This is a genomic window from Pleurocapsa sp. PCC 7327 (assembly GCF_000317025.1).
In the GTDB taxonomy this organism is placed as follows: domain Bacteria; phylum Cyanobacteriota; class Cyanobacteriia; order Cyanobacteriales; family Microcystaceae; genus Hydrococcus.
Genome location: NC_019689.1, coordinates 1736544 through 1851886 on the forward strand (window position 1 = coordinate 1736544; position 115343 = coordinate 1851886).

Below are 115343 nucleotides of genomic sequence, written 5' to 3' on the forward strand. Positions count from 1 at the left end.
AAAACAACTACTACTCAAGCGAATTCGATAATAAGTCCGACAGTAACGCTAAGTGTAGAAACATTAGACTTATATAGCGCGATCAAAGCCTCCCAAACCATCTCGCAAGAAATTATTTTAGATAAGCTGCTAGAGAAATTGATGAAAATTATTCTAGAAAATGCTGGGGCACAAATTGGGGTTTTCATCTTATCTAAAGAAGGCAAATTAATCCTAGAAGTGGCTAGTTCGGAAATTAGAGGTGGCGTAACGATGCGAGCGGTTATTCCAGTTGAAAAATGTCAAAAGCTGCCATTATCAATCATTAATTATGTAGCTAGAACCAAAGAAACTTTTATTTTAAAAAAATCTGTCAATGATTCTATCTTTGTTAGCGATCCCTACATTCAACAGCATCAACCTAAGTCGATTTTATGTTTCCCGATTTGCACTCAAGGTAAACTCATTGGCATCGTTTACTTGGAAAATAATCTCACTCCTGATGCTTTTACAAGCGATCGCATAGAAATTCTAAAACTTTTAAGTCCTCAAATGGCAATTTCTTTAGAAAATGCCATGCTTTACCGCAATTTACAGCAATCTCAAGCCAGAGAACGAGCCGCACAGCAAATGCGAAAGGTTCTAGAAAAAGAAAAGGAACTTAACGAACTTAAATCTCGCTTTGTTTCTATGACTTCCCACGAGTTTCGCACGCCGCTAGCTACTATTATGGGCTATGTCGAACTCTTCAAATACTACAGCCATAACTGGAGCGAAGAGAAAAAACAGGACTATCTCGATCGGATTCAATCCGCTGTCCGACACATGACGAATTTACTCGATGATGTGTTGCTATTCAATAAAGCAGAAGCTAAAAAATTGGAATTGAATCCTTCGCTACTGAATCTCCAACAATTCTGTCACACTTTGGCTGAAGAAATCCAGCTAGGAGTTAAAACCCAACAAACAATTGCCTTTTCTTGTCAGGGTAATTGTACTGAAGCTTACATGGATGAAAAACTGCTCGGACACATCCTTGGCAATTTGCTTTCAAATGCCATTAAGTATTCCCCAGCAGACAGCACCGTGGAGTTTAGGTTAACCTGTCAGGAAGGCGAAGCGACTTTCCAGATTCAAGATCGAGGAATCGGCATTCCTGAAGAAGACCTACCACGACTGTTTGAGCCTTTCCATCGCGCTAAAAATGCTAGTAAAATCTCAGGGACTGGACTGGGACTGGCAATTGTCAAAAAATCTGTAGATTTGCATGGCGGAAAAATTGCCGTTAACAGCAAAGTCGGCACAGGAACAACGTTTACAGTCACTATTCCACTCACCCAGAAAAACTAGAATTAGTCATTTTTGAAGTCGCAAGTCGGAATTCGGAATTCGGAAGTAAAAACAAAGGACTTTCAACACTCGACAAATGACATCGGACAAGTGACCAATGACAAAGGACAAATGACCTGAAACTAAAAACTCTAAAACTCTCGGTTAGTTAAATTGCATAAAATTTTTTCAAACTAGAGCTAGAAATTGTTATTTCCGAGAAATTTTAGGGAACTTTATTTTTAGCTGGCTCTATGTACAAGTTTTGTTGAGGAAGACGACTGCTATGACCAAAATTTTAGTTATTGAAGACGACAATGAGCTTCGCAATATTATTAGTGAAGTCCTCTGTGCCGAGAATTTTAGTGTCATTGAGGCAGAAGATGGCAATATCGGCGTGCAATTAGCGCAAGAAGAGCTTCCCGATCTGATTATTTGCGATATTATGCTTCCATCGCTCGATGGTTACGGCGTACTGTACGAAATTCGTTCTATCCCATCTCTCCAGATGGTTCCTTTCATTTTCTTGACGGCTAAATCTACCAAAACTGACTTGCGCTTGGGAATGGAATTGGGAGCAGATGATTATTTAACCAAACCATTTACTAGAGACGAATTACTAGGAGCCATCACAACGCGCTTGGCAAAGCAAGTAGCGATTGAACGAGAGTCTCAAAAAAAACTGGACGACCTACGCGATCGTATCACCTACGCGCTCCCCCACGAGTTTCGGACGCCTCTCAATTCTATTCTTAATAACTCCAAATTACTCTTAGAAAACTACCGCGATACAGAGCCAGAAGAAGCTTTGGCAATGTTAAAAGATATCCATCATTCCGGTCAACTTTTATATCGACTCGTTCAAAACTTTTTGCTATATGGACAACTCATACAACTAGGAAAAGATCCCGAACGAGTCAGAAAATTGAGCAATGCCAATGAAAAAAGTTTTTCTAAAAAAATCATCGAACAAATTGCTCTCCAAAAGGCTATAGAATTCAATCGAGAAGAAGATTTGCAATTAGATTTACAAGAGGCAGTAATTCCCATCTCCGAACGAAAGCTTGGGAAAATTGTCGAAGAAATCATTGATAACGCCTTTAAATTCTCAAGCGCGGGAACTCCAGTTCAAATTCGTAGTTTTTTGCAGGACAATAATTTCCAACTATTTATTATCGATTTTGGACGAGGCATGACAACAGAGCAAATTGCTAATCTGGGAGCTTATATGCAATTTGAACGGAAGATTTATGCCCAACAAGGTTCTGGTTTAGGATTGACGATTGCTAAACTAATGATTGAATTATATGGCGGAGAATTAAAAATTGAAAGTATCCCAGATAAACAAACAATCGTTCATGTTATTTGTCCAGCAAATTAAGGGAAAAGCAATTGCACTTTTAGTCACGAGCGATCTAGGCATCCGCTAATAGGTTATCTTAAAAGTAGAAAATGTGCAAGGTACTTCGCCGCGAGACAGCGGAGCCTGAAAAGCACTTCGTCATGTTGAGCGTAGCGATCGCGAAGCAAAACATCTACCAATTCGCAATTAGCGATTATCAGTTCACAATTGGGAAATAGAGATAGATTCTAGCTAGAAATTCAATGTTTTTATATTTTAATGGCGAATTGCGAATTATCAATTAGTCAGCAGTTCTGAACGATATAATCTCCCGTTTCTTGTCCGTCAGAGTAGGATGATTATGTAGCCCAGCTACGGTCTGAGATCGGAATTAGCGCTGACACGCGAATCAATTTAGCAAGCTACTGTAAGTGTAAGCGCAACTCGATCGCTCCCATAGCAAGAGCCGTTCGTCAATGCCATTCGTATCAGATCCGCCAATTGCCGTCAAAATTCAAAAGATGAAACAGCGACTGCGGTGGGATGACCCCGCGATCGTACAAAGAGAGATCGATCGCACTCGATTTGTTCTAGATGACGGTAGCAGCGATGGCCCGGAGTTTTCTTTCCTCGTCATCGGCGATACGGGAACGGGAATCCAAACTCATAACGCACAACGGCAGGTTGCCCAGCACATGCTACCCCACTTGGATTCTTGTCGCTTCGTACTACATACAGGCGATGTGGTTTACTTAGTAGGCTCTAGCGAATTTTATCGAGATAACTTCATCAATCCCTACAAAGAACTTTTAGTCGGCGGCGATCGACCCGAAAAAATTGCCTACGATCGCATGGTTTTTAAAGTCCCAATGTTTCTCGTGCCTGGCAATCATGATTACTACGATTTGCCTTTTCTAGAGGGATTATTTGCGGGATTGACTTTACCCCTGCGTCGTCGGCTAGTCAAGTTCAAATTGGATTTCGATGTCGGATGGCACGGTTCGTATCAAGGTAAGGCATACGCTCAGGCATTTTTAGATTGTTGGGATCGCTTTGAATCTAGAGACAATCTCGTTCGGCATCTAGAGCAACACTATACTGTCAAAACCGATACGGGTTGGTGCTTGCGCTATCAACCGGGACAATTTACTCGCTTGCCCAATCGTTATTACACCTTTCGTTACGGTGGTATTGACTTTTTTGCCCTTGACTCGAATACCTTCAACGCGCCTCAGCCAATTTCCAAGACAAGCGAAGGATTGACCCATCGTCGTTCTCTAGAAGAATTGCGATCGCACTTTGAGAGGGAAAAACAAGAACTAATGCAAGCTGCCGAGCGCTTGAACCCCGATCTCCCCGACGATGCCGAACAGCTCGACGACATGCGAGCTAAAATCGAACAAATCGACGAAGTCATCCTCGATATTGACAAACAGCTAGAGGCGCGGGAAACGCAAGCGATCGATTCAGAACAACTCGATTGGCTGCAACAGCGATTAATCGATTCTTGGAATAAGGCTGACGTGAGAGGCCGAGTCCTCTTTTTCCATCACCCCCCTTATGTCACTGAAGCTACTAAATGGAATCTGGCACAAACCCTAGAAATTCGCCATCACTTGCGACGAGTCTTCGATAATGTTGCGGCTGCACTCGGTTCCCTCAGAGGCGATCGCCCGCTTGTCGATCTGATTCTCAACGGTCACGCACACTGCCTCGAATACATCCGCACCCTCGATACCGGACGCGCCGACTCTCATCTAAACTGTATCGTCTGCGGAGGTAGCGGCTATAGTTTGCGCCGCCAGCGTCAAGAGGGATCGGATTTAATGGAAACCTTTTGGGAGGAAGGAGACAGAAGGGCTCGACTAGTAGCGCGATCGCAGCTATTTGTCGGACGGAGTGGACAAGGTTCCAAAAAGCGTCGTCCTTACTCATTCTTGCGCATCGATGTACGGGAAGGAACGCCACCCCAATTCGTCGTCAGAGTGTTTATTAGCGAACGATTTCAGCATCAATGGTACGAGAGCGAGCTACAGCCATTTACGATTTAACCTCAGTTCGGGTCGCAGTTCGCCTCGCGACCCATCATTGTCTGAATTGCTTCGGCAATACAAGGGGCAATTGAGACAACTTGCAATTTTGGAAAATCTTGTTGCCTTACTGAGACGGTATCGGTGACGAAAATCTCGTGCAGCTCCTCGCGATCTAGTTTTGTCAGCGCATCCTTAACGAACAGCCCGTGAGTCGCAGCAACGCTAATTCTGGGCTTTGCTCCTGCTGCTAGGAGTGCCTCTATACTGGTGGCGATAGTTCCTCCCGTCGTTATCATGTCGTCTACAATCAGGCAGGTTTTGTCTCGCACGTCGCCGACAACATGAGTGACAGTTGTTTCGATATCGCTTTGGCGCTGTTTGTGCAAAACGGCGACCGTCGTGCCGAGTCGCTGGGCAAATTCAATCGCCATGGGAATTCGCCCGCTATCTGGCGAGACGACGACGGTTTCTGAAGGGGTGCGATCGCGCAATGCTTGGTAGAGAGTTGGCGTTGCACTCAAGCTATCGACGGGAATCCTAAAGAAGCCCTCAATCTGCGCTGCGTGCAAGTCAACCGTAATTAGGCGATCGATGCCCGCAGTTTGCATTAACTCTGCGACGAGACTTGCCATAATCGCTTGGCGTTCTCCATGACGTTTATCGCTACGCGCATAGCCAAAGTAAGGAACGATGGCGGTAATGCGATCGGCAGCAGCGCGTCGGCAAGCATCGGCGAAGGCTAATAGTTCCAAAAGATTCTCATCGACTGGTGGCGAGGTGGGCTGGACGATAAAAACTTCTTGCCCGCGCACCGAGCGATCGAGTTGTACCGAAACCTCGCTGTCGGGGAAGCGCCTGATTGTGCAGTTTCCCAAGGGAACGCCGAGTTGACGGGCGATCGCTATGGCTAAATCTCGATTGGCAGTGCCACTAAAAAGGGTGAAGTCAGCTATCATCTTTTCTGCCCCTATTGGGCAACTAATAATTTGTCAACTTGAAAATGAGGGGTAGACAATAACATGGTCGATCGTCCCCATTTTCTCTAGGGTTACAATATCAATCGCTCTCCAGACTAAGGTATGGTATTCAACTGCCTCTCAATGCGTTGTAGGCGAATCTCATTATTGTTTACCCTACCATTGATACGAGTCAGGATTCCCGGCGGGAAAAACTGAAATAACAGCCAGTTTGCCGCAACTGCCAAGATCGCTATCACGACCAACAGACTAAAGATTCCTCGATAGGTTACGCGCTTTTTCTCATGCTGTAATCGTTCTGCCAAGCGCGTAAGTTGTTCGCTCTGGTCGCGGTTAATTTGGAGCAAGTCGTTTAAGTCTCGCCGCAGCTCGGATTGTTCCTGTTCTTGACTCGATCGGGTATTGAACGGCTGCTCTGTTGTATTTTTGCTGGTCATATTCTATCCCTCCATACTGCTTTCGCTATGGGAGCATGTCGGCTCGGCTCGATCGCATATCATCTCTATTGAAAGCAACTCTACCTACAGTGGAGATTATGTTACTCGAAGAACTTTGGCTGCTTGTCGATAAAGCTCTTAGCCTACAACTAACGATTTCCTACTATTTCCTATCTACAAGCTCTAAGTTTGATACGATGGCTTTAATTCTATGTTATTAACTTCAACCATTGATTAGAGCAGTTTTTAATATCCCGTTACGAGTTGTTTAAACCCAGATTTTGCAGCAGTTGCATCAACCGCCGGGGAATAAATTAAGCGCTCAGAACTTGCACCTTTGGCATCAACGCCTAGAACTTTAGTTCTAGGCTCAAAGCGCAACTCGATTAAAATCGACTGAAATTCCTATCGGAGCTTCTTTACAGGTTGTCTAAAAAGTATAGAAGGTCATGTTGAGCGCAGCGATCGCGAAGCGAAACATCATAGTATACAAGATCTCAGTTAAAATCGACTCGAACGTTTATGCAGTCGGATGAAGACGACTTTAAATATGAGGTAGCAATAGAACATTGCTGACTTTTGAGAATTTCTATGAATTATCTGAGTTACTTACCGAGCGGATTGCCGCAGCAGCCAGCTGGAATAGAGATTTTTGCCAGTATCCTAACAGGGAAAGACTTTCAACTTTTGAAACAATCGCTCTACTCTTGCTAAGTCTTTGTCGCCAGCCGATCGCTCGACTCCACTGGATAAGTCGATTCCGCTGGGATTTAATAGTTTGAGCGCATCGAGGACATTATCGGGATTCAGTCCTCCAGCGAGCAACCAAGGACGAGGAGGGCGGAATTGAGCCAAAGTCTCCCAGTCTAAGGTTTCGCCAGTTCCTCCCAATAGCTGAGGATGGTAAGCATCGAGCAGAAGCGTATCGACGCGATCGCAATATGCATCTATTTCAGATAGCGATTGAGAGGTTCTGATTCTAAAGGCTTTGATAACTTCGATGCCAGGAAGCGATTGGCGCAGTTGTCGGCAAAATTCTGGGGATTCATCGCCGTGTAATTGTACGCCTGTTAATCCCGTTGATGCCACGATTTGACCGATTTTCTCCCCGCTGGCATTGACGAACACGCCGATGCGATCGACCCTGGAAGGAAGTTGTGCGACGATCGCCCGAATTTGAGCTGGCGCGACATGCCGAGGGGATTGGCGAACGCAAATAAATCCCAATGCCGTCGCTCCCAAGTTTGCGATCGCCCGACCTTGTTCTGGTTGTGTAATTCCGCAAATTTTAACCCGCATGAAACCTCAACAGGATAAATAATAAAGAACTAGGAACTATTGGCTATGTTAAGTATTCAAACAAAATGACCTTTCGATCGAGGAGATTCCTATAATGCCTCTTGTTCATCAAAGTTTACTGCGATAGGAGTCTTACTCTTTATGATTTCAACTTTAATTATGGCGGCTCAAACCAACGTTCCTTCAACAAGCGAATGGAATTTATCCGTAGCGATAGTTATGATTTTTTGCAATCTATTGGCGATCGTCATCGGCTACTTTGCTATCCAAAATACAGGAGCGGGACCCGATCTGCCAATTCCTCAGCTTGCCTCTCGCAAAAGCTTTGGTCTACCGGAACTTTTGGCAACGACCAGCTTCGGTCATATTCTCGGCGCGGGGATGATCTTGGGACTGTCCAATGCGGGTATTCTCTAAGATAGAAAGGTAGATTTTTAGAGGCGCGACAGAGCGCGTCTCTATTAAGATTAGAAAAATACCAAAAGTTTATTTTGCATTTATATAACATCGTTTTTAATAAAGTAAAAGAAGCAATCTATAGCTTTCCACTGGTAAGCAGCAATTATCATAGGTTATGTTGGGGTAACTGAAAATAGAAGCTCAGCCAACTCAAAGCGTACCATCAGCCTTGCTAGCGCGAGCAGTAACCCTATCGATCGAAGATGGAACATCGGTGATTACTCTGACTCTACTACATCCCGGCAAAAACGTACCCATGCAAAACTGGACGTTTGACACTCAATCAGTCATTCGGATCGGGCGTTCGATGGATAATGACGTGGTGCTTTACAGTGCCGTCGTTTCTCGTCGCCACCTCGAAATTAAGCGCAATGGAATTCGATGGGAAATAGTAAACCTTGGTGCTAATGGAACCTACATTAACGGAAAACCGATTACTACGGTTCAGGCTGAGGATGGCATGATTATTCGCCTAGCGAGTTCTGGTCCGCAAATCCAGATTCGGCTTAACTCCGAGCGAGTCGAACCCAAACTCAACACGGATCGCACTCAACAGATGCCAACCAAAGAGGCAATCTCTAACGATGCCAAGAAAACCTCGAAAGAGATCGCGGTCTCTTATGTTGAGCCTGACAATTATAAGGCTCTCGATCGAGAGGCGCGATCGCATCTTCGGCAACTTTCTGAATAGCTTGTAAGTCGGGCGATCGCGTCTCTCCCTCCATGCTCAACCACAGCAAATATTCGATATTTCCCTCCGGCCCAGTTATGGGCGATGGAGTCAAGCCTCGATATCGCCACCCCAGATTTTGAGCAGCTTGTAGCACCTGGTAGATTGCCTCGGCTCGATCTTTGGCATTGCGAACCACCCCTTTTTTCCCGACTCTCTCTCGTCCGACTTCAAATTGGGGTTTGACCAATAATATGACTTCCCGTGGCGGGACGAGAAGATTCCAAAGCGGTTCGAGTACTTTAGTGAGGGAGATAAAGGATAAATCCATTACTCCTAAGTCCGCAGGCGGTTCGTCTCCGTATAAGTCCTCATAAGTCAGGTAACGAAAATTCGTTCTTTCTTTTAAGACCACTCGCTCGTCCTGACGCAAACTCCAGGCAACTTGTCCGTAACCAACATCAACGCCATAAACTCGCTTCGCTCCCGCTTGGAGCAAGCAATCGGTAAAGCCCCCCGTAGAAATTCCTCCATCGAGGCAAATTCGCCCTTCTACGGGGATTTGGAAGACTTTTAGGGCACTTTCGAGCTTTTGACCGCCGCGAGAGACGTACTTGGGTTTCTGTTGAACTTGAATGTCGGCCGAGTCATCGACTTCCGTTCCTGGTTTGTCGATGACTCGTTCGTTGACCTTGACTTCTCCGGCACGAATCAGTCGCTGTGCCTGCTGGCGAGAATCACAAAGGTTGAGGTTTACTAGAAGTGTATCGAGTCTTTGTTTAACCAAAATAGTTCAAAGTTCAAAGTGCAAAGTTCAAAATTAATTCCCAAACGATTTTATCCCCAGATCCTTCACTTAGTTGGCGGGGCACTACGCAATTAATTATGGAGTATACTTCCGACTTCTTAAAAACTTTCGACTTCCTGTTTACCAAGAAGCTAAAGAGGGAATTCTAGATCCAGCACGGACAATCATTATTTTAGTTAAATTAGGCAAGCTATGTCATTGATTATTTCAGCGATTACGGCACTAATTGCTTTTCTAGTTGCTTTTAGTGCCAAAGATATCGCAGGCGAAAAGAATCGTCAAACATTTAAAGCGATCGCGATGTTAATTGGCATGCTAGCAGTTTTCATAGCGATTTATCAATTTATTTCTCGTTTTTTAGTCATCATTCCTGCTGGAAAAGTCGGGCTGGTTGAAGTGTTTGGAAAAGTCGAAAATCGACCTCTCACCTCCGGCATCCATTTTGTTAATCCTTTAGGAAAAGTCATTGATTTTTCCAGTCGCTTGAAGGATATTAAAGAAACTGTCGATACGACATCTAAAGAAGGATTGGGTTTTAAACTCGATGTGAGTTTGCAGTATAAAATCGATCCTCAAAAAATTAGCGAAGTTTATCAAAATATCGGGACCGACGAACAAGAAATTATTATTTCTCGATTCCGATCGATTATTCGTCAAACAACGGCTAGCTATGATGCTGGAGATATTTATGGAGAAAAACGAGAAGAAGTTGCTCAACGCCTACATAAAGAAGTGAGTAATAGTTTAAGTCCTCTCGGTTTTATCGTTGAGGAGACTTTGCTAAGAAATGTTGTTTTACCAGAGAAGATTCAAGCAGCTATTCAACAAAAATTAGAAGCCCAGCAACAAAGTCAACAGCTAGATTTTGAGTTGGAAAAAACTCGTAAGGAGGCAAATCGCAAGCGAATTGAGGCTCAAGGAATTGCTGACTCGCAAAAAATTATTTCTCAAGGGTTATCGGAGCAAGTGTTGAGATTGAAATCTATTGAAGCAACTCAAAAACTTGCCGAATCTCAAAATAGTAAAGTGATTATTATTGGAGGAGGAGAAGATAAATTGCCATTAATTTTACAACAAGGACAGTAAATTCAGTTACAGTAAATTCAGCATGACCAAATAAAATTCATCCCGCGTTTATGCCAGGGCTATGAGCTATTTCATTGTCGAAAGCCAGAGAATAAATTCTCTGTCTACAGCGGTTTTCACAAAGTTGAAGTACACACAATTTCTTATTACTAGAGCCTTTCAGCCATGTTAACGTACCTCATGTTACTGAGAACCGCTGTAATACCTTAAGTCCTATAAGATGGACTTAAATTTTGAGCCAACTCGCGCTACCAGATTCGCCTAACGGCGGCGCGGGGTCGCTCGTCAAATTCATTTCTTGGTTAACTGCAATCAGAATGAAATAACCCTGCGTTTATGCAACGCCTGAATTTTTTCTTGTAAATAAAAATAAACAAAGATTGGGATTGTAATTATTACTTAGAAAAAACTAGCGATCGCATTCCCCAAAAAATTAAATTGGTATCAAGAATTATCCTCTCTGCTAGGTTGGGAAACTGAATTTGTAAATAACTTCGCAGGATTTTTGCATCTCCTCCGGTCAAAGCAATTTGACTATTAGGAAATTGCTCTAACCAATCCTCAATAAAATCTCGAATTCCTGCCAGGATTGTATAAATTACACCACTTTGAATTGCATCTGGCGTATTTAAAGTCCAACGATTGGGCAATCTTTCTGGTAATTTTACTTCAGGTAAAGCAGCCGTTTTCATGGCTAGAGATTGCAATTGCAATCTCAATCCCGGTAAAATAGCACCGCCAACTAAAACGCGATCGCTATTTGCCCCCGTAAAAGTCAATGCTGTCCCTGCATCGATGACTAAACAAGGAAATCCTAAGGTAGTCCCCGCACCCCACACGGATAAGGCGCGATCGATCCCCATAGTGGGATAAATTCTTTTCAATGGAATACTCTCTAACGCAATCAATTTAACATTAGGATAAGCTCGCCAAAGGGTAGTTTGTGAGGGAACAACAGAGGCAATATGAATAGGAAGAGCGCAGCTCCGATCCCGCCCGAAAGATAGCAAAGTTTTCTTTAAGAATTCTTCATTGACAACGTTGTCGGCGAGATGTTCGCTATTCCAGGATTGAGATAACTTTTCTCCCTGAAACCACGCCCAATGCAAGCGAGAATTACCAATCATTAAACCTAGCCAATCAAACTGCTTGCCAGAGTCATTAGTCATTAGTATCTGTCTAGGAAGGATTAAAATAAATAATGTAAAGAAATATTAAGTAACATGCAAAATAAGGTCGTTGTTATTGTTGGTGCTACGGGTGGCATTGGTTCGGCATTAGCGCAAAAACTCGCCCCTGCCGGAGCAAACCTCGTTCTAGCTTCTAGAAATAGTCAACGCTTGGAGGAGTTGGCTTCTCAATTACCCGCAACGGGAACGATTTTAAAGGTTCCGACGGATATCACTAATATCTCACAAGTCGAAACCTTGATGGAAAAAACAGTGACCCAGTTCGGTCAAATTGACGTTCTCGTCAATACAGCGGGTGCGGGGGTGATGAAGCAATTTAGTAAAATTACTCCCCAAGACATGGATGCCATGCTCGATCTCAATCTTAAAGGGAGTTTCTATACCACGCAAGCCGTCGCTAATTTCATGAAAGATAAGCAAAGCGGTCATATTTGCAATATCGTAGGAATTCTGGGCAAACATCCAATGGCAATGGCTTCTGCCTACTGCGCTTCTAAATATGGGGTTGTCGGGTTTAGTAAATGTATGGCAGAGGAACTAAAACGCTATGGTATCAAAATTACCCTCTTCTACTTTGGGGGCGTAGATACCCCATTTTGGGATAATGTTAGCCTCAAAGTCGATCGCCGCAAGATGTTAAGCGCGCAGACGGCAGTAGAGGCAATTTGGTTTGCTCTCTCGGCAGAACCTCAAGCTGTTCCCATGGAAATTAACATTCAGCCTGAAAGTCATCTATTTCTATAATTTTATAGGGGCGCAAAGCTTTGCACCCCTATTTCTAAAAATTATATAAATCGCTCGCGCGGCGGTATTGAAAGTCAACCCACCAATTCGCAATTTCTATCGATGCTCCTCCCGCGTTCGCGTCGGGGAGCATTTAGCAATGACAGTTAATTGCGAATTGTGAATTGTTTTAGTCACGGTTCTTAGACTTTGGCGAACCAATATTCCCTTTTTCTGCCACTATAAAAGAAGAATTCCCTAGTCGCGTAGCTTTGGCTTTTTGGCCAGATGTTCTCGAACCCCTGTAAAAGTCTTGCTAGAAAAGCAAAAGCCAATCGGGATCGCGAGAGATTCCATGCCGTTCCATAGTGCTGAAGTGATGACTTACACCACTCAACAGCTTATTGAGATTCTCGAACAAGAATTACGGGCAACCTGGAAGGGGGAACGCATTCTGCTGTCATCGGCAGAACGAATCGATAATCCCGTGATTGCCAAAGCGATCGATCTGCAAAAAGTCGGGAAAGTCTTCGCCTATCAAGATTTTCGCCGTCAAATCCATGCCTACCAACGACAGCATAAAGTTTCAGGCATTATCTGGAGGGAATGTACTTTTAGCGGTAAATCCATCCGCTATCCCGAACTCCACAACCAACTGATCCCCGTTCCTGGCGATAAAGAAATCCTCATGGCTGCCAAAGAGATGGTTTTGGATTTTTGGCGCGAAATGACCCAGGAGATGAATTTCTGGCTGGCAGCCAACCGCTATCGTCCGATTACGCTAGAATCGGTCGAAGAATTCATGCAAGAAGCAGAATGGGCAGAAATCGATGCGACGCAAACCGAGCTTTTTTTAGGGTTATGTTGGGGCAATCCCCAAGAGTATCAATATCTCTGGGCAAAGCCTAACTCTGGCTGCCATCGAATTATTGCAGCAATCAGCGAACCCAGTTCGATTAAGGTTTGAGGGTATATAAAACGCCCAGATACTCTCGATAACCATAAATCTTATCGTCGCGAACGTCAAAAGAAATTGCTGCCAAACCAGTTTATCGCCTTCAGGCTGCCGCTACAGCCTCCAAAGCTTCCTGTCCGTGTTGGCGCAGCAGATCCATTAGTTCGTCTCGGTAGTCGTGAAAAATAGAGCGACGCTTAATAGCGCGGGTGCGTTCGGGTAAGTTAATTTTCATCTCTTTTCTCACCGTACCCGGTCGAGCGCCTAACGCATAGATGCGAGTGGAGAGGAATACAGCTTCTTCGACATCATGAGTGATTGTGAAGATTGTAATTTCGGTGCGCTGCCAGAGATCTAACATGAATTCGTGCATCGATTCTTTAGTGTGAACGTCTAATGCGCCGAAAGGTTCGTCCATTAATAATACCTTGGGTTCGGAGGCGAGGGCGCGGGCGATCGCAACTCGTTGCTTCATCCCGCCAGAGAGTTCTTTTGGTAATGCTTTAGCAAACTGCGCTAACCCGACAACGCTAAGATAATAGCTAGCTTTATCGCGTCGTTCTTTTTTAGACATTCCCTGTAGCTTAAGTCCGAACTCGGTATTTTCTTGCACCGTCATCCAAGGATAAAGGGTGTAATGTTGAAATACCATACCGCGATCGGGTCCAGGTCCGGTAATGCACTTTCCATCAATTCTGACTTCGCCTGAGGTGGGGCTGTCAAGTCCGGCAATTTGACGCAGCAAGGTAGATTTCCCCGAACCCGATGCACCCACAGCGCAGATAAATTCTCCTCGTTCGATGTCCATGTTGATGTCTTTGAGGACAACTAACGTTCCTGCTTTTGTTTGGAAGTGTTTGTGTAGGTTGATTACTTGTAAATACATTGTTTAAGCTTAATTAAATTAGTTAAAAATTTAAATGGTATGGCGATTAGACAGAGCTTACGCTACGCGAGCGCATTTGATTTGCGAACAAGAGTTATAAATTAATTAACCACAGAGAACGCGGAGTAAGAGATATAGCGAATCTATTTGATTTGTGAAAAGCTCGCGCGAGCATCTTGCTCGCACTACAATGTTCATATTTCTTTTAGACTTGCTATAGAAAAGAAGTTTATATCTGTCATAGCAATTAATAAATAGTATCTGCTGTAACCAGAGTTACGCTTTTAATAACCGATCGTTATTACAAATGACAAAGAACAAGTGACAAAGAACAAAATTATCGTTTCTGATTTGCCCATTTACAGGAAACTCTCAGTAAATACTGAAATGACAAATCGAATATCAATCCAATAACGCCAATTATAATCAGTCCGACAAAAATCTCATCTGTCTTGAGAAATCGACCCGCTACGCTGATGCGACGACCCAAACCTTCTGTTGCTGCAATCAATTCTGAAACGATAACCAACTGCCAAGCGCTAGCCAAATTGATTCGACAAGTATCGAGAATTCCTGGCAAAACGTGCGGAAAAATCACTTGCAGTAGAGTTTGCCATCGATTCCCGCCCAACATATAGGTTGCTTCAATCAAATCTTTCGGTACGAACTTAACCGTATCCATGACCATCAGGGCGTTGAAGAAAAAGACCCCGATAAAGATGAGCGTAATTTTGGGTTCTTCGCCAATTCCCAAATACAATATCAACAAAGGAATAAAAGCAGGGGCAGGCATATAGCGCACCAACCCAAACAAAGGTTCTAGAAGGGCGCGAATGCTGGCAAAACTACCCATCAACAAACCGACGGGGATAGACAAGATTGCTGCTAGTAAAAAGCCAACGCCAACCCGCCACAAACTTGCTACCGTATCTTGGAGAAGTTCGCCCGTACTCCACAGTCTGCCAAATGCCTCCAACACTTTAGCAGGTGAGGGTAAAAACTTGGGATCGATATTTCCAAAAGTCGTTACCAGCCACCACAGCAGCAAAGGTATGGCAATGGAAGCCACCATCAATGAGGTTTGCAAAGGTTTGGGGATATCTTCGGCTAGCCTCCAAAAAACCGTCTGTCGTAGAGTTTTCGATCGCGCGACGGATTGAATCGATCCACTGCTATGATTCATAATTAAATTCCAGAATGCGGTTAGGATTGTTTAGCTTTCTCAGCGTAAGCTTTCACAAAGCGATCGTCAAAAATTTTGCTAGTATCGGGTTGTTGCTGGGCAAGACCGACTTCAACCAAAAATTTACCGATTTCCTGTGCCGCAAACTGTAGTGAGGTCATATCGTTGCCAGGTTGGAAGGCTTTTAAGTTCTCTTCAATCGTAAAAATTTTAGTTCCTTCGGCATATTCTTTGTATTCGTCAACGGTTACGCCTGCCCGTTTTGCCATAATATCATTAGATTTATCCCGATTTTCCTGCATATGGTCGAGCGTGGCAAACCAGGAATCAACCATTGCTTGTACTCGTTCTGGGTTAGCTTTCACAAACTTGCGCGTGAAGACTAAATGATCGGAAATAGAACCTGGAAAGTCTTTAGAACTAAATAGTTCTTTACTGCCAGGACGCTTTAATGCCTGAGTGGTAAATGGGGCAAACACTCCTACTGCATCAACTTTTCCCGCGACAAAAGCAGCAGCAGCTTGTCCCGTTTCTAGAGAAACAAATTCGATATCTTTTTGGGTTAACCCTTCTTTTTTAAGTCCTAATAACAGTAGAAAATGGTCTACTGTTCCTTCCTCAGCAGCAACTTTTTTACCTTTCAAATCGGCAATAGTATTAATGCCTTCGCGAACGATAATTTTATCGTTGCCAGTAGAGTTGTCGTTTACCAAGACGATTACTTGGTCGGCTCCGCCGGATACTGCGCTAATGGTATCGTTCAGGGTTTGACTGTTCCCATCGATTTGTTCTGCGGTTAGTGCGTTAATCGATTCGAGATAGCCATCAAACCACTGTAAATTTACTGAGACATTATTAGCTTTAAATATCCCTTCGTCTTGGGCAACCTGCCAAGGAAACCAACCCGGCCACGCACTAAATCCCAAACGCACAGTTGCTGCATTTGTTGAATTAGCAGAATCGGTTCCGGTATCGGTTTTGATAGAAGTAGCAGGATTGTTGCAAGCGACAGCAAAAGTTAGAGTAACAAAAAAAATGAGAATATAAGATAAGAGCGATCGCGTTTTCATGGCGTTTTATGCAGAGATACTTTGCCAGATATTAAATTATTAGTAATTAGCACAGATGAATCATTAACTTGCTGACACATCTGTTACAGAATTCATGTCTACTATCTTTAGACAGAAATTACTCATTTTGCGGTTACTTGGGATGTTACCCAATCTAACCAAGTTTCTAATCCTTCTCCTGTTTTGGCAGAAAGAGGAATTATCGTGACATGAGGATTGATTTGTCTGATATTTGCTTCAATACGATTTAGATCGATTTCTAAATGAGGAGCCAGATCCATCTTAGTAATTAATAAACAATCTACTTCTCGAAACATAATCGGATATTTAAGCGGTTTATCTTCTCCTTCGGTAACGCTCAACAGGGCAATTTTAGCGTGTTCTCCTACTTCAAATTCGGCAGGACAAACTAAATTACCGACATTCTCTACAAACACTAAATCGAACTCTGAAGGATTATATTCATGGGCTAATCTGTGGATTCCTCCAGCTACCATTTTGGAATCTAAGTGACAGGAACGACCTGTATTGATAGCGATTACAGGAACATTATATTGACGCAGGCGATCGGCATCTAATTCCGTTGTCATATCGCCTTCGATGACGGCTATTTTTAATACATCTTTTAATGCCGCCAGCGTTTTTTCTAGCAAAACTGTTTTGCCTGCACCGGGACTACTCATCACGTTCAGACAAGTAATTCCCCACTCGTCAAAATGTTCTCGATTGTGGTCGGCTCCTGCTTGATTAGCATGGAGTAAATTGATTTCTAAAGCTGCGTCAAATATTTGATGCATAGGTCTTCAGCTGTAAGGTTTGGATAACATATTTTATAGATAGATAACAAGGGGGAGAGGATGCGGTAAGCGAAAAAAATTAAATTAATGACTTACTTCTAATTCCTTAGATGCATTTGTATATTCAATGCGCTCGATTTTTAACTCTCTTCCAGAAAGAATATCTTCCATTGGCGAATGACACTGAGGACAGGCATATTGCCAGCCAACTTTTGGGGCATATTCTTGTTGACAAGTATGACAAAAAGCAATCAATGGAGTCTCTTTAATTACCAACTCAGTTCCTTCTAAAAATGTGCCGCTAGTTTGTACTTCAAAAGCAAATTTCAAACTAGCGGGTTCGACACAAGTAAACTTGCCAACAATGAGATGAATTTTTTCAATTTTTGCTCGTTCGGTTTGTAAATTATACCAATCTCTCACTGTTATGATGAGAGCTTTAGTCATGTCAGTTTCATGCATAAATTATCATTGGTCATTGGTCGTTTGTTGACGAGCCTCTTATTTTCTTTCTCCTCTCCGTTATCTCACATCTGCGTCTTTGCGTGAGATAAATCTCCTTATTGCCATTCTGCTACTAATTCTGGTTGTGCTTCTGGGTGGATATAAGAAGGCTTTTCTTTTCTTGGTAACTGTCCCGAAATAACTAAATGAGCCATCGTATCGCATATGACGCGAGTTGCCATCAAAGCCGTCATATCGCTGACATCATAGGGAGGCGAAACTTCGACAACTTCTAGTCCGCAAACAGGAGCATTGCGAACAATTTTTCTTAATAAATAAAGCGCTTCGCGAGGCAATAAACCGCCGGGTTCGGGCCATCCAGTTCCAGGAACAAATCCCGCGTCGATACAGTCAATATCGAAACTGATATAGACACAATCAGTTCCATCTAAGGCTCGTTCTAGAGCGAAATCTATGGCAGCATCTAAGCCTATTTCTGTGATGTCAGTAACGGTTAAAATATTAGTCGCTCTCTCTCGACAAACCTTCACGCCTTGACGGGGAACTTGCCAGCCGCCGATTCCCAATTGAACTAGGTTTTTTGCAGGAGCATTCTTTATATTAGTGGCATGAAACCAAGGACAAGTATGCATCCGTTCGTCTAAATCGGTTTCTTGGGTATCGACGTGGCGATCGAAGTGAATAATGCCCATTTTTTTATCGCCTAAATGCTGACAAATTCCGCGAACGGTAGGAAAACCAATCGAATGATCGCCGCCTAAAATAATAGGAAATGCACCCGAACTAAAGACGTGGGCAATTCCTTTTGAAATTTGATCGAAGGACTTTTCATTATTAGCTGGAATGGTAAAAATATCCCCGACATCGCATAAGGTAATTTGCTCTCGCAAATCGACCCCCATTTCAAAATTGTAAGGAGTATAAAGAGCAGAAATGCGACGAATGCCTTGAGGACCAAAACGAGTTCCCGGACGATAAGTCGTGCCTGAATCGTGAGGAACGCCAAGGATAGCGACATCGTATTCCCCAACCTTACGAACGTCCTCTAAATAGGGTGCTTTGAGAAATGTATTAATGCCTGCATAGTGGGGCAATTCACCGCGAGAGAAGGTTGGAATCGTGCGATCGCGAATGCTCTGTGCCGCTTCTAAACCAAATTCTAAACCTCTAGAAACCTCTTGTTGCCACCCCGTCATCGGTAGCTGTGCTTCCCTTTGTAAGGCTCTTTGTGCCTCGGTAGAATGACCGTTCAGTTGAGAATTTGGAGGTTGAAAAGGTTGTTGCTCAGTCATACGAATCCTCCCGATTGCCATATAAAATCAAAATACAACAAACCCGGAAGACTAATAGACCTCCAGCAAAAGTCAGAGTAAGTTAGGTAAAATAAAACCAAATTACAATTCGAGTTATGACTTACTCTCAAGTAAAAATTTAAAACCGACAGAGTTTAAACGGCTTTGTGGAGTATATCCAGAGACGTTTAAAGAGATGGTAAAAGTTCTAGAAGCCGAAAAAGTCTTACAAAAAAAACAGGACGACCAAATAAATTAAGCGCAGAAGACCAAATCTTAATGACTCTTGAATATTGGCGAGAGTATCGCACCTATTTTCATATCGGAACTAGCTGGGGAATAAACGAGACAACGGCTTTACGAATCACCAGAAAAGTAGAAGATATTTTAATGAAATCGGGACTTTTCAATCTGCCTGGGAAAAAAGCTGTTCAACCCCAAAATACAGAAATTGAAATTGTCGTAGTAGATGTAGCAGAACATGAAATAGAAAGACCGAAAAAAACAAAAAGCTTACTACAGTGGTCGGCAAAAGTGTCACACGATAAAATCGCAAGTTTTAGCTGACGCAAAAACGAGACAAATTCTTTGTATTGCTCATGAGAAGGGAAAAAGTCATGATTTTAAGATTTGGAAAAATAGTAAAATAGGAATCGAACAACAGATAGAATGTTTGGCTGATAAAGGATATCAAGGAATTCAGAAACTTCATCCCAACAGTAGAATTCCCAACAAAAAAAAGCGCAATCAACAGTTAAGTCTAGAGCAAAAGAAGTTTAATCGTAAGTTAGCAAGTGAAAGGATTGTAATTGAAAATATTCATCGCAGTCTAAAAATATTCAGAATTCTTTCAAGTCGATATCGCAACCGAAGAAGACGGTTTGGGTTGAGATTTAATTTGATTGCTGGCATTTATAATTATGAACTTCTTTCCCACTCCAATTATGCGATCGCGTAACACTTTTGCAGGAGGTCTAATGTAGATCAAAAGATTGCCATTAAAACCTCCCGGGCTTTTTTCCCGCCGTGCAGCTAACTTGAATTCTTTTGAAATTGCTCAAGCCTAGCTCGCTTCTCTCGGACCTGTCGTTCAAGCATTTTATAACTTCAACCGGAACCCTAGAAGCATTTTGGTGAAAAAAGGATAAATTAATTCTAGGAAAGAATATCAATATCTTGACTAGCAGAAAGTATTCAAGGCTACTAATGACAACCAGAATTGGTTAAGCTCAGCACCAGCACTGCATTCACTATTTACATAGATTTATATAGAAACATTACTTGAACCCACAGCAATTCAGTTAGTTTATAGAGAGCTTTTATGTATTTTAGCTCTTGTATTACGATATAATATTGGCCTGAAAAATTTCTAATTGATTGAGACTAGCCGGGAGAGCGATCGTGCCAGAAGCAGTTGGAGTCATTCAAACCCTAGGATTTCCGCCCGTTTTAGCGGCTGCGGATGCGATGGTAAAGGGAGGACGAGTCACCCTAGTTTATTACGACTTAGCCGAAAGAGGAGAATTTTTAGTTGCCGTTCGCGGTTCGATTTCAGAGGTAGAACCTGCTGTAAAAGCTGGACTAGAAGCAGCAGAAAAGACGGAAGGCGGCAAGGTAGTAAGCTATTACATCGTTCCCAATCCCCCAGAAAACGTGGTGGCCGTTTTACCCATCGAGTACACCTCAAAATCAGCGCGATTCAGAACTTAGCAACTATAGCGAATTGTCTCGATATAGACTATAGTTAAAAACTGAAAAATCTATAGATTGTATAGTCTCTAGCTTATTTAGAGGAATTTACGCCTAAACATTGTTATTTTAAGGATTAGGAGAGAGTAAATATGCCAGCTCAAGCAGCAGTTGGATCGATTGAAACAAAAGGCTTTCCCGGTATCTTGGCAGCAGCCGATGCTATGGTAAAAGCAGGTAGAATTACCATCGTTGGCTATATTCGTGCGGGAAGCGCTCGTTTTACCCTCAACATACGCGGCGACGTGCAAGAAGTCAAAACAGCTATGGAAGCGGGAATAGAAGCAGTTCAGCGCACTGAGGGAGCCGTGTTAGAAACCTGGGTAATCATTCCCCGTCCCCATGACAATGTAGTAGCTATTCTGCCTATCGATTACAACGAGACAGTCGAACCCTTCCGACTTGCAGCAGAAGGGGGAACGGTAGGAAATGGAAACCGCCGCTAGAAGAGTTATCAGCGATCGGTTTAGTTAGAAACAGGGACTGGCAGACAAGGAGAAACTACTAACCACTAACCGGTAACTGAATAAAGCGTCTGGCTAAAAACGCGCAAACAAGCGTTCGCCTATGGCTCTTACGTAAAGAGAAAGTGGTAATTGGTAATATTCCAAAACTAGCCAACCCAGACAAGTTAAATGGGCGAAAAAAGTTAACCCCATCCAGAATAGCGGCAACCAAGACAAGGTGCTTCCTGGCAAGGGAGGAAAGAGATAAGCTCCCAAACCAACAATGCTTGTGGGAAGCAAGACAAAAGCAATTCCAGCTATCCAATAGCCCCAACCCAGTTCGTTTTCTTCTCGATATCCTCCCGTCCAAGTTCGACCATTCCACCGCCAAGTGAGGGGAAGTTGGCTGTCTGCCATTTTGATGGTCTGCTGCTCTAAATTAGCCGTAAAAATATGACGGCAAAAGTTACAAGAAAATGCTTCCATTAACGGGATGGCAGAGATTTCACCGTGACGGCAAACCGGACAAGTATAGGTGCCATAAAAACTGAAACGAGTGCTTGAATTAGTAGGTTCAGACATTAGCTTTGTTATTTTAGATTTTGAACGTTCAAGAAGGTTAAATAGTCGGTTTTAAGCTAAATTGGAAGGAATATTTTGGGATTTAGAGGGAGTTGAGGGAGATAAGGATTTCAGTTGCTCATGAATGCCGTTTTGCAAGCTAGCGCGGAAGATTTCGACTCCTTTTTCTAAATTCCCTGGAGTTTCCAGAAAAATGAGGCTCTCTACTCCATCAAGCGCAAAGAGTTGAAACAGGAGATGGGTAACTGGTACGGAAGCAATGGCAATTTCTAAATTGGAGTTTTCCTGAGAATTGGCAGCATCTTCAGGAGACGAAAAGGCATAGATAACCCGTTTTTCCTGCTGGGGTTTTTCTACGTTGCTGAGGGTAGTGACAATCCAATCGCGATCGCGACTTTGCAAAATGTAATATTCTAGGTGTTGTAGCTGACTGGCAAAGGCTTTGAGAATAGGAATGACTGCTTTTTCCATCGCCCAAGCAGGAACTCCCTGCTCGGAGGCTTCCTCAATCAAAATTTGTAGCTGTTGGTCTAATTTCATCGATCTCCAGTTTGAATGCGAAACGTCAGGAAAAGTCTTAAGGATTGAACGATTATGCAGCGAATTCTCGAACCAGAAGTCATGGATAGTCCCGAAGAAGCTCTTGAGTACGATGCAATGGACTTCGCGGAAGTCAATACTGCCTTTGCTCAACGGGCGATAGAACTCGCACCTACAAAGGCAAAAGTACTCGATGCGGGCACGGGAACGGCACGTATCCCTATTCTAATTTGCCAACAGCGTCCCGATTGGCAAATTACTGCGATCGATTTGGCGCAAGCCATGCTAGAAGTCGGCAAAAGAAACGTTGAAAAAGCTAATTTAGGGAGGCAAATTAGTCTGGAGTTAATAGACGCTAAGCAGATGCCTTACCCTGACGAGGACTTTGATGTAGTTATTTCTAACAGTTTGATCCATCACTTGCCCGATCCCCTACCTTTTTTACAAGAACTTAAGAGAGTTTTAAAACCCAATGGTGCCATCTTGATTCGGGATTTGCTTCGCCCCTCCACTGAAGACATAATGTATCAGATGGTTGAAGCGATCGGTTCTGAATATGATAACCATCAAAAGCAGTTATTTCAAGATTCGCTGCACGCGGCTTTTACGCTAGCAGAAGTCGAAAAATTGGTGCAAACTGTTGGTTTAGAGGGCGTAAAGGTTTATCAGTCTTCGGATAGGCATTGGACGATAGAGCGAGTTTGGACTAATTAAATCGCGTTCTTGTGAAACTGCCAAAGGAGATGTACATCAATAACGCAACGCAACGCTTTTCCAGTCGAGTTGAAAATTACATCAAATATCGACCGCACTATCCCAAACAAATCATTAATTTTCTGCGAGAGAACTGTCAACTAACTCCTGCCTCAATCGTTGCCGATATCGGTTCGGGAACGGGGATCTCAAGCCAATTGTTTTTGCAAAATGGTAATCTAGTCTATGGCACAGAACCCAATCGCGAGATGCGCGAAGCAGGAGAGCGACTTCTCAAGCGATACGACAATTTCAAAAGTATTGATGGAGTTGCTGAAGCGACGACACTTGCTAATGCTAGCGCCGATCTAATTATTGCAGGTCAGGCGTTTCATTGGTTCGATCGCGCCAAAGCCAAATTTGAATTCAAACGCATTCTCAAACCGCAAGGTTGGGTAGTATTAATGTGGAACGATCGCCGAACGAATTCTACATCGTTTCTAATCGCTTACGAACAGTTACTCCAAACCTACGGGACAGATTACGAACAAGTCAATCACAAGCAGATCGATAAAACAATTATCGACAGTTTTTTGGGAACGGGTAATTATCAACAAACTAATTTTTATAATTATCAAACTTTTAATTTCGAGGGTTTAAAAGAAAGATTATTATCTTCCTGGTTGAGTGACAAAACTCAAATCGCCCTCACCCCAACCCCTCTCCCGTTCTGGGAGAGGGGCTTTCAACTTAAGACTTTGGACTGAAGTCCTTTCGCTCCTTGTGGGAGAAGGGATTTAGGGATGAGGGGACAAAGATTTGTCAGTCAACCAGATTATCTTTTTCTTATACGCCAGAAGCAGGACATCCAAACTACGAAGCCATGCTATCCGAACTCAGAAAAATTTTTGATACCTATCAAGTCAATGGAAATGCTACGTTCGAGTACGATACTATCGTTTATTACGGTCGAATGAAGTGATGAGACTATAGCGCGATCGCGTTTTAGAATATAGCAACCCTATTTCATTAGAGACGCAGAGAACACTGAGGATGAGATAACAGAGAGTTTTATGAATCGTCGGTTGGATTGTGCTTGCGCTTAACCCAACAACTAATTTATCGATCGCATAACTTTTGATTCTAAATGCAGAATTTATTGCTTCACTATACATCAAGCAAAACGAAGCATGAAAATATGAATGACTTAGTATTACCTTGTTATATAAATCAGTGCAAAGTATGACAAACTTTCAAATGTCATTCCAGTTTCACGCCTGAGCTTAAATCGGGAATTTTAGTAACTACAATATAAAGAGAAGACTATCGTTGCAGTCGCAATATAAAAGTTTACCCATGTCAAAATCTACTGACACGAGTATCTTATACTTACTTACCAAAATCGTTACCAAACGCGATCTCCTCTGCGCCTGAAGCGCGACGGCAGACGCTACAACAGGGGAACCCCCCGCAACGCACTGCCTCCTCTGCGTGAGATAAAAACACTAAAAATTTAGACTCAGCAAACCGAATACAAAAATAAAATTATCGATCTGTACCCTAGTACAAAATATCTTGATGAGATTTTAATCCTTATAACAAAGATAACCTTACCCAATACCGAGGAGAACCATTGATGTTAGAAGCCTATCGCAAACACGTCGCCGAAAGAGCAGCATTAGGCATCCCCCCCTTACCACTAAACGCACAACAAACCTCCGAACTGTGCGAACTACTGAAAAATTCCCCCCAAGAACTACAACAAGAACTGTTAATGCTGCTAACAGATAGAGTTCCCCCCGGTGTAGACGAAGCAGCGTATGTAAAAGCGGGATTTCTAACCGCCATTGCCAAAGGAGACATTACCTCTCCCGTCATTTCTCCCTTAGAAGCAGTAAAACTTTTGGGGACGATGGTAGGCGGTTACAACGTACACTCGCTCATCGAACTACTTAAATCGAGAGACACCGATATTGCCTCGGTTGCGGCAGAGGCACTTAGTAAAACCCTACTCGTCTTTGATGCCTTTAACGAAATTCTGGAATTGTCCGAAACCAATCCCTACGCCAAACAAGTCATCGACTCTTGGGCGAATGGCGAATGGTTTATTGCCCGTCCCAAGCTACCAGAAGCGATTACAGTAACCGTTTTCAAAGTACCGGGAGAAACCAACACCGACGACTTATCCCCCGCGCCCCACGCCACCACTCGCCCCGATATTCCCCTCCACGCTACGGTCATGTTAGAGACGCGGATGCCTGGGGCATTAGATACCATTGCCGAACTGAAGAAAAAAGGTCATCCCGTTGCCTATGTCGGCGACGTAGTTGGGACGGGTTCCTCTCGTAAATCTGCCATTAACTCCGTCCTGTGGCATATCGGTCAAGATATTCCCTACGTTCCTAACAAGCGGTCGGGAGGATATATCTTAGGCGGGAAAATTGCGCCAATTTTCTTTAATACCGCCGAAGATTCCGGTGCGTTGCCCATCGAATGCGACGTGACCAAGATGAATACGGGGAATGTCATTACCATTTATCCCTACAAAGGCGAGATTACCAACAAAGCAGGAGAAATCATTTCAACCTTCACCCTCAAACCCGAAACCATCCTCGATGAAGTGCGTGCCGGAGGACGCATTCCCTTACTCATCGGACGCAGCTTAACCGATAAAACCCGCCATGCTTTGGGACTAAAACCCAGTCCTCTCTTCGTCCGTCCCAAAATGCCAGAAGATACGGGCAAAGGTTTTACCTTGGCCCAGAAAATGGTCGGCAAAGCTTGCGGTTTACCCGGCGTTCGTCCGGGGACCTCTTGCGAACCGATTATGACTACAGTAGGGTCGCAGGATACGACGGGTCCCATGACGCGGGATGAATTGAAAGAACTTGCTTGTCTTGGATTTAGTGCCGACTTGGTGTTACAGAGTTTCTGTCACACCGCTGCCTATCCCAAACCCGTTGATATTAAAACTCACCACGAACTGCCTGATTTCTTTGCCACTCGCGGCGGTGTCGCGTTGCGTCCCGGCGACGGAATCATCCACTCCTGGTTAAACCGGATGTTATTACCCGATACCGTCGGTACGGGTGGCGATTCGCATACTCGTTTCCCCTTGGGCATTTCCTTCCCTGCTGGTTCCGGTTTAGTGGCATTCGCGGCAGCATTGGGGGTTATGCCTTTGGATATGCCAGAATCAGTGCTAGTGCGCTTTAGCGGAGAATTGCAACCCGGCGTGACGTTGCGGGATATCGTCAATGCCATCCCCTACGTTGCCATGCAACAAGGCAAGCTAACCGTCTCCAAGGAGAATAAGAAAAATGTCTTCAATGGACGCATTATGGAGATGGAAGGGCTGCCCGATTTGAAAGTCGAACAGGCATTTGAACTCACCGATGCAACGGCAGAACGGTCTTGTGGCGGCTGTACGATTAAACTGAGCATCGAGACGGTTTCTGAATATCTTCGTTCCAATGTTGCCCTACTCAAAAATATGGTGGCACGGGGATATCAAGATGCCCGTACCATTATGCGCCGCGTGGAAAAAATGGAGCAATGGTTGGCGAATCCCATCCTCATGGAAGCGGATGCAGATGCGGAATATGTCGATGTTATCGAAGTCAATTTAAGCGAGATTAAAGAACCCATTGTTGCTGCACCTAACGACCCCGATAATGTCAAATTAATGTCCGAATGCGCGGGCGACAAAATCGATGAAGTTTTCATCGGTTCTTGCATGACCAATATCGGTCACTATCGCGCGGCAGCTAAAATCTTGGAGGGGGCGGGTCATGTCAAAGTGCGCCTCTGGATTTGTCCGCCGACTCGCATGGATGAAAAACAACTCCGCGAAGAAGGAGTTTATGGGATTTTCGCGGCGGCAGGGGCACGAACTGAAATGCCCGGATGTTCTCTGTGCATGGGCAACCAAGCGCGAGTTGAAGATGGCGCGACAGTGTTTTCAACTTCTACCCGCAACTTCAACAACCGCATGGGGAAAGATGCGCGAGTCTATCTCGGTTCGGCGGAATTAGCTGCCGTTTGTGCCTTGTTGGGGCGCATTCCTACGGTTGAAGAATATATGTCGATTGTGGCAGAAAAAATTAATCCATTTGCAGGCGAGTTGTATCGCTATCTTAACTTCGACCAAATTGCAGGTTTTGAAGATGAAGGTCGTGTCATTCCCCTCGAAGAAATGCCCAAGATTGAGGATATTCTGGGGATTCCAGCAGGTACGCTGAAGTAGGGTTTGACCTCACCCCTCTACCCCTCTCCTACAAGGAGAGGGGTATTTTTTGGGAGCATCCACTTTTGGAAGAAACACCCAATCAGACAGCAAGTAAACCATTAAGATAAGCACAACGAACAGAGAGGATGTGATTGACACTTTCAACATTCCACTGTGCGCCAGAAATTTTGATCCTTAAACCAATTTGTTTAATTGCAGATTCAACTGCCCCTGAACCGATAGAACATAATTGTTCAGCCTGATAATAGCTGTAATTGACAATGCGAGGGAGATGTTTTTCCAGATAAGCGATGAAATTTTTAGCTTGTTTACCTCGGCAATGATTAAATAGGGTCTTGGCCGCTTCTACCTGACCTTGCCACAACAGAGTTTCCGCAGCTTTGAGTCGCTTTAAAGAACCACCAACTTTATAAAGATTTTCCTTCAGGTGATACCAATCCAAAATTTCACAGCGAGAAAACTGGTCTTGTCCAAATTCTCTCACCAGATTCCAGACACCATCATGTCCATCTCCCAAGCAAACAAGAGGGTCTAACAACTGTTGGCTATTGACATAATCAATTAATGATTGGTTGTCATCAAAAAATGCACCATAGTAAATCCCTTGCAGACGAACGGTTTTATAGTCTCGCCAGTGGCAGCCTGCTTTCGGTTTACCCCTGAGTCGGACTTTTCCTCCATCTACGCTGACTTCTGAAACTGATTGTTTAGCAAGTGGTAGTTGAAAATCTTGTGACAGCACTAGTTGTTGTTGTGTTGAATGACCAACTTTTACTCCTGTCAATGCCTCAATCTCGATTTCTGCTTTTTGGTATGATTCGTTAGCTGATAACCTCAAACAGCACTTTTGAAGTAATGGACTTAGGCGAGTTCTTGGCTTTAAACCTAGTCTAATAAGCTGTTTGGCTTTTAATTTCAGTTCCCCTACTAGGCTTTTTATTTTCCTAGTTTTACCTACTTTTGTTCCAGTTTTTGTTCGATAAAAAAGGGCTATTTCTGGGCTGACTAGTTCTAATACTTGACTGCGAACTGTTTTTCTATGCCTTCAAGGTCTGTCAGCTTACTTTTGTCTGCTTCTTCATACAGCAGTGTTGACAATTCTTGTAAGCAGGCTTTGATCCGTTCTTGTTTCTCTTGGTTCATTGTCAGCGATCGCACAGGATTATTTCCCTTTACATTTTCCCATAAATGGTAAATCTTCCAAAACTGGATGCTCCCTATTTTTTATTTAATTTAGATAAATTATGTAGCTAGTGTAGACTCTATCGTGTAAAGTATGCCAAAAAGTCAATAAAAATAGTCAATAGTCGTGGAAAAACCAGAAATTAAATGCTTGGTACTGGATATCGATGGCACTCTCGTGGGAAGGTCAGAAAATATTTCTCAAACTGTTAAGCAAGCGATTGGGGCGGCTCAAAAGCAGGGAGTTTATATCGCGATCGCCACGAGTCGCGATTATGGTTCTACTTTACCCATCTGGAAGGAAATCCGCTCTAATCAACCCTTGACCTGTTATGGTGGGGCGCTGATTAAACACCCAAAAACTCAACAAATTTATCGGCACTTTCGTGTCTCTAAATCGTTGGCACGCCAACTGCTTGAAGATTTCGATCGCTTTAATCTACCAGAGCAAAAATTTTCGCCCCAGTTCCACGTCAATGAAAAAATTTATGTGCGGACACTAACCAGAGAACTGCAAGACTACGCAAAGCGGTTTGGGATTGAAGTCACCGCCGATGTGGATCTGCGCCAAGTCTTGACTAAAGCAGAACCGACATGCATTTTGGGGTTCAGCCAAGATACCACTCTAATTGACAAGCAGGTGAGAAACCTGCGCAAGCGTTATTCTCTAGCTGAGCTTTCCTTAAACCGCTCCGGCTCTTACTTTTTTGAATGTCTCCATCCCTCAGCCGATAAAGGAAGGGCAGTGCATTATTTAACTAAAAAAATTTTAGGTCTGCAAGTTGAAAACGTCATGGCAATCGGCGACTACTTCAATGACCTGTCTATGCTGGAATACGCCGGGGTGGGGGTAGCGATGGGGAATGCTCCGCAGGAAGTTAAAGCTCAAGCAGACTGGGTGGCTCCCAGTGTAGAACAAGACGGTGTGGCGGCGGCGATTGAGGAGTTTATCCTGCAAAGATCTCTCAATTGTGGCAAGCGCAAGCGAAAGTGGAGAAACCTGCGATCGTCTATTGTTACAGGCGCAAAAACCGTTCGGGTAGCATCTTAGCCAAGGCGAATAGACAAACACAAACTTTTATTCTGGAAGATGTTTTATGGTCGCACCAAGATTTGAGATTCAATACGCTGCTTATCGCGATTGGCAACCACAAGATTATCTGGCGCAGTATTACGTGGATGTCAAGACTGAGGAGTTGCTCACTCTAGAGTTTTTAGTGCAATCGCTTCAAAACATGCCGACGACATCTGTGATGCTTGATTTTGGTTGCGGACCTATTATCAGTCACATCCTGCCAATCGTTCCAAAAGTGCAAGAGATTCACATGGCGGAATACTTGCCTGCCAACCGTGCCGAGGTTCAGAAGTGGCTGGCTAGTACTGATGACGCGCACAATTGGCGAGCGTTCGCATTGGCAACGCTGCGCTTGGAGGGAAACCCCAACCCAACCGAAACCGAAGCGAAGGCACGCGAGCAACAAGCGCGAGACCGCATTAAAAGCCTTTTGCCCTGCGATGTCAATAACCCAGATCCCCTCGGTGCCCAGAGGCGCGGCTTTTACCCCTTGGTAACCACCAGCTACTGCGCTGAAGGCGTTACCACCAGTAAGGAGAAGTGGCGCGCCTACATGAGAAATATTGCCAGCCTCGTAAAACCAGGCGGAGTTCTGCTCCTTTCGGCAGTTGGAGGAGCCGCCAATTTCTACCGCGTTGGCGATCGCTATTTTCCCTGCACTAGGCTCGATCGCCAAGACGTGCTCGCATCTCTTGGCGAAAATGGATTTACCGACATAGACATACGAATTCGTCAGGTTAGCGATCGCTCACAAGAAGACTACAGTCACCTCATTTTTGCCCGTGCGGTTAAAGCTGGTTAGTATCGCTCCAACAGAAGTTGTACTTCTTTTCCAAATTCCCAAGTCTTCATTTCTTCCCACTCGCAAGAACGCACGGCTAGGAAGGCTTTCGCCAAGTCGTCTCCTAAAGCCCCTAAGAGTAAGTCATCTCGTTGCAGATGCGCGATCGCAACTCCCAAATTACTCGGCAAGCGACTAATCCCTCGCTTCTCGCGTTCCGAGTCGCTTAGATTGCCCGGATCGACTGCCACGGGTTCGGGCAACTCCAAACCTCTGCCAATCCCATCCAATCCTGCCATAATAACTGCGCCCAGGGCAAGATAGGGATTGGCAGAGGCATCTGAGGTCTTATACTCGATATGGGTCGGACTGGGGGGGGGCTGGATTGGTCGGCACTCGGATCGCTGCCTCGCGGTTATCGAAACCCCAACAGCGAAAGGCACCGCTCCAACTGTGGGGAAGGATGCGCCGATAGGAATTGGGGGAGGGAGTTGTTATTGCCATGAGAGCGGGTAAATGCGCCAGCAATCCCGCCACGAACTGACTGGCAAGGGGAGATAGCTGTCCCGGTTTATCGCCATAGGGCAGAATATTGTTTCCGTCTCGCCAGAGACTCAGATGTAGGTGACAGCCGCTTCCTGCGCCTTCGGCAAAGATTTTTGGTAAAAATGAGGCAATCAAGTCGCGATTTCGCGCGATCGCTTTGACAATTTCTCGAAAGACGATTTGTTGGTTGGCAGCAGTCAGGGCATCTTTGTATAACACTGAAATTTCCTGCTGTCCCGAACCCGATTCGGGATAGTACTGCTCGACTATTAAGCCTCGATCGATGAGCGCTGCGGCAATCTCATCGATAACTGGCTGCTGAAGATCCATCGATAGGGTAGAAGCAAAAACGGTTGTGTCGGCGGGAACGATCTTTTCTACGGCGGGTCGCAACAGATAAAATTCGTTTTCAAACGCTGCCCTTACCTCGATTCTCTCGTCCGCTGCTGCCGCGATCGCTCGCTTGAGAAAGTCGCGGGGACAGCACGACCACGGTCGTCCGTCCTTGACCAGATCTCCCATCGCCCTGGCATGACCTGGGGCGTATGGCAGAACGGTTAGAGTATTCCAATCCGGTACCAGCCGAACTTCGCCAACGGGTCCGAGTCCGCTATTAGCCGCAGGCGCATCGTACATGACTGGAATGGCTTGTTGGGCGGCAGAAATTCCTACGCCGCGAACGAAGTATTCGGACAATCGTTTGACGTGGACGGCTTTGCCTCGGATGACATTGCCGCTGTCGCACCAGAGAAGGCGGACAAAATTGATATTGGCGCGATCGAGCAAGTTGAGGATTGAGCGTTCCATTCCCTCGCTTAACGCCCTATTTGCCATGGACCCGCTTTTCTGTGGCAATCATTCGTGCCGCTAAAACACCGCCCAAAAAGCCAAACAAATGTCCTTGCCAAGAAATCCCGTTGTTGCTTGGCAAAACGCCCCAGATTAAGCCACCATACAGCAGACCCACAATAATTGATAAAAGGATGGAAGGCAAATTGCGCTGAAAATAGCCCCTAAAGAGCAGAAAACCCAGATAGCCAAAAATTAGGATGCTCGCGCCGACGTGAACCGTACCGGGTACGGCAAATAGCCAAACCCCAAACCCGCCAACCAGCATCGTCAGCAGCGTCACGATGAAAAAGTCGCTGGTTTCTTGTAGCATGACCAGCCAACCCAGCATGAGGAAGGGAATGGTATTGGCAATCAGATGGGGAAACCCGCCGTGGAGAAAAGGAGCCAACAAAATTCCTCGCAGTCCGATCGAAGAGTGGGGAATAATGCCCAATAGATCTAATCTGCCTCGGAAAATGACGCGATCGATGATTTCTACAACCCAGAAGGTGGCGACGAACGAACCTAAAATTGTCACTTGGGTCTTTAATTCGCGGGCAATGGCATTTCTGCTCATGATTTTTACTGAATCCGGTTTAGATTTGATTTTTTTATTCTTCTAGACTAGCAAGCTGATGGATTCCTCATCCTGCTTTTAAGAAATCTCAAGAAATGCTAGCTGGCCTCTTCAATAACGCTTTTGAAGCACTTCGATTCGATCCTTTCAACTGCTTTCGCCTGGTTGAAATTAGCTTCTAGCCAGTCGAGCAAAATTGCGTTAAATTGGTCTGGAGATTCATCATGGGGACAGTGACCGACATTGTCGAGAGGCACAAACTCGATTTTGGGGTTGAGAGATGCCACAGAGGGCGCGATGGCAAAGGGAACCATGCAATCTTGACGACCCCAAACCAAAAGGATGGGAATGTTTAACGTCGGCAACACCTCTTTTGCCGGCGGAGAAAATTGCGGCAATCGCACCGACTTGAATAAACGATGAAAGGTTCTCGCTGCGCCCTTATCTTGAGCGGGAGCTGCTAGAATTTGTACCAGTTCGTCAGTAATCGCCGCCCGATTGACATAAGCTATCTTTACCCAACGACGCACGACCTCCGGATGGCGCAGGATTTTAAAGATCGCCTTAAGTAAAGGAGGAGACGCGATCGCATTTTCGATCCCCATTACGATTGGTTGCAGCCATTTTGGGAGCGTCTCTTGCCGTAGTATAGATACATCGGGCAAGCTGAGCATGATAATCCCTTCGACCATATGGGGATAGGTAGCAGCGGCTGTCATACAAACCAGCGACCCGATGGAATTGCCGACTAAAACGACTGGCTGACCGATAAAGGTTCGCCAGAAATCGTATAATTGCTCGACCCAAAGATTGACCGTGTAGTCGGTAGCTACTTTGCGAGAAGCCCCAAATCCCACCAAATCCAGCGCATAAACCGTATGCGACTGACTCAGGACGGGAATATTATTACGCCAATGCTCGATCGCAGCCCCAAACCCGTGAATGAGAATCAAGGGAGGCTTTGATGGGTCGTGCTTTTGCGAGGATCGCAGGTAGGTATAGCGCGTTTGCCAGCCTCGCCATGCCCAGTCTCGTTGACGACCTATGCGTTTTGACCAGTTTTCGGTAATAGTCACCCAATGCCTCTGTGCGAACAATTGTGTACTTCCTTATAATTGTAGTAATTGTAGTGTTGCTGTCTCGACTGTCTAGTTTTGCTTGGTTCGCTGGAACAGTTTTTCAAGTCGCGAAGTGGCTATTCGCAATTACGGATTATTTTGGTCAACTGGCTTACACTCTGTAACGGTTTCGCCTCAAATCAAAATTAAAGTTAATAATATAAACAGAAGTTTGTTCGGAATCAGTAAAATGACAGAAGTAAGCTCTACCTTATTTATTCGTGTTGTTTAATTTACCGCTCGGAGAAAATCATCTTGCCTGTGATAGAAAAAAAGCGTAATCAAAAAGATTTACCTCAAATTAACGAAAGAATTCGTTTTCCTGAAATTCGCGTCATCGATACCGATGGATCGCAACTTGGCATTTTCACGCCCAGCGAGGCGCTGCGAATGGCTGAAGAAAAAGAATTGGATTTAGTCTTGGTTAGCGAGACAGCCAAACCTCCTGTCTGCCGGATTATGGACTACGGCAAATATAAGTTTGAACAGGAGAAAAAAGCTAGGGAAGCGAAGAAAAAACAACATACTGCTGATGTTAAGGAAGTAAAAATGCGCTATAAAATCGACGACCACGACTACCATGTCAGGGTCAATCAAGCGCAACGCTTTCTCAAATCAGGCGATAAAGTCAAGGCAACTATCACTTTTAAAGGTCGAGAAATTCAACACTCTCACTTAGCCGAAGAATTGCTCAACCGACTGGCAACAGATTTACAAGAAGTTGCTGAAGTTCAGCAAGCCCCAAAAAAGGAAGGTCGCAACATGATGATGTTGCTCGCACCTAAAAAGTAACAAAGTAACTAAGACTTTTCCTTAAAAAGTCAAGAGTTAGAATTCTGAATTGGTATTTTGAATTCAGAATTTCTCTTGACTTTTTATCTTTTTGAGAAAACTTAGGTGTAGCATAAAAAAAGCCAATCAAGATGAGGTATGAACGAAAAACCTCTCGGTTCCATCATCCAAGGTTCCTTAAGTAAAGGGCTAGAAGTTCGCTTGCATGCCGATGTTTCGGTAGAAGATATGCGAGTCGGGAAATTTCTGGTCGTTCGAGGAACGCGATCGCGCTTTTTCTGTCTCCTCACCGACGTGGCTTTAGGCGCAGCCAGTCAAAGAATCCTCGCCAATCCCCCCAGTCCAGACGATAGTTTTTTGCACGAAGTACTAGCCGGAAGCGGTACCTATGGAACGATCGAACTTTCTCCCATGTTAATGTTTACTCCCACCGATGAAGACAAGGCACAAACGCCACCACCTCCTTCTACCAATGGAAAAAGTCCCCTCGCCTCCTTTGAGGCACAAACCAGCGCCAACCTGGAGTTACTTCCAGTTAAAACCATTCCCGCCCATTTCAGCCAAGTTTTTGATGCCAGCGAAGAAGATTTTCGCGCCGTCTTCGGTTGGGAAGACGACCCCCATCGACGCAATTTTGCCATAGGACAACCCTTGGATATGGATGTCCCCGTCTGCATCGATCTAGACCGCTTTGTCGAACGCAGTAACGGAGTCTTTGGCAAATCGGGGACGGGCAAATCGTTTCTAACGCGCCTATTAATCTCAGGTATCATCCGCAAGCAAGCCGCCGTTAACCTTATGTTCGACATGCACTCCGAATACGGTTGGGAAGCGATGCGGGAAGGCAAAGAAGTCTCGACCGTCAAAGGATTGCGCCAACTCTTTCCCGGACAGGTAGAAATTTATACCCTCGACCCCGAATCCACTAAACGGCGAGGGGTGCGCGATGCCCAGGAACTCTACCTCAGCTACGATCAAATTGAAATCGAAGATATCAGACTCGTCGGACAAGAATTAGGCTTATCCGAAGCGAGTCTCGACAATGCCAATATCCTCTACTCCGAATACGGCAAATCCTGGATTATTCAGTTACTGAATATGTCGAACGAGGATATTAAGATGTTTTGTCAGGAGAAGCAGGGACACGCGGGTTCGATTATGTCCTTGCAGCGCAAACTTTGGCGCCTAGATAGCCTAAAATACCTGCGCACGGCTTGTCCTCACAACTACATCGACCAAATCTTGCAATCTCTCGATGCTGGCAAGCACGTCGTTATCGAGTTTGGATCTCAATCGAATCTGCTATCTTATATGCTGGCAACCAATATGATTTCTCGGCGCATCCATGCCAGCTATGTTAAAAAATCCGAAAAGTTTTTGCAATCCAAAAATCCTCAAGACCGCCCTCGCCAGTTAGTGATTACCATTGAAGAAGCCCATCGCTTTCTTGACTCCAAAATCGTTCAGCAAACGATTTTTGGCACCATTGCTAGGGAGATGCGCAAGTATTTTGTGACCTTATTAATCGTCGATCAGCGTCCCTCCGGCATCGATAACGAGGTCATGTCCCAAGTTGGCACCCGCATTACCTGCTTGCTGAATGACGAAAAAGATATCGATGCGATCTTTACTGGGGTGTCTGGCGGTCAAGGTTTGCGATCGGTTTTAGCAAAACTCGACTCCAAACAACAAGCGCTAATTCTCGGTCACGCCGTCCCCATGCCAGTTGTGATACGTACCCGCGCCTACGACCAAAAATTCTATGCCGAAATAGGCGATACCGATTGGGAAGCGATGCCAGATGAGGAAGTGTTGGCAGCGGCTAAGTCAGCTAGGGCGGATTTGGGGTTTTGATATTTTAAAGAACCACATCATATTCGTATTTGTCTCCAATTGGAGACAAAATTTCTAATACTGCCGCTAGATAGGACAACTTATATCTGGCACCAGAACCAGTAAACATTAAAATCTCGCCAAGAAATCAATTTCTTGGCTAACAGCATAAGTCCATTTTAATGGACTGAAAGCCTTATCTAGTCATCATTTAGTCCTAGAGGCGAGGACTTTTGCGATCGAGCTTGGGAATTCATTCCCTTGTTGAGTGAAGCGTAGGTGCAAGATCTGAGATAACCGAACTTCTCGAATTTCCTCAATCTTGGCTTCGATCGCAACTTAAGTAATAACTTTTAAATCAATCAAGTATCTACAGGAGGCTTGGTTTTTCCACTGATTACTGCTCTCCTCCTCATCCAAACTGCTAAAATCCCTAAGAAAAATATCCCCATTGCACCCGCAATCGGATTATTATCTATCCCCGTTATCCAAGGAGAGACTTTCCCTGTATATTGCAACACTTGACCGACATTAAGAATATAATATCCCCAGACTAAACCAGCATGGATGCCGATACAGATTCCCAACCGTTGAGAGCCAGAACGTTTTGCCCAAACTAACGTCAATCCCAATAAAATTAAAGCAGGAAAAGTTGGAAAAGTCCGAATAATTTCTTCGATAGGTTTGAGAAAGTGTAGCAGCGCAAAAATCAATGCATTTGCCCAGAGAACGGTATTGGGAGCATAATCTCGCTCTAACTCATCCAAAAACCATCCTCGAAATAATAATTCTTCAGCTAAACCAATTCCCAAAGCACTTACTAAACCTTCAGCCACAATCCTCAATAAGAATGCTGAAGGAGGTTTAAAAATAACCCAGCCGAGAATGGCTTCTAAAACAAATAAACCTAGCGTAAATAATAAACCAATACTCAAACCATTGAGGAGATCGATACCATTTTGTCTCGTCCCAACTAACCCGTAACGTTTCAGCCAATGGGAGTCTTGGTAAACTTTTTGACTCCAGAAGCGAAGCAAAATTATAAATGCAATAAACATCAACCCCATCGTCAGAATTTTGGCTAAATTGGGGTCGCTTTTTAGGAGACTATAAATAGGAATCGCTAAAGGAAGCCAGATTGACAGCAAGGCTAAGATAAAAACCCCCAGCCTTGCTGGTGCTGGGTAAGAGATAATACGAGTTAAGTTAAAAGTCAAGATTGAATAAAATTTACTGGTTTTTGCTTGATTTAAAAAGAAAGAGTCTCGAACAGCGTTGTAGGTGCGATCGCTGTTCGCTGTTAGCCGACTCTAGATTGGCTTTACTCATCTGGTTCGATAGTACTGCTCAAGCCATGATTTTTCAACGTCTCGCAATAGAACTCGGCGGGTTCCAATGCACAGGTAATGACCAAGGCAACGCCATTGGTATGCGCTTCCATCATAATATTGACAGCTTGAGGCTGGGTCATTCCTGCCACTGTCTTCATGAGGGTTTGTACGACATACTCCATCGTATTGAAATCATCATTGTGGAGTAGGACGCGATAGCGAGGAGCTGGTTTACGAACTGTTGAGGTAGAACGCTTTTCCAGAACTTCGGTAGACACAGTTTTCCTCCGTTGATTAGTTCAGTTACTCTTTGAAGTTCTTAACTCATATAGAAAATGTTAAATCATTCTTTACGATCGTGAAAAGTTAGATAGCGATCGCTTGGTAAGGTTACCAATTTGCGATCGCCATACTTCGTTAAGCTATTTCCAATCCCTAATGCCGCTTAAGAACAGAAAAGATCGGTTGCGGATCGGGCTTGATTTCTACTGCACCTGCATGACCGTTACCATTAGGACTGGGATTAAGGGGCGAATTGCCGTGATAGGCATCGATTAACAGTTTCCTGAGATCGTTAATCAGCGGATAGCGCGGGTTAGATCCGGTACACTGATCGTCAAAAGCGCGATCTGCGAGTTCGTCTAGCTTGGCATAAAATTCCGTTTCGCTTTCGTGGATGACATCTTTGATGGCTGCCGGAATCTCTAACTCGCGCTTAAGATCTTCTACCGCTTCGATCAAGCGATCGATCTTTTCTTCTTCAGTATTGCCTCCCAATCCCAAATAATTAGCAATGCGAGCATAGCGCCACATGGCATTAGGATATTTATATTGAGAAAAAGTGGCTTGCTTAAATGGTGCATCCGTGGCGTTGTAGCGGATGACGTAGGAAATCATCAGTGCATTTGCCAACCCGTGGGGGATGTGAAACATTCCCCCCAACTGGTGCGCCATTGAGTGACAAATTCCTAAAAATCCATTGGCAAACGCCATCCCTGCCATCGTTGCCGCATAGTGAACCTTCTCCCGCGCCTTGGGATCGCTTGCCCCATTTTTATAGGCACTGGGAAGATATTTAAAGAGCAAGCGAATCGCTTCTAAAGCAAGACCATTGGTATATTCTGAAGCCAATACCGAGACAAACGCTTCTAGTGCATGAGTGAGTGCGTCGATACCCCCATAAGCCGTTAGTTTTTTGGGCATACCTAACACCAACTCCGGATCGACGATCGCCATCGTTGGCGTTAAGGCATAATCGGCTAAAGGATACTTGATATTATTGTGGCGATCGCTCACGACAGCAAAGGGAGTTACTTCCGAACCCGTTCCCGATGTAGTAGGAACGGCAACCAGAATTGCTTTCTCTCCCAAAGGCGGCAACTCGTACACTCGCTTGCGGATATCCATAAACCGCATGGCAAGTCCTTCAAATTCGATCTCTGGATGTTCGTACAGCAGCCACATAATCTTTGCCGCATCCATGGGAGAACCGCCGCCCATGGCGATAATTACGTCGGGATTGAACGTATTTATTAGTTCTAATCCTCGACGAACGGTATTGAGAGAGGGATCGGGTTCGACATCGTAAAATATGTCATAGCGCAACCCAATTTCATCGAGTACCTCTTCTAAGGCACCCGTCATCCCCAAATCAAAAATCGGTTTATCGGTGACAATAAACGCCCTTCGTTTTCCGACTAACTCCCGAATGGCAACGGGAAGCGAGCCGTGTTTAAAATAGATTTTCGGGGGAATGCGGAACCAAAGCATATTTTCTCTCCGTTCCGCTACCGTTTTAATATTGAGTAAATGGGTCGGTTCGACGTTTCCGCTAATTGAATTGCCGCCCCAAGTGCCGCAACCGAGGGTGAGCGAAGGATCGAGACGGAAGTTGAAAATATCGCCAATCGCGCCTTGAGAAGACGGCGTATTGATCAATACCCGTGCCGTTTCTACTTTGTTTTCAAAGCGTTTGATATGCTCTTGATTGCCTGGCGCGGTATAGAGTACCGCTGTATGTCCCCTACCGCCGAATTGCACTAATTTCTCAGCTTTCTCGACTCCATCTTCAAAATCTGTCGCCCGGTACATTGCCAGGATGGGAGACAATTTTTCATAGGAGAATGGTTCGTCCGTGCCAATTTTTTCCACTTCGCCGATTAACAAGCGGGTATCGTCGGGAATTGAAAAACCCGCTAATTGGGCGATTTTCTTGACGGGTTGACCGACGATATCGGGATTGATGCGTCCCTCAACCAGAATCAGATTAGCCACTTTTTCCCGTTCTTGGGCGTTGAGAAAATAGGCTCCTCGTTCGGTAAATTCGTGCTTGACTTCGCGATAAATCTGACTGGCGACGATGACTGACTGTTCGCTGGCGCAGATCGTACCATTGTCAAAGGTTTTGCTCAATATAATCGAAGAAACCGCCATTTTAATGTGAGCCGTTTCGTCAATCAAGGCTGGCGTATTGCCCGCACCCACTCCCAGCGAGGGACGACCCGAAGAATAGGCAGCTTTGACCATGCTCGGACCTCCCGTGGCTAGGATGAGGTTAATATCGGGATGTTGCATCAAAGCCTGGGATAGAGGAACTGAGGGGTCGTCAATCCAACCGATAATATTGTCGGGCGCTCCCGCTGCTATGGCGGCTTCTCGGACGATTTTGGCAGCCTCGATGGTGCAATCTTTGGCTTTGGGATGGGGAGAGAAGATAATGCCATTGCGGGTTTTTAGGGCAATGAGGGATTTGAAAATAGCTGTCGCCGTGGGGTTAGTGATGGGAACGATTCCTGCTAGGATACCGACGGGTTCGGCAATTTTCTGCAATCCAAAGGATTTATCCTCTTCAATAACGCCGCAGGTTTTGTCGTTTTTGTATTTGTTGTAGATAATTTCTGAAGCGAAGTGATTTTTGATTACTTTGTCTTCAATTATTCCCATTCCCGTCTCAACTACAGCCATTTTTGCCAAAGGAATGCGTGCCGAATTGGCAGCGAGTGCAGCTTTTTTGAAGATGAAATCGACTTGTTCTTGGGTGAAAGTAGCGTATCGTTTTTGAGCGATTTTAACCTGTTGGATGAGTTCTTTTAGTTCTTGAATGTTGGTAACTTTCATAACAATTGTAGATGACCTATTAATTGAAGCGATCGCATTGATAATTTACACTTTTCAATTTTTTATGCAGTCAGAAAAAGTTTCTATATCTCTAAAGGATTTTTAAAGAATTTGTTGCTTAAAGTATCGCCGAATACTTACTTAAAGTATCGTTTAATACCAATAAGTAAATATTAAAAATATTTTGATGATTAACACATCAATAAAATTAGAAGTTCAAACTTTTAGAATGAATTTAGAATGCGATCGCTTAGATATGAAATTTCTGGCAAAAGTCATTAACTTAGCGCTCTTCTTTGCCTCTTGGCGTGAGATCGAACGACAACGGCGGCAAAAGTATACTCTCGATTTGTCTTCAATTCTCAGTGCAATGACAGCTATAATTCCTTACTCCAAAGAAACCCTTTCAGAAAGTCTCGCTCCAGCTAAAATCAAGTGGTTTCGCCGCCAGTTGTCTACTTGGGCAAAGGAAAACTTGCGCGACTTTCCCTGGCGACGTACTTCTGACCCCTATGCTATCTTCATCGCCGAATTCATGTTGCAAAAGACAGATGCTGCTACAGTCGTCCCCATTTACGAAACTTTTCTGGTTCGATACCCTGCCCTTCAGGATTTAGCAGCAGCAACCGTTGATGATATTGCCCAAATTTTAAAACCGCTCGGTCTTCTATTTCGAGCCGAGCGACTACTACAGTCGGCACAAACCATACTGGAAAAGTATCAAGGAAAAATCCCTCTTTCGGAAGATAAATTGCTAAAGTTGCCAGGAATCGGCATTTATACAGCGCGGTCTATCTGTGCCAATGCCTTCAACCAACCGCTAGCCGTTCTCGATACAAATGTAGCTCGTATTTTAGAGCGCTTTTTCGGACTCAAAGGAGAGCGCGTGAAATCTCGTTGCAAGTTGCTTTGGAAAGCCGCAGAATCGGTTGCCCCTGCCAGAAAGGTAGGAACGTGGAATCTAACGTTGCTCGATTTTGGTGCCACAGTCTGTACGGCTAAAAATCCTCTCTGCGACAAGTGCCCTCTACAAAAGCAGTGCAATTATGCCAATTCAGCTTCTTTATTATAGAAATAGTTATTTCTCCAGTGCCAGTTGCTGAGATTCTTTTTCTAGAAGATCGATTAGATGTTCGTCGCCATTTGCTTTAGCGACTTGTAAGCGACGTTCTAGACTGCGGCGCATATTTTCTAGATGGGTGTTGGAGATTTCGTCAGCAACAACTGTCTGCGGTTGTTGCGCGGGAACCGGACAATACACGCCTGTCGTATCCCATTGAGGAATGATAATTTCTCCTCCTCTAGGAATGGGACGAGTGCTGTAGGCTATCCCTCGATACTGTCGCTTCCATTTGGGCTGAAGTTGGGGAATATGTCTAGGATAGCGATAATTCCAGTCTCGTCCGCGATATTTGCCACCAATTTCCCCTTCATTCATCTCTAGGATTGGCAGCTCTTTTTCATAATCAACACCCCGATAGGATAGTTTCATATCGTTTGCCTCTAAATAACAGTTCAAAATTCAAATTTTTTAAAGTTTGCAATCGCTCGAATGCTCAACTAATGCGGTAATGAACGCCCCGATAAATCATTTCCTGGGAATATCGGCGGCGCAATGGCTTTTGAGAGCGATGAATTTTCGAGGGAACGCCCCGATAGGTTCCGTCGATTCCGTCTTCCATGACTTCCTGCACTACAGGGCGATATTCATACTCGATACCACGAAAAGAAAGTCTCATGACTATACCTCCGCTTGAATGGGGAACAAGGAGAACGCGCTAGGCAACTCTAGCGTTATTATTCCCATCCCCTATTGCTAAGGTAACAGCTCCTAGCAAAAACAACAAATAATTCTGTATCTATGATTACATTTTGTCAAAAATAGGTTACGAGGCGATCGCCCAACTTTTTTTGTGCGGCAAAGATACAATAGAGCCGTCTATAGTATGTTTTAATTGCTCATGGCTACTGCTACACCTATCAAAACCGAGTATGAAGCCATTATTGGTCTAGAGATTCACTGCCAGCTCAACACGAAGAGTAAAATTTTCTGTACCTGTTCTACTAACTTTGACAGTCCTCCCAATACCAATATCTGTCCCGTCTGCATGGGATATCCTGGAGTCTTACCCGTTCTCAATGAAGAAGTCCTTGCCTCTGCGGTTAAGCTAGGACTTGCCATTAACGGTCAAATAACCCCTCACAGCAAATTCGATCGCAAACAGTATTTTTATCCTGATTTGCCGAAAAATTACCAAATTTCTCAGTACGACCTCCCCATTGTCCAACACGGCTCTTTAGAAATCGAGTTAGTGAATAAGAAAACTGGGCAAGCAACGCGCAAAACCATTGGGATTACTCGCCTGCACATGGAAGAGGATGCGGGAAAACTCGTCCATGCGGGAAGCGATCGCCTCTCCGGTTCCACTCATTCTCTAGTCGATTTCAATCGTACTGGGGTTCCCCTGCTCGAAATCGTTTCCGAACCCGATTTGCGATCGGGTCAAGAAGCGGCAGAATATGCGCAGGAGTTGCGCCGTCTGGTACGCTACCTCGGTATTAGCGACGGCAATATGCAGGAAGGATCGCTGCGTTGCGATGTTAACGTCTCCGTTCGTCGAGTGGGAGATAAAAAATTTGGCACGAAGGTCGAAATTAAGAATATGAACTCGTTCAGTGCCATCCAAAAAGCGATCGACTACGAAATCGAACGGCAAATTTCAGCCCTAGAAAACGGCGAAAAGATCGTCCAAGAAACTCGACTCTGGGAAGAAAACACTCAACGCACCGTCAGCATGCGGTCTAAAGAAGGGTCTAGCGATTATCGCTATTTCCCAGAACCCGATTTGCCGCCGATCGAAGTTTCTGCCGAACAGTTGGAGAAATGGAAAGCGGCAATCCCGGAACTTCCCGCTCAAAAGCGCCGTCGTTACGAGTCAGAATTGGGGTTGTCTGCCTATGATGCTCGCGTGTTGACCGACGATCGCAACGTGGCAGAATATTTTGAAGCGGCAGTCGCGGCGGGGGCTAATCCCAAATTAGTTGCCAACTGGGTCACTCAAGATATTGCTGCTTATTTGAACAATAACAAATTAAGCATTGGCGAAATCGCTCTCAAACCCGAAATTCTGGCAGAATTAGTCAACTTAATCGCAAAAGGAACGATTAGCAACAAAATTGCCAAGGATATTTTGCCAGAACTGTTGACAACAGGAGGGTCTGCCAAAGATTTGGTAGAAAAGAAAGGATTGACTACACTGTTCGATCCCGCAAAACTGGAAAAAATTATCGATGAAATCATTGCCGCCAATCCTAAAGAAGTTGAAAAGTTTCGTAGCGGCAAAGGCAATATTAAAGGTTTCTTTGTCGGACAGGTAATGAAGAAAACAAGTGGACGTGCCGATCCCAAGCTGACCAATCAGTTGATAGATAAAAAACTTCAGGAATAAGTATCAAATTGTGAAACAATTTTACTGTTTTTCTCCTTCTAACTCTCATAGTGGTAGACTGTACTCAGTAGATGCACCCTGATATTTTGGGAGAATCCCTTGGCGGGATCTCCCTTTTTTGTTTTTTTTATTTAAGACTTAATTTTCTTTATTCTAAGTAACTTTTTATCCTCCTATATTCTGCTTAAAACTTTCTAAAAAGTTATTAGAAATGCTCATTGATAATCGATAATCTTTCTATGCAAATAGCTATTTTAGTCCTCGTTCAAGTTCTGATTGTCATAGCTCTCTCCCGAATCATGGGAGTTGGATGCCGCGCAATCAAACAGCCTTTAGTCATCGGAGAAATCATCGCTGGAATTATGTTAGGACCCTCTTTATTAGGGCTAATTTCTCCAGCGACCGCTAACTTTTTATTTCCTGAGTCAACTTTACCGTTCCTAAATGTCTTATCAGAAATTGGCTTAATCTTTTTTATGTTTTTGATTGGGTTAGAACTCAATCCGAAATATTTAAAAGGTCAGCTTAACGTTGCTATACTAACTTCTCACGTTAGTATTATCGTTCCTTTTTCTTTAGGAAGTTTACTAGCACTATTTCTTTATCCTTTAGTTTCCAATAGTTCGGTCTCCTTTACTGCTTTTGCGTTGTTTTTGGGCGCAGCCATGTCAATTACTGCCTTTCCAGTATTGGCGCGGATTATTACCGAAAATAATTTACAAGGGACAAAATTAGGAACTCTAGCCCTAACTTGTGCAGCAGTTGATGACGTTACGGCGTGGTGTTTATTAGCACTCGCGATCGCAGTGACTCGAACTAACAGCGTGGCAGGTGCTTTTCCAACTATTATCGAAGCCCTAATTTATATCGCCTTTATGGTAACGGTAGGGCGATGGTTTCTGCAAAAACTGGTCGTTCATTACAGGCGCAAGGGAAGACTATCTCAGTTAGTTTTGGCAGGAATTTACATGGCAGTTGTTACTTCTGCCCTCATTACAGAACTTATTGGAATTCACCTAATTTTTGGTGCGTTTTTATTAGGGGCAGTCATGCCCAAACATGCAGGTTTGGTGAGAGAACTTGCTGAGAAAACTGAAGATTTCGTTCTCATTTTTTTACTGCCCGTCTTCTTTGCTTTTAGCGGTTTGCGGACGCAAATTGGCTTGTTAGATCGCCCTGAATTATGGCTGTTATGTGGTGCAGTTGTAGCTATTGCTATTATTGGGAAATATGCAGGAACATATGTTGCAGCGCGAGTATCTGGCATTGAAAAAAGAGATGCTTCCGCTTTAGCTTGGTTGATGAATACTCGCGGACTAACCGAGTTAATTGTCTTAAATATTGGCTTGAGTTATGGAGTCATTTCGCCGCTATTATTTACCATGCTAGTCATTATGGCATTGGTGACAACATTTATGACTTCTCCTCTGTTGGAGTTAACTTATCCGAAAGAAAAAATCCGGTTAGATCTGATTGAGGAACAACCTGAAGAAGTGGCAGCAAAACCTTCTCCTGTTTACAAAATATTGGTGCCAGTTGCTAATCCAATGACTCAACAAAGTCTGCTTAATTTAGCAGTTGCGATCGCAGGAAATCTATCTGCTGTCATTCATCCTCTTAGTTTAATCGAATTGGAAGAAGATTATTTTTTCCAAAGTACTCCCGATGAAGCAGAAAGATTAATTAGACAGCGACGAGAAGAATTAGAAGCATTAATTGAGACGTTAGAACCTCCTGAGATGAGAAAGAATGTTGCTCCCATTGTTCGCATTGCTAACGACGTTGCGCGAGAAACAGCTAACATTGCCATCGCCGATAATGCTAGCTTAATTATTGTTGGTTGGCACCGTTCGACATTTAGCATGAATCAGTTGGGAGGAAGAGTAGGAAAAATTTTGAATACTTCTCCAGTAGATGTCGCTGTTTTTATCGATAACAGACAGCAAAAATTAGACTCGCTTTTAGTCGCTCATTCTGATAATATTCATGACGATCTTGCCTTATCACTTGCCTTAAGATTGCTGATAAACAATCCCAATCGAACCCTAAAAATCCTTCGCTTTACAAAAGCTCAGCAAGAAACCAATGAGTTAGGCTATGAATTGCGGAATATGTTGGAATTGTTGCCTCAAGAGGTGCGATCGCGCATAGAAATTATTAAGCCTCAAGAAGAAGCCGATCCCATCCGAACGGCGATTAGAGAGTCGCGCAATACCGATCTCACTATAGCAGGAACGAGTCCGGCATGGGGAATCGAACGTCAAACCTTGGGACGCTATACTGACCGACTGTCGCAAGAATGTCATTCATCTCTATTAATTACCCGCCGCTATTCTCGCGTCATTAGTCATATTAGTTCTTTGGTAAATCCAGAACAAAACACGCTCTTATCGCGCTCGAATGACAAACAATGAAAGAACATTTTAACTTAAAATCTTTAACATTTTATGGAGTAATGATAGGCTCGGTTTTGGTTATTTTTAAAACGATTACTGCCTACGGAGAAAATTATCTAAAAGCTCCTTCATCTGTTGCTGGAAATTATCGAATTAACGCTCGAGCATTACCAGAATGTTTTGACCAGGAAACGCTTAATTTGAACCTAGAACAATCAGGGATTTATTTATTTGGAAATTTATCGACAAACGAGCAAAAAATTATTTTAGATGGCAAAATTAATGGCGAACAGGTATTTTTATCCGGTAAAGCCGATCGCATTGCTCAATGTCAAATTACCAATAAAAATCCTGGGATTGAAATCAAAGGACGCGCTCAAGAAAAGACTTTTATAGGAGCAATTAGATGGAATGCTAATCCTCAAGGAATAAATTTTACAGGAACTTTAGAAACATTGCCAACCCAATCTGAACCAGAACATTAGTAGACAGAAAATTTATTCTCTGTCTCAGAAGCTAAAGTCCGTTGAAACAGACTGAATATTTGGGGACAAGAAATTTATTTCTTGGTAAAAAATGAATGATTAACAAAAGTATAAGTCAGAGAATGTTTCTCTTTTTATCCAAATTACTACCTATATTTATCTACCCATTAGGATTAGTTTCTATCTGTTTAGTAATTGCTCTAGTAATGTCATGGAAAAAGTTTTCTTGGGAACAATTACCCATTGCCCTAGCACTAGGAATTATTTTATTAAGCAGTAATGCTTGGGTAACGACTTTCTTAGTAACCTCGCTGGAGTGGCAAAATCTTCCGACAGATATCCCAACAGCAGAAGCGATCGTAATCCTGGGTGGTGCAATCAAACCTTCTGTTAAACCTCGACCGATGGTAGATGTAAACGAACAGGGCGATCGCGTTCTCTACGCAGCTAAATTATATCGCGATAAAAAAGCGCCTTTAATTATCGCCTCTGGCGGTCGAATAGATTGGCTCAACAACGATCGCTCCGAATCGGCAGATATGGCACAATTGCTAGAAATGATGGGAGTACCATCGGAGGCAATTATTCAAGAACCAAACTCTCTCAACACCTATCAAAACGCGGTCGAGGTCAAAAAAATTCTCGATGAAAAAGGCATTCGCAAGGTGTTATTAATTACTTCTGCCCTACATATGCCGCGATCGCTTCTCATTTTTAAACGGCAAGGAATAGAAGCTATTCCAGCACCGACAGACTTTTTAGTCAGCGAACTCGAAAATCAATTCTTAGGGAATAGTTTTCAGGCAATTGTCCTCAATTTATTGCCAGATAGCGATCGACTCGATAAGACAACCAAAGTTCTCAAGGAATATATCGGCATAGCAATTTATCGCCTGCGAGGATGGCTTTAACAGTTATTAGTAAATTAGACTAATAAGCAAGGAAAATGCTTGCACTACCGAATTGCTTTTAAAAATTTCTCTACTGTTTGATTAAAAATTTCTGGTTCGACTAAAAATGCCCAATGATTGCCTGGAACTTCACAAATTTGTAGATTTTTTAAATAAGTTTTATAGGGTTTGAGCTGCCATGCAGTGCGATTGAGTCCTTTTTGAGGTTTGACAAACAGCGTTGGAATATCAATCGGTTGCGTTAGTCCTGCCACTTGCATGACTTCTTCAAAAATGCGATCGCGAGCTTGCACAACAAATTTACTGCCCCAAGTTCCATCGCTTTTTTGTTCGATACTAGCTTGAAAAACTTGCTCCTGTAAAGGCTTCCAATCGCGATATTGTTTTAATTGACGCGCCAATTTTTCTGCTTCCTCGTAACTAGAAAAAGATCCCATAATTTTAAGGAAAGGTAAAACGCGGTACAAAATTGGAAACGTTATTTTAAACCAACTAGGAATTTTCCCAATAAAAAAGGGATCGACGAGAATTAAACTCCGAAAACGTTTGGGATCTTGTCTTGCCCAAATTGTTAATAATTTAGCACTCCACGAATGAGCTAAAACATGAGCGGAAGACCATCCTAAATGTTTCATTAGTGCTTCTAAATCGGCAATAAAATCGGAGAATAAATAATTATTTTCAGGCTTGCTACTGTCTCCATGACCGCGCAAATCGGGAGCAATAATGTGGTAGTTGAGCGCTAGATAGTCTCCCAGACTCGACCATACTAAAGCGCAATCAACCAAACCATGTAAGAGAATTAAAGGTTCTTTTCCGCTATTCCATTCTAAATAAGACAACTGAATGTCAGAAAAATTTAAGATTTGACGGATAGGCGCGATTGCATTCATATTACAAGCAAAGCTTTTTTTCCTTTCAGATTTAGCAAGTGCCAAAAGATTAATCAGGTAATTGCATCCGTCTTAGGGTGTATCTAGCTGCATTAAAGATAAACAATCCCAAAATAATTAAAATTATAAAAAATAGCCAAACTCCTGCCCAGCCAGTTCCTCTCACAAAAGTATCTCGGCTGATTTCGAGATAGTATCTAGCCGGAACGATATTAGAAATTAGGGAAAGAGGAAAGGGAATATTACTCAAAGGATAAATAAAGCCAGATAAGAGAAAAGCTGTTAAAAAACCAATTAGAGCGACTGCTTGAATAGCTGAAGTTCGATCGGCCGCTCGGCTGCCAATTAGGAGTCCAAACATAACACTATCAGTTAGATAAATTAGCGTGCTAATTAATAAGAGAATTGGATCGCCTGCAAAACCGATTCGCCAGAGTAACATCCCAGATCCTACAATAAAAATCATTTCTAAAATACCAATGATGAGATAGGCCAATCCTTTTCCTAAAAGCAGTTCTGTTGCACTAAGGTTAGAAGCATAAACTTGTATAATCGTTCCTTGAACCTTTTCGCTTACCATGGCAAGTGCCGCTAATAAGGAAGGATATATCCATAAAATTATGCCCAACAATCCGGGAACGATATAAAGCGATTCTTTTCTTCCAGGATTAAACCAAAGGCGAATACGGGGGATAACTTTATTAGTATTTGGTTGTAATTTAGAACTGCGTAAAAAATATAGAGTTGTTGCTCGGATACTATTTTGAATCACCCTGGCATTATTCACATCGCTGCCATCGACTATTGCTTGAACTTCTACAGGGATTTCGGATTTAATTTTGCGGCTAAAATCTGGCGGAATCACAACAGCAACTTTAGCCAGTCCCCTATCGACAACTTCTTCAGGATCGCTAGAAGATAATTGGCTACCTTTAGCGATGGGAATAAACTGATTGGTAGCAAATAAACGCTCAATGTAAGCTCGACTTAAAGGCGTATTATCAAAATCTTGTATGTGTAAGGGAATATCTTTTGCCTCTAGACGAATAGCATAACCGAAGATAATTAAAGTGATAAAAGGCAGAATAAATGCCAGAGCTACTGTAAGGCGATCGCGTTTAAATTGAGATAATTCTTTGTAGCATTGCGAGAGAATTCTTTTCATAATTAAGTGTAGTGCGAGCTACCCCAAAATGTAAACAAGAAGATTTCATCGATTAATTATATTTAGGCAACAAAGCCTCTGCTAAGTGACAGTTGACGGGTTGGGAAAAGAAATATCCTTGTGCTTCGTCGCATCCCAAATTTCTTAATTGAGCGAGTTGATAAGAGGTTTCTACTCCTTCAGCGATCGCTTTAATGCCTAAAGAATGAGCCAGAGTAATAATGGTCTTGACGATTTCGCAATTGTTGCCTTGAGCGTCGATGGAACTAACAAAGGAGCGATCGATCTTTAAGGCATCGATTGGAAAACGGTGTAAATAACTTAAGCATGAATAACCCGTACCGAAATCATCAATGCTCAACTGAATTTTTTGTGCTTTGATTCCACTAAGAAGCTCGATCGTCTTTTCTCCTCGATCCATCAACATGGTTTCAGTCAGTTCTAGCCGGAGATTTTGTCCATCTAAACCAGTATCGCTGAGAATTTTGGCTAACTTATCCACAAAATCAAATTGTTTAATTTGTCGGCTCGAAAGATTGACACTGATATACATAGATGAAGCTGGGGGAAGTTTTTGTTGCCAAATGCATAACTGTTGGCAAGCTTCTCGTAAAACCCATTCGCCAATCGGAACAATTAAGCCAGTCTCTTCGGCGATTGCGATAAAATCGCCTGGATAAATTAACCCTTTTTCTGGATGTTGCCAGCGTATCAATGCCTCAAAACCCGTAACTTTTCCAGTAGCAAGAGAGACAATCGGTTGATAATATAGTAAAAATTCTTGACGGTCGAGCGCATAGCGCAAGTCAGTTTCGATTTGAGATAGATGTAGCGTCTGAGCGTACATTTCGCGATCGAAAACGGCACAGCGTCCTTTTCCTAGAGCTTTAGCGCGGTACATCGCAATATCTGCATCCCGCAGTAATTCCGTGCCATTTTGATAATTGGTCGCACCAAAAACAATACCAATGCTGGCACCAGCAAACAATTTTCGCTCTTCTAAATGAATAGGAGAGATCAGTTTATCGAGCAGTCGCTCGGCGACAGCGATCGCATCTTGAAAATCTTTGAGATCCTCAAGGAGAATAGCAAATTCATCTCCGCTCAAACGAGCCACAGTATCTGCCTCGCGGGTACATCCTTTAAGGATGCGGGAGACAGCAATTAAAAGTCCATCCCCCACAGCATGTCCCCAACTATCGTTAATAATTTTGAAGCGATCGAGGTCGATAAACAAGAGAGCAAATAAATAATTTTTGTTTCTTTGACTGCGTTGGAGTGCTTTTTGCAAATGCTCCATCAACAAAGTCCGATTGGGTAAACCCGTCAGCGCATCGTGTAAAGACTGTTGCAGCAGTTTTTGTTGGGTTTGTTTGTGCTTGGCAATTTCTTGATGAAGTTTGCCAATAACTTCTTCTAATTGTGCCGTTCTTTGTTGGACTTTTTGCTCCAATTCGGCGTTTAACTGCTCAATTTTGGATTTAGCTGCTCTTAATGCCAATTGGTGCTGAATGCGAACCACAATCTCTTCAATTTGAAAAGGTTTGGTGATATAGTCTACGCCTCCCACTTGAAACGCTTTCACCTTATCAAAAACATCATCCAACGCGCTGAGAAAAATGACGGGAATCTCACGAGTATGGACATCAGCTTTGAGTTTCTCGCAGACTTCGTAGCCATCCATTTCTGGCATTTTAATATCTAGCAAAATGAGATCGGGAGGGGCTTTTTTGGCGGTAATTAATGCCATTGCCCCATTTTTTACGCAGCGAACTTGATAGCCTCGCCCCATCAGAGATGCCGACAAAACCCGTAAATTATCGGGAGTATCGTCAATAACTAAAATATTTCCACCAAAAGAATTTAACTGAGTATTATTCATAAATTGATAGCTTCTTGAGCGAGGTTCATCAGGCGATCGAAATCAAAATTATCGACTTCTTTCTCAATAGCTTTAGCTAAAGCTTGATGTTCTTGAGGGATTTGGGACAATAATTTTGCAATGCGTTGCTCGTCAATCAAAGTAGCAGACTCAACAAGTTTCTTTAACCATTCATCGGGCATAATTGCTAAAGCGGCGGCGGTTAATTTTTCAATAATTACTGTTTCAGAGGTATCCTCAGAATCAAGCTCTTCATAGATATAATTCACGCCGAGATATTGAGCCATTTTTTCAAAAATGACTTCTTCTCGAAAAGGTTTGCGCACAAAGTCATCGCAACCAGCTGAGAGAATCACGGCTTTTTCTTCTTCGAGAGTACTGGCGGTTAAAGCAACAATTACTGTCGCTTGTCCTTGGATATGGGATTTAATTTGTTGAGTTGCCTCATAACCGTTCATCACAGGCATTCGCATATCCATCCAAATGAGATGGGGTTGCCAACTTTGCCAAATCTCTATGGCTTCTTGTCCGTTACTAGCTTCTTTTACTTGAAATCCAGTTGGTTGTAATAATTTTAATAATAGTTGTCGGTTTTCCCAGCGATCGTCTACCACTAAAATACGATATTCTTGTTGATTGGGTTCGAGTCCAATAACTCTTTGAGTTGGTTTTTGTGCGGTAATTTTGCTCGCTTCACTCAATTGCGCTTGGATATTAAATTTAAAAATACTTCCCTGACCAACTTTAGAACTAACCGTAATTGTGCCTCCCATAAGTTCGACGAACTTTTTAGTAATTGGCAAGCCTAAACCCGTTCCTTGTTGGGATTGTTTGCCTGTTTCCGTTTGAACAAATGCTTCAAATAAAGTATCAATCTCTTCGGGGGCAATGCCAGCGCCAGTGTCTTCGATTTCAAAGTAAATAGTTGTTTGTCCTTGATCATTTATCCTTTGTTCTTTGTGGTTTCTTGCCAATGAATCATGACTCATGACTGATGATGCTCTCAGGATTACACTCCCTTCATGGGTAAATTTGATGGCATTGCCTAGTAAATTAATTAAAACTTGACGGAGTTTTTTGTCATCAGTATTAATGTATCGAGGCAAATCGTTACTACGTTCAATAATAAACTGTAACCCTTTAGATTCTGCTCTCAGTGCCAACATTTCTTCGATTAAGTCTAACAAAGCATATAAATCGAAGTCTGTGGGATAGAGAGCCATTTTTCCCGACTCGATTTTAGCTAAATCTAGTACGTCATTAATTAGAGAGAGTAAATGTTCGCCACTGCGATTGATAATGCCAATATTCTCCTGTTGTTGTTTGGTGAGAGAGGTTTCTCGATTCAATAGTTGGGAGAAACCGAGAATAGCATTGAGAGGAGTTCGCAATTCATGGCTCATATTTGCCAAAAAGTCACTTTTAGCTCGGTTTGCTCGTTCTGCTACTTCTTTAGCTTGCTGTAGTTCGGCGGTTCTCTGTTCTACTCTAGTTTCTAACTCTTGATTGCTTTTTTCTAATTCTTGATTTACCCTATCTAGTAGTTGGTTGCTAAGCGCTAAATTAGCAAAGGAAGCTTGTAGTTGTTGCGCCATCTCGTTGAAGGAGTGAGACAATACGCTCAGTTCAATGATGCCTTTGACTTCTACTCGTTGGTTTAAATCTCCTTGGGCAATAGCAACAGAAGCTTTACCCAAACGCAGAATTGGTTGCGTAATCCAACGAGAGGTAATTAATCCTAACAAAACTGCGATTAATAATGCCACAAAACAGAGGGTGATGGTTGTCTGAGTATTGGCATTTATCTGTGCCATGAAGTCTGATTCGGGGATGGTAATGACGACTAACCAATCCAAACCAAATTCATCTTTCCAGGGAGTGACTCGCACAAATTGGCGTTTGCCTTGTAGTTGAAAATCCAGTTTTTGCTTGTCTTTAATGGCTTGAAAGTTACTAAATTTTTGTTGTAAATACTTGGCTGTTGCTTGAATTCGTTCGTCGGAACTGTTGAGTGCGCTGAGTCTTTTTGCTACGCCATTAACTAGGGTAAAAGGTTTTTCGGTACTGGAGGAGGCAATTAATAATCCATTGCGCTCGACAATAAAAGTTTTGGCAGTCGGGCTAATTTTTAGTTGCTGTAAGAAATCGCTAATACTAGCTAAAAGTAAATCGACTCCAATAACACCCACAAGTTGATGTTTTTGAGTGTAAATGGGACTGGTAGCGGTAATAGAAATATATCCTGCTAAATTTTCCCCATCCCAGTTGTATACAGAACCCCATATTGGTTTACCAGCTTTAATGGCATCCTCGTACCAATTTTCTGTCTTCGGGTCGTAGTCATGGTATACTGCCACTATTTCGGTGCGGTTGCCCTGACTATCGGTCGCATAAGTATAGCTTTTCCATTTGGTAGCGGGGGAAAGTTCATCTATGGTAACTCCCTGTCCGGCTAAAAATTTTCCCGCACCCGCATATTCTCCTGTAGTTAGTGCATAAGCCATATAAGACACATCTGGGTGTGTTTGTAGTTGTTTCCAAAAGTAATGTCCTGCTGTCTTAAAGTCTTTTAAGTCCAATAACCCCAGTGCGATCGCGTCGAGATTGATTTGATTGATTTTTTGCGGCGTTTCTAGATAATTATCGAGATGCTTGAATACTAAACTACTGCTTTTATCCATCAAGCGATCGGCGAGATCGTTGACTGCCTCCTGTCCGTTTTTGAAGGAAAGATAGCCCACCAATCCTACTGCACTGACAACTTGCAGCACAAAAGGCAATACTAAGACTAAGCGCAGAGGTATGCCTCGAAATTGCTGAGCTTGCTCTTTTGGAGTCGCGATCGGCTGTGATAATTTCATGAAATGACGGGCATTAAAGCTATGGAGATAAATTACTCTCTAACTATAGGTTTCCCCAAAATTTCTCTTAAATAACGTTTGCTCGCCGACCAAATCTCTTCTTCGCCACATCTGCCAGAGCGAAGGCATCTAGGTTTTGTTAATTCGTATTGACAAATCACTCTCCATGCTCTCCACCTCACCCTTCTTGGGTGCGTTGGACGATGCCAATAAAAGCATCTTCGAGGGAGAAAGGAATCGATCGCAGCGAATGAATTTTAATTCCGGCAGTTTCTAGTAAAGAACGAATTTCAGGAACTTCTTTATCGGGATAATCGAGAACGAGGTGCAGACGATCGCCAAAAATTGATACCCGCCAAGACGATAAATGAGTTTTTAATAGATTAGAAGCCTCCTGAGTGCGGTTGGTGACGAACTCCAGCAACTGACCGGGTTGAGATGCTTTAATCTCGCTAGGCGAACCCTGCACCACGATTTCTCCCGCTACCATCAATCCCATGCGGTTGCATTGTTCCGCCTCCTCTAAATAGTGAGTTGTCACTAAAATTGCCATTCCTTGACGCGCGAACTCGTTAATCGATCGCCATAACTGGCGACGCGCCAGCGGATCGACTCCCGAAGTCGGTTCGTCGAGAAAGAGGATTTCTGGTTCGTGCATTACTGAAGCGCCAAAGGCAACCCGTTGCTTCCATCCTCCCGGCAATTGACCCGTAATCATATTCTCTTTTCCCTCTAGACCGCAAGTTGCCAGTACCCAGTCGATTTTGCTACGGCGCAAGCGGCGGGGAACGCCATAAACCCCGCAGTAGAACTCCAGATTTTCCACGATGCTCAAATCGTCGTAGAGAGTGAATTTCTGACTCATGTAACCGATGCGCTGGCGTACTTGAGTGCTGCGTAAATCCTTTGTTTCTCCTGCTAGAGAGATCGCGCCTGCCGTTGGATCTAACAATCCGCACAGCATCTTAATCGTGGTCGTTTTCCCCGCGCCATTTGCCCCCAGCAATCCGTAAATTTCCCCATAGCGTACTTCTAAAGTCACTTCTTCAACTGCATGGAAGTCACCAAACACCTTTTTGAGAGAACGCGCGCCAATGGCTACATTCAAATGAGAATGTAGATTTTCGCTTTTGCTGCGGGGAAAGGGAATCGATTCGGGATTGTCTCTATACTCTCGCAAGCGGGTTACGAAGACATTTTCTAGAGTTGGAGGGGCAACTTGAATTCGATCCGGCATTATTTGTTGCTGGCGAAATCTTTTTCTGACTTCTGCTTCGCCTGCCGATGCATCTTTAACCAAAACATCCAAGCGATCGCCAAAGGTTTGTACGTCTATGATAGAGGTAGCGCAATCGCGATTGGACGCTAAAACCGCTTCCGCCAATGCCAGTCGATCCGTTCGTACCTCTAATCGCTGCAATCCCAAACTCTCTCGCAACTGCGAAAGCGTTCCGATTTGCTTAATTTCTCCTTGGTGCATTAAAGCAATGCGATGGCAGCGTTCTGCTTCATCGAGGTAAGGCGTAGCGATGACAACCGTCACTCCCTCACTAGAAATGGCAGCGAGAACATCCCAAAATTCTCGGCGGGAGATGGGATCGACTCCTGTAGTCGGTTCGTCCAAAAGTAAAATTTTCGGTTGGGAGATCAAGGCGCAGCAGAGGGCTAATTTTTGCTTCATTCCCCCAGAAAGACGACCCGCCAAGCGATCGCTAAATCTCTCCAAATTCATCAATTTCAGGTATTTAGCGCGGCGCTGGTAAAACAATGGTTCGGGAACTTGGCGCAATCCCGCCGTATAGCGCAAATTTTCATCGATGCTTAGGTCGAGATAGAGAGAGAATTGTTGCGTCAGATATCCTGTAGACAAACGCGCATCGTGAGGTAATTTTCCTAATATTTGGACGTTTCCCGATGTCGCCTCCATCACGCCAGCGAGGATGTGGAAAGTCGTTGTTTTTCCCGCACCATCGGGACCGATGAGACCAAAGATTTCTCCTTGCCGTACCGAAAAATCGATCCCTTTGACAGCGACTAGTTTGCCGTAGCGCTTCAATAAACCTTGGACTTGGATAACTTCATCATTCTCATGGTTATTCAAAACTTTGACATTTTGAACTTTGGAGGTCATGGATACCATAGAATCCCAGCAACCCTAAAAGTTCTAAATTTTTGGAGGCGTTGAAGTCAGCGTGTTCAGCATGACCACAATTAACGCACAAAAACTTATCCCCTTTACGATTTCTCCTGTCCCACCTAAAACATTGGCGACAAAATTGAGAAGTTTTCCAAGGATTTTTGCGTATAACCTCTATCCCCAGTTCTTCGCATTTTCGTTGCAACAATGTCTCAGAGTACTTATAAAGCCAATGGGACAATCGCCTGTTAAACACGCGAGAGAACGTCCCTCGTTGATCGTGTTTAACCTTTTTCAAATCCTCAACTACAACAGTTTTGATTTGAGAAAAGTCTATTTGTTTGAAGGCAGCACCAATCATAGATTTAGCTTCTACTTTAGTGTGCTTCTGACGTTTACCAAACTGCTGAATTCTTTTGTAGAGAGAATTTCCAGTAGTTTGACCGTCACTAAAAACAAGTCCATTTTTGTAGTTAGAATCCATACCAACTACAACACCTTCTGTTTTGGGAAGTGGAATTTCTTTTTCAACCAAGAAATCAATATAAAGTCTACCTCTTTTTATGCCCAGTCTCAAGGTTTTAGACATATTCCAACCATCTTGCAGCTTTTGATTGAGTGGCTTTGTAGATTTAACTGGAACAATCAAACGAGGCGCTCCAGAACCTATAAATTTAACAACCCAATCAAAACTACCTTGCCCTTTTTCGATAGTGACAAAGTGATAGTACAAAGTAACTATTTGATTTTTAAGATTGGGTTTTCTCTTTATAGGTTTTTTGTATTGGGAACGTACTACTTCTTTGGCTTGCTTTGCCAGAGCTTGAGAAAGTCTAGTAGTGATCTCAAACCTTTTGACTGCTTTATGCACAGTAGGCAAATCAGCCAATTTACCTGTAAAGTCTTGTCTTTGCCAAAACAAGTCAACAAAATATTGTGTTATATCTTTACACTTAAATACAAAATCTTTAAGTATTTCTTGTTTACCTACATTAACGTCGCTAAGAAATACTCTATAGGTTCTAGTTATTACTTTCTTGCGCCTGGCAGCCATTATTCTACTTCCTCCAACGCTTTAATAGCTGCTTGTGACTTCTTTCTACCTCTTCTTTGCCCATACAATCTAGCAGCAAAGCTAGTTAATATAGCTATTAAATCTTCCATTAAATCATTTGTTGTATTTTCGGCTAGATTGATAACTTCTATTTTGAATGGGCAAAGAGTCTCGAACCACTTAAAACCAAATCTAGTCAATCTGTCTTTATTTTCAACTAATAAAATGTCAAATTCTCTATCCTTTAGAAGTTTATGTAACTTCTTCCTATCGTCATTCAACCCTGATGCAAACTCTTTTGTTACAGACATTATTTGGTATCCCTTAGCTAACGCATACTTTGTTAGTATCTCAATCTGGGATTCCATAGCAGCTTTGTTTTCTAAAGAAGATTCACGCCCATATATAGCGCACCTAATGTTAGTTGATGGTGCAGTTAGCCCAAGCTTTTTGTTTACCCACCAACCAGGAATGAATACTCTACCAGGTTTATCTTTTATTGAAGGTGCTTCACCTGCATACACCCAACGTCGGATTGTCCAGGGATTTACACCTAACATTTTCGCCGCTACTGTGAGTTTGTATCTTTGTTCCAGATATCACATTATGGCAAAGAAAGTCAAATTTGTGGAGATTTAATTAATATGCATAGATAATTACAATCGCAATTTGCCTAGTTATTCTTTCTGAAGTCTTTCCGATACTTGGGCTATATAAACAATTGTCTTGTATGCCAAAGATACTTTGCCATTTTCATCGCCACAGCGATCGCATAATTCCCCTAAACCGGAGACCAATCGCTGTTGTACCGACTCAGAAAGGGGGACAAACGATTGACTTCTTGCTAAACCAATCAGTCCATATAGATCTAATTCCTGTTTGTAGGCAAACTCATAACTGCGGATATTAGCAAAATTGTACGAACGTAAAAGGCGAAAGAGTTGCCAGTCGTACCAAGATTGAATTAACTTGGAAGGCAGCAGAATTACTTTTTTGACAAGGCGATCTAGTGGATTTGGGAATGATAGCCTAAAAATCAGGCGAGTGCAATCTATGGTAAATTTGTCCGATGCATCGTCTTGGTTCCAAACTAAAGCTAAGCGTCCGCTAGGTTTAAGAATGCGGCGAAACTCTGCCACAGTCGGTTTGCGATCGAACCAGTGAAACGATTGAAAGCAAGTCACCAAGTCAATTGATGCTTCCGCTATGCCAGTCTTTTCTGCCGTGCTATCGAAGAACTCAACCAATGGATGAGACGCTGCTGCTTCTCTCATATCGGCATTTGGTTCGATCGCCAGTACGCGCACTCCACGTTCGGCAAGCAGGCGTGAGGAAATTCCCGTCCCCGCACCAATATCGGCAGCTACAAGAGGATTATTCAGTCCTTCTAGAATGCGATCGATGGCTGCTGTAGGATAGCTGGGTCGGTATTTAGCATAATCTGTTGCGCGATCGGAAAATCGTTCCAAAGAGTTCATTGGTTTAACTGACCAGTTATACGACTTCGCGAACTACTAGAAAAATTTTAAGATCGAGAATGAGTAATATCAGATCTGTTCGATCGAGTTATAGATTGTAGCGTGGGAAATCCTTTGCCATGGCTGGGGGCAACGCTGGGCTTCGGATTGCTAGGGCACTTCGCGTCTTGCTTGCGTACTGGTAATGTGAATCGCGAGCAAGAGCCTCACACTCTAACTACGAATTGTTTTCTTGTGGCTTGAAATGGGTCGCCTGGGATTCGAACCCAAGACCAATCGGTTAAAAGCCGAGTGCTCTACCGCTGAGCTAGCGACCCTCGTTAATTTTCACGCACGATTGCCTATTTTAGCACATACTCATGCCTAGCACAAGTAACAAGATTAGAAATAACTTACCGCTATCTCAACATCTGCTTGGTAGGTACTTCCTGGTTCTAGGTAATTGAGTTGTTCGCCCGTATTCAGGGCATTGCGAGGAGCACTCCAAGGTTCGAGACAAACGTAATTTTTCCCCTTGACAGTCCAAAATACCAAGGTCGAATAGAGAGCGGAGTAATTAATCGCGATTTTTAGACGGCGTTGATTGTCGGTTAGGGAAGTAGAATGATGAGTTAATGACTTAAAGGCAACATCAATTTCGTCCTGGTTGAAGTCGAAAGTTCCCGAAAACGGGTAAATTTCTTGACTTTGTTGGTCTTGGTATTGGGAAGCAGGAATATCAAATGTCAGTTGAGTTTTATCGCCTGCATAGAAATAGGGATGCAACCCGGTAGAAAAGGGCATTACTTCATCCGATCTATTCGTAAAATACTGCTCGATTCTCAGACGATTTTCTTGAAGTTGGTAGGTAAATGCGAGTTGAAAATCAAAGGGATAAACGGCGCGAGTTTGCTCGTTACTTTTTAAAAGTAGAGTCAGACTGGCACTGTTATTGTCGGTTGACTGTTCGGCAACTTCCCAGGGAAGATCGCGAGCAAAGCCATGTTGTTTGAGCGTATATTGCTTTCCCTTGTAAGTATAAATGTTGTCGGGTAGATTGCCGCAGATGGGAAACAAAATCGGAATGCCACCCCGTATGCTTAACTGAGGGTTGGCGAAGCGTTGTGCATCTAGATAAAGAATATTCTGACCTTGAATTTGCCAGCGAGTTACTATGCCGCCGCGTTCGGGAACAATTTCTAAACGAGAGAGAGTTTTTTGGTCGGAGAGAATGTAAGTGCGGTATTGTTCTTGTTTAAAGGCGATCGCAAACACCGAATTTTTTCCTAACAACGCTACGATAAAAACTGACTTAGAGCAAAGGCTAAAGCTGCACTTCCAATGGGAACTGTGAAATTATCGACCCCCAGCTTGGAAAAAGACTCTAGACCAGTAGCCACAACTGCTACCGCTAAGGATGTTAACCAAGTTTGCCAGATATTGCCGTCAACGGCAAGAAGAATCAAACTGGTGACAAGAAAGCTTGCCCCTGTCATGGTCAGCGAACCTTCCCAACTTTTAGTCATTCCGAAGACTCGGTAAGTATGTTTGCCAAAATTCTGACCGATAATACCTGCCAACCCATCGCCCCATGCCATGACCAAAATTCCTATGGCTGCGTATTGGGGTTGGTTGAGCGTCCAAAACCAGCCGATTAATATGCCAATACTAATAGCATAGAAGAAGGTTCCCAAACTTTTTCGTCCGACGCTGTTGATACTGGGAAGAATGGGAACTACGTAGGAAAGCAAAGCAATGCAACACGCGATCGCCGAAGCTCCTATTCCTATCCAAGCAGGAATATTCAGCCACCAGGCAAATAAAATAACGTGACCTGCACCGATGTGAACGACTTTTCGAGTCAGTTCTCCATTGGTGTTGGTTAAACGATTTAACCCTTCAGCCAAAACAAGGATAAATCCCAGGTAGAGGATGACCAGACTCAGGGGAAACCAGAGAGACGAAAGCGATTCAACCCAAAAAAGAGGCTCGGACAAAGATCTAAATTTCTATCGCTATTGAGGACAAATTTGCTTGAGTAACAACTTATTAGATTACTACTTTTTATCAGTTGCTAGAAAACAAAGCCCTTTGAACGATATAAAAGCTGTACTCCTATCACTACTGTTTGGAAGAGGGCAATAAATTGTCAACGCTGAGGCAGGAAGCTTGAAAGTCTAGTAAGATCGTCAAGGAATAAAAAATTAAAACTTCTACTGCCCATTTAGAAAGTTAGAGATCGGAAAAATAATGACTACCGAACTACAACCGACGATGAGCCTCAAAAAGGCTATCCAAGAACGTCGCGCGGCTCGTTCTTTTCGTCCCGATCCCATTCCTGAAGAGATTTTAAGGGAAATTTTTCGTCTGGGTTTGAGAGCCCCTTCTGGTTACAACCTCCAGCCTTGGCGTTTTATTGTTTTAAGGGAGCAGGCGAACAAGGAAAAACTGAGAGCTTGTGCCTTCGATCAGCGTCAGATAACGGAAGCACCAATCGTATTGATTTGTTGTGGCGATCGCCGCGTCAATCGATCAGAATATATTGAAGCGATCGTGCAATTAGGCAATGAAGTGGGTGCTATGACCGACACTTTTGCTGAGTATATGCGCTCTGCCATTCCGCAGTTATTTGAAAATAAACCTTCTTTTGAATCTCTAGAAGCTTGGACAAATCGCCATACTATGCTCGCAGTCGCTCACTTAATGATTGCAGCCAAAGGATTTGGGGTTGATAGTTGTCCGATGGAAGGATTTGTTACCGCACAGGTTAAAGAAGCATTTAAGATTCCTGATGAGGTAGATGTATGCTGTTTGTTACCGATGGGATATGCAGCTGAACCTGAAAAAAAATACGGCGGACGATTTCCTATCGACCAAGTTTTTTACAGCGAAAGTTTTGGTAGCGTATTTCAATAAAGTTATTGAGAGTAAGAGACTTATTTTTCTGATTTTTTCTTTTTTCTCAACCATCTAGTAAGGTAGGAAAATTTGTAAGCGTTGAACTAAACTATCTTCATCTTTTAACTGGGATTCGATAGGTAATTTAATCGCCGAGTTACCTTCTAAATTTGGTTTGGAACGAAGGCGAATTAAATAAAAACCATGATTTTCAATCGGCTGAGTTAGAAACTTCTCGCTTTCTATTTTGCTCCAAAACAAAGGAAGGCTCGAACGATCGTACAAGGTCAAGTAAATATTGTAATTCTTAACGAGCGAAGAGTTGCTCTCAATTTGTAGCGATTGTCCTCGCATTAAATAGCCGTAAACAAACTGAGTATCGGGTGCACCTACGGGTAAATATTCATTTCTCACAAAAGATTCTGGTAGGTATTTTCGCAGTCTCAGAATGGTAAAAATATAGTAATGAAGCGCTAAATAAAACCAATTTTTGTGTTTAATTAAATCGTAGTAAAAATTATTAGTATCTGAAGGAACTGGACAAGAACTGACGAATTCTACTCCATCGATGGTAACGGCAGGTAAATTAACGCGATCGCGCCACTGATAATATCTTAACCCTATGCTGTATTTTCCCGGTTTTAATTTTAAAGTTTCCCATTTATCTTGAGAGTTCAAGCGATCGGACTCTAGACTTGTTATAGTCTGATAACTGGGGAAACTGTAGATAACAGCGATCCAAGAACCAGCAGAATTCTTTGCCGATTCTGTATCGAGCGCAATTGATTCTTTAACCGAAAAAGGGCCAAGCGTTCCAATAATAGCATGGGTATTCCAACGAGGTCCTTTAGTCATCAATACGGGCAAGCTTAGAGAAGATTTTAAATTTTCTGCCGATAAAACTCGCCATTGAAAAGTTTTTTTCTTGTCAACAGTAAGATAGAACGTATAGAGGTTGCCAACAATAAATTTCATGGCTTTGTAAAAGAAGAGAGAAAGAATAGCCAAGGGAATTTCCCCTATGAGCGAGAATCGATTATTGGTTATTATTTTGCGATCGCTTTTCATATTGATTCTCTGGGCTAATTTTAAATTTCTTTCTTCTTCGCGCTCGCCTAAGATTAACTTGAGCTGAGTATAGCAGTAAAAACGATTGTTAAGAAAAAAGTTTTCTTCTCGCGATCGCAACAATACTTTTATGGTTATCAACTGAGTTTGCAGACACGCCTTAGTTTCTATTAGCTACCTCGAACTTTCGCTCCTACTAACTTACGGATTTCTTCAGCCACCAGCAGCGCTGGCGGAAAAATCAGTAACATGAGCCACTGCCAGAGGTCTAGAGGCGCAGTATTAAAAATTGCCCTCAGAGGAGAAAAATAAATGATGGCAAACATTAAACTCCATTCAACAACAATGCCCAGCCAGAGCAAACGATTGTTAAACCAGTCCAGCTTGAATGCAGAGGTCACTTCGGAGCGACAGGCGAAAAGATTGCCCACCTGACAGGCAACAATGACAGCAAGGGTAACGGTTGTGGATTGTCTGTAAACAGCAGTAAGATCGGGAGCGGCAGTACGAGCCAAAATGGCAGGCGTGACTTGCTGGAGATCGGCAAGAGAATAGCCGTGACTCCACCAAACGATAAAGAATCCCAACATAGCAGCAGCTCCTTCGATAATGCCTAAAAAACCATAAGCCCGTGCCAAGAGCGGGAAGTTTAGAAGTGGTTTTTGTTTGGGTCGGGGCGGTTGTTGCATGATACCGACTTCCGGCGGGTCTGCACCCAAGGCAAGAGCTGGTACCATGTCAGTGCCTAAGTCTACGGCTAGGATCTGTAAAATCGTCAGAGCAGGCGGAATCTTCACGGCTACCATTGCCAAAAATGGAACGATCTCCGGCACGTTGGAAGCGAGGATATAGGTCATGAATTTGCGGATGTTCTGATAAACCGTCCGTCCCTGTTCGATCGCGCTGACGATGGTGGCAAAATTATCGTCTAGCAAGACAATATCGGCAGCTTCCCGCGCCACATCCGTACCGCTCATGCCCATCGCGATGCCAATATAACCTGCCCGCAGCGCTGGCGCGTCATTTACGCCATCTCCGGTCACTGCCACGATATGACCCGAATCCTTATAAGCCTGGACAAGGCGCAACTTGTGTTCTGGACTCATGCGGGCAAAAACCAGATCCCAGGGGCGATGTAAGATCTGACGCAGTTGGGCATCGGAGAGGTGTCCCATGTCTTCTCCTGTCAGGACTCTGGCTTTTTTTCTGACTAAGCCAATACGACGGGCGATCGCTTCTGCGGTTAAGCTATAATCTCCCGTGACCATGGTGACGGCGATGCCTGCTTGGTGACAAAGCGCGATCGCATTTGCCACTTCCGGGCGTGGCGGATCGAACATCGCCGCCAGTCCGATAAAGATCAGATCTTGCTCTAGTTGCTGGGATCTTTGCTCTAGCAATTCCTTTCCACCCTTACGCGCCGCCAAGCCCAGAACGCGAAACCCTTGACAGGCCAGGTCGTCGTTAGCAGATGTTACCTCGTCTCGATCTGCCTGAGTCAGTTCTTTAAGTTGTCCGTCGCGCAGAATAAAATGACAGTGCCGCAACACTTCTAAAGGAGCGCCTTTGGTAAAACTGAGGTAGGGAAACTCGTTAGCCCAGATTGCCGATAAATGCCAGTCCAACACCACCGTCATCATCCGCCGCCGCGAATCAAAAGGGACTTCCCGCAGTCGGGGCGACTGGCGCTGCAACTCTTCTGGTCGCAAACCCGCTTTGAGAGCCGCTACTAGCAATGCCGCCTCAGTTGGATCGCCGATTTCCTGCCAGCGACTCGGATGCGTCAGATGGATCAGGCGAGCGTTAGAACAAAGGGCAGATCCCGCTAGAAGCAGATGGACTTGCCAAGAGGCTTCTGCGTTCTCAGGAATGCGGACTTCTCCAGTCGTGGGGTCATAGCCAACTCCAGTTACGTCGATATAAGGAGTCGAACTTTCTGGTTTAGCGTAGGAGGGAACCCATAAAGCCCGAACAGTCATCTCATTTTTGGTCAGCGTCCCTGTTTTGTCGGTGCAGATAACATTAGTAGCGCTGAGGGTTTCAACGGCAGACAAGCGACGGACTAAGGCATTGCGCTGCGCCATGCGCTGAACGCCCATCGCCAAAGCAAGGGTGACAGTCGGCAAGAGTCCCTCTGGCACGTTGGCGACAATGATCCCAATGGCAAAGATAAAACTTTCCTCGACTTCCATGCCGATCAGCAGATAGCTGAGGAGGAAAACAGTAACTCCCATACTAACTGCGATCGCGGTCACAACCCTTACAATTCGCGCTACTTGAATCTCTAGCGTGCTGGGTTCTCGCTTCACCATTGCGGTCAGATGCGCTACGTGCCCGAATTCCGTGCGAGTTCCCGTCGCATAGACTACAGCCGTTCCCCGACCTGCGGCAACGGTAGATCCGGCAAACACTAAATTAGGAACTTCGGCGGGTTGGATTTTTTCCTGAAGCTGGGTTTCGCCGGGATGGAGCAAGGTTTTGCCATCGCGAACGGGAACGACGCGCCTGGGTTGCACGGGTCTGGCATGGCGGGCAACGGGGAGGGATTCTCCCGTCAGGACGGAAACATCGACATAAAAACCCTCAGCTTGAACGAGGCGAGCATCGGCAGAAATGCGATCGCCTTCTTCTAACTGGACTACGTCTCCTACTACCAGTTCTCGCGCCGGAATGACTTTGAGAATGCCATCCCGATACACTTTCACCTGCACGGGCAACACTTTTTTCAGGGCTGCTAGCGCCCGTTCTGCTTGGTATTCTTGCCAAAAGCTAAAGATGGCGTTAATCCAAATGACTGCCCAAATCGCCCAACCCAGTTCGGGAGTGCGAGAAATAAAAGCGAGGATGCCTGCTACCCACAGTAGCAATGCCATGAAGTGAGTTAACTGGTCGGCAAAACGCAGCCAGAGAGGGCGATGGGGCGGTTCTGGCAGTTCGTTGAATCCCTGTTGTCGCAGTCTTCCGCCAGCCTCGCCCTCGGATAGTCCTTGCGGCGACGTGTTTAGGGTTTCATAAACTTCATCGACGGGAAGCGACCAGATGGGCTGATGGGGCATCGTATCATCTCCGTTGCATTACCTACAACTAGGACACAGAAAAAGAGAAAAGGCTGGAAAGTTTTGTCTTCAATACTAATAGCTTTATGTTTTCTCTTCCACAACGCGATCGCGGATACTAATGAGGATAGCTACAGTAAAAAATTTTATGACTCATTTTGGCATTCTTTGCCCCGCCGCGATCGGTCATCTCAATCCAATGTGTGCTTTAGGTCGAGAATTACAGCGGCGCGGTCATCGCGTTACCCTTTTCGGAATTCCCGACGTTCAACCCAAGGTAATGAAAGCAGGATTAGAATTTTGGATAATTGGTGAAGCTGAATTCCCGACTGGAACTTTAGAGCAAAACTATAAACAGTTGGGGGAAATGAGCGGACTAGCAGGACTGAAATTTACGGTGGGTTGGTTTAAGCAAGAAATGGCTATGCTTTTTGGCGAAGCACCCTCAGCAATAAAAGCATTAGGTATAGAAGCCTTATTAATAGACCAGGTTACTCTCGCAGGTGGAACGATCGCTGACTTCCTCAATCTTCCTTTTATTACTATATGTAACGCTCTGTTAGTCAATCGCGAGGCTGGAGTTCCTCCCTACTTTACCCATTGGCAGTATCGCGATTCGTGGTGGGCGAATTGGCGCAATCACGTGGGAAATTTTATGATTAATCGTCTCACGAAACCTCTGCGCGATCGCGCGATCGCGCAGCGCCGTCAATGGGAGTTACCCCCCTACGCTAGCCAGGGAGATTTCTACTCCCAACTGGCTCAAATATGCCAACTACCAGCAGAGTATGACTTCCCGCGAGTGAATTTAGCTCCGTGCTTTCATTACACTGGTCCATTGCAGGAGCCATCTGGCTTAGAACCTGTCTCTTTTCCGTCTATTTCTTTCCCTTTTGAAAAGTTGACAGGGAAACCTCTGATTTATGCTTCTCTAGGAACTTTACAAAATCGCAATTGGGAAATATTCCAGAGCATTGCCGAAGCTTGTATCGGGTTGGATGCCCAGCTAGTCATCTCTTTAGGAAACCCGAACAGCCAAGAATCGGGGACTAGCCTACCCGGTTCGCCTATCGTAGTTCCCTATGCCCCCCACCAGCAATTAATTGAAAGAGCTAGCTTGGTCATTACCCATGCAGGGATGAATACTACCATAGGCGCATTGAGCAGTGGAGTACCGTTGGTAGCCATACCCATTACTAACGAACAGCCTGGAATTGCTGCTCGCATTGCTTGGACTGGAACGGGCGAAGTCGTTCCCCTCAAAAAATTGAGTGCCCAAAGCCTACAAAAGGCTATTAAAAGAGTTTTAACGCAAGAGTCCTACAAAAAAAATGCCTTCAGACTGCAAGAGGCAATTAAGCGAGCAGGAGGGTTGAATCGAGCGGCTGATATTATCGAGCAGGCTGTCTCTACCCGAAAGCCAGTCCTTGCTCAAATACACCAGTAGAGAGTAAGAAATCGTCGAGCGAGTAAATCTTAAGAGGCTCTCTTAATTTCTTTGCGTCTTTGCGTGAGACTATCATCCCACGATCGTACAACGCCTTATTTTTTCTTCTTTTTCTTATCTAATCTGCCATTTACTAATCCATTGGATCCATAGACTTCGCGACTTCCGGCAAGGCTGACTAATTCGACTTCTTTTTCATCTCCCGGTTCAAAACGGATTGCCGTCCCTGCGGGAATATTTAAACGCATTCCTTTAGTTCTTTCTCGGTCAAATTGCAAAGCTTCGTTCACTTCATAAAAGTGAAAATGAGAACCCACTTGAATCGGGCGATCGCCTGTATTCGCTACTTGGATTCTCACGGTTTCGCGTCCTGCATTTAACTCAATTTCACCTTCAGCCGCAATTATTTCGCCTGGAATCATAATTGTTCAATTTTGGATTTTCGAGGATACGTCAACTTTCATTAATTGTTTTATCTTTAAATAATACAATTTCTGGTTACTATCGATGCGTTTCTACAGTGAGTTTAAAAGAATCATAAACATTGTAGTGCGATCGTCCCGCTCGCGCGAGCAAGATGCTCGCACTACTCACTACTTTTTACACATCAAATAGACTTGCTCTATAAACTCAAACAAAGTTTCATCGTCTATTTGGTTAAAATCAGTCGTATCTATTTCCAAAACGCGATCGCTGGCTTCTAATGCTTCATAACCGCTTTGACGTAAAGTAGTTTCAAATTTCTGTTGCGATCGCGTTACATCATATCCCAATTGTTCGCATAAAAAAGCCATTTGTTCTGCATCTCGATCGCAAGCCGAACGAATGATAATTTCATTTTTAGTCATTTTAATTGCCGCAAGATTGAATCAATCATTCTATCTCGCGACTGGTAAAGAATAAGCGATCGCTCTCTATTTTAGTGATGGTGATGATGGCTATGAGTTTGTGCTTGCACCACTGCCAAAGTAGGATTTACTGTCAAAGTTTCCTCTGACAAAAGGGCAGCAATATGAGGATCTGCCCAGTTTGCCATCATCTGACAAAACTCTGAATTATCGTTGACGCATGGCATCTGCACGTAAATCACGCCAGAATATTTACGACGAACATGCTCGATGATATGTCCTACATCTAAGAGAGTTTCGTGATTTTCTGTAGCAAAGCCAATCGGCATAAAAATAATAGCTTTTGCCCCCAACTCAATTAGGTTTTTCGCCGCTAATTCTGCATTTGGTTGCGTCCATTTAATCAAAGGCGTTTGATGATTTAGCCAACCTACAGAAATTAACGGATAGCGATGGATCAGTTTCTCTCGAACTAACTCATAGAGTACCTGACTCTCATCAATCCCCGAAGTAAAACCCTTCGCTTCGTGAGGACAGCCGTGATTCATCAAAACGATGCCTATCTGGGAAGGTAGATGAGAACTGGCTAAGTCTTGGGCAATTTTTTCTTCTACCAAACGCGCCATTAAATCGATGTAGGCAGGTTGATTGTAAAACGATGGGATGTAGCGCAATCCTTTTACCCAGTGTTGGCTACCATTAGCCATTTGAGCGAGTGCTTTATTTACCTGCTCGATGGCAATGCCGCTCGTGAAGATAGAATCGACCACTAGTAAGGGATAAATTAAGATTTTATCAAATCCCTGCGTTTTAATTTCTTCTAAAACCTGTGCGGGAAGAAAGGGTTTGCAGAAGTTAAATGCTTTAAAAACTCTCACGCGATCGCCCCATTTCGCTTGTAAGTTTTGTTCGATCGCCGATCGCTGACGTTCAAAAATCTCGTTGTGAGGAGAAATAAAGCGATTATGCCGGTGTTTCCACTCGTGAAGGTCAAAAATTGCTAAAAGTTTCGCTAAAGAGGGATAAACCCATATCGGTACGGGAGCGAATTTAGCCGTTAGCAGGTTCAACGCCTGTTCGTTGTAGTTGGCGAAATCGTCGTAACTCTCGACCTCTCCATAGCCCATGAGCAAGACGGCAACCTTGTCTGCTGGCGAAGTTGTTGCTCTTGCTTGTTGTTGTCGTTTTTCTGGAGTAGCAACCACTGTGTCTGCCTCAATGTTTAAAGTCGATCCAAGAAAAGAAATTTCTCTAATTTAATGGGTTAATTTTCTTCTGCTCTTATATTAATACTTTAAGATACTATCCCCTGGGATTGGATAAGGTTAAGAGAATAATAAATTCTGGCGTTAGATACCAAAAAGCGATAGGTACTATATCAATTACTTATTCTCTCTTGACTATATGTAGATGCAAAGGCTCTCTGGTATAGAGCGATGGCTTTTTGCAAGATCGTATGCCAAATGATTTCGGCTCAACGCGCGTGCGATGCTTAACATTTCTTAATGCTAAAATCAATTAGCGTACAAAACAGTAAGGAAATGACAGCAGTCGTGTTTGGGAGCCTACCATTTCCAGGACAAAGCGGAGATCGCGTCGTTAGCAAGGCAGTTAGTGCTGCCATTGCAGCCTTGTTCAAACGAACAGGCAAAATTGAAGCGAACTTGCGAGCCGAACCCCTTGCCAAGTTATTGCAAGGCAGTGTCGATGGCTTCGACTTTATTGGCAACGGCATGTTGATGTATAACGGCTTGCGGATTGAAGCGATGGAGCTGTACGTACAAGCTGTGTCGCTCGACTTTAGCGCTATCTTTAGCGGTCAAGTAAAACTCCGACAGCCCACCCAAGCGAGCATGCGCGTCGTCCTTACCGAAGAAGACTTGACGACTTCCTTTAACACGCCATTTGTGGTAGAAAAGCTGCAACAATTGCAGTATCAGGGACAGCCCCTTTATTTTCAAAATACCCAGATGATTCTCAACGAGGATAAATCGCTGCGGATTAAAACTCAGATTCGGGTTGGGGAGTCGAGCGATCCTATAGAAATCGATGTAACATCACATTTGCAGGTCGAGGAGCGACGCAAGCTACAATTTGTCAATGTTACCCATCAAGAAGATGAAGCCGCGATCGCATTAGGGCAAGCTTTAATCGACCACGTTAACAATCTTCTCGACCTCGATAAATTTGCCCTAGACGGCACTCAACTGCGAGTCGATCGCGTGCGCGTTCAAAACAAACAAATAATCTTCTACGGGATCGCTCAAATCGATCGTTTTCCCCAACCTAAGACGAGATAAGGAGGCGGGGAGAGTTAAGAGTGTGGGAAGTGTGGGGAGTGTGGGGATACAAATTACTAACCACTAACCACTAACAAATAACTAATGACCCATGACAACTGACCAATTCCCAATAACAAATGAATGCTATTGAAATATGCAATGGATTAGGAAGCCATCCAAAGAAGATAGAATTTGTATCCTAGAGAAATAAGAAGAGTCGTTCTTCGTTCGCAGATCGAACGAAATAAATTGGATGAACAAGGTAGACTATCTTCGCATCAGCCTAATCGATCGCTGTAATTTCCGGTGCCAGTACTGCATGCCTGAAGGTGTAGAACTCGACTATATCCTGCGACAAGAACTGCTCACAAATGAGGAATTAATAGCACTACTGAAAGAAGTTTTCATTCCGGTTGGGTTTAGAAAATTTCGCCTAACGGGAGGCGAACCGCTGATCCGTCCTGGCGTAGTGGATTTGGTGCGAGATATTGCCTCTCTCCCGCAAACCGAAGACCTCGCCATGACTACCAACGGCTTTTTACTCGCCGACATGGCACAAGACCTTTATGATGCTGGTTTGCGACGGATTAACATCAGTCTCGATTCGCTCGACCCACAGACCTTTGATAAAATTATCGGCAATCGCGGTCGCAGTCGTTGGGAAAAAACCTGGGCAGGCATTCGAGCAGCCCATCGAGTGGGATTCGATCCGCTGAAATTAAATGTAGTAGTCATCCCAGGAGTTAACGACAAAGAAGTAGAAAATTTAGCCGCGTTGACGATTGACCGCAACTGGCACGTGCGCTTTATTGAATTCATGCCGATTGGCAATGCCGCTTTATTTAGCGATCGCGCTTGGATTCCTTCCGAAGAACTCAGACAGCGCATCAGAAGCAATTGGGGATTAGTCGAATCCGATGTGCGAGGAAATGGACCAGCAGATGTATTCCAAATTCCAGGCGCTAAAGGGACTTTGGGATTTATTAGCCAGATGTCAGAATGTTTTTGCGATCGCTGTAATCGGATGCGTCTATCTGCCGATGGGTGGTTGCGTCCCTGTCTGTTAAACGAAACGGGTCAAATTGACCTCAAAACTGCCCTTCGTTGCGGCATCGATCCCGCCAAATTACGCGAAAAAGTTCGTTATCTTTTGCAAATCAAGCCAGAAATTAATTTCAAACAACGAGACTCCGGTACAAAAACTGGTATCTATACCCGTACCATGTCTCAGATTGGCGGGTAAACCGTTAATTTAAGTCGCAATTTGGGTCGCAATTTGGGGGAATAATTTAGAATTGTGAATTGTTTTAACCAGTATTGCGCATTCCGGCGGCGATTCCATTAATGGTTAACAAGGCGCCGCGCAGTAACTCTTCCTTACTGTAACGGAAATAGATGGCGTTCGATGAAGCGCGATCGCTATACTGGCGAAGCCGTTTGAGTAAAGAAACTTGCAGGAAGCCTAATGGCACGATCGTACCATTGCGCAACTGCACCGATCGTTGCAGGCTGGGATCGCCGTCTAGAAGTCGATTGTGCTCTGTAATTGTCAGGATTAAATCGCAACTAAGGTGATATTCTTGAGCGATTTGCTCGAAAAGCCGCTCGAAACGTTCCCTATCTTCAGGTTTTGATAGTTCTCTAACGTAATGATGCGCAATCTGTAAATCTACCTTAGCCAATGTCATTTCCGCTTTGGAAATGACCATCTTAAAGAAGGGCCATTTTAAGTAAAAATAACGCAGCAACTTGAGATTTTCCTCTGGCTCGCGAGCGAGAAATTCTCGTAAAGCCGTCCCGACACCGTACCAAGCAGGCAACAGGAAGCGGCTTTGCGTCCAGCTAAAGACCCAAGGGATAGCTCTTAAGGTACTGAGGTCTTTTTGACCGCTCTTGCGTCTGGCGGGACGAGAACTAATTTGTAGTTGGCTGATTTCTGGGATGGGAGTGACCGAGAGAAAGAAATCGATAAAATCTGGCTGTTCGTAAATCAGAGCGCGATAGGCTTTCCGCGCGCAGGTTGCCAATTCCTCCATAATTGCGTTCCACGGCTCGATATCATCAAAACCGCTTCCCAACACGCTTGATTGAATGACAGCAGTGGCGAGCGTTTCTAGATTATAGAGCGCCAGTTCGGGTAAGGAATACTTAGAGGCGAGGACTTCTCCCTGTTCGGTAATCTTGATTCGTCCGTTGATAGTCGAGGAAGGCTGTGCCAAGATAGCTGCATAAGCAGGTCCGCCACCACGACCGACCGACCCGCCGCGTCCGTGAAACAGTCTCAGTATGACTCCATATTTCCGAGCCACTTTCTGTAGAGCTTTCTGCGCTTTATGAATTTCCCAATTGCTACTGAGAAAACCCGAATCCTTATTACTATCCGAGTAACCGACCATGACTTCTTGAAGATTGACAGGAAACCCTGGGATTTCAATTCCGTCGTGACCTCCTGCCAGAGCAGTTCGGTAGAGAGGGATCTCAAACAATTCTTCCATGATGGTCGGCGCTCGTCTGAGGTCGTCTACCGTTTCAAATAAAGGGCAAATTCGCAACGTCGTCTGACCAGTCGCGGGATCGTAGAGTCCGGCTTCTTTTGCCAGCAGCATTACTTCCAAAACGTCGCTGGCATCGTGGGTCATGCTGATAATGTAAGTTTGGCAGATGTCTAAACCGAACTCCTGCTGTAACTGCCGCAAAATTCGCAGGGTTTCGATCGCCTCGCAGGTTTTGGCTGAAAATGGCATGTCTTGGGGAATCAATGGGCGGCGCGTGCGCAACTCTTGCACCAGCCAGGCGATTTTCTCGGCTTCTGTGAGTTGGCTGTAGGGTTTGGGCAGAATTTGCAGATACTCGGCGATTTCTTCGATCGCCTCAGAGTGTTGGGAAGACTCTTGACGAAAATCGAGTTGGGCGAGGTTAAAGCCATAGACTTCGACCTGACAGATCAGATTGTCTAGCTCCTGACAGCACAATCTCGTTTCAGCCAAATTGCGCTGAATTAACCGTAATTCTGCCAAAAAATCGTCCCCGCAACGATAGACATTGTCATGAAACCTTTGGAAGAGGATTTGGCGCTCTTCGGGAATGGCGAGGCGCTTGTTGCGATCGCGGGTATTTTCCAGCCGTTTTTGGATGTAGGAGAGCTTGAGTCGATAGGGTTCCTGACGAAAGCGGATGGCTAACTGCTCGTAAATTTCGGGCAGTTGCATCTTATCCCGCTCTAGCGAGTCGAGCAGGTCCTGGGATACGTTACTCCAATGCAGAGACGGACTCAAGACAACGATTAATTCCCGCACCGATTGCAGATATTTTTCGATGACGAGATTGCGCTGATAGCAAGCGGTTTTCCAAGTCACTTCGGGTGTGACCGAGGGGTTGCCGTCGCGATCGCCTCCAACCCAGGAGCCAAAACGGCAGAAATCATTGGCTGGCGCAGTTAATCTGGGAAAGGCGCTTTTGAGAGCTTGTTTGAGACGTATCGACAGTTGCGGAATGACTTCAAATAAAACTTCTTCAAAGTAATGCAGAGCGTAATCGACTTCGTCTAAAACAGTGGGTTTGAACTGGCGCAGCTCGTCGGTTCGCCACCAGAGGCGAATTTCTTCCGTCAGTTGCGCCTTAGCCTCTTCGGCTTCCCAGGAAGTACTCAATCCTATGGCTCGAAATGCTTCTTCGGCGCGATCGAGCTGGCGCAGAATGCGAGCGATTCGCCGTTGTTTTTTGCGAATGGTGTGGCGCACGATTTCAGTGGGGTGAGCGGTAAAGACAAGGCGAATGTCGAGTTGGTTGAGCAATCGCTGAATTAACTGGGGTGGTACGTTTAGTTGTTTGAGATAGGGAAAAAGCCATTGAAAGGTTCCTGCTTTGGGCGCGTTGGCATTTTCGTTGAAGAAACTTTTTTCTAAGAGGTTGACTCCCAGCGCTGCGGGAGGAGTATTGATATTGTCTAATTGGCTGCCATGTTGACTGAGGTCGCTCGAGTCTTGAGAAGAAGCCAGCCTCTCAAGCTGTCGATCGCGTTGCTCGTAGTGCTGTTCGACAATGTTGATCAGTTGGAAATAGAGGGCAAAGGCACGAGATGCCAGAATGGCTTGGTTGAGTTCGAGCTGTTCGATCGTTTGCGCGATCGCGGAGGCAGGAATTTCTGTTGCCTGTCCTTCTGGCGAACAAATCGATCGCAATTTTTTGAGTAAATCGACGGCTTCTTGTCCATATTCGGAGCGCAGCGCAGATTCCCACAAATCTTCGACTAATTTGAGACGATGGCGCAAAAGAAGTTCTGACGTGGAGAAGATGCTAACGTCTGGGACGGACGGGCGAAGCAACGAACTCATAGAAACCTCAATAGCTAATAATAACTGTTAATTATAGAGACACTTGGAACGCTGCAAAATACTATTGTCATGGCAATCTAACGAACGAGCAGCACCGAGCAAGGAGCGTGATGGACGACGTAATTGCTAACGCTACCGAGCAGCATTTCGCTCAATCCAGAACGGCCGCGATGCCCAATGACAATTAGATTCGCCTGCCACTCGCGAGCCACTTGACAAATGGTACGAGCCGGACTGCCAGGAATTTGCTCGTACTGAACCCTAACTCCCGCCTTAATTGCTTTTTGCGCGAGAGATTGCAAAACTTCCACGCCTTGCCTCTCAAACTCCTGCCATTGCTGCCGCCAAATCTCCAAGGTCAGGTCATTGCCGGCCGCTGGATACATTTCTGTCAAATTAGGAGGAATGGGCAAAGGACTATTCTCTTCTTCTGGCGAGAGCGCGTGCAATAACATTAAACTGGCGTTATTTTTTTGAGCTAGAGATAGGGCGCGCTCAAAGACATTTTTGTGGATTTCTGACATGTCTATTGCTACTAAGATTTTGTCGAAGCTCATCTTGCCTCCATTGCGATCGCGCAAACATCAAAATTTCTCGTTGAAACAGCTTTAATTAACGATCTTTAACTGCTCCTGTAAATATCTCGTCCATTGCGCTGCTAGGGAAATTTCTGTAAAGGGAATTTGAATCGGACTCTCTGGCTCATCGAAACTAAACTCGATCGCAGGTTTGCCCTTTGTCGGTAAAGATTCTAACGTTACGGGTTGCTTATCGACCAAAAGCCGAATATCTCGAACGCGATCGAGAGAGAAACTCTGCAAATCGATCGGACCGGAACGGGTTGGCTTTCCCCAAATCAGCGTTTTTCCGGTTTGACCTAAAACCGCATAAATGTCGTATTTAGCGCGATCGAATGGTTCTGCCCAACGACGATAGGCTTCGATTTTCTGGTATTCACTCCAACCCATCCACGCCAGCCAGAAAAAAATGACGAGCAAGGGCAACCAGAAGAGACCTCTTTCCATGGTTCGATGTTCCGGATATAGTATTGGATTAACAGCGAAGTCCGAGCCAAGATTGTTACGATCCAAGATAAAGACACTTTTATCGAATTGAAATAGGCAGATTTTATGACGACATCCTATGTAACTTCTTCTGCAAGAGCTGAGATGAGCGAACTTCGGCGATTGAAAGGCTTGCTGCCGCCGGAGTTGCAAAGCTGGGTGATGGTGGAAGGCACGACAGAAGTCAATCCCCCTCTAATTCGGTGCGAAGAAATCAGTCGAGACGAAGTAGAGATCCAAATCGACTTAGCCAAATGGGAAAATCTGGCGATCGACCAGCGCAATCTCATATTTTGGCACGAAGTCGCTCGGATTCAAAACGATACAATTCCCAGAGAGGGATGGGAAATGGCAGCCTTAGCCATTGGTTTGGGCGGGGCGGTTGGAGAACTTTGGGTACAGGATGGGTTATTGCTGATTTTAGCGCTGGGGTTGTGCGGAATTTCTGGCTATCGACTCTGGCAGAAAAATAACGGAGAACGGGTTTATAAGGAAGCGATCGAAGCCGATGAAAAAGCGATCGCGCTGGCAACTCGTTTTGGCTATACGCTTCCCAATGCCTACAAAAGTTTGGGCAGCGCCCTCAAGACGCTCATAGAGCAAACTCCCAATCGCCGTCAGCGCAAAAAATATGAATCTCGCTTGCAAGCACTCCGTCGAAGTGCTTCCAAAGCCAAAGCCAGTATGAAGCAAGAAACTCCATGAAATGAGAAATTAAAGAAGGCGAGGTCAAATAAAGGAGGTAAAATTCAACTCAGAAATCAAAAAATAATGACTTATAATTCACCTCTGCCCTCTCGCAACCGACGTTCCCTCTCTCATAGACTAATGACTAACCGCTAATGACCATTCATACTCCAGAAACCGATTTTTCCGTCGTTTACTACAATAACCTCCCAGTTATCCAAATGCCTCAGCGCTTGACCATCTTGGAAGCCGTCGCTTTCAAGGAGGCATGTCATCAGCTTCTGGACAACAATCCGACATCTCAACAGATGATCTTCGATTTTAAAAATACCGAGTTTATTGACAGTAGTGGAGTTGGGGCATTAGTCCATAACTCTAAGGCTACTGGAGAAAGAGGGATAGAGTTAATTCTCTATAACGTTCGTCCTCCGGTCATGGCGGTTTTGTCAATGACGGGACTCGATCGCATCCTCCAGATTACGTCTCCAATACAAGACGACGAACGACCTCACCATCTAAATGTCAGCGCGCAGATCCCAGAAACGCATCCATCGGTTCGGAGTTGGGTCAAACGGTTAATCGATATCGTCGGCAGTTTGGTCGGATTGGGAATTACGGCGATCGCATTCATTCCGATCGCGATCGCCATCCAACTCGACGATCCCGGACCAATTTTCTTTTTCCAAACGCGCTGCGGTTGGCTAGGAAAACAGTTTAAAATCATTAAATTTCGTTCCATGTGCGTCGGTGCGGAAGCCCTCAAAAACCAAATTCCCAATCAGGCGCAAGGCGCTATTTTCAAAAATCAAAATGACCCGAGAGTTACCAAAGTCGGTCGTTTTTTGCGACGTACCAGTTTGGATGAATTGCCCCAATTCTGGAATGTTTTAGTTGGAGACATGAGTTTAGTCGGCACCAGACCGCCTACGCCCGATGAGGTAGAACGATACGAAGTTCCAGAATGGCAGCGACTCGATGTCAAACCGGGCATGACAGGAGAATGGCAGGTCAACGGGCGATCCCAGATTACTAATTTTGAAGACGTGATCAAATTAGATTTGCGATATCAAAAAAATTGGAGCCTTAAATACGACTTGGAATTAATTTTAAAAACAATTTTAATCCTATTTCGTAAAAATAGTGGAGCTTTTTAGTAATAAAAAACAAAACTCAGACGAACAATTGCGCGAACAATTTCGGCTCCGAGTTAAAACTCATATAGAAGCTTTGACGATAGTCTTACAGTGGTTCGAGCGCAATACAGAACCGATCTTGCCAGAAAAGTGTCGATGGCAATGTAAATTAGCACTAGCAGAAGGATTTACAAATACAGTTCGCTACGCCCATCAACACCTGCCAACAACAACGCCAATCGATATAGAATTAAATATATTTAGCAACTATTTAGAAATCCGCATCTGGGATTGGGGATCTCCTTTCGACATTCATGCCAAACTGAAGGCTTTACGTCAAAATCCAACCGATCCCCTAGAAAAAGAAGGCGATCGCGGGCTATTCTTCATGCAAGAACTCACCGACGATCTCCAGTACGTTCGCGCCTCAGAAGCCCGCAATTGTTTGGTAATGAAAAAAAAGATTTCTGGTTAATTGTTGGTAGTTAGTAATTATTCGATAACTACTACCTCCTAACTACTAACACCTCATCAAATTTCTGCGACGGCTCGCTCGATTAACCTTCTGGCTAAGGTCTGGATTCCCGTATGCTCGTAATAATTAGTCGTCATATCAAGAAAAGCGGCTAAATAGTCCAATTTATCCTCAGAAACTTCTACGAAACTTTGAATTTTGCTAGCAATTTTTTGAGGGGTTAAATCTCTCTCGGCAACGAAATTGCCCATCCATCCTTTGACAGAATCAAAGCTAGTAGCAATAAAATCTAATTGACTGCCAACCCTGTCGCCGGGAACCAGACTTTTAATCCGATTAAAGGTAGAATTTTTGTCTAGTTCTTGGGGAGAGAGATTGCCAAGAGTTGACTGCGCTTTGAGAATAAAATCCGGTCCGAGGGGAATCAAACCGTCTATGCAGACCAAAGCTGCCATCCGCATCAACGACTCGCCGCTATAGTCGGCTAAAGAGGCAACAAAATCGCCAATGCTATCGCCGGGAATGCCGTTAATTTGACAAAAAGCGACCAACTCGACCACTAATTTAATGGCCAGGTCGATCGCCTGCGCTTTTTCTGGATTGGGGGTAATGCGGTTTAAAAACCCAAGTAGAGAAATTTTCTCGCCTATTTTATTGGCCAAAGCCGCTGTTCCAATGGCGCTATCGGTACTATCGACGGTCTGGTATAGCCAGAGGGCGCGTTGGTATCCCTGAGACTTATCGTTAAAAAGGCGAACCGCACGCTCGCCGATTTGTTGAATTATAGCTTCGTCAGTTTCTCCGGTCACCTTGCGAATTGTATTTTCAAAACCGACTAAGTTTTCCCACTGTCCCGGTACGACGAAATCGAGCGATCGCAGCACCATAATCGTTATATTATTCGTCGGCAGTTCGTTGACCAGTTCGTAAATTGGCTTACTCACAATTTTCTCCTTTGTCCTTTATTATCGGTTGTCAGTTATTTGTTATGGGAGAGGGAGGTGAAAGTTCTTCCTGCTCGTCACTCAGCGATCCCTACTTAGCAGTCGCAGTTGGCTGGCTGCTAATTTTCGCTAAGCCATCTAAGTCGAATTTTTCTAGCCAAGCTTGGCGATCGCTTTCTGTAAAAGAAGCATCGCGAGACAGCACTTTGACTTGGAAACGATTGTTGACCAAAACTGCCGTTACATTATTTCCCTGTTTGACGGCTGGATAGCCGCCAATCTTTTCGGTACTTTGCTGAAATTTCTCGACGGCACCGGGATTGTTAAGCGTATCGGAAATTGCCATCACTGCTACGTCTTTGCCGTCTTTTTTCAACTTTGCCTCGGCAAATCCCGTTTTCTCCTGAGTGTAGACGCGATCGTAGCCATCTGTACCAGCCGGAAAAAACTTGTTAAAGCTGCTACCCGATAGCGACTCTTGGACGATAGCTTTTGCCCCTCTTTGGGTACTCTCTTGTTGTACCCTCTCAAAACGAGAAGGCGCTTGGGTGGCACAAGCAGATAGTAACAGCAAAGTAACCAGCAAGCATGCAGTTAAAACTTTTCGTAATCGCAGCATAAATATTTGTATCCGTACGTAAATCTTCAAAGGCTCTTTTCTATTTTGTCCTAATCTCTGGTTCTTAAGATATTCTTGTTAAATCTTTCACAACAATGCTAAAACCAATGCCGACAATGACTGGAACTCTAATCGATCGAGTTGCATCAGATCCGCATCATACATTAGACATATTTCATCCTTTTTAAACCTGTTAAAATTCCAGTTGACCTATAGGTTAGGATATGCGCATCCTGCTTTACTCATATAATTATTATCCCGAACCCATTGGCATCGCTCCACTGATGACCGAACTAGCCGAAGGATTGGTTGGGCGAGGTCATCAGGTTCGCGTCATTACTGCCATGCCTTGGTATCCAGTTGGGGAAATTTCCCCAGAATATCGCGGGAAGCTATACCTAACAGAAGAACGTAACGGGGTTAAGATACAGCGCTCTTATGTTTGGATTCGCCGTCATCGAAGTCTGAGCAATCGAGTCTTCTTCGAGGTCAGTTTCATGATTCTGAGCTTTTTCCAGGCACTCCGGGGCTGGCGGCCCGACGCAATCATCCTAACCATACCGGGACTGCCAGTGTGCCTTCCTGCTGCCTTACTCGGATGGTTTTACCGCACCCCAATCGTTTTGAATCTTCAAGATATCTTACCAGATGCCGCCGTTCACGTCGGACTGATCGAGAACGAAAAAGTCATTTGCCTGTTTCGCAAGTTAGAGCAATTTGCCTACCGAACTGCTACCAAAATTACTGTTATTGCTGATGGATTCACCAAAAACCTGCTTGAAAAAGGTGTTCCAGCCGATAAACTCATCGAGATTCCTAACTGGGTCGATGTTAACTTTATCAAGCCACTTTCAAAAGAAAATAACTATTTTCGGACTGAAAATCACTTAGAAGATAAATTCGTGGTGATGTATTCTGGCAACATTGCCCTCACCCAACCCCTAGAAATCTTAATCGATGCAGCCGCACGAGTGCAACATATTCCCGATCTAGCCTTTGTTATTGTCGGTAAAAAGGAAGCTCTCAGGCGACTAGATCGTTACTGTCAAGAACGCGGAGTCAAAAATGTTTTATTGCGACCTTTTCAGCCCAGAGAACGGCTTCCACAGATGCTAGCAGCGGCAGACGTAGCAATGGTGATGCAAAAAGACAACGTTATCTGTTTTAATATGCCCTCGAAAATTCAAGTGTTGCTGGCAAGCGGTCGCGCCATTATTGCCTCGGTTCCAGCCAAGGGAACGGCTGCTAGGGCAATCAAAAAAAGCGGTGGCGGGATCGTCGTTCCTCCAGAAGATCCCGAGGCACTCGCCCAAGCCATTTTGGGACTCTACTCAAATCCAGAAAAAGTGAAAGCTTTGGGCAAAAAGGGAAGAGAATATGCAGAACAACATTATTCCTTTGAATTGGCTTTGGATAGTTACGAGCAATTGCTTGCTTCGGTTGGGAATTGTTGAGGGTTAAATGGCTATTTTTAGCTTGTATCAAATCCGTTTCATTAGTCGTAATCTGTATGTGGTTCGAGCAGGACGCTCGCGCTACTGGCTATTAATACATGGCAGTCGATCGAGCATTAAATGGCTGACAGCAAACCCTCTAACCTAGTTGAGTGACAAAACTCAAATCGCCCTCACCCCAACCCCTCTCCCAGAGCGGGAGAGGGGCTTTCCACTTAAGACTTTGGACTAAAGTCCCTTCGCCCCTTGTGAGAGAAGGGATTTAGGGATGAGGGGACAAAGATTTGTCAGTCAACCAGCCCTCTAACTATGAATTCTCGGTTCTGGATACAGAGAAGATAAGATTTGGCTTTCAATTGCAGCTAATTCATCCAGACGCTGCCGGACTAGCTCTCGCTCGAAATAGCTATCTGCTAAAATCCAGTAAGTTCCGTAGTGACGTGCCTCGGATGCTGTCAAACTGCGATAAAATTTAGCTAACTCCGGTTCGGGACAAGATTCGCCCAGCAATCCCAACCGTTCGTGAGAGCGTGCTTCGATCGGAGCTGATACTAGCAAGGAATCGAGCAATCGCTCTGGTTCGTCGCGACGAATTTGAGCCTTTAGTCGAGCGCCATAGGGGGACGACGCAAGCGGGGCTAGAGGGATTCCGCGCCGATCTAGCCACTAGTTGACTTGCTCGAAATGTTCTAGTTCTTCTTGCGCGATCGCAGTTAATTTTCGCACTAGAGGCGCGTAAGAAGGGTAGCGAAACATTAAATTCAAGGCGACCCCCGCAGCTTTTCGCTCGCAGTGAGAACGATCGAGTAGGATAATGTCTAAATTGGCGATCGCCTGTTCGATCCAAGCCGATTGAGTGGGCTGTTTGAGAATATTAATTTTTGTGAGTGCAGACAAAGACACGCGATTTGACAGACACGATAAAGCTATACTGTGCAGTTTAGCAAACTTGCTCAACCCAGGAGAGGTAGAGTTGGGAACTCGGAGACTGGGGGACGAGGAGACAAGGAGACTGGAGGGACAATTAACGACTAACCACTAACAAATGACCAATGACGAATTTTTTTTAGGGACAAGGGAAAAGGGGAAGGGGGAAAAATGAAAATGTCCTTTGCCCTTTCCCCTTTCTCCCAATCCCAATGACCAACGATCGATGACCGATCTCCGATCTGGAATCGGCTCGATAGGGAGTGTGTCACAATAGATGTCGAAAGATGAATTTTCCCGCCAAGTTTGGGAAGCCTTATACAAATACTCCGATTCCGATAGGAAGCAATGACCCATCGCCGAATTGTTATAGGTGACGTTCACGGACATTACAACGCGCTTATCTCCTTGCTAGACGCGATCGCTCCTGCAAGCGACGACCAGGTATACTTTTTAGGAGACTTGATCGACCGAGGACCTCACAGCGCCAAGGTAGTAGACTTCGTTCTCGCTAACAAATACAAGTGTTTGCTAGGAAACCACGAGCAATTGCTACTCGATGCGGTGGGGAACGGTCAGATTGTCAAGAATGTGTTCCAAGCTTGGCTCTATAGCGGCGGCTATGCTACCTTAGTCAGCTACGACAATAACATTCCCCAAGATCATCTCGATTGGATGAAAACCCTGCCCACCTATTTGGATTTAGGAGATATTTGGTTAGTTCATGCTGGAGTTCATCCCCAGATGCCAATTGAAACCCAAACAGCCGATCATTTTTGTTGGATTCGAGATGAATTCCACAGCATGACGCAGCCTTATTTTGCCGATAAGCTCATTATTACCGGGCATACTATCACCTTTACCTTTCCAGGCGTTAAACCCGGTCAACTGGTTTCCGGTGCGGGGTGGCTGGATATCGATACAGGAGCTTACCATCCAAACAGCGGTTGGTTAACTGGCTTAGATATCACCAACAAGAAAGTCTATCAAGTCAATGCCAAAAAAGGCACTCGGCGCACGCTGTCCTTAGAAAAAGTCGTTACCCAAGTCGAACCGTCTGTAGTGTTGTCGAAGCGAGCGAAAAGCCGTTTATAAATTCCAAACGCAAAATGCATAAATGCGGCGTACACCTAATTCGTACTCATTATCCCCATTGGGGAAAATACACGGGAATCAATAGGTTTGTTGAGTATATCGATCCAGAAAAATTTAAAATAGACGATCGCGTCGTGCCGATGGGAGAAAGTAATTTTCCCATCACCAGTCCCAGAATCAAAAAGCGTCTCAGGCATTGGATTAAGAAAAATGGAGTCCGAGAGTACGATCTCAACGATTTGATGGCAGAAACGGTTGCGCTAGGTCAGTGGTTGCGAGGTCGTGCCGACATAGTTCATTATCTCGATGGCGAACACTCTTTACAGTATTTACCATCTTTAATTCGTAAATTGAAATTTTTAAGAAAAAAAGCATCGATTGTCGCAACTTTTCACCAACCGCCCCAAGATTTAGAGTTTCTCTTAAATGTTGATATCGTTCGCCGTCTCGATCGCGTTATTGTCATTTCTCCAGACCAAACTGCTTACTTCGAGCAATATTTGCCAAAACATAAAATCTCGCTCGTCTTACATGGTGTAGATGTAAATTATTTTCATCCCGCCACTGAATCGCAAAAAACGGACAAGTTTCGCTGTCTTAGCGTTGGTTCTTGGCTGCGGGATTACGATCGTGTTTTAGCTGTGGCAGAGCGGTTACAAACCCATGCAGATATCGAATTCCACATTGTCTCCCCAAAAGTTTCTGCCTCGCCCGAACAGAAAAATATATATATCTACAAAGATATCGACGATACCCAATTACTGAAACTCTATCAGCAGTCTGACGTACTATTCCTACCCCTATTTGGCGCGACTGCTAACAATGCTATTTTAGAGGGCATGGCTTGTGGTTTGCCGATAATCTCTACAGATTTGACTTCAATTCGAGCTTACCTTCCCGGCAAAGAAGCAATTCTCATTTCGGACAATAATGTAGAACTGTGTGTAAAAACCATCTTAGACTTGTACAATAGCCCTAACATTTGTCAGGAGATGGCAAGAGCGGCTCGGCTCAGAGCAATCGAACTATCTTGGCAGAACGTGGCGCGACAGATGGAGTTAATTTATGCTTCATTAATATGCTGAAGGTTTTACATATTAACCAATCCGATCTTTCTGGGGGCGCTGCGATCGCGAGCTATTCTCTTCATCGAGGCTTACTCGATCGCGGCATTGACTCGCGTCTGTTAGTGGGAAGGAGTCAAAGTAAAAGCGATCGCGTCGCGACGATTCCTCGCAAGCATCGCCTAGAAAATCCCATCGCCTCGATTACGCGACCTCTCGGATTCAACTATGTTCAGTACGTTGGCGCTTTTGATATTCTCAAACACGAGTTTTACCAAAATGCCGATCTCCTCAACTTTCATAACCTTCACGGAGGCACGTTTAACTACTTAGCAATTCCCTTATTGACAGAAAACAAGCCCGCTGTTTTTACCCTCCACGATATGTGGAGTTTTACGGGACATTGCAGCTACAGCTACGACTGCGATCGCTGGAAAATCGGCTGCGGTCGATGTCCTTATCCCCATATCTATCCAGCCATTAAAAAAGACAATACTCGCTTGGTGTGGAAGCTAAAAGACTGGGTTTATCGTCGCTCCGATCTGACCGTCGTAACCCCCAGTCGCTGGCTTGCCGGATTAGCCAAGCTAAGTATGCTCAATCGCTTCCCCATTCATCACATCCCCAACGGAATCGACGTAGATGCTTATCAGCCTCGCGATCCGGCAATCTGTAAAGAACTTTTAGGCATCCAGGCAGACAAAAAAGTTTTGATGTTCGGAGCTGATAGTATCAAAGATCCCCGCAAAGGCAGCAATATTTTACTGCAAGCCCTCTCTAGCTTGCCAGCCTCTGTGAAAGCCGAAACCATTTTGCTGACTATCGGCAACAGCAGTGAAGCGATTTCAGAAGTTGTTGGCATAGAAACCCTCAATCTCGGCTATGTCAGTCATGCTCGCTTCAAAGCGATCGCCTATTCTGCCGCCGACTTATTTATCTTCCCAACTCGCGCCGATAATCTCCCTCTGATGTTACAAGAAAGTATGAGTTGCGGAACTCCGATGGTTTCATTTAAAATAGGCGGCGTTCCCGACTTAGTTAGACCTGGGATTACGGGGTATCTAGCCGAACCTGGAAATGCTAGCGATCTCAACAATGGTATTGTGCAACTTTTAGAGGATAATAGTTTGCGCGAGCGCATGAGTCGGGAATGTCGCGCGATCGCGCTGGCAGAATATTCCCTCGATCTACAAATCAGGCGCTATATCGACTTATACGAGCAGATTCTGTTGTCAAAAGCCAAAACGTTAGCTGCCCATGATTAGCATCATCACGCCCGTTTACAACGGCGAGCGATTCATCGAATCTTGTATTCAAGCAGTCATCGACCAAAATTGCCCGGATGTCGAGCATATCATTGTCGATGGCGGATCGAGCGATCGCACCGTTGAAATTATTCAAGAATATGCCCAAAAATATCCACACATCCGTTGGATTTCTGAAAAAGATAGAGGGCAGTCGGATGCAATGAATAAGGGAATTAATTTGGCACAGGGGGAGATCGTAGGATTTTTAAATGTTGATGATTTTTATGAGCCGAACGTTCTCAATCGAGTCTTGGAAATTTTTAAAACCTTGCCAGAACCCAGCTTTGTAGCTGGTAACTGTAAGGTGATAGGAGAATCAGGCGAGTTAATAGAATTTAATCAGCCAGCTAAATTGAGTTTGTATGACCTATTAATGTACCCAGATAGAAACCCCTATCCCTACAATCCAGCCGCTTATTTTTATCATGCTTCGCTCCACCAGAGAGTTGGATATTATAACGTTGACGATCATTATTCAATGGATTTAGATTTTATTCTTAGAGCCGTTCGAGTTGCCAATCTTCACTATGTCGATGAAACTTGGGGCAATCACAGAAGATTGGAAGGGACAAAAACTTTTGAAGATTTAAAAGCTGGCAAAACCAACCAACGAATTATTAAGTTATATAGATATTATCGCCGATATCTACCTTTGTCTGCCCAACTCAAGTTGTTTTTACAAGAGAATTGGATCAGAATCGCATATGTCTTAAAATATCCGCATAAGTTCCCAAAAGTTATGCAAAGAAAGCTTGCCAATATGTTGGACTAGAAGCAGGGCTATTTCATTCTCGAAAGCCAGAGAATAAATTCTCTGTCTAATCTCTTAAGTTCTATAAGACGGACTTAAATTTTGAGCCAAGAAATTCATTTCTTGGTTAACTGCAATCAGAATGAAATAACCCTGGACTAGAAGCGATCGCTGTGATAGTTTGGGCATGAAAAGTCTGGCAAGAAATTGTTATGGGAACTACAGTCAGTGTATTGATACGCACTAAGAATGAAGCCAGAGATATTTCAAAAGCTTTAGAATCAATCCGAAACCAATCTTGGCAGCCGATTGAAATTCTTGTTGTTGATTCGGGTTCTACCGATGGAACGGTTGAAATTGTCAAGCAGCACAGCGATATTAATTTAATTCAAATAGCGCCCGAAGAATTTACTTTCGGTCGCTCTTTAAATATTGGCTTTCAAGCAGCTAGAGGAGAAGTAGTTGTTTCGCTGAGCGCTCATGCCTTTCCTTGCGATCGCTATTGGTTGAAAAATTTAGTCAAGCACTTTGACGATTCGCAAGTCGCAGGCACCTATGGAAAACAAGTGCCACAACCCGATGCTTGGCCGCCAGTTCGACGAGATTATCTAGAATTTTATGGCGATCGCCTGCGCTTGCAAACAAGACTTGACAAATGGTACGAGCATGACTTTTCTAATGCCAACTCCGCCATTCGCTATCGGTGTTGGCAGGAGCATCCATTTGATGAAACCTTGACTGGAAGCGAAGATCGAGAGTGGGCGCGAGCCATGTTAGGACTGGGTTACCAAATTGTTTACGAACCCGAAGCCGCCGTCTATCACTCCCACAACGAGCCACTTTTCAAAGTTTATCAAAGAACCTATCGAGAGGCTCTCGCCACCAATCGGCTTTATGGGAAAAAAATGACCTTGCGCGGTGCGATCGAGACCTGGTACGGGTCTGTTGTCAAAGATGCCCATTTTATCCTGAAAAATAGCAGGGAATGGCACTGGCTCGTGCGATCGCCTATCTATCGTCTTTTTTGGACTTTTGGCCATCTTCGCCCCAATCTACCTCATGCTCTCTGGGAGCCTCTCATCAATCGCTGGAAGCGAATTAGCCATCCTCAGATCCAAAAAGAGTAAATTTCTTAGTCAATCGTAGCAACCTAGCTAGTTTATTTGGGCAAGAGCGATTATGGCAATACCCTTGGTTAAGATAGAATCAATATCCTTTACAATGTAATCAGCTCGACCTCAAGCTTTTCTTAAGAAACCTTGCAAGTAGCATCCGCTCATCTTTTAGTATCTCACGGCAGTCGCGATCCTCGTCCTCAGATTGCCTTAAAGCAATTGGCTTCTCGGTTGCGTCAAAAGAAACCAGCGATCGCCCGGTCAAGGGATCTCAAGCCAGAATTAGAGGGAGCTGCGGCAGCCCCGAACCAACCCGCACTATCGCTAATCGATACAGCTTGCTTGGAAGCAGCACCCGCTCCCTTACACGCAACGATCGAACGAGTTGCCCAAAAAGCACGAAAAGCGGGATTGAACTGCCTAGAAATCTTGCCTCTTTTTTTACTAGCTGGGGTTCACGTCAAAGAAGATATTCCCAGAGAAGTTGCGATCGCCCAACGAGCGCTAGGAAAATCGGTACGGGTAGAATTACGCCCTTATTTGGGAAGCTATCCGAGGTTAGCAAACCTACTAACACAACAACTAGAACGACTACCCGCTCAAGCGAGAATTTTATTGTCCCATGGCAGTCGTCGTCCGGGAGGAAACCAACCCTGTCAGGAAATTGCCTCTCGACTGGGTGCCATTCCTGCCTATTGGTCGGCATCGCCGACTTTAGCCGAACGAGTCGAGACTTTAGCGAGATCGGGCGAGCAAAGTATCGCCATCTTACCTTACTTTCTATTTTCTGGAGGAATTACAGACGCGATCGCCCAACAGATCCAACAACTCCAGCAAGCTTTTCCAAAGCTCAAATTACTTTTGGGAGAACCGCTAGGAGCAACGGCAGAATTAGCGGATTTAATTATTGAAGAGATCGACGAATGGCGCGAGTAGAAACGCAACAGTATTTGGGAAAAGTGTATTTAGTAGGCGCAGGACCGGGAGATCCGGGGTTGATGACCCTTAAAGGCAAGCAACTCCTAGAACACGCCGATGTAGTTATTTATGATGCTCTCGTCAGTCCTCCCATCCTGGCAATGATTGGCGATCGGGCAGAACGCATTGACGCGGGGAAACGGCGAGGTCGTCACTCCAAATTACAGTCGGAAACGACGCGGATTTTAATTGAAAAGGCAAGAACCAATGCCGTCGTAGTTAGGCTGAAAGGTGGCGATCCGTTTGTCTTCGGTCGCGGCGGCGAAGAAATGGAAGACTTGGTAAAAGCGGGAGTTCCCGTAGAAGTCGTGCCTGGGGTTACTTCTGGAATTGCTGCCCCCGCCTATGCAGGCATTCCCCTGACCTATCGCGGGTACAGTTCCTCGGTGACCTTTGTTACCGGACACGAAGCGGCGGGCAAATATCGCCCTCAAGTCAATTGGGGAGCGATCGCTCAAGGTTCTGAAACAATCGTTATTTACATGGGCATTCACAACCTCGCCAACATCGTACCCGAACTAATCGAGGGCGGGTTGAGTTCAGATACGCCGATTGCCCTAGTGCGCTGGGGAACCCTACCAGAACAAGAAGAATTGGTCGGCACTTTGGCAACGATTGTCCGACAAGTCGAAGAAACTCGCTTTGAAGCTCCCGCGATCGCGGTTATCGGCAAGGTAGTCAACTTGTATGCCACGCTATCGAACTGTCGCCCATCTGTGTAAAGTTAAACATCGTACCTAGGGCTACTTACATTTAAGATAGTGAAAGTTGGTCGATCGCCAGTAGACAGACACTATCGACTATCGACTAACAACTAACTATCTGAGCGGATAGGATAATAATCGTTTGGTAAGTGCGAGGGAACAAATAATGCAACTGTCTCAGATGCTCTTTGTCACGCTGCGAGAAGAACCAGCAGAAGCAGAAATTCCAAGTCATAAACTTCTAGTGCGGGCGGGGTATATTCGTCGTATTGGTAGTGGGATTTATGCCTACTTACCCCTGATGTGGCGAGTCTTGCAAAAAATCTCCCAAATCGTGCGAGAAGAAATGAACGCTACGGGCGCGCAGGAATGCTTGCTGCCGCAACTGCAACCCTCGGATTTGTGGAGAGAATCGGGACGCTGGGATACTTATACGAAAGCAGAAGGGATCATGTTTGCCCTCACCGACAGACAAGAACGGGAATTAGGACTGGGACCGACCCATGAAGAGGTCATTACGACGATTGCCAAAGAAATGATTCGCTCTTACCGCCAACTGCCGCTCAATCTCTACCAAATTCAAACAAAATTTAGAGATGAAATTCGCCCTCGTTTTGGATTGATGCGGGGACGGGAATTCATCATGAAAGATGCTTACTCCTTCAGTGCTGACGAGGAAAGCTTGAGAGCGATTTATCAGGACATGGATAGGGCTTACTGCAAGATTTTCCGTCGCTGCGGGCTTGCCTTTAGAGCCGTTGAAGCGGATTCTGGCGCGATCGGCGGTTCGGCTTCTCAAGAATTTATGGTGTTGGCAGATGCGGGCGAAGATGAAGTCCTCTACACTGAAGATGGTAAGTATTCGGCAAACGTAGAAAAAGCAATTTCTCTTCCCCCAGAAGTCGAACCTTCGCCGTTCAAAAAATATGAAAAGCTGGAAACGCCGGGAACGGAGACGATTGAGAAGCTGGCTAAGTTCCTTAAGTGTTCGACTACGGCAGTTGTCAAAAACGTACTTTACGAAGCGCTTTATGACAATGGTACGCTGGTGCTGGCGCTAGTCCACATCCGAGGCGACCAGGATGTCAATGAGGTGAAGCTACAGAATGAATTAGTCCGGTTAGCGCCTCGGTATCAAGCAAAAACATTGTTGGCGCTGAGAGTTCCGGATGAATCGGCGCAACAAAAATGGGCGGCTAAACCTTTACCGTTAGGCTATATTGCTCCCGATCTGCCCGACGATTATATTAGTTCGGTTAAGGATGTTATCTCTGAATTTCTGCGTTTGGCAGATAAAACCGTCGTCGATCTCAAAAATTTCGTCACCGGTGCCAATGAATCTGGCTATCACGTCGTCGGGGCGAACTGGGGCAAGGAATTTCAGTTACCAGAGTTGGTGGTAGATATCAGAAAAGCTCGTCCGGGCGATCGCGCCATTCACGATCCTTCTCAAATTCTTCAAAGTACGAGAGGAATCGAAGTCGGACATATCTTTCAGTTGGGAACGAAATATTCTCAAGCCATGGGCGCGACTTATACTAACGAACAGGGCGAGGAATTGCCTTTAGTGATGGGATGCTATGGTATCGGCGTTTCCCGCTTGGCACAAGCTGCCGTCGAGCAATCCTACGATAAAGATGGGATTATTTGGCCCGTTGCGATCGCCCCTTATCACGCGATCGTCGTTATTCCCAATATCAACGATCGAGAGCAAGTGGAAGTCGCCCAAAAGCTTTATCACGAGTTAAATCGCGCTGGCATAGAAACTCTCTTAGACGATCGCGACGAACGAGCAGGCGTTAAATTTAAAGATGCCGATTTGATTGGGATTCCCTATCGTATCGTCACTGGACGCGCCATTAAACAAGGCAAAGTCGAATTGGTAGAACGTGCTGGCAAACAATCCCAAGAAATTGCGATCGAGGAAGTCGTAACCAATCTTAGAGCGCGGATTGATGAGGCTTTGAATCTCTAAGACTTAGCCACGTTATAGTCTTAACAAATTTCACCGAGAGTGGGCATGACAAAAACTAGGCTTTCCCAACAACCTCCAACTGATGCTAGTAAATTAGTCAGAAGATACCAAGGTTCTCAATCGTTTTAAAATATCAAAGTCTATAGTTAAAAGCTTCTTTCTGATGAGAGAACTTGTGTATAGCTAGTAACAAGTTTACTTAATATCCCGGACAGAGCGGCCGCATTTTCTCTTAGATTAGACCAATAATCTATGCGAGCTTGTACTTTTAATTTTTATTTCCAAAGACGGATAGGAAAAACATTTTTTTTGAAATAAGCTGCTTTTGGTTAGGGAACAACTAGCAGAAGAAAAAAAGGTATTGTTCTTGGCTAGACGATACCTTTTTTCTTATTGTTTTAGCAGTTGCTGGATAGCTGTTGGCTGGCGTTAGTAAAAATCATGTGGTGCTTGGAGTCATAAGTAATTTTGCCCTGTTTTTTTAACTTGCCTAACACTCTAGTAACCGTGACTCTGGTAGTGCTGCAAGCATTGGCAAGTTCCTGATGAGTAAGACGAACGCTCAAGCGATCGCCTTGTGGTACTTTTTGACCAAAATGCTGTTTCAACCACAACAGAAAATGGTAAACGCGCTCTTCAACTTGTCGCACTCCAGAAATAGCTAAAAGGGATTCGGTTAGCCGCAACCGCTGGGCAATTTGAGAAAAAATAATTTCTTTGAGACGAGGGGAATTGTTTATCTCGCTTAGGGAAATAGCCACTAACCGAACTTCTTCTGAGAGGGCTATGGCTTGATAAGTAGATAAAGAGGTCATACTAGAGCCAAAAGACATATCCCGTCCTGCTAGTCCGACAATTACCTCATCGCCGCTTTCACAGGTTGTACTCAGCTTGACCCAACCTTGGCAGACTAGCCAAAGCTTAGTGGGTTCTAGGGGAATAATTTCTCCTCGCTGATAGACGTGCTTGGGGCGGGACTGGCTGAAGTCTTTGCTAATAGTTGATTGCGGCTCGATCCCGGCACGTTTTTTGGCGATCTCGCACAAGCTCCAGTTGAGAGCGATTAGCTTGCCAGAAGCATCGCGGCTAGGAGCGACAGTCAGAGACACTGGTATGGTTTCGCCATTACGGGACTGCAAGCCAACTCTCCATTTTTGAGCGCGATCGCATTGGCGTATCTGGCTTAGTTTAGCAGGAAATGTCTGCCGCTCTTGTGGGATGAAGAAGATGTCTAGCGGTTTGCCTAGCAAAAACCGTAACTCAACCTTCAGTAGATCTGCCGCTGCCTGGTTAGCTTGCAAAATCTTGCCACGGGGATCGGTTACTAAGTGAGCTTCAGACAAGAAGTCAAACAAGTTTTTGTAGTTTTGGCGTTCTGTTTCTAACTGTATTTGTATCGCTGCCAGCTTCTCAGTTTGTGCGATTAGTTCATCTACAGCTACCTGTAGTGCTTCCGAGGCTGTACCGAGTTCTTTGTAAACAGCTGGTAACAATCGATCGGGTTGTTTTTCTACTGGGGCTTTGCTCTCTTGATACAGTTCGTATAAGTTCTTTTGAAAGTGTTTTAGTCTCTGAACTAGCGTGTTTACTTCCACTGCAAACCTCTAAAAAAACCAACCTAAACTTTGATGGTTAGGAAACCTCTCAGTCGCTATCGTTTATAGAATGGGTACAGGCATCGCTTGGTTCGTTTCTCTACTGGTATAGAAGATAACAAACCAACTTAAGATTTGCTCATACGGCAGACAGAAGTCATAGCGAAAGCGAAAGAGTATGCTGATAAGAGCAACAAACGGAGGGTATCAATGAGCAAGCGGGATTTTTTGTCTTTCTATTCGCGCTACCGAGGCGAGATCGAACCAAAACACCTGATTTTTAACGCTAACCTTCAGAAATTTTCGCAGGAGGTTGGCTATATCTGCAACCTAGAAACAGCAGGAAAAAATCACTTCCGAACAAGCCTATCAAAACATTAACACTCTCTGGAAACAATTGAAGCGCTCTAAAAACCAAGTTGGAATTAGAGGGGTTTGCGTACAATAAGAATTTTTTCTAAGGCGCTCTGTTGTCTATCGAAAGAGAGAAAATGTTTTTTGTCTCAAATTTAGATTGTTTTAATTTTTTTTAAAAGGTTTTTATCATGAACAATTTTGACAAAAAAATCGGTTATTCTGGCAAAAATTCAGTTTTTCGGGTCAAAAGAAATTTTTCACAGCCGAAATCTCTAAATTCAATCGATCCTCTCGATCGCGAATTTAATTTCGAGCTTTGGGCTAGCTTGGTGCGATCGCAAATGCAAGCTGCTCTCCGTCGTTAGAGAAACAAAAGGGAGTGTGAGGAGTGAGAGAAGGGAAGAGGAGGAGACTTGGAGACGGAGAGACAAGGGGATAAGGAGAATAAAAGGGAGTTAGGAGAAAATTAACAACTAACTACTAACTACTAGCTACTAACCAATCTAAAATCCAAAATCGAAGGACAAATGACAAAGGACAACCGATCGATCCCAAATCTGCGTAAAACCGATCGAGTATAAACTGGTAGAGATAAATTAACTGGGTCGCGATTGATTGTGCTCAACAAACGATTAGCTGTTATTACCTCAGTATTTGCCTATAGCTTGACTCCAACACAAGCTATTTCTATGTCCTATCCGAGCAAAGAGTTTTATAAACAAGAAAACGCAATTTTCAGCAATTTGAGCTGCGATATTTATGGGATTACTAAATCTATCTGGAGAAAGCTAGGGATAGACTCCGAAATTGACGATGGGAGTGAAAGTATATTTAGAGAGTATGGAGTCTTTTTCTTACTTTTTGGCGGTCTTTTTGGTTGGATGGTCTACATGAGTTTAAGCGACCTCAAACGTTAGCAATCAGTCAGAAAAACTACCAGCGATCGGTTCATTGTCGATCGCGCGTGGCTTATATAGCAGTCGCGATCGACTTGTGAGTGCGAAAGAGCCTTAGCCCTTCACTCTTTGGGGCGCTTTGCGTCTTGCTCGCTTGTAATATCAAATCCATTTAATTCGTCATAATATGTAGTACGACCATCTTGGTCGCGAGCGGGACGTATGCGCTTACGCACACGCTACGCTTGCCGCACTACTTGTTATTGCGATCGTTCAACCGGATAAGAAAATCGCGAGCAAGATGCTCACGCGATCGCCGACGAACCCAATACTTCCCCTACAGCTAAGCGCGTACCGTTAACAAAATCCCAGCCAGATCGAGGAGGCTTACCTGCTAGCTGAACCTCCCGTAGCAGGAGGAGTCCGTCACCAGTTTGAACGATGGGACCCAAATTTTTAACGATGCTAACGATTTCGCCAGGAGATCCCGTCACAGAAGACAAAGTATCCCATTGCTGTTGTAATTTTTGCAAATCTGGCGGGAGTTGCGAGCGGTAATCTTCTCCCAAGGGGGCAGTAGCGATGACTTTTAGGGGTTGTTCTCGGAAGGAAGTAACGCAATTGGGATAGAAACCCCTGATTTGATTGTGAATGGCGATCGCGGGACGAGTCCAATCGATAACATAATCTGATTTTTTTATTAGGGGAGCATAAGTTGCCTCGGAAGGGTCTTGAGGAACGGGTTGAATTTCTCCTCTGTCCAGTTTTAAAAGAGTTTCGATGAGGAGATCCGCCCCTTGACGAGCGAGAATTTCTGCGATTTGATGGGCATTGTCTAGCAAGCCAACAGGAGTATAAGCTTTCAGCAACATGGCTCCAGTATCCATGCCCTCGTCCATCAGCATCGTAGTAATCCCCGTTTCAGTATCCCCATGATAGAGACTCCACTGAATTGGGGCAGCCCCTCGATATTTGGGCAGAATCGAACCGTGAACGTTAATGCATCCCAGTCTGGGCATGGCAAGAATTTCTGGGGAGAGAATTTGTCCGTAGGCGGCGACGACAAATGCATCCGCTGAGGCTTGTCTGAGATTTGTCAGGGTTTCCGGATCTTTTTTGATGCGCTTGGGTTGCCAAACGGGGATTTGATGAGCAAGCGCTACTTTTTTCACGGGTGAGGGAGTGAGTTGATTTCCCCGACCGCGCGGTTTATCGGGTTGAGTGACGGCAGCAATCACCTCAAAATCTGGATGGTTGAGCAAACTCTCCAGAGTGGGGATGGCAAATTGTGGCGTTCCCAAAAAAATAACTCGCATAGTCTTTGTAGCACAATAAAATGTTAAATCGTATAAACAAGCCTCAGTGACATGTTGCAGTTCCAGATCCGACCAGATAGCGATATTCCTGCCTCTAAGCAACTATTTGACCAAATTCGCTTCGCGATCGCCTCTCGTCAGTATCCGCCCGGTCATCGGCTGCCCAGTACGCGACAACTTGCTATGATGACGGGACTGCACCGCAATACTATCAGCAAAGTTTATCAACAATTGGAAGAATCCGGACTGGTAGAATCTCTGGCAGGGTCGGGTATTTATGTTAAAGCTACAAGTCACGAAAGACGATCGCAACTGAATTCGCCACTTTTTCAACAATACCCCGAAGCGAGCAAACTAATTCGCAAGAGTCTCGACAATCTGTTATCGCAGGGTTTGACTCTTTCCCAAATTCAGGAACTCTTATTAGAAGAAATCGACTGGCGCTTGCGTTCTAGCGCCCAAGTTTTGGTAACGGTACCCGCTAACGATATTGGGGCTGGGAAATTAATCGTTCTAGAATTGGAACAATCGCTTAATATTCCCGTACAACTGGTGCCGATGGAAGAACTCTCTCAAGTGCTGGCTCAAACCCAGTCCGGGACAGTTGTCACCAGCCGTTATTTTATCGGCGATGTAGAAGCGCTCGCTGCTCCCTATTCTATTCGCGCGATCCCAGTCGATATTTACGACTACAGCAAAGAGTTGGAAATTGTCAAAAAACTGCCTAAAGACAGCCGTTTGGGAATCGTCAGCCTCAGCGGCGGCATTTTGAACATCGCAGAGATTCTAGTTCACAGTTTGCGAGGAGACGATCTTTTAGTCATGAGTGCCCAAGCTGGCGATAGCGAGAAATTGAACGCTGTAATTCGCACCTCTCGAACTATTATCTGCGATCGCGCTAGCTATCCAATTGTCAAACAGGCAATTACTGCTGCTAGAGACGACCTCATTCGTCTCCCAGAACTCATTTGCAGCGAAAACTATATCGGCGAAAAATCGATTAACTCACTCAAGCGAGAACTTGGTATCGGAATCGAGGGAAATGGGTGATTTCTTTGAGAGAGGGAGTGTGGGGAGATGGGGAGACAATTAACGACTAACCCCTGTAGGGGCGAGTTTATCTAAAAATGCTAGAGATTTATCTACACTTACTGCAAAAAACCCGCCCCTACAACTACTCCTCCTATCGATAGCAACTGACCGATTGGTGCTGGAACCATCTCGCCTCGAAAATCTAGTAATTGAACCAGAATCAGATAGGCAACTGCGAGAAAGATAGAAATAGCTCCGGTAATAATGGCGACGATTTTTCCTTTTTGCATGATTTTTTCTGAATCTATGATTAATTGGCAGAAAACAGCGATTGACTCTTATCTTCTGTAGACCAATCTTCATTCTGTCCGCCAATGATTAGTCTCTTAATCTCAACATATTCTTGACTCAATCGAGTCAGTGCATTGATCAATATATCAAGCGCGATCGGATCGCTGGTTCCCAAGTCGAACCAACAGCGTCCCCAGGTTCCTAAATACTGAAAATCCGCCATATTATGCATCGGTGCCATCATGACATTCTCGGCTGCTTCTATATCGTAGTCCATATAGCTAAGATCGATCCCCATCTCTTGAACCTGGAGATTCTCTGCGTTAAAAGCGCCTAATTTCCCTAAATAAAACCAAGAGTTAAACAATTCTTCCACGTATTGTTTTTCCATTGACGAGGGAACGGTTTCAAACTCTATCCAAATCCAGAGATCGAAGGGATTAAATTCTCGGAACTGTACTTCCATTTCAGTTACCAGTTATCAAATATCAAATTTATCTAGACGAAGAAATTTCTACGGCTTTTCCTGCCTTCCACAAACTGCTCGAAACTAAGTTAGTCAAAATATGCGCCACAATGGGAACTAATAGGTTTCCTGTCATCCAAGCACTATAACCGAGAACAAATCCTACCACAGTTGCCCAAACGACGTAGGGCCACTGCTGGCGACCGCTTAGATGAAGAATGCCAAACAACAAACTAGAAAAAATAACAGCGGTCAAATCCAAGCCCAAGGCGGGTAACATGACGCCTCGAAACAACAATTCTTCGCTCAGACCGGGTAGCAATCCCAACCAAATTAGATCGGGCCAAATTAAAGGCTTGATGACCAATTCTAGGTAAGCATCGGCACTGCGACGATAAGCGGGCCACAGGCGGTAGATAATACTACTCGCAGCAATAATGCCCCCAGCCACTCCAATTCCTAACAAAAAGGCACCAGAAGTAAATTCAATGTCGAGAAGAGCGATAGAACCCAACTTTTGCCAGATCTTAGCCACAATCAGCAAAAGTACAGCGGTCACTCCCATCACCACTAAAATCTGCGTGCGCGTCAGGGGTTCGGTTTCGAGATGATTAGGATCTGTCACGGGTTTGAGTCAGGCGATATAGAGAGGATAGATTGGGGCGCAGGGAGTTAGGACTAATCCCAGCACGATGGGCAACTAACACGCCTAACGCCTCTAAATACGAGTTTACCTTAATCGCTTCGATCCCTAGGGATTCTGGAGTGACTTGCATCTGGGTGCGATTTTCTTCAACCCCAATTATCGAGGCTTTTTGACCGCTTAAACTGAGAATGGCACTACCCCCGCAGGCAGTTGCGGGGATAACTGCGGCATCGACTTCATCTGCCCAAATCGTCTCTGGTGGAAAAGAAAAGGAATTTCGTTCTTTTGTAACGAATTGTGGAGCGCGGCTGAGTCCGACTAAAACGCTGGGAAGAAAAGTATAGCCCAATTCTTCAGCAGCAGCGCGGGGAGATAAATTGGGATCGAGAGGTAACGGCATTAATGCGGGTGCGTGGGCGGCAGGGATCTGAAACTGGCGGACGACAAGATGGGAAATGACGGCTTCTGCCCCTGCGAGGGGATCGACTCCCGAACCGGATCGATAATTTTGCAGGGCAAGACTGCCGGGATCGTCGGGAAAGCGGGCGACGATTGCGATCGCGTCTGCCCTCGCTTGATGAATCAAAGTTTGAGCCGCCCTCAGCAAACTGCCGGGATTGCCGATGGTTCCCCAGCTAGCCCCCGATACAGCGGTGCGAAGTTCGACTTCTAGGGGCGCGTCGGTAATAACATAATCGGTTAGATCCAGCCCTAGTGTTGCTCTAGCAGCATCGGCAACTTGTAGGTGCCGCAGGCGCAACTCTGACTCGATCGCGCGATCGAGGATTAACCCGATGCGGTTTTGACGAACGGGTTGTAAACCCCATTCTAGACAGGCAAATTTATCTAGTCCGTAGCCTTCTACATAAAGCGTATTGGGTAGAGACCAATAGAGTTGAGCGCCATTGAGAACGTTGGGATGGGTAATCAAGCGATCGCAGGTTTGCGCGATCGCTCTGGCTACGGGTAAAGCATCTCCCGCATAACCGCCAATCGACGCGCCAATCCCCGTCGGGACGATTAAAACAACTGTATAAGGACGAATCAATTTTAAACTTTCAACTCGGAACTTTGAACTGTAACAATTGCTTCGACTTGTGCTTTTTGTTTCTCGTCGTCCACGCGAGTAATCGCCCAACGCAGGGGTTCTCCCCGCTTTTTGAGTTCTTCTTCAACGGCTTTTTGTAATTTGATGGGATTGTCTTGGAGATCGATTTCGACGCTAACGAAATGAGTCGTCATAGTTGGGATCGTCTTGTTGGTAGATTATTTTAGACTTAACGCAGCAATCCTAATTGATGTGTGAGCAGTGCGAGCATCTTGCTCGCTTTTAAGGAAATAGCGAGCAAGATGCTCGCACTACCTAAAAACAAAATTCTCATAATTCATCTAGGATTGCTATAGCCATCTTATCGGTTCGCGATCGCCTTTGCTAGCCTCAAATTTCGGTTGGCGATCGCTGGGCGTAAACCCAGGTCAAACTGAGATGTTTCTGGAGTAAGTCCAGTAGCATACCGGAGTCTATCGGTTTGGGGAGAAAGGCATTGGCTCCAACATTAAAACTCTTCTGCACCTGGGATGCAAATACATTAGCAGAAGAGGCGATCGCGATCGTAGCGGTGAGTTGGGACTGCTGTCGTAACTTTTGCAAAAATTCAAAGCCATCCATTTCAGGCATCGCCAGATCGATGATAATCAGATCGGGTTGTATCTCTATCGCCTTTTCTATGCCCGATTGACCGCTCTGTGCTTCGCGAACTTCAAACCCAAGCGGCTGGAGCATGTTCGCAATTATCAAACGATTTTCCAAGCGATCGTCTACCACGAGGATTTTTCTTCTCTGACCTCGATATCCAATAATAGTTTCCTGCTGGGGAGGACTAGCGGTTTTCTCGCTACTTCCTGCTTTGAGAAGTTCGACATCAAACCAAAACTTACTACCTTGACCAAGCTCGCTTTGCACTTGCAACCTACTGTTCATCAGCGCCAGAATTTTCTGACTGATAGCCAATCCTAAACCCGTGCCTTCGATTTGCTTGCTTGCCTCTCCAACCTGCTCGAAAGGGAGAAAGATTTTCTCAAGCTGTTCTGTGGATATTCCACTTCCCGTATCCTCAATCTCAAACCGCAGCTTGTAAATATTTGTCTGGAGCTGATGTTTTTCAACTGCGATCGCAAACGTAACGCTACCTTTATCGGTGAACTTAATCGCATTTCCCAGTAGATTCATCAAAACCTGACGCAGGCGCTTTTCATCTGCCTGGATGCGTTGGGGAAGATCGACTGCGGGATGGTAATGAAAGGCAATTCCTTTTTGATAGGCACGAATTTGGAAAAATTCAGCCACTCCCTGTAGGAAGCCAGGTAAATACAGATCGCAAGGAAACAGATCCATCTTACCAGCTTCGATTTTCGAGAGGTCTAAGATATCGTTGATTAACGTTAGCAGATGAGACCCACATTGATAAATAGTGCTGGCAGCTTTGCGTTCGTTGTCAGTCAAAGATTTGGATCGTTGCAGGATTTGCGTGTATCCCAAGATGCCGTTAAGGGGCGTTCGCAGCTCGTGACTCATATTTGCCAAAAACTCGCTCTTGGCATTATTGGCTGCATCAGCCGTTTCTTTGGCTTCTTTTAGTTCGAGCGTGCGTTTTTCTACCCGTTGTTCTAATTCTTCATTGGTTTTCTGGAGCGCAATAAAAGCCTCCTGCAACTGAGTTGCCATGCTATTAAATGATTGCGCTAAAATGCCGAGTTCGTCTTGTCGTTCTAGCTCCACTTTGCGATCGAACTGCCCGTCTGCAAAAGCCGTTGCAGCAGCTTTGAGGCGAAGAATAGGCTGAGTAATCCAGCGAACTAGAAGAATGCCAATAACCAAAGAAATTACCAGGGCTAGGAAAGACAAAACCAGAGTCATGCGGTTATTAGCCTGGATTTGTTCCATAAAATCTGCTTCGGGAATAGTAACGACCAAAAGCCAGTCCAAGCCTTTATCGTCTCGAAACGGCTCGACTTGAACGAAGTGAAGCTTTCCGTCGATGTCGAAATCGAGCTGTTGGCTGGTAGTAATTCGATTGAGATTGCCGAATTGTTGCAGCAGATAGTTGGCTGTCGCTTGGGTTAGCAGATCGCGGCTCTCAGTAGCAGCTAATCGTTTTGGTTCGTCCTTCTGGCGGTAAAAGGGCTGTTCGTCTGCGGAGGTTGCCACTAACTGACCGCTCCGTTCGAGAATAAATACCTTTCCCGTTTTTCCGATTTTGAGCGTTTTGAGAAAATCCCCAATTTCTGAAAGATTGAGTATGCAATTCAAAACTCCTTGCAATCAACCGTTGCGATCGTAGGATGGTCGAACGGCTGAAATCAGCAAGCTCGGTGCTTGAATCCCCGCTTGATAAATCGGACTCCAAGTGGCTTGTTTTTTCTCAACGGCTGCTGCGTACCAAACACGAGTTTTTGGATCGAAATTTTTGACAACGCTGATTGGTTCGATAGGCTCGCCCCGTTCGTTCAAGCGATACTGATACATCGCTCCGTCTGCCAAGTTGCGAATGCTAACAGCCGACGAATTCTTCTGGTAACGCATCAGGATGTATTCGCCTCGCACGTTAGCAATCCCGATAGAATTGATGCGATCGCTGGCATTGAACAACTGAATTTGCTGCCAAAGATAGGATTGCCATGTCTCGACGTTGTTGAAACTCAACCAACCCCGCCGAACGATATCTTGATTGATCTGATTGATTTGGTGTGGCGGAACAAGATAATTGTGGAGGTTTTGAGCAACTCGCGAGGTAATTTCTCTACGTAACTGCGTGGCTACTTCATTGACGGCTTTCTGTCCGTTACGGAAAGAAAGATAGCCTACAATCCCAACTGTTCCAACGACTTGTACGACAAATGGAACAATTAAGATCGTGCGCAGGGGCACTCTACTCAGTACTTTAGCAACGGGTTGCATTGCTGGATAATTTTACAGGTTGTCCCAAAAGTATAGAATGTTATGTTGAGCGTAGCGATCGCAAAGCGAAACATCTTATAGCAATTTGCAATTGGCAATTATCAATTCGCAATTGGGAAATCTGGGTGTAAGGCTTTTTCCTTAATTATAGATTTTTCGTTACCTTCTCCTGCACTGAGAATGACAAAATGGGCTTCAGATGCCTCTTAGATTTTATAAGTTTAAGAAGAAGTAACAAGTTACCGTTGCTCCAACTAAAATCACAAATTGCCGGATAACTCGTGTTGGCAGATAACGCACGAGCATCGCTCCAAAATAGCCTCCTAGAATGGCTCCCAATGCCATTAACAATGCTAACTGCGGTTGTACGAGTCCAGATAACAGTAATGGAATTAATGAAATTCCATTAATTGCAGCAGAGAGTAATCGTCCGGCAGCTACAGCATCTTTTGTATCCTCAATTCCTGCTAGGGTTAGGGTAGCCAGTAAGAGAATGCCCAAGCCGCCGCCAAAAAAGCCGCCATATATCGCTACAAGCGATACTAAGACAACTATGCCCAAGCTGTAACTAATAGTGATTCGATTGGTTGTAATAGAACGTACCCTGCGAGTCACTTCATCTTTAAATGCGAATAAGAGCGTAGCAAACAACATTAGGAAGGGGATAACTTGGCGAAATGTAGTTTCTCTCGTGTGGATCAGTAACAATCCACCAACAATCCCACCGAAAACGCTACTGACTAATAAAACTATCAGGCGTTTTTTAATAGGAAAGATGGTACGTCGATAGGCTGTTACACTGGCAAGAACTCCTGGAAACAAGGCAGCACTGTTAGTTGCGTTGGCACTGATGGTTGGTGCGCCAACAAAAACCAACACGGGAAACGAAACAAAGCTGCCACCACCTGTAATAGCGTTTAATGCTCCGGCGGCTAACGCACTTGCGAACAGATATAAGACATCGAGTGCTTCTATAGACATGTCAAGCCCAATAGCTCACTTGATGTCATTTTATATCGCAGGAGGATTTTAATTGTGTTCGCTTTCGACTGTGGAGAGTGCTTAAATTAATTGAATCTATCAAACAAGATTGTAATAGACCTCCAGCAAAAGTCAGAGTAAGTTAGGTAAAATAAAACCAAATTACAATTCGAGTTATGACTTACTCTCAAGTAAAAAATTTAAAACCGACAGAGTTTAAACGGCTTTGTGGAGTATATCCAGAGACGTTTAAAGAGATGGTAAAAGTTCTAGAAGCCGAAAAAGTCTTACAAAAAAAAACAGGACGACCAAATAAATTAAGCGCAGAAGACCAAATCTTAATGACTCTTGAATATTGGCGAGAGTATCGCACCTATTTTCATATCGGAACTAGCTGGGGAATAAACGAGACAACGGCTTTACGAATCACCAGAAAAGTAGAAGATATTTTAATGAAATCGGGACTTTTCAATCTGCCTGGGAAAAAAGCTGTTCAACCCCAAAATACAGAAATTGAAATTGTCGTAGTAGATGTAGCAGAACATGAAATAGAAAGACCGAAAAAAAACAAAAAGCTTACTACAGTGGTCGGCAAAAGTGTCACACGATAAAATCGCAAGTTTTAGCTGACGCAAAAACGAGACAAATTCTTTGTATTGCTCATGAGAAGGGAAAAAGTCATGATTTTAAGATTTGGAAAAATAGTAAAATAGGAATCGAACAACAGATAGAATGTTTGGCTGATAAAGGATATCAAGGAATTCAGAAACTTCATCCCAACAGTAGAATTCCCAACAAAAAAAAGCGCAATCAACAGTTAAGTCTAGAGCAAAAGAAGTTTAATCGTAAGTTAGCAAGTGAAAGGATTGTAATTGAAAATATTCATCGCAGTCTAAAAATATTCAGAATTCTTTCAAGTCGATATCGCAACCGAAGAAGACGGTTTGGGTTGAGATTTAATTTGATTGCTGGCATTTATAATTATGAACTTCTTTCCCACTCCAATTATGCGATCGCGTAACACTTTTGCAGGAGGTCTAATGTTCCATGTGGACGTTAGTAACGGGGACTCCCAACTCGTGCAAAGCGGACTCTACCACATCCATCATTTTGGGAGTGGCACAGATAAAGTAATTGCGAGTGGCAGGACGCTTAGGGATATAGCGTTGTAGGAGTTCTTTATCGACGTAACCCGTCTCTCCCGACCAATCGGAGGGAGGTTCTCTAAGAACGTGCGCGATGGTGAGGTCTAATTTCTCTTTTAGTTCTTCGATTTCTTCGCGGTAAGTTACATCTTCCCAAGTTTTACTAGCATAAATCAACAGTAATGGACGTTCGTCTTCTCGTTCGGCTAAGGTGACAAGCATACTCATAATTGGCGTGATGCCAATTCCTCCGGCAATGAAGACAAAGCCCGCTGTATTCTCGTAGCGGTCTGTGGTAAAAACCCCATAGGGGCCGTCGAGATAAGCTTTTGTTCCCGGTTTTACGTCTTTAATGGTATTGGTGAAGTCGCCGACCGCCTTGATGCCAAACTCAATATATTCGGGATGTTCGGCACTCGAAGCCATAGAAAAAGGATGTTCTCGCATTCGCCAGGGCGAAATTTCTAGCGTTAGCCAAGCAAATTGACCGGGTTGAAAATGCATTCCTTGGTGTCCTCTCGGACGTAACACTAAATTCCAGACATTGCCGCGTTGGGGTAAGATGGCTTCTACCAAGTAAGGTTTTTTGACCATCAACCAAGGCTTGACTAGACGAACATAAATTAATAGCCACAGTGCAGCTAGTGCAATCCCAGTCCAGATAACTCCCTTCCAGAACAAACTGAGGTAGTAACTGACACCCAAGGCGTGTCCCAAACCAAAACCAACGGCAACAATGGCTAAAATTCCATGGGCGATGCGCCAAGGTTCGTAAGGAATATTAAGCTGTTTGCGCCAGATAGAGGTAACGATAATCGCTATGAGTGCCAAAGTGGCAATGGCTGCCAATCTCGCTCGCCACGGAGCTTCGAGAAAATTTAGCAGTTGTAGGGTTTCTGGGTTATCGATAAATAAGACGATTGGATGAACGAAGATAAACAAGAATGCCACTATCGAGGTGTAGCGGTGAAACTGAAGGATCAAATCGATGCCGTAAGAAGCTTCAATGCGATTGATGCGAGCAGTTAGGGCAAATTGCATTGCCATCATTGCCAAACCGATAAAACCAAGCGCAACGGAGAATTCTAGCCAAAAACTTCGTTCTTCGCTCGGCGTGGGCGGATAAAAAAGTAAAATCAACAATGGGAACAGAATAATCGCCAAATACAAACCGATCCAAGACAATCCGATAATTAAGGGATTTTTCATTAACAGACTTCTCATCTAAGCTTCCCTCCTAACTTCTGTCAACAAGCCTCAAGAAGTCATAGTTGCGATCGCTCCAAAAAATGTTTGATATTCAGATTAATTCTTTGTTCAAAGAATTGCATCTTGCTAATGACATAGCGATTACTCCCTTTAACTCAATTCTCGATCGATTTTGGGGTTTCAAAAATAAAGACATTTACTATTGGTTAGAATTATTCAAAATTTTCTCGTCTCACTTCTTCAATTTTCCCGACTTCAAAAATCAAGGTAAATGGTTGACCCATTTCTTGTTTTAAAAATTCTTCTAAGAACATGACTTGTCTTGGCGTTACGGGTTCTTTCGTGCGAACGTTGAGACGAACTTCGGGTGGATTGGTTAACCAATCGACATTGCTATTAAGAAGTACCATTCGCTGAAAGGTAATCGTTCGATTCTGTAGTGCTTGTCTTAAACTGGCTTCCAGTCGAGCTTGCCTTATCAACTGAAAAAAGCTTGCGCTTAAGGGAATCAGAATTATTGCTGTAAAAGCAAGTGTAAAACCAAGCGCTTTCCTAGCATGTTTGAGTGACGTAAACCCCGCGAGCAAAAACGTCAGCATACAAGCCAGAATAATTCCTAACAAATTAGTTAGATAAAGTAAAGTTGCACCGATACTAAGCGACCAATTGGCTTGCGATAAACCCAAACCAATAACACATATAGGTGGCATCAAAGCAACTGCGATCGCAGTTCCGGCTAAACTACCAGAAATTTCCGGTTTAACTTTCGCAAAACCGCTAATTCCTCCCGCAGCAACAGCAATTCCTAAGTCGAGTAAAGTAGGACGAGAGCGACTGATAATTTCGCTACCAAATTCGGGTAATCCGACTAAATAACCTATAGATAAAGCTAAGAGAATTGATAGAACTGTCCCGATAGTAATCGCAATTAAAGCTTTACGGAAAAGAAGAATATTGCCTTCTAAAGCGCCAAATGCTAGCCCGCGAATCGGTAACATTAACGGTGCAATAATCATTGCGCCAATAATTACAGCAGCACTATTAGAAAGCAATCCCAACGTGGCAATAATACAAGATCCAACAATCAGGGTCAGATAATTCATATCAGTGGTTGATTCTTCTAGTAGTCCGCTGCGAATTTCTTCAAGTTGCTGTAGGGGAATCTTTTTGTTTTTAAAACGATTAAAACGAGCACGAATCTTATTAAGATCTTGCAAAATTCACTTCCTCCATCAGCAATAAAGCCTAAGGTATATATTGATCGCTTTCGTGAAAATTTTACAAGATTTCTTTTTTGCTACTGAATATCTGTAGGAGGATTTTGGTGCGGAATCGGAAGTACTTCCGACCCCGTACCGTGATAATCGCATCTTTTTTGAGCAGAGAAGCTATTCAATCTCAAACTCCTCATATCAATTAGAAAAGTACCTGCTACAGATCGAGACTTAAAAATCTTAATTCAATAGGTAGATTGGTAGCAGTGTTTTTTCTATCCCAGATTAAAAGTTGTAACCAATTCCGAGCGTCAGTCCGACATCGGTGTCATTGGCGAAAAGCACATTAACCCCTGCTGTCCCCGTAAATTGAGGATTAATAGGGATATCGACACCACCCGTGAGTAAAAAACCAACGTCTGCGACATCAGTAGTGATAATTCCTACGCCAGCCCCCACATAGGGAGAGATTGAAAAAGCATCTACCTCTTCAACAGGATCGACTTCTCGCAAGTTAAAGTCATAGGTGACGGGAATGAGAATGGTCGGCTCGTCAGTAATAGCGCCCAAGGGTCGCAGCGAGAGATTTTCTGTTAGTCCGATTTTACTGAAGACGGTAAAGCTACCTTGACCAATCGCCGAACCGCCACCGATGCCAATGTTCCCACCTATTCCGATATAGCTCGAACCGCCACGAGTCGCTCTTCGGGGTTGAACGTCTGTTTGAGCTACTTTCGCTCCTGTTGCATTATTGGCTTGTTGTTCTTCTGCATGAGTTACTGACCCAGATGTTGTTTGTTGAGTACCAACTTCTAATGGCTCATAAGAGAATTTTTCAGGTTGAGCTTGAGCGGTTTGTCCCCCAAACCCCAACGTTAAAACCGCAATGCTAAAGGTAGAAATGCCACCTAAAAAAATTCTTGAATTCATCGTTTTCTCCTTATACTAAAGACATCAAAACTTTTGCTGGCTAAATAATTTTTTCTAAGCCAGCTTTTCAAGCAAATACGGGTACCAGATTCAAGTTATGAAAATGAGAGCGATTTTTGCTGGGAATCGTCTCTGAATCTTAGCTTTTTTGCAATCAGTGATTTTTTCTTTACCTATTTTTAGTATTGAAAATGAAAATGACAAAAAAATGACAATAATAAATATTTGTATAAGTCTATGGTTAGATTTTTAAAAAACTTTTTTTATCTCTTCTGAAAAAAGTCAATCTAAGGTTATATATGAAACGAATTTTATATGAAAATAAAACTTCAAAATTAGCTTACCTTTCTGGAATTTATCTATTCTCAATCGAAGGGGTCAAAGATGATAAGAAGAAATTTAGGGATTTGAGATTGAGCTTGAATGTAAAACTTCCACAGTTTGAAGACTGATTAGCCCAGATTTAACCATTGTGCGAACAGTTGGCAAAAATTGCGCGATCGCATCTTCGCGGTCAATAATCGTTACCACAATCGGAAGATCGGCAGATAGCGCCAGAACGCGGCTAGTTCGGATAGTACGATGGGTTCCAAAACCTGCGATCGCTCGCGTTACTGTTACTCCAGCTAATCCTCGCTCGCGTGCTTTTTCGATAAGCGCTAAATAAAGCGGTTGGCGATGCCAGCGATCGGATTCAACAAGATAAATTGTGAGTTGTTTCCAAATATTCATAGTTAATGACGAGTTAATTGCGATTATCCACTGAAGTTTCCACTAAAATGACGGGAATTTGACTACTTTCTATGACCGCTTGAGAAACCGAACCTACAAGTACGCGCTCCCAAGGTTGATGTCCCCGTTTGCCAATAACAATAGACCTCCTGCAAAAGTGTTACGCGATCGCATAATTGGAGTGGGAAAGAAGTTCATAATTATAAATGCCAGCAATCAAATTAAATCTCAACCCAAACCGTCTTCTTCGGTTGCGATATCGACTTGAAAGAATTCTGAATATTTTTAGACTGCGATGAATATTTTCAATTACAATCCTTTCACTTGCTAACTTACGATTAAACTTCTTTTGCTCTAGACTTAACTGTTGATTGCGCTTTTTTTTGTTGGGAATTCTACTGTTGGGATGAAGTTTCTGAATTCCTTGATATCCTTTATCAGCCAAACATTCTATCTGTTGTTCGATTCCTATTTTACTATTTTTCCAAATCTTAAAATCATGACTTTTTCCCTTCTCATGAGCAATACAAAGAATTTGTCTCGTTTTTGCGTCAGCTAAAACTTGCGATTTTATCGTGTGACACTTTTGCCGACCACTGTAGTAAGCTTTTTGTTTTTTTTCGGTCTTTCTATTTCATGTTCTGCTACATCTACTACGACAATTTCAATTTCTGTATTTTGGGGTTGAACAGCTTTTTTCCCAGGCAGATTGAAAAGTCCCGATTTCATTAAAATATCTTCTACTTTTCTGGTGATTCGTAAAGCCGTTGTCTCGTTTATTCCCCAGCTAGTTCCGATATGAAAATAGGTGCGATACTCTCGCCAATATTCAAGAGTCATTAAGATTTGGTCTTCTGCGCTTAATTTATTTGGTCGTCCTGTTTTTTTTTGTAAGACTTTTTCGGCTTCTAGAACTTTTACCATCTCTTTAAACGTCTCTGGATATACTCCACAAAGCCGTTTAAACTCTGTCGGTTTTAAATTTTTTACTTGAGAGTAAGTCATAACTCGAATTGTAATTTGGTTTTATTTTACCTAACTTACTCTGACTTTTGCTGGAGGTCTAATCTCTGCAACTTGATACTCTTGAGCAATCCGAATGATTTGCTCTGGAACTGAACCAGTAACTGTCACAAATCGATGCCGAATATCTGAGAGCAAACGCCGAGATTTCTGTCGCAATTTTTCAACAAAGGAGGGCTGCTGAAAAACGTTAACGACGTGTAAAACAATGACCTCAGCATCGCTGCGTCGGGCTAGCTGTGCCGTTTTCTTTAACACCTCGGTGGCTAGAGGAGAGGTATCCACTGCTGCTAGCAAAACAATGCGATTAGATACCGCTACCCTTGTCGGATCGACTTCGCCCCGTTCTAATAATTTGGGTGCAAAGGTGGGAATTGCCCAAGCGCCCAGCGGTGCGGTAACGAGAATCGAGAGAACTGCAACGGCTAGGATTGTCTCACCCCCCTCAATTCCCCGCGCAAGAGGAATGGCTCCAATTGCTGCCTGAACGGTTGCTTTAGCTGAGTTACCCGCTAGTAAAAACAGTCGTTCGCGCCAATTCCAATTACTTCCCCATGTTGAGAGATACCAACCAATCGCCCGCCCGACCAACGTTCCCACTGCCAGGAGTAATAACCCTGGTAAAAAAATATTGCCTAAAACTTGCAGTTGAATAGACCTCCTGCAAAAGTGTTACGCGATCGCATAATTGGAGTGGGAAAGAAGTTCATAATTATAAATGCCAGCAATCAAATTAAATCTCAACCCAAACCGTCTTCTTCGGTTGCGATATCGACTTGAAAGAATTCTGAATATTTTTAGACTGCGATGAATATTTTCAATTACAATCCTTTCACTTGCTAACTTACGATTAAACTTCTTTTGCTCTAGACTTAACTGTTGATTGCGCTTTTTTTTGTTGGGAATTCTACTGTTGGGATGAAGTTTCTGAATTCCTTGATATCCTTTATCAGCCAAACATTCTATCTGTTGTTCGATTCCTATTTTACTATTTTTCCAAATCTTAAAATCATGACTTTTTCCCTTCTCATGAGCAATACAAAGAATTTGTCTCGTTTTTGCGTCAGCTAAAACTTGCGATTTTATCGTGTGACACTTTTGCCGACCACTGTAGTAAGCTTTTTGTTTTTTTTCGGTCTTTCTATTTCATGTTCTGCTACATCTACTACGACAATTTCAATTTCTGTATTTTGGGGTTGAACAGCTTTTTTCCCAGGCAGATTGAAAAGTCCCGATTTCATTAAAATATCTTCTACTTTTCTGGTGATTCGTAAAGCCGTTGTCTCGTTTATTCCCCAGCTAGTTCCGATATGAAAATAGGTGCGATACTCTCGCCAATATTCAAGAGTCATTAAGATTTGGTCTTCTGCGCTTAATTTATTTGGTCGTCCTGTTTTTTTTTGTAAGACTTTTTCGGCTTCTAGAACTTTTACCATCTCTTTAAACGTCTCTGGATATACTCCACAAAGCCGTTTAAACTCTGTCGGTTTTAAATTTTTTACTTGAGAGTAAGTCATAACTCGAATTGTAATTTGGTTTTATTTTACCTAACTTACTCTGACTTTTGCTGGAGGTCTAATACTAGCTCCCATCAAAACAAATAGGATAATCTCTGCGACAACCCACAAGCTATCAAATCCTCCTCGTAAACGTCGAGCTAGGGGTGCATCTAACTCAATTAAGAAAAATCCCATTGACATTACTGCTAGATAGCCAGAGAAGTAAGGAAAAGAGCGAGCGCAAATCACCAAGAATAAAGCGATTGAGGCAGCAATGAGAACATCTTGGACGGCATTTTGAGTCCAGTTTTGTTTAGCTAGTAGAATAATCAGCAAACGAGCAGCTAGAAAGCCGAATAGTAATCCCAAACCAATGTCCAAGATGACTTTTATGGGTAGAAACTGCCAAGCAGCCAGGGTGAGTCCAAAGGGTAGGGAAACGGTTTCGAGACTGTCTGAGGCTAAAAAATCTAGTAGCAAGCTAAAGAGCAAAAGCAGCAATACATCGGAGAGCGCACTTCCAGTCAAAATGGCATCGGGAATGCCTTTGGTGACTCCCCATCCAGTACTCTTGAGTCGCAGCATCCCCGGCACGATAACGGCTGGAGATTCGGCACCAATAACACAACCAAACAGTAACCCAGTCAGAAGATCGAAGTCGAACAGGATTGTAGCAGCAATCGCGATCGCCACGGCTTCAATTGTTGCCGGAAGAAATCCCAGGCGCAGCGCTACCGTACTCTGCTGTTGTAGCTTTTCTCTGTCTAACCCCAAGCCAGCCTTCATGAGAATAATCGTGACAGCAATGGTTCGCAGGTCATCGGCAGCAGCAAGGACATTGGGCGCGATCGCATTTCTGAGTTGCGGACCGAGAACGATTCCCGCTAAAATCATGCCGATTAAGGCTGGCGCTCTCAAGCGACGGGCAATTTGACCGACAAAAAAGCCCATCCATAAAATCCAGATTACACTCTCTAACATCCCCGTTCTCCCTCCGATGGCAAATGCTACAACTGCAAAATCAGCCGTGCTAGCCACAGATAAATTAAGACCCCTAAAACATCAACGACGGAAGTAATAAAGGGTGCCGACATCAAAGCTGGATCTAGACCGAGTTTGCTAAACAAAAAGGGGAGCGCCGTACCTGCTACAGAAGCCAAGAAAGAGATCGCTAGCAAGCTAATTCCCACTACTAGTGACACACCCCAACTTCCTTCGAGAAAATAAGCCCACAAAATGACTGCTAGCCCTAACATCGCGCCCAACAAGATTCCAACGATTGTTTCTCGTGAAATGACTCCCAGCGCTCTTTTGAGGCGAACTTCTTTGACGTGAGTTCGACGGAAAAATCTAGGCAAAAGAAAAGCTGAGATGTAAACTCAAAATGCTTACTCTATAGACATCTCAGCTATGACAGATATTGTATCTCGTCTCGATATTACTCAAATATTTTGTGAGGTAGACGACTTCTATCAAACTTTTGAACGACATTGGCTTTCAATCCCTCTATTGACGGCTCAGAGTGGGGAACGATTGTGTCGCTCTCGTTTAAGCTTGAGTGAAGTAATGACGATTGTGATTGCTTTTCATGGCTCTGGCTATCGTACCTTCAAAGAATTTTACCTACGACAAGTTCTACCGGGCTGGCGCAAAGCTTTTCCTCATCTGGTCAGTTATACTCGTTTTGTGGAATTGATGCCTTGGTCGTTGATGCTGTTGTGCTACTTTGTACAGACCCGTCGAGGAGAAGTAACTGGCATTTCATTCATTGATTCGACCCCAATCGAGGTATGTCATCCTTGCCGTTCCAAGAGCCATCGTGTGTTTGAAGGTTTGGTGGGCTGGGGCAAAAACTCTGTCGGTTGGCACTATGGGTTTAAGCTGCACCTAATTATTAACCAACGAGGCGAGTTGCTGGCTTTTAAGTTAACCCCAGGTAATACTGACGACCGTAAGCCTGTACCTGACTTAACTCAAGATCTGATTGGTAAGTTATTTGGCGATCGCGGTTATATTTCTCAAGAGCTATTTGAGCAACTTTACCAGCGAGGACTCGAACTGATTACACGACGCAAGAAAAAGATGAAACAGCAGTTAGTGCGGTTAATCGACAAAATTTTGTTGCGTAAACGAGCCTTGATTGAAACCGTCAATGACCAACTCAAGAACATTTCTCAAATCGAGCATTCGAGACACCGAAGTGTTTGGAATTTTCTAGTCAATCTCTTAGCTGGATTGATAGCTTACACTTACCTACCCAAAAAACCTTCTCTCGATTTAGAACCCTCAGGCTTACCAGCCCTTCCTCCTGCCGTCTTTTAACCTTATCGAACTCACGTTCTTTGAGATTTAAACCTCGAATGACTACTGTAGAGGACTGTGCCCCCACATTGCCCCCAGTGTCAATGAGCAAAGGAATAAAGGCAGCCAAGGCAACAACCTGTTCGATAACCTCTTCTTGACCAGCAATGACAGCACTGGTAGCAGTATTGGCAATGAGGAGAACGAACAACCAAACAACTCGCTTGCGGGCAATTTGCAACAAATTGTTTGTTTGGAAGTATTTATCGCCTCCGGATTGCACCCCACAAGGGTGTAAATATCCTCTGTCGTTTCTTGCTCGATGACATCGAGGACATCATCAATGGTGATAATCCCAACGAGACGCTGTTCGCTATCTACCACGGGGACTGCTCCAAAGTCATAGTCGCGAACGATCCTGGCGACTTCTTCTTGGTCGGTGTTCGTGTGGACGAAGATAACCTCTCGTTTTGCGATCGCGCTTACAATTTGTTCCGAATCAGCAGTTAATAAACCGCGCAGTGTGAGTACGCCAGTCAGGAGACGAGAAGCATCGATAATGTATAAGTAGTAGATCGTTTCTTTGACATTGGCTAGACTGCGAACTCGCTCTAGGGCTTGAGCAACTGTAGAACTCTCCTTAAGAGCAATATACTCTGTGGTCATAATTCGCCCAGCCGTGCCGGGTTGGTAGCCCAAAAGCAGGGTGGTGGCTTCTCGTTCTGTGGGACTGAGTTGATTGAGCAGACGACGAACGACTTTGGCTGGCAACTCATCAAACAATCGCGCTCGATCGTCGGGCGACATTTTATCGACAATGTCAAGGACATCTTGGTGTTTAAATTCCTTGATGAGTGCTTGCTGTACGCTAGATTCTAGATATTCGTATACTTCGATCGCCTCGTCTTTAGAAAGTAAGCGAAACGCGATCGCTTGCATTTGTATTGGCAACTCTGCGATGACTGCCGCAATGTCTACAGGCTGTACGGGAACTAGTAGAGCTTTAGCACCTTCAAGGTTCTCTCGTTCTAGCAATGCCTGTAGTTGCGATTGAACTAACTCCCTTAGTTCTTCCCTCGTTTGGTAAGGTGAAGGAGAAGGTTGGTCCTCAATCACGACAGTTGACTCCAGTTGGGTTTTAGAACCTTTATAAGTTTGAACAATAAAAATGACGAAAAAATGACAATTGCACGAGCAAGTTAAATTAATGTTAAATCTATCGCTTCATCCAAACAGTAAATCGTTCATAATACCGCTGTTGAAAGTGTGGAGATTTCGATGCGGAATAGTTGGGCATTTGCTTGGGGAGGGTTAGTGGGAATTCTCGGAGGTCTTATCGGCTTGGGCGGTGCTGAGTTTCGCCTACCAGTTCTAGTCGGCATTTTTAAATATCATACCCTACAAGCGATTATTATTAATCTCATTATTAGCCTCGTTACTGTCATTTTTTCCTTTATTTTTCGCAGTGGTGTTGTGGGTTTGGAAGATGTTGTTGCTCATCTAGCGACAATCCTTAATATTCTGGCAGGCTCTCTCATCGGTTCTTATGTTGGTGTTAGCTATGCAACCCGAATTAACGAACGACAATTAAATCGAATTGTTGTCATTTTTCTAGTTTTTATAAGCATCTTACTGATTGGACATAATGTTCTCTTCAGTGTGGAGAGTTGGCCAATTCCAGACTTACTAAGAATGAGCATGGGTTTTGTCGCAGGAATTGCGATCGGGATCTTTAGTAGTATGCTCGGTGTAGCAGGAGGAGAATTAATAATCCCAACGATCGTTTTGGTTTTTGCAATTGATATCAAATTAGCGGGAAGTTTGAGTCTTGCGATTAGCATTCCTACGATTATGATGGGGCTATTCAAATACAGAAATCAGCCAAGATTTAAGGAGATTAAATTAGAGCGAGAATTTCTCGTTGCGATGGCATTTGGTTCTATCGTGGGGGCGTTAATTGGTAGTAATCTTCTGAAATATGTATCGAGTTCTTTTTTGTACGTAATTCTGGGTACAATTCTCTTGTTATCAGCCCTAAAGTTGGCCCATCACAAGTCAGCAGCCTAGTTTCGATGGTTAATTTGCTAAATAGGTAAACATAATTATTTCCTAGCTCGTAGTGTGAGCCAGGCGCTCACACGCAAATCATTCTGGCTTACACGCGAGGACGGACGGCTTAAATGCCGGAGGAATCTCCGGCATCGCGTCCTCCAAGATGCTTGCACTACTGGCACTACATGATGATTTATTTAATGAAATCAATCGAGGGGATCGAAACGATTAACCCAAGCTGCAACTAAAATCATCGGTAAACCTACTAACAAGCAAATTAGCCATCGATCTAAGTTCAATGGTGCTGTCGAAAATAGCTCGTTCATCAGATTCCATTGACTGAAAATTACCTGCAAAACTACC

105 protein-coding genes, 1 tRNA gene, 7 pseudogenes and 1 riboswitch (2 of these 114 cut by a window edge) are annotated in these 115343 nt (G+C 44.2%); of the genes and pseudogenes, 47 read left to right on the forward strand and 66 right to left on the reverse strand.

The window, feature by feature from the left end; translation table 11 throughout:
- The 3 genes from PLE7327_RS07710 to PLE7327_RS07720 form a co-directional block, all read left to right on the forward strand.
- On the forward strand, positions 1-1329 hold the final stretch of the coding sequence (locus PLE7327_RS07710; protein ID WP_015143292.1) for an ATP-binding sensor histidine kinase. Its footprint begins 3861 nt before the window's first position; only the last 1329 of its 5190 coding nucleotides appear in the window; its start codon lies beyond the left edge, outside the window; the stop codon is at positions 1327-1329.
- Positions 1330-1594: 265 nt separating this feature from the next.
- Positions 1595-2689, forward strand: coding sequence for a response regulator (locus PLE7327_RS07715; RefSeq protein ID WP_015143293.1), 1095 nt, complete (start codon positions 1595-1597; stop codon positions 2687-2689).
- 437 nt (positions 2690-3126) lie between these two features.
- Positions 3127-4701 (forward strand): metallophosphoesterase, encoded by a 1575-nt coding sequence (locus PLE7327_RS07720; RefSeq protein ID WP_015143294.1) that lies wholly within the window; start codon positions 3127-3129, stop codon positions 4699-4701.
- A gap of 2 nt (positions 4702-4703) precedes the next feature.
- Here the strand turns inward: PLE7327_RS07720 and PLE7327_RS07725 are convergent, their stop codons facing one another.
- The 3 genes from PLE7327_RS07725 to PLE7327_RS07735 form a co-directional block, all read right to left on the reverse strand.
- The gene (locus PLE7327_RS07725; RefSeq protein WP_015143295.1) at positions 4704-5639 is read right to left on the reverse strand and encodes a ribose-phosphate pyrophosphokinase; all 936 of its coding nucleotides are present in this window, start codon (positions 5637-5639) and stop codon (positions 4704-4706) included.
- Positions 5640-5755: 116 nt separating this feature from the next.
- Positions 5756-6097 (reverse strand): hypothetical protein, encoded by a 342-nt coding sequence (locus PLE7327_RS07730; RefSeq protein ID WP_015143296.1) that lies wholly within the window; start codon positions 6095-6097, stop codon positions 5756-5758.
- 663 nt (positions 6098-6760) lie between these two features.
- Positions 6761-7396, reverse strand: a complete 636-nt coding sequence (locus tag PLE7327_RS07735) for a phosphoribosylanthranilate isomerase (protein ID WP_015143298.1) — start codon at positions 7394-7396, stop codon at positions 6761-6763.
- 141 nt (positions 7397-7537) lie between these two features.
- Here PLE7327_RS07735 and psaK point away from each other — a divergent pair, with 141 nt between their 5' ends.
- Both psaK and PLE7327_RS07745 read left to right on the forward strand, forming a co-directional pair.
- Entirely contained in the window at positions 7538-7813 is a 276-nt protein-coding gene (psaK, locus tag PLE7327_RS07740) for a photosystem I reaction center subunit PsaK (protein ID WP_015143299.1), read from the forward strand.
- A gap of 211 nt (positions 7814-8024) precedes the next feature.
- A complete protein-coding gene (locus PLE7327_RS07745; protein ID WP_015143300.1) occupies positions 8025-8546 on the forward strand; it encodes an FHA domain-containing protein in 522 nt (173 codons plus the stop codon).
- On the opposite strand, the gene PLE7327_RS07750 is transcribed toward PLE7327_RS07745, so the two are convergent.
- The gene (locus tag PLE7327_RS07750; protein ID WP_015143301.1) at positions 8434-9312 is read right to left on the reverse strand and encodes a TlyA family RNA methyltransferase; all 879 of its coding nucleotides are present in this window, start codon (positions 9310-9312) and stop codon (positions 8434-8436) included. The genes PLE7327_RS07745 and PLE7327_RS07750 overlap by 113 nt on opposite strands.
- Before the next feature lie 213 nt (positions 9313-9525).
- Between PLE7327_RS07750 and PLE7327_RS07755 the strand changes: the two genes are divergently transcribed.
- Complete coding sequence (locus PLE7327_RS07755; RefSeq protein ID WP_015143302.1) at positions 9526-10419, forward strand: prohibitin family protein; 894 nt, start codon at positions 9526-9528, stop codon at positions 10417-10419.
- Between the two features lie 395 nt (positions 10420-10814).
- Here the strand turns inward: PLE7327_RS07755 and PLE7327_RS07760 are convergent, their stop codons facing one another.
- Positions 10815-11588 (reverse strand): pantothenate kinase, encoded by a 774-nt coding sequence (locus PLE7327_RS07760; protein ID WP_015143303.1) that lies wholly within the window; start codon positions 11586-11588, stop codon positions 10815-10817.
- A gap of 54 nt (positions 11589-11642) precedes the next feature.
- Here PLE7327_RS07760 and PLE7327_RS07765 point away from each other — a divergent pair, with 54 nt between their 5' ends.
- Together PLE7327_RS07765 and PLE7327_RS07770 are read left to right on the forward strand one after the other, a co-directional pair.
- A complete protein-coding gene (locus tag PLE7327_RS07765; RefSeq protein ID WP_015143304.1) occupies positions 11643-12353 on the forward strand; it encodes an SDR family oxidoreductase in 711 nt (236 codons plus the stop codon).
- Between the two features lie 358 nt (positions 12354-12711).
- Positions 12712-13299, forward strand: coding sequence for a hypothetical protein (locus PLE7327_RS07770; RefSeq protein ID WP_041392994.1), 588 nt, complete (start codon positions 12712-12714; stop codon positions 13297-13299).
- Between the two features lie 91 nt (positions 13300-13390).
- On the opposite strand, the gene PLE7327_RS07775 is transcribed toward PLE7327_RS07770, so the two are convergent.
- The 6 genes from PLE7327_RS07775 to PLE7327_RS07800 form a co-directional block, all read right to left on the reverse strand.
- A complete protein-coding gene (locus PLE7327_RS07775; protein ID WP_015143306.1) occupies positions 13391-14173 on the reverse strand; it encodes an ABC transporter ATP-binding protein in 783 nt (260 codons plus the stop codon).
- A 337-nt stretch (positions 14174-14510) separates the two neighbouring features.
- Positions 14511-15356 (reverse strand): ABC transporter permease, encoded by an 846-nt coding sequence (locus tag PLE7327_RS07780; protein WP_015143307.1) that lies wholly within the window; start codon positions 15354-15356, stop codon positions 14511-14513.
- 20 nt (positions 15357-15376) lie between these two features.
- Positions 15377-16426, reverse strand: coding sequence for an ABC transporter substrate-binding protein (locus PLE7327_RS07785; RefSeq protein ID WP_015143308.1), 1050 nt, complete (start codon positions 16424-16426; stop codon positions 15377-15379).
- Between the two features lie 122 nt (positions 16427-16548).
- Complete coding sequence (gene hypB / locus PLE7327_RS07790; RefSeq protein ID WP_015143309.1) at positions 16549-17223, reverse strand: hydrogenase nickel incorporation protein HypB; 675 nt, start codon at positions 17221-17223, stop codon at positions 16549-16551.
- Positions 17224-17307: 84 nt separating this feature from the next.
- Positions 17308-17685: a hydrogenase maturation nickel metallochaperone HypA gene (gene hypA, locus PLE7327_RS07795; protein ID WP_015143310.1), complete on the reverse strand. Its 378-nt coding sequence runs from the start codon at positions 17683-17685 to the stop codon at positions 17308-17310.
- Between the two features lie 98 nt (positions 17686-17783).
- Positions 17784-18980 carry an agmatinase family protein gene (locus PLE7327_RS07800; RefSeq protein WP_015143311.1) on the reverse strand — a complete coding sequence of 399 codons (1197 nt, stop codon included), beginning with the start codon at positions 18978-18980 and terminating at the stop codon, positions 17784-17786.
- 91 nt (positions 18981-19071) lie between these two features.
- Here PLE7327_RS07800 and PLE7327_RS07805 point away from each other — a divergent pair.
- From PLE7327_RS07805 to PLE7327_RS07815, 3 genes and pseudogenes are all read left to right on the forward strand, one after another.
- Positions 19072-19938, forward strand: a pseudogene (locus PLE7327_RS07805) (IS5 family transposase).
- 45 nt (positions 19939-19983) lie between these two features.
- A riboswitch (guanidine-I (ykkC/yxkD leader) is annotated at positions 19984-20114 on the reverse strand.
- A gap of 267 nt (positions 20115-20381) precedes the next feature.
- Positions 20382-20690: a carbon dioxide-concentrating mechanism protein CcmK gene (locus PLE7327_RS07810; protein WP_015143312.1), complete on the forward strand. Its 309-nt coding sequence runs from the start codon at positions 20382-20384 to the stop codon at positions 20688-20690.
- A gap of 131 nt (positions 20691-20821) precedes the next feature.
- Entirely contained in the window at positions 20822-21175 is a 354-nt protein-coding gene (locus PLE7327_RS07815) for a carbon dioxide-concentrating mechanism protein CcmK (protein WP_015143313.1), read from the forward strand.
- Positions 21176-21268: 93 nt separating this feature from the next.
- On the opposite strand, the gene PLE7327_RS07820 is transcribed toward PLE7327_RS07815, so the two are convergent.
- Together PLE7327_RS07820 and PLE7327_RS07825 are read right to left on the reverse strand one after the other, a co-directional pair.
- Positions 21269-21757 (reverse strand): hypothetical protein, encoded by a 489-nt coding sequence (locus PLE7327_RS07820; protein ID WP_015143314.1) that lies wholly within the window; start codon positions 21755-21757, stop codon positions 21269-21271.
- Between the two features lie 51 nt (positions 21758-21808).
- The gene (locus PLE7327_RS07825; protein WP_015143315.1) at positions 21809-22297 is read right to left on the reverse strand and encodes a hypothetical protein; all 489 of its coding nucleotides are present in this window, start codon (positions 22295-22297) and stop codon (positions 21809-21811) included.
- Between the two features lie 54 nt (positions 22298-22351).
- Here PLE7327_RS07825 and PLE7327_RS07830 point away from each other — a divergent pair, with 54 nt between their 5' ends.
- The 4 genes from PLE7327_RS07830 (at position 22352) to acnB (ending at position 27236) form a co-directional block, all read left to right on the forward strand.
- Positions 22352-23011, forward strand: coding sequence for a class I SAM-dependent methyltransferase (locus tag PLE7327_RS07830; protein ID WP_015143316.1), 660 nt, complete (start codon positions 22352-22354; stop codon positions 23009-23011).
- 29 nt (positions 23012-23040) lie between these two features.
- Entirely contained in the window at positions 23041-23757 is a 717-nt protein-coding gene (locus PLE7327_RS07835; RefSeq protein ID WP_051036399.1) for a class I SAM-dependent methyltransferase, read from the forward strand.
- 14 nt (positions 23758-23771) lie between these two features.
- A complete protein-coding gene (locus PLE7327_RS24295; protein ID WP_144266096.1) occupies positions 23772-23972 on the forward strand; it encodes a hypothetical protein in 201 nt (66 codons plus the stop codon).
- Between the two features lie 654 nt (positions 23973-24626).
- Positions 24627-27236 carry a bifunctional aconitate hydratase 2/2-methylisocitrate dehydratase gene (gene acnB, locus PLE7327_RS07840; RefSeq protein WP_015143317.1) on the forward strand — a complete coding sequence of 870 codons (2610 nt, stop codon included), beginning with the start codon at positions 24627-24629 and terminating at the stop codon, positions 27234-27236.
- 82 nt (positions 27237-27318) lie between these two features.
- Here acnB and PLE7327_RS07845 read toward each other — a convergent pair.
- A protein-coding gene (locus tag PLE7327_RS07845; RefSeq protein ID WP_144266097.1) for an ISKra4-like element ISPle1 family transposase occupies positions 27319-28382 on the reverse strand; the annotation gives its coding sequence in 2 pieces (ribosomal slippage) (positions 27319-28277 and positions 28277-28382; 1065 coding nt in all).
- 166 nt (positions 28383-28548) lie between these two features.
- On the opposite strand from PLE7327_RS07845, the gene PLE7327_RS07850 reads away from it, so the two are divergent.
- Entirely contained in the window at positions 28549-29472 is a 924-nt protein-coding gene (locus PLE7327_RS07850) for a Cof-type HAD-IIB family hydrolase (RefSeq protein ID WP_015143318.1), read from the forward strand.
- Positions 29473-29518: 46 nt separating this feature from the next.
- Positions 29519-30298 (forward strand): guanitoxin biosynthesis pre-guanitoxin forming N-methyltransferase GntF, encoded by a 780-nt coding sequence (gene gntF, locus PLE7327_RS07855; RefSeq protein ID WP_015143319.1) that lies wholly within the window; start codon positions 29519-29521, stop codon positions 30296-30298.
- Here gntF and PLE7327_RS07860 read toward each other — a convergent pair.
- The 3 genes and pseudogenes from PLE7327_RS07860 to PLE7327_RS07870 all read right to left on the reverse strand — a co-directional run bounded on the left by PLE7327_RS07860 (position 30295) and on the right by PLE7327_RS07870 (position 33307).
- Positions 30295-31630, reverse strand: a pseudogene (locus tag PLE7327_RS07860) (glutamine synthetase family protein). The gene gntF and the pseudogene PLE7327_RS07860 sit on opposite strands and share 4 nt — an antisense overlap.
- A gap of 16 nt (positions 31631-31646) precedes the next feature.
- Positions 31647-32231: a rhomboid family intramembrane serine protease gene (locus tag PLE7327_RS07865; RefSeq protein ID WP_015143320.1), complete on the reverse strand. Its 585-nt coding sequence runs from the start codon at positions 32229-32231 to the stop codon at positions 31647-31649.
- A 98-nt stretch (positions 32232-32329) separates the two neighbouring features.
- A complete protein-coding gene (locus PLE7327_RS07870; protein ID WP_015143321.1) occupies positions 32330-33307 on the reverse strand; it encodes an alpha/beta fold hydrolase in 978 nt (325 codons plus the stop codon).
- A 303-nt stretch (positions 33308-33610) separates the two neighbouring features.
- Here PLE7327_RS07870 and infC point away from each other — a divergent pair, with 303 nt between their 5' ends.
- On the forward strand, positions 33611-34141 hold the full coding sequence (infC, locus tag PLE7327_RS07875) for a translation initiation factor IF-3 (protein WP_015143322.1): 531 nt from the start codon (positions 33611-33613) through the stop codon (positions 34139-34141).
- 138 nt (positions 34142-34279) lie between these two features.
- Complete coding sequence (locus tag PLE7327_RS07880; protein WP_015143323.1) at positions 34280-35995, forward strand: ATP-binding protein; 1716 nt, start codon at positions 34280-34282, stop codon at positions 35993-35995.
- A gap of 341 nt (positions 35996-36336) precedes the next feature.
- Here the strand turns inward: PLE7327_RS07880 and PLE7327_RS07885 are convergent, their stop codons facing one another.
- From PLE7327_RS07885 to adhE, 3 genes are all read right to left on the reverse strand, one after another.
- Positions 36337-37191 carry a CPBP family intramembrane glutamic endopeptidase gene (locus PLE7327_RS07885; RefSeq protein ID WP_015143325.1) on the reverse strand — a complete coding sequence of 285 codons (855 nt, stop codon included), beginning with the start codon at positions 37189-37191 and terminating at the stop codon, positions 36337-36339.
- A gap of 104 nt (positions 37192-37295) precedes the next feature.
- The gene (clpS, locus tag PLE7327_RS07890) at positions 37296-37583 is read right to left on the reverse strand and encodes an ATP-dependent Clp protease adapter ClpS (protein WP_015143326.1); all 288 of its coding nucleotides are present in this window, start codon (positions 37581-37583) and stop codon (positions 37296-37298) included.
- A gap of 157 nt (positions 37584-37740) precedes the next feature.
- A complete protein-coding gene (gene adhE / locus PLE7327_RS07895; protein WP_015143327.1) occupies positions 37741-40422 on the reverse strand; it encodes a bifunctional acetaldehyde-CoA/alcohol dehydrogenase in 2682 nt (893 codons plus the stop codon).
- Between the two features lie 187 nt (positions 40423-40609).
- Here adhE and PLE7327_RS07900 point away from each other — a divergent pair, with 187 nt between their 5' ends.
- Complete coding sequence (locus PLE7327_RS07900; RefSeq protein WP_015143328.1) at positions 40610-41494, forward strand: A/G-specific adenine glycosylase; 885 nt, start codon at positions 40610-40612, stop codon at positions 41492-41494.
- Positions 41495-41500: 6 nt separating this feature from the next.
- Here the strand turns inward: PLE7327_RS07900 and PLE7327_RS07905 are convergent, their stop codons facing one another.
- Both PLE7327_RS07905 and PLE7327_RS07910 read right to left on the reverse strand, forming a co-directional pair.
- Positions 41501-41914, reverse strand: coding sequence for a DUF4278 domain-containing protein (locus tag PLE7327_RS07905; protein WP_015143329.1), 414 nt, complete (start codon positions 41912-41914; stop codon positions 41501-41503).
- Positions 41915-41978: 64 nt separating this feature from the next.
- Complete coding sequence (locus PLE7327_RS07910; RefSeq protein ID WP_015143330.1) at positions 41979-42161, reverse strand: DUF4278 domain-containing protein; 183 nt, start codon at positions 42159-42161, stop codon at positions 41979-41981.
- A 222-nt stretch (positions 42162-42383) separates the two neighbouring features.
- Between PLE7327_RS07910 and gatB the strand changes: the two genes are divergently transcribed.
- From gatB to PLE7327_RS07930, 4 genes are all read left to right on the forward strand, one after another.
- Entirely contained in the window at positions 42384-43871 is a 1488-nt protein-coding gene (gene gatB, locus PLE7327_RS07915; RefSeq protein WP_015143331.1) for an Asp-tRNA(Asn)/Glu-tRNA(Gln) amidotransferase subunit GatB, read from the forward strand.
- Positions 43872-44110: 239 nt separating this feature from the next.
- Positions 44111-46285: a cation:proton antiporter gene (locus tag PLE7327_RS07920; RefSeq protein WP_015143332.1), complete on the forward strand. Its 2175-nt coding sequence runs from the start codon at positions 44111-44113 to the stop codon at positions 46283-46285.
- Positions 46282-46752 (forward strand): hypothetical protein, encoded by a 471-nt coding sequence (locus PLE7327_RS07925; protein ID WP_015143333.1) that lies wholly within the window; start codon positions 46282-46284, stop codon positions 46750-46752. Before PLE7327_RS07920 ends, PLE7327_RS07925 begins: the two co-directional genes overlap by 4 nt.
- A gap of 122 nt (positions 46753-46874) precedes the next feature.
- Entirely contained in the window at positions 46875-47663 is a 789-nt protein-coding gene (locus tag PLE7327_RS07930) for a YdcF family protein (protein ID WP_015143334.1), read from the forward strand.
- Positions 47664-47707: 44 nt separating this feature from the next.
- Here PLE7327_RS07930 and PLE7327_RS07935 read toward each other — a convergent pair whose 3' ends face one another.
- The 11 genes from PLE7327_RS07935 to PLE7327_RS07985 all read right to left on the reverse strand — a co-directional run bounded on the left by PLE7327_RS07935 (position 47708) and on the right by PLE7327_RS07985 (position 61109).
- The gene (locus tag PLE7327_RS07935; RefSeq protein ID WP_015143335.1) at positions 47708-48556 is read right to left on the reverse strand and encodes an alpha/beta fold hydrolase; all 849 of its coding nucleotides are present in this window, start codon (positions 48554-48556) and stop codon (positions 47708-47710) included.
- Positions 48557-48605: 49 nt separating this feature from the next.
- Positions 48606-49721, reverse strand: a complete 1116-nt coding sequence (locus PLE7327_RS07940) for an ABC transporter permease (RefSeq protein WP_015143336.1) — start codon at positions 49719-49721, stop codon at positions 48606-48608.
- A 52-nt stretch (positions 49722-49773) separates the two neighbouring features.
- Complete coding sequence (locus PLE7327_RS07945) at positions 49774-51603, reverse strand: EAL domain-containing protein (protein WP_015143337.1); 1830 nt, start codon at positions 51601-51603, stop codon at positions 49774-49776.
- Positions 51600-54464 (reverse strand): hybrid sensor histidine kinase/response regulator, encoded by a 2865-nt coding sequence (locus PLE7327_RS07950; RefSeq protein WP_015143338.1) that lies wholly within the window; start codon positions 54462-54464, stop codon positions 51600-51602. Before PLE7327_RS07950 ends, PLE7327_RS07945 begins: the two co-directional genes overlap by 4 nt.
- A gap of 178 nt (positions 54465-54642) precedes the next feature.
- Positions 54643-56604: an ATP-binding cassette domain-containing protein gene (locus tag PLE7327_RS07955; protein ID WP_015143339.1), complete on the reverse strand. Its 1962-nt coding sequence runs from the start codon at positions 56602-56604 to the stop codon at positions 54643-54645.
- Positions 56558-57655 (reverse strand): zinc ribbon domain-containing protein, encoded by a 1098-nt coding sequence (locus PLE7327_RS07960; RefSeq protein ID WP_015143340.1) that lies wholly within the window; start codon positions 57653-57655, stop codon positions 56558-56560. Before PLE7327_RS07960 ends, PLE7327_RS07955 begins: the two co-directional genes overlap by 47 nt.
- Positions 57655-58215 (reverse strand): IS607 family transposase, encoded by a 561-nt coding sequence (locus tag PLE7327_RS07965; RefSeq protein WP_015143341.1) that lies wholly within the window; start codon positions 58213-58215, stop codon positions 57655-57657. The genes PLE7327_RS07960 and PLE7327_RS07965 overlap by 1 nt, the downstream gene beginning before the upstream one ends.
- A 117-nt stretch (positions 58216-58332) precedes the next feature.
- Entirely contained in the window at positions 58333-59133 is an 801-nt protein-coding gene (locus PLE7327_RS07970) for a class I SAM-dependent methyltransferase (RefSeq protein ID WP_015143342.1), read from the reverse strand.
- A gap of 245 nt (positions 59134-59378) precedes the next feature.
- Positions 59379-59450, reverse strand: a tRNA-Lys gene (locus PLE7327_RS07975).
- 64 nt (positions 59451-59514) lie between these two features.
- Positions 59515-60387, reverse strand: a complete 873-nt coding sequence (locus PLE7327_RS07980) for a galactose mutarotase (protein WP_015143343.1) — start codon at positions 60385-60387, stop codon at positions 59515-59517.
- 20 nt (positions 60388-60407) lie between these two features.
- Entirely contained in the window at positions 60408-61109 is a 702-nt protein-coding gene (locus tag PLE7327_RS07985; RefSeq protein ID WP_015143344.1) for a diacylglycerol/polyprenol kinase family protein, read from the reverse strand.
- A 253-nt stretch (positions 61110-61362) separates the two neighbouring features.
- On the opposite strand from PLE7327_RS07985, the gene PLE7327_RS07990 reads away from it, so the two are divergent.
- Positions 61363-62028, forward strand: a complete 666-nt coding sequence (locus PLE7327_RS07990; protein ID WP_015143345.1) for a nitroreductase family protein — start codon at positions 61363-61365, stop codon at positions 62026-62028.
- 54 nt (positions 62029-62082) lie between these two features.
- On the opposite strand, the gene PLE7327_RS07995 is transcribed toward PLE7327_RS07990, so the two are convergent.
- Together PLE7327_RS07995 and PLE7327_RS08000 are read right to left on the reverse strand one after the other, a co-directional pair.
- Positions 62083-63219, reverse strand: a complete 1137-nt coding sequence (locus PLE7327_RS07995; protein ID WP_254658119.1) for a DUF6208 family protein — start codon at positions 63217-63219, stop codon at positions 62083-62085.
- Positions 63220-63248: 29 nt separating this feature from the next.
- Positions 63249-66134 carry a cation-transporting P-type ATPase gene (locus tag PLE7327_RS08000; protein WP_015143347.1) on the reverse strand — a complete coding sequence of 962 codons (2886 nt, stop codon included), beginning with the start codon at positions 66132-66134 and terminating at the stop codon, positions 63249-63251.
- Between the two features lie 148 nt (positions 66135-66282).
- Here PLE7327_RS08000 and PLE7327_RS08005 point away from each other — a divergent pair, with 148 nt between their 5' ends.
- Entirely contained in the window at positions 66283-67581 is a 1299-nt protein-coding gene (locus PLE7327_RS08005; protein ID WP_041391952.1) for a glycosyltransferase, read from the forward strand.
- A gap of 95 nt (positions 67582-67676) precedes the next feature.
- Here PLE7327_RS08005 and PLE7327_RS08010 read toward each other — a convergent pair whose 3' ends face one another.
- The 3 genes from PLE7327_RS08010 to PLE7327_RS08020 all read right to left on the reverse strand — a co-directional run bounded on the left by PLE7327_RS08010 (position 67677) and on the right by PLE7327_RS08020 (position 69634).
- Positions 67677-68003: an urease subunit beta gene (locus PLE7327_RS08010; protein WP_015143349.1), complete on the reverse strand. Its 327-nt coding sequence runs from the start codon at positions 68001-68003 to the stop codon at positions 67677-67679.
- A gap of 171 nt (positions 68004-68174) precedes the next feature.
- Positions 68175-68429 carry a hypothetical protein gene (locus PLE7327_RS08015; RefSeq protein WP_015143350.1) on the reverse strand — a complete coding sequence of 85 codons (255 nt, stop codon included), beginning with the start codon at positions 68427-68429 and terminating at the stop codon, positions 68175-68177.
- 71 nt (positions 68430-68500) lie between these two features.
- Positions 68501-69634, reverse strand: coding sequence for a ferrochelatase (locus tag PLE7327_RS08020; RefSeq protein ID WP_015143351.1), 1134 nt, complete (start codon positions 69632-69634; stop codon positions 68501-68503).
- Between the two features lie 336 nt (positions 69635-69970).
- Here PLE7327_RS08020 and PLE7327_RS08025 point away from each other — a divergent pair, with 336 nt between their 5' ends.
- Positions 69971-70729, forward strand: a complete 759-nt coding sequence (locus tag PLE7327_RS08025; RefSeq protein WP_015143352.1) for a DUF2993 domain-containing protein — start codon at positions 69971-69973, stop codon at positions 70727-70729.
- A 235-nt stretch (positions 70730-70964) separates the two neighbouring features.
- Complete coding sequence (gene moaA, locus PLE7327_RS08030; RefSeq protein ID WP_015143353.1) at positions 70965-71954, forward strand: GTP 3',8-cyclase MoaA; 990 nt, start codon at positions 70965-70967, stop codon at positions 71952-71954.
- Between the two features lie 64 nt (positions 71955-72018).
- On the opposite strand, the gene ppc is transcribed toward moaA, so the two are convergent.
- From ppc to PLE7327_RS08045, 3 genes are all read right to left on the reverse strand, one after another.
- Positions 72019-75045, reverse strand: a complete 3027-nt coding sequence (gene ppc / locus PLE7327_RS08035) for a phosphoenolpyruvate carboxylase (protein WP_015143354.1) — start codon at positions 75043-75045, stop codon at positions 72019-72021.
- Between the two features lie 77 nt (positions 75046-75122).
- Positions 75123-75602 carry a universal stress protein gene (locus tag PLE7327_RS08040; RefSeq protein ID WP_015143355.1) on the reverse strand — a complete coding sequence of 160 codons (480 nt, stop codon included), beginning with the start codon at positions 75600-75602 and terminating at the stop codon, positions 75123-75125.
- Positions 75603-75653: 51 nt separating this feature from the next.
- Positions 75654-76070, reverse strand: a complete 417-nt coding sequence (locus tag PLE7327_RS08045; protein ID WP_015143356.1) for a hypothetical protein — start codon at positions 76068-76070, stop codon at positions 75654-75656.
- A gap of 105 nt (positions 76071-76175) precedes the next feature.
- On the opposite strand from PLE7327_RS08045, the gene PLE7327_RS08050 reads away from it, so the two are divergent.
- From PLE7327_RS08050 to PLE7327_RS08060, 3 genes are all read left to right on the forward strand, one after another.
- Positions 76176-76814 carry a DUF3318 domain-containing protein gene (locus tag PLE7327_RS08050; protein ID WP_015143357.1) on the forward strand — a complete coding sequence of 213 codons (639 nt, stop codon included), beginning with the start codon at positions 76176-76178 and terminating at the stop codon, positions 76812-76814.
- Positions 76815-76951: 137 nt separating this feature from the next.
- On the forward strand, positions 76952-77950 hold the full coding sequence (locus PLE7327_RS08055) for an anti-sigma factor antagonist (protein ID WP_015143358.1): 999 nt from the start codon (positions 76952-76954) through the stop codon (positions 77948-77950).
- A 28-nt stretch (positions 77951-77978) separates the two neighbouring features.
- Complete coding sequence (locus PLE7327_RS08060) at positions 77979-78404, forward strand: ATP-binding protein (protein WP_041393004.1); 426 nt, start codon at positions 77979-77981, stop codon at positions 78402-78404.
- 56 nt (positions 78405-78460) lie between these two features.
- Here the strand turns inward: PLE7327_RS08060 and PLE7327_RS08065 are convergent, their stop codons facing one another.
- The gene (locus tag PLE7327_RS08065) at positions 78461-79348 is read right to left on the reverse strand and encodes a hypothetical protein (RefSeq protein WP_015143360.1); all 888 of its coding nucleotides are present in this window, start codon (positions 79346-79348) and stop codon (positions 78461-78463) included.
- Positions 79349-79439: 91 nt separating this feature from the next.
- Entirely contained in the window at positions 79440-79967 is a 528-nt protein-coding gene (locus PLE7327_RS08070; RefSeq protein ID WP_015143361.1) for a hypothetical protein, read from the reverse strand.
- A gap of 224 nt (positions 79968-80191) precedes the next feature.
- Between PLE7327_RS08070 and PLE7327_RS08075 the strand changes: the two genes are divergently transcribed.
- Entirely contained in the window at positions 80192-81421 is a 1230-nt protein-coding gene (locus PLE7327_RS08075; protein ID WP_015143362.1) for a glycosyltransferase family 4 protein, read from the forward strand.
- A 303-nt stretch (positions 81422-81724) separates the two neighbouring features.
- Here the strand turns inward: PLE7327_RS08075 and PLE7327_RS26425 are convergent.
- Positions 81725-82324, reverse strand: a pseudogene (locus PLE7327_RS26425) (tRNA-(ms[2]io[6]A)-hydroxylase).
- A gap of 372 nt (positions 82325-82696) precedes the next feature.
- On the opposite strand from PLE7327_RS26425, the gene PLE7327_RS08085 reads away from it, so the two are divergent.
- The 8 genes from PLE7327_RS08085 (at position 82697) to proS (ending at position 91337) form a co-directional block, all read left to right on the forward strand.
- Entirely contained in the window at positions 82697-83443 is a 747-nt protein-coding gene (locus PLE7327_RS08085) for a metallophosphoesterase family protein (RefSeq protein WP_015143363.1), read from the forward strand.
- A gap of 14 nt (positions 83444-83457) precedes the next feature.
- Complete coding sequence (locus tag PLE7327_RS08090; protein ID WP_015143364.1) at positions 83458-84528, forward strand: glycosyltransferase family 4 protein; 1071 nt, start codon at positions 83458-83460, stop codon at positions 84526-84528.
- A complete protein-coding gene (locus tag PLE7327_RS08095) occupies positions 84525-85772 on the forward strand; it encodes a glycosyltransferase family 4 protein (protein WP_041393006.1) in 1248 nt (415 codons plus the stop codon). Before PLE7327_RS08090 ends, PLE7327_RS08095 begins: the two co-directional genes overlap by 4 nt.
- Positions 85765-86586, forward strand: a complete 822-nt coding sequence (locus PLE7327_RS08100; protein ID WP_015143366.1) for a glycosyltransferase family 2 protein — start codon at positions 85765-85767, stop codon at positions 86584-86586. Before PLE7327_RS08095 ends, PLE7327_RS08100 begins: the two co-directional genes overlap by 8 nt.
- Before the next feature lie 191 nt (positions 86587-86777).
- The gene (locus PLE7327_RS08105; protein WP_015143367.1) at positions 86778-87692 is read left to right on the forward strand and encodes a glycosyltransferase family 2 protein; all 915 of its coding nucleotides are present in this window, start codon (positions 86778-86780) and stop codon (positions 87690-87692) included.
- A gap of 132 nt (positions 87693-87824) precedes the next feature.
- Entirely contained in the window at positions 87825-88616 is a 792-nt protein-coding gene (locus tag PLE7327_RS08110) for a sirohydrochlorin chelatase (RefSeq protein ID WP_015143368.1), read from the forward strand.
- Positions 88604-89380 carry a uroporphyrinogen-III C-methyltransferase gene (gene cobA / locus PLE7327_RS08115; protein WP_015143369.1) on the forward strand — a complete coding sequence of 259 codons (777 nt, stop codon included), beginning with the start codon at positions 88604-88606 and terminating at the stop codon, positions 89378-89380. The genes PLE7327_RS08110 and cobA overlap by 13 nt, the downstream gene beginning before the upstream one ends.
- A gap of 148 nt (positions 89381-89528) precedes the next feature.
- Positions 89529-91337, forward strand: a complete 1809-nt coding sequence (gene proS / locus PLE7327_RS08120) for a proline--tRNA ligase (protein WP_015143370.1) — start codon at positions 89529-89531, stop codon at positions 91335-91337.
- A 398-nt stretch (positions 91338-91735) separates the two neighbouring features.
- On the opposite strand, the gene PLE7327_RS08125 is transcribed toward proS, so the two are convergent.
- A complete protein-coding gene (locus tag PLE7327_RS08125) occupies positions 91736-92932 on the reverse strand; it encodes a helix-turn-helix domain-containing protein (RefSeq protein WP_015143371.1) in 1197 nt (398 codons plus the stop codon).
- A 210-nt stretch (positions 92933-93142) separates the two neighbouring features.
- On the opposite strand from PLE7327_RS08125, the pseudogene PLE7327_RS26430 reads away from it, so the two are divergent.
- From PLE7327_RS26430 to PLE7327_RS08135, 3 genes and pseudogenes are all read left to right on the forward strand, one after another.
- Positions 93143-93380, forward strand: a pseudogene (locus PLE7327_RS26430) (hypothetical protein).
- Positions 93381-93477: 97 nt separating this feature from the next.
- A complete protein-coding gene (locus PLE7327_RS24780; RefSeq protein WP_015143373.1) occupies positions 93478-93654 on the forward strand; it encodes a hypothetical protein in 177 nt (58 codons plus the stop codon).
- Positions 93655-93906: 252 nt separating this feature from the next.
- Positions 93907-94206, forward strand: a complete 300-nt coding sequence (locus PLE7327_RS08135) for a hypothetical protein (protein ID WP_015143374.1) — start codon at positions 93907-93909, stop codon at positions 94204-94206.
- A 284-nt stretch (positions 94207-94490) separates the two neighbouring features.
- Here PLE7327_RS08135 and fmt read toward each other — a convergent pair whose 3' ends face one another.
- Positions 94491-95501, reverse strand: coding sequence for a methionyl-tRNA formyltransferase (fmt, locus tag PLE7327_RS08140; protein ID WP_015143375.1), 1011 nt, complete (start codon positions 95499-95501; stop codon positions 94491-94493).
- Positions 95502-95552: 51 nt separating this feature from the next.
- Here fmt and PLE7327_RS08145 point away from each other — a divergent pair, with 51 nt between their 5' ends.
- The gene (locus PLE7327_RS08145) at positions 95553-96551 is read left to right on the forward strand and encodes a GntR family transcriptional regulator (protein ID WP_015143376.1); all 999 of its coding nucleotides are present in this window, start codon (positions 95553-95555) and stop codon (positions 96549-96551) included.
- Positions 96552-96649: 98 nt separating this feature from the next.
- On the opposite strand, the gene PLE7327_RS08150 is transcribed toward PLE7327_RS08145, so the two are convergent.
- The 8 genes from PLE7327_RS08150 to PLE7327_RS08180 all read right to left on the reverse strand — a co-directional run bounded on the left by PLE7327_RS08150 (position 96650) and on the right by PLE7327_RS08180 (position 102875).
- A complete protein-coding gene (locus PLE7327_RS08150; RefSeq protein ID WP_015143377.1) occupies positions 96650-96823 on the reverse strand; it encodes a hypothetical protein in 174 nt (57 codons plus the stop codon).
- A gap of 20 nt (positions 96824-96843) precedes the next feature.
- Positions 96844-97290 (reverse strand): DUF3531 family protein, encoded by a 447-nt coding sequence (locus PLE7327_RS08155; RefSeq protein WP_015143378.1) that lies wholly within the window; start codon positions 97288-97290, stop codon positions 96844-96846.
- Positions 97291-97318: 28 nt separating this feature from the next.
- Positions 97319-97915 carry a CPBP family intramembrane glutamic endopeptidase gene (locus tag PLE7327_RS08160; protein ID WP_015143379.1) on the reverse strand — a complete coding sequence of 199 codons (597 nt, stop codon included), beginning with the start codon at positions 97913-97915 and terminating at the stop codon, positions 97319-97321.
- Entirely contained in the window at positions 97902-98984 is a 1083-nt protein-coding gene (locus PLE7327_RS08165) for a DUF3326 domain-containing protein (RefSeq protein ID WP_015143380.1), read from the reverse strand. The genes PLE7327_RS08160 and PLE7327_RS08165 overlap by 14 nt, the downstream gene beginning before the upstream one ends.
- Before the next feature lie 2 nt (positions 98985-98986).
- Entirely contained in the window at positions 98987-99178 is a 192-nt protein-coding gene (locus PLE7327_RS08170; protein ID WP_015143381.1) for a hypothetical protein, read from the reverse strand.
- Positions 99179-99374: 196 nt separating this feature from the next.
- Positions 99375-101246 carry an ATP-binding protein gene (locus PLE7327_RS08175; protein ID WP_144266099.1) on the reverse strand — a complete coding sequence of 624 codons (1872 nt, stop codon included), beginning with the start codon at positions 101244-101246 and terminating at the stop codon, positions 99375-99377.
- Between the two features lie 12 nt (positions 101247-101258).
- Positions 101259-101894 carry a hypothetical protein gene (locus tag PLE7327_RS22610; protein ID WP_051036402.1) on the reverse strand — a complete coding sequence of 212 codons (636 nt, stop codon included), beginning with the start codon at positions 101892-101894 and terminating at the stop codon, positions 101259-101261.
- Between the two features lie 213 nt (positions 101895-102107).
- Positions 102108-102875, reverse strand: coding sequence for a sulfite exporter TauE/SafE family protein (locus PLE7327_RS08180; protein WP_015143382.1), 768 nt, complete (start codon positions 102873-102875; stop codon positions 102108-102110).
- A gap of 176 nt (positions 102876-103051) precedes the next feature.
- Here PLE7327_RS08180 and PLE7327_RS23230 point away from each other — a divergent pair.
- A protein-coding gene (locus PLE7327_RS23230; RefSeq protein ID WP_217523113.1) for an IS5 family transposase occupies positions 103052-103896 on the forward strand; the annotation gives its coding sequence in 2 pieces (ribosomal slippage) (positions 103052-103436 and positions 103436-103896; 846 coding nt in all).
- Between the two features lie 16 nt (positions 103897-103912).
- Here PLE7327_RS23230 and PLE7327_RS08195 read toward each other — a convergent pair.
- The 10 genes and pseudogenes from PLE7327_RS08195 to PLE7327_RS08245 form a co-directional block, all read right to left on the reverse strand.
- Positions 103913-105244 (reverse strand): ferric reductase-like transmembrane domain-containing protein, encoded by a 1332-nt coding sequence (locus PLE7327_RS08195; protein WP_015143383.1) that lies wholly within the window; start codon positions 105242-105244, stop codon positions 103913-103915.
- 197 nt (positions 105245-105441) lie between these two features.
- Positions 105442-106446, reverse strand: a complete 1005-nt coding sequence (locus PLE7327_RS08200; RefSeq protein WP_015143385.1) for a DUF389 domain-containing protein — start codon at positions 106444-106446, stop codon at positions 105442-105444.
- A gap of 282 nt (positions 106447-106728) precedes the next feature.
- Entirely contained in the window at positions 106729-107373 is a 645-nt protein-coding gene (locus PLE7327_RS08205) for a hypothetical protein (RefSeq protein ID WP_015143386.1), read from the reverse strand.
- Between the two features lie 399 nt (positions 107374-107772).
- Positions 107773-108105: a DUF190 domain-containing protein gene (locus tag PLE7327_RS08210; RefSeq protein WP_015143388.1), complete on the reverse strand. Its 333-nt coding sequence runs from the start codon at positions 108103-108105 to the stop codon at positions 107773-107775.
- A gap of 13 nt (positions 108106-108118) precedes the next feature.
- Positions 108119-108247, reverse strand: a complete 129-nt coding sequence (locus tag PLE7327_RS26435) for a universal stress protein (protein ID WP_083888334.1) — start codon at positions 108245-108247, stop codon at positions 108119-108121.
- 18 nt (positions 108248-108265) lie between these two features.
- Positions 108266-109110, reverse strand: a protein-coding gene (locus tag PLE7327_RS23240) for an IS5 family transposase (RefSeq protein ID WP_217523113.1) whose coding sequence is annotated in 2 segments (ribosomal slippage) — positions 108266-108726 and positions 108726-109110 — 846 coding nt in all. Because the reading frame shifts where the segments join, the coding sequence is not laid out codon by codon here.
- A 60-nt stretch (positions 109111-109170) separates the two neighbouring features.
- Positions 109171-109785, reverse strand: a pseudogene (locus PLE7327_RS24300) (universal stress protein); the annotation flags it as partial.
- Between the two features lie 15 nt (positions 109786-109800).
- Positions 109801-110645 (reverse strand): IS5 family transposase gene (locus tag PLE7327_RS24305; protein WP_217523113.1). Its coding sequence is split into 2 segments (ribosomal slippage): positions 109801-110261 and positions 110261-110645, totalling 846 coding nucleotides; the frame shifts between segments, so codons are not numbered across the junction.
- Positions 110646-110702: 57 nt separating this feature from the next.
- A pseudogene (locus PLE7327_RS08240) lies at positions 110703-111608 on the reverse strand (cation:proton antiporter); the annotation flags it as partial.
- Between the two features lie 26 nt (positions 111609-111634).
- On the reverse strand, positions 111635-112000 hold the full coding sequence (locus PLE7327_RS08245; protein ID WP_083888290.1) for a magnesium transporter: 366 nt from the start codon (positions 111998-112000) through the stop codon (positions 111635-111637).
- A gap of 37 nt (positions 112001-112037) precedes the next feature.
- Between PLE7327_RS08245 and PLE7327_RS08250 the strand changes: the two genes are divergently transcribed.
- The gene (locus PLE7327_RS08250) at positions 112038-112949 is read left to right on the forward strand and encodes an IS982 family transposase (protein WP_015143165.1); all 912 of its coding nucleotides are present in this window, start codon (positions 112038-112040) and stop codon (positions 112947-112949) included.
- Positions 112950-112965: 16 nt separating this feature from the next.
- Here the strand turns inward: PLE7327_RS08250 and mgtE are convergent.
- A pseudogene (mgtE, locus tag PLE7327_RS08255) lies at positions 112966-114044 on the reverse strand (magnesium transporter); the annotation flags it as partial.
- Between the two features lie 162 nt (positions 114045-114206).
- Here mgtE and PLE7327_RS08260 point away from each other — a divergent pair.
- Positions 114207-114995 (forward strand): sulfite exporter TauE/SafE family protein, encoded by a 789-nt coding sequence (locus PLE7327_RS08260; protein WP_015143389.1) that lies wholly within the window; start codon positions 114207-114209, stop codon positions 114993-114995.
- Between the two features lie 191 nt (positions 114996-115186).
- Here the strand turns inward: PLE7327_RS08260 and PLE7327_RS08265 are convergent, their stop codons facing one another.
- Positions 115187-115343, reverse strand: partial view of a cation-transporting P-type ATPase gene (locus PLE7327_RS08265; RefSeq protein WP_015143390.1) — the end only. 2576 nt of this gene lie beyond the right edge of the window; only the last 157 of its 2733 coding nucleotides appear in the window; its start codon lies beyond the right edge, outside the window; its stop codon occupies positions 115187-115189.

Coding starts and splice junctions, on each gene's coding strand:
- PLE7327_RS07715 (WP_015143293.1), top strand. CDS start 1,595: ATGACCAAAATTTTAGTTATTGAAGACGACAATGAGCTTCGCAATATT.
- PLE7327_RS07720 (WP_015143294.1), top strand. CDS start 3,127: ATGCCATTCGTATCAGATCCGCCAATTGCCGTCAAAATTCAAAAGATG.
- PLE7327_RS07725 (WP_015143295.1), bottom strand. CDS start 5,639: ATGATAGCTGACTTCACCCTTTTTAGTGGCACTGCCAATCGAGATTTA.
- PLE7327_RS07730 (WP_015143296.1), bottom strand. CDS start 6,097: ATGACCAGCAAAAATACAACAGAGCAGCCGTTCAATACCCGATCGAGT.
- PLE7327_RS07735 (WP_015143298.1), bottom strand. CDS start 7,396: ATGCGGGTTAAAATTTGCGGAATTACACAACCAGAACAAGGTCGGGCG.
- psaK (WP_015143299.1), top strand. CDS start 7,538: ATGATTTCAACTTTAATTATGGCGGCTCAAACCAACGTTCCTTCAACA.
- PLE7327_RS07755 (WP_015143302.1), top strand. CDS start 9,526: ATGTCATTGATTATTTCAGCGATTACGGCACTAATTGCTTTTCTAGTT.
- PLE7327_RS07760 (WP_015143303.1), bottom strand. CDS start 11,588: ATGACTAATGACTCTGGCAAGCAGTTTGATTGGCTAGGTTTAATGATT.
- PLE7327_RS07765 (WP_015143304.1), top strand. CDS start 11,643: ATGCAAAATAAGGTCGTTGTTATTGTTGGTGCTACGGGTGGCATTGGT.
- PLE7327_RS07770 (WP_041392994.1), top strand. CDS start 12,712: ATGACTTACACCACTCAACAGCTTATTGAGATTCTCGAACAAGAATTA.
- PLE7327_RS07775 (WP_015143306.1), bottom strand. CDS start 14,173: ATGTATTTACAAGTAATCAACCTACACAAACACTTCCAAACAAAAGCA.
- PLE7327_RS07780 (WP_015143307.1), bottom strand. CDS start 15,356: ATGAATCATAGCAGTGGATCGATTCAATCCGTCGCGCGATCGAAAACT.
- PLE7327_RS07785 (WP_015143308.1), bottom strand. CDS start 16,426: ATGAAAACGCGATCGCTCTTATCTTATATTCTCATTTTTTTTGTTACT.
- hypB (WP_015143309.1), bottom strand. CDS start 17,223: ATGCATCAAATATTTGACGCAGCTTTAGAAATCAATTTACTCCATGCT.
- hypA (WP_015143310.1), bottom strand. CDS start 17,685: ATGCATGAAACTGACATGACTAAAGCTCTCATCATAACAGTGAGAGAT.
- PLE7327_RS07800 (WP_015143311.1), bottom strand. CDS start 18,980: ATGACTGAGCAACAACCTTTTCAACCTCCAAATTCTCAACTGAACGGT.
- PLE7327_RS07815 (WP_015143313.1), top strand. CDS start 20,822: ATGCCAGCTCAAGCAGCAGTTGGATCGATTGAAACAAAAGGCTTTCCC.
- PLE7327_RS07820 (WP_015143314.1), bottom strand. CDS start 21,757: ATGTCTGAACCTACTAATTCAAGCACTCGTTTCAGTTTTTATGGCACC.
- PLE7327_RS07825 (WP_015143315.1), bottom strand. CDS start 22,297: ATGAAATTAGACCAACAGCTACAAATTTTGATTGAGGAAGCCTCCGAG.
- PLE7327_RS07830 (WP_015143316.1), top strand. CDS start 22,352: ATGCAGCGAATTCTCGAACCAGAAGTCATGGATAGTCCCGAAGAAGCT.
- PLE7327_RS07835 (WP_051036399.1), top strand. CDS start 23,041: ATGTACATCAATAACGCAACGCAACGCTTTTCCAGTCGAGTTGAAAAT.
- acnB (WP_015143317.1), top strand. CDS start 24,627: ATGTTAGAAGCCTATCGCAAACACGTCGCCGAAAGAGCAGCATTAGGC.
- gntF (WP_015143319.1), top strand. CDS start 29,519: ATGGTCGCACCAAGATTTGAGATTCAATACGCTGCTTATCGCGATTGG.
- PLE7327_RS07865 (WP_015143320.1), bottom strand. CDS start 32,231: ATGAGCAGAAATGCCATTGCCCGCGAATTAAAGACCCAAGTGACAATT.
- PLE7327_RS07880 (WP_015143323.1), top strand. CDS start 34,280: ATGAACGAAAAACCTCTCGGTTCCATCATCCAAGGTTCCTTAAGTAAA.
- adhE (WP_015143327.1), bottom strand. CDS start 40,422: ATGAAAGTTACCAACATTCAAGAACTAAAAGAACTCATCCAACAGGTT.
- PLE7327_RS07900 (WP_015143328.1), top strand. CDS start 40,610: ATGATTAACACATCAATAAAATTAGAAGTTCAAACTTTTAGAATGAAT.
- PLE7327_RS07905 (WP_015143329.1), bottom strand. CDS start 41,914: ATGAAACTATCCTATCGGGGTGTTGATTATGAAAAAGAGCTGCCAATC.
- PLE7327_RS07910 (WP_015143330.1), bottom strand. CDS start 42,161: ATGAGACTTTCTTTTCGTGGTATCGAGTATGAATATCGCCCTGTAGTG.
- gatB (WP_015143331.1), top strand. CDS start 42,384: ATGGCTACTGCTACACCTATCAAAACCGAGTATGAAGCCATTATTGGT.
- PLE7327_RS07920 (WP_015143332.1), top strand. CDS start 44,111: ATGCAAATAGCTATTTTAGTCCTCGTTCAAGTTCTGATTGTCATAGCT.
- PLE7327_RS07925 (WP_015143333.1), top strand. CDS start 46,282: ATGAAAGAACATTTTAACTTAAAATCTTTAACATTTTATGGAGTAATG.
- PLE7327_RS07930 (WP_015143334.1), top strand. CDS start 46,875: ATGTTTCTCTTTTTATCCAAATTACTACCTATATTTATCTACCCATTA.
- PLE7327_RS07935 (WP_015143335.1), bottom strand. CDS start 48,556: ATGAATGCAATCGCGCCTATCCGTCAAATCTTAAATTTTTCTGACATT.
- PLE7327_RS07940 (WP_015143336.1), bottom strand. CDS start 49,721: ATGAAAAGAATTCTCTCGCAATGCTACAAAGAATTATCTCAATTTAAA.
- PLE7327_RS07945 (WP_015143337.1), bottom strand. CDS start 51,603: ATGAATAATACTCAGTTAAATTCTTTTGGTGGAAATATTTTAGTTATT.
- PLE7327_RS07950 (WP_015143338.1), bottom strand. CDS start 54,464: ATGAAATTATCACAGCCGATCGCGACTCCAAAAGAGCAAGCTCAGCAA.
- PLE7327_RS07955 (WP_015143339.1), bottom strand. CDS start 56,604: ATGGTATCCATGACCTCCAAAGTTCAAAATGTCAAAGTTTTGAATAAC.
- PLE7327_RS07960 (WP_015143340.1), bottom strand. CDS start 57,655: ATGGCTGCCAGGCGCAAGAAAGTAATAACTAGAACCTATAGAGTATTT.
- PLE7327_RS07965 (WP_015143341.1), bottom strand. CDS start 58,215: ATGTTAGGTGTAAATCCCTGGACAATCCGACGTTGGGTGTATGCAGGT.
- PLE7327_RS07970 (WP_015143342.1), bottom strand. CDS start 59,133: ATGAACTCTTTGGAACGATTTTCCGATCGCGCAACAGATTATGCTAAA.
- PLE7327_RS07990 (WP_015143345.1), top strand. CDS start 61,363: ATGACTACCGAACTACAACCGACGATGAGCCTCAAAAAGGCTATCCAA.
- PLE7327_RS08000 (WP_015143347.1), bottom strand. CDS start 66,134: ATGCCCCATCAGCCCATCTGGTCGCTTCCCGTCGATGAAGTTTATGAA.
- PLE7327_RS08005 (WP_041391952.1), top strand. CDS start 66,283: ATGACTCATTTTGGCATTCTTTGCCCCGCCGCGATCGGTCATCTCAAT.
- PLE7327_RS08010 (WP_015143349.1), bottom strand. CDS start 68,003: ATGATTCCAGGCGAAATAATTGCGGCTGAAGGTGAAATTGAGTTAAAT.
- PLE7327_RS08015 (WP_015143350.1), bottom strand. CDS start 68,429: ATGACTAAAAATGAAATTATCATTCGTTCGGCTTGCGATCGAGATGCA.
- PLE7327_RS08025 (WP_015143352.1), top strand. CDS start 69,971: ATGACAGCAGTCGTGTTTGGGAGCCTACCATTTCCAGGACAAAGCGGA.
- moaA (WP_015143353.1), top strand. CDS start 70,965: ATGAACAAGGTAGACTATCTTCGCATCAGCCTAATCGATCGCTGTAAT.
- ppc (WP_015143354.1), bottom strand. CDS start 75,045: ATGAGTTCGTTGCTTCGCCCGTCCGTCCCAGACGTTAGCATCTTCTCC.
- PLE7327_RS08040 (WP_015143355.1), bottom strand. CDS start 75,602: ATGAGCTTCGACAAAATCTTAGTAGCAATAGACATGTCAGAAATCCAC.
- PLE7327_RS08045 (WP_015143356.1), bottom strand. CDS start 76,070: ATGGAAAGAGGTCTCTTCTGGTTGCCCTTGCTCGTCATTTTTTTCTGG.
- PLE7327_RS08050 (WP_015143357.1), top strand. CDS start 76,176: ATGACGACATCCTATGTAACTTCTTCTGCAAGAGCTGAGATGAGCGAA.
- PLE7327_RS08055 (WP_015143358.1), top strand. CDS start 76,952: ATGACCATTCATACTCCAGAAACCGATTTTTCCGTCGTTTACTACAAT.
- PLE7327_RS08070 (WP_015143361.1), bottom strand. CDS start 79,967: ATGCTGCGATTACGAAAAGTTTTAACTGCATGCTTGCTGGTTACTTTG.
- PLE7327_RS08075 (WP_015143362.1), top strand. CDS start 80,192: ATGCGCATCCTGCTTTACTCATATAATTATTATCCCGAACCCATTGGC.
- PLE7327_RS08085 (WP_015143363.1), top strand. CDS start 82,697: ATGACCCATCGCCGAATTGTTATAGGTGACGTTCACGGACATTACAAC.
- PLE7327_RS08090 (WP_015143364.1), top strand. CDS start 83,458: ATGCATAAATGCGGCGTACACCTAATTCGTACTCATTATCCCCATTGG.
- PLE7327_RS08100 (WP_015143366.1), top strand. CDS start 85,765: ATGATTAGCATCATCACGCCCGTTTACAACGGCGAGCGATTCATCGAA.
- PLE7327_RS08105 (WP_015143367.1), top strand. CDS start 86,778: ATGGGAACTACAGTCAGTGTATTGATACGCACTAAGAATGAAGCCAGA.
- cobA (WP_015143369.1), top strand. CDS start 88,604: ATGGCGCGAGTAGAAACGCAACAGTATTTGGGAAAAGTGTATTTAGTA.
- proS (WP_015143370.1), top strand. CDS start 89,529: ATGCAACTGTCTCAGATGCTCTTTGTCACGCTGCGAGAAGAACCAGCA.
- PLE7327_RS24780 (WP_015143373.1), top strand. CDS start 93,478: ATGAACAATTTTGACAAAAAAATCGGTTATTCTGGCAAAAATTCAGTT.
- fmt (WP_015143375.1), bottom strand. CDS start 95,501: ATGCGAGTTATTTTTTTGGGAACGCCACAATTTGCCATCCCCACTCTG.
- PLE7327_RS08145 (WP_015143376.1), top strand. CDS start 95,553: ATGTTGCAGTTCCAGATCCGACCAGATAGCGATATTCCTGCCTCTAAG.
- PLE7327_RS08150 (WP_015143377.1), bottom strand. CDS start 96,823: ATGCAAAAAGGAAAAATCGTCGCCATTATTACCGGAGCTATTTCTATC.
- PLE7327_RS08155 (WP_015143378.1), bottom strand. CDS start 97,290: ATGGAAGTACAGTTCCGAGAATTTAATCCCTTCGATCTCTGGATTTGG.
- PLE7327_RS08170 (WP_015143381.1), bottom strand. CDS start 99,178: ATGACGACTCATTTCGTTAGCGTCGAAATCGATCTCCAAGACAATCCC.
- PLE7327_RS22610 (WP_051036402.1), bottom strand. CDS start 101,894: ATGCAACCCGTTGCTAAAGTACTGAGTAGAGTGCCCCTGCGCACGATC.
- PLE7327_RS08180 (WP_015143382.1), bottom strand. CDS start 102,875: ATGTCTATAGAAGCACTCGATGTCTTATATCTGTTCGCAAGTGCGTTA.
- PLE7327_RS08195 (WP_015143383.1), bottom strand. CDS start 105,244: ATGAGAAGTCTGTTAATGAAAAATCCCTTAATTATCGGATTGTCTTGG.
- PLE7327_RS08205 (WP_015143386.1), bottom strand. CDS start 107,373: ATGAATTCAAGAATTTTTTTAGGTGGCATTTCTACCTTTAGCATTGCG.
- PLE7327_RS08210 (WP_015143388.1), bottom strand. CDS start 108,105: ATGAATATTTGGAAACAACTCACAATTTATCTTGTTGAATCCGATCGC.
- PLE7327_RS08250 (WP_015143165.1), top strand. CDS start 112,038: ATGACAGATATTGTATCTCGTCTCGATATTACTCAAATATTTTGTGAG.
- PLE7327_RS08260 (WP_015143389.1), top strand. CDS start 114,207: ATGCGGAATAGTTGGGCATTTGCTTGGGGAGGGTTAGTGGGAATTCTC.